General features: G+C 68.9%; 112 protein-coding genes, 3 tRNA genes and 1 pseudogene (2 of these 116 cut by a window edge). 44 read left to right on the top strand and 72 right to left on the bottom strand.

Translation table 11 applies throughout. From position 1 onward, the window contains the following. The 8 genes from IEW87_RS07155 to IEW87_RS07120 form a co-directional block, all read right to left on the bottom strand. A protein-coding gene (locus IEW87_RS07155) for an adenosine deaminase (RefSeq protein WP_188711581.1) crosses the window boundary here: on the bottom strand, positions 1–999 show its 5' portion. 135 nt of this gene lie to the left of the window's left edge; the window shows 999 of its 1,134 coding nt (coding positions 1–999); it begins with the start codon at positions 997–999; its stop codon lies beyond the left edge, outside the window. Positions 1,000–1,021: 22 nt separating this feature from the next. Next, on the bottom strand, positions 1,022–2,311 hold the full coding sequence (locus IEW87_RS07150) for a thymidine phosphorylase (protein WP_188711580.1): 1,290 nt from the start codon (positions 2,309–2,311) through the stop codon (positions 1,022–1,024). A 16-nt stretch (positions 2,312–2,327) separates the two neighbouring features. After that, positions 2,328–2,726, bottom strand: a complete 399-nt coding sequence (locus IEW87_RS07145; protein ID WP_188711579.1) for a cytidine deaminase — start codon at positions 2,724–2,726, stop codon at positions 2,328–2,330. 14 nt (positions 2,727–2,740) lie between these two features. Next, the gene (locus IEW87_RS07140; protein ID WP_188711578.1) at positions 2,741–4,021 is read right to left on the bottom strand and encodes an ABC transporter permease; all 1,281 of its coding nucleotides are present in this window, start codon (positions 4,019–4,021) and stop codon (positions 2,741–2,743) included. Beyond that, a complete protein-coding gene (locus IEW87_RS07135) occupies positions 4,018–5,256 on the bottom strand; it encodes an ABC transporter permease (RefSeq protein ID WP_188711577.1) in 1,239 nt (412 codons plus the stop codon). The genes IEW87_RS07140 and IEW87_RS07135 overlap by 4 nt, the downstream gene beginning before the upstream one ends. Next, entirely contained in the window at positions 5,253–6,773 is a 1,521-nt protein-coding gene (locus tag IEW87_RS07130; protein ID WP_188711576.1) for an ABC transporter ATP-binding protein, read from the bottom strand. The genes IEW87_RS07135 and IEW87_RS07130 overlap by 4 nt, the downstream gene beginning before the upstream one ends. A 77-nt stretch (positions 6,774–6,850) precedes the next feature. Continuing rightward, a complete protein-coding gene (locus tag IEW87_RS07125; RefSeq protein WP_188711575.1) occupies positions 6,851–7,951 on the bottom strand; it encodes a BMP family lipoprotein in 1,101 nt (366 codons plus the stop codon). Positions 7,952–8,119: 168 nt separating this feature from the next. Next, positions 8,120–9,232, bottom strand: coding sequence for a mannose-1-phosphate guanylyltransferase (locus IEW87_RS07120; protein ID WP_188711574.1), 1,113 nt, complete (start codon positions 9,230–9,232; stop codon positions 8,120–8,122). A gap of 173 nt (positions 9,233–9,405) precedes the next feature. Between IEW87_RS07120 and sdhC the strand changes: the two genes are divergently transcribed. The 9 genes from sdhC to pstB all read left to right on the top strand — a co-directional run bounded on the left by sdhC (position 9,406) and on the right by pstB (position 18,056). Beyond that, the gene (gene sdhC / locus IEW87_RS07115; protein ID WP_229731005.1) at positions 9,406–9,840 is read left to right on the top strand and encodes a succinate dehydrogenase, cytochrome b556 subunit; all 435 of its coding nucleotides are present in this window, start codon (positions 9,406–9,408) and stop codon (positions 9,838–9,840) included. Next, positions 9,840–10,280, top strand: coding sequence for a succinate dehydrogenase hydrophobic membrane anchor subunit (locus IEW87_RS07110; protein WP_188711572.1), 441 nt, complete (start codon positions 9,840–9,842; stop codon positions 10,278–10,280). The genes sdhC and IEW87_RS07110 overlap by 1 nt, the downstream gene beginning before the upstream one ends. A 22-nt stretch (positions 10,281–10,302) precedes the next feature. Further along, positions 10,303–12,129: a succinate dehydrogenase flavoprotein subunit gene (gene sdhA / locus IEW87_RS07105; protein WP_188711571.1), complete on the top strand. Its 1,827-nt coding sequence runs from the start codon at positions 10,303–10,305 to the stop codon at positions 12,127–12,129. Beyond that, positions 12,129–12,887 carry a succinate dehydrogenase iron-sulfur subunit gene (locus IEW87_RS07100; protein ID WP_188711570.1) on the top strand — a complete coding sequence of 253 codons (759 nt, stop codon included), beginning with the start codon at positions 12,129–12,131 and terminating at the stop codon, positions 12,885–12,887. The genes sdhA and IEW87_RS07100 overlap by 1 nt, the downstream gene beginning before the upstream one ends. Before the next feature lie 39 nt (positions 12,888–12,926). Then, a complete protein-coding gene (locus IEW87_RS07095) occupies positions 12,927–13,787 on the top strand; it encodes an exodeoxyribonuclease III (RefSeq protein ID WP_188711569.1) in 861 nt (286 codons plus the stop codon). Between the two features lie 115 nt (positions 13,788–13,902). Continuing rightward, complete coding sequence (locus IEW87_RS07090; protein WP_188711568.1) at positions 13,903–15,024, top strand: phosphate ABC transporter substrate-binding protein PstS; 1,122 nt, start codon at positions 13,903–13,905, stop codon at positions 15,022–15,024. Positions 15,025–15,119: 95 nt separating this feature from the next. After that, positions 15,120–16,109, top strand: a complete 990-nt coding sequence (gene pstC, locus IEW87_RS07085; protein ID WP_188711567.1) for a phosphate ABC transporter permease subunit PstC — start codon at positions 15,120–15,122, stop codon at positions 16,107–16,109. Position 16,110: 1 nt separating this feature from the next. Next, the gene (gene pstA / locus IEW87_RS07080) at positions 16,111–17,241 is read left to right on the top strand and encodes a phosphate ABC transporter permease PstA (protein ID WP_188711566.1); all 1,131 of its coding nucleotides are present in this window, start codon (positions 16,111–16,113) and stop codon (positions 17,239–17,241) included. Positions 17,242–17,276: 35 nt separating this feature from the next. Beyond that, positions 17,277–18,056, top strand: coding sequence for a phosphate ABC transporter ATP-binding protein PstB (gene pstB / locus IEW87_RS07075; protein WP_188711565.1), 780 nt, complete (start codon positions 17,277–17,279; stop codon positions 18,054–18,056). Positions 18,057–18,217: 161 nt separating this feature from the next. On the opposite strand, the gene IEW87_RS07070 is transcribed toward pstB, so the two are convergent. Next, a complete protein-coding gene (locus IEW87_RS07070) occupies positions 18,218–18,718 on the bottom strand; it encodes a MarR family winged helix-turn-helix transcriptional regulator (RefSeq protein ID WP_229731004.1) in 501 nt (166 codons plus the stop codon). 79 nt (positions 18,719–18,797) lie between these two features. On the opposite strand from IEW87_RS07070, the gene IEW87_RS07065 reads away from it, so the two are divergent. Both IEW87_RS07065 and IEW87_RS07060 read left to right on the top strand, forming a co-directional pair. Beyond that, positions 18,798–19,373: an NADPH-dependent F420 reductase gene (locus tag IEW87_RS07065; RefSeq protein ID WP_188711564.1), complete on the top strand. Its 576-nt coding sequence runs from the start codon at positions 18,798–18,800 to the stop codon at positions 19,371–19,373. Continuing rightward, positions 19,348–20,241: a VOC family protein gene (locus IEW87_RS07060; RefSeq protein WP_229731003.1), complete on the top strand. Its 894-nt coding sequence runs from the start codon at positions 19,348–19,350 to the stop codon at positions 20,239–20,241. Before IEW87_RS07065 ends, IEW87_RS07060 begins: the two co-directional genes overlap by 26 nt. Before the next feature lie 49 nt (positions 20,242–20,290). Here the strand turns inward: IEW87_RS07060 and IEW87_RS07055 are convergent, their stop codons facing one another. The 3 genes from IEW87_RS07055 to IEW87_RS07045 are packed head-to-tail and all read right to left on the bottom strand — an operon-like array spanning position 20,291 to position 22,223. Further along, positions 20,291–20,920: a DNA-directed RNA polymerase subunit beta gene (locus IEW87_RS07055; RefSeq protein ID WP_188711563.1), complete on the bottom strand. Its 630-nt coding sequence runs from the start codon at positions 20,918–20,920 to the stop codon at positions 20,291–20,293. A gap of 20 nt (positions 20,921–20,940) precedes the next feature. Further along, positions 20,941–21,885 (bottom strand): permease prefix domain 1-containing protein, encoded by a 945-nt coding sequence (locus tag IEW87_RS07050; RefSeq protein ID WP_229731181.1) that lies wholly within the window; start codon positions 21,883–21,885, stop codon positions 20,941–20,943. A gap of 5 nt (positions 21,886–21,890) precedes the next feature. Further along, positions 21,891–22,223, bottom strand: coding sequence for a PadR family transcriptional regulator (locus IEW87_RS07045; protein WP_188711561.1), 333 nt, complete (start codon positions 22,221–22,223; stop codon positions 21,891–21,893). Between the two features lie 99 nt (positions 22,224–22,322). On the opposite strand from IEW87_RS07045, the gene IEW87_RS07040 reads away from it, so the two are divergent. Both IEW87_RS07040 and IEW87_RS07035 read left to right on the top strand, forming a co-directional pair. Further along, positions 22,323–23,309: a pirin family protein gene (locus IEW87_RS07040; RefSeq protein WP_188711560.1), complete on the top strand. Its 987-nt coding sequence runs from the start codon at positions 22,323–22,325 to the stop codon at positions 23,307–23,309. Between the two features lie 9 nt (positions 23,310–23,318). Beyond that, on the top strand, positions 23,319–23,660 hold the full coding sequence (locus tag IEW87_RS07035) for a GNAT family N-acetyltransferase (protein WP_188711559.1): 342 nt from the start codon (positions 23,319–23,321) through the stop codon (positions 23,658–23,660). 14 nt (positions 23,661–23,674) lie between these two features. On the opposite strand, the gene IEW87_RS07030 is transcribed toward IEW87_RS07035, so the two are convergent. After that, positions 23,675–24,895: an MFS transporter gene (locus IEW87_RS07030; RefSeq protein ID WP_188711558.1), complete on the bottom strand. Its 1,221-nt coding sequence runs from the start codon at positions 24,893–24,895 to the stop codon at positions 23,675–23,677. Positions 24,896–24,969: 74 nt separating this feature from the next. Between IEW87_RS07030 and IEW87_RS07025 the strand changes: the two genes are divergently transcribed. Then, positions 24,970–25,677 (top strand): ThuA domain-containing protein, encoded by a 708-nt coding sequence (locus IEW87_RS07025; RefSeq protein ID WP_188711557.1) that lies wholly within the window; start codon positions 24,970–24,972, stop codon positions 25,675–25,677. A gap of 113 nt (positions 25,678–25,790) precedes the next feature. Here the strand turns inward: IEW87_RS07025 and ligD are convergent, their stop codons facing one another. Both ligD and IEW87_RS07015 read right to left on the bottom strand, forming a co-directional pair. Then, complete coding sequence (ligD, locus tag IEW87_RS07020) at positions 25,791–26,669, bottom strand: non-homologous end-joining DNA ligase (RefSeq protein WP_229731002.1); 879 nt, start codon at positions 26,667–26,669, stop codon at positions 25,791–25,793. A gap of 61 nt (positions 26,670–26,730) precedes the next feature. Continuing rightward, positions 26,731–27,141, bottom strand: coding sequence for a RidA family protein (locus tag IEW87_RS07015; RefSeq protein ID WP_188711556.1), 411 nt, complete (start codon positions 27,139–27,141; stop codon positions 26,731–26,733). Positions 27,142–27,225: 84 nt separating this feature from the next. On the opposite strand from IEW87_RS07015, the gene IEW87_RS07010 reads away from it, so the two are divergent. Then, positions 27,226–27,603, top strand: coding sequence for a winged helix-turn-helix transcriptional regulator (locus IEW87_RS07010; protein ID WP_188711555.1), 378 nt, complete (start codon positions 27,226–27,228; stop codon positions 27,601–27,603). A gap of 25 nt (positions 27,604–27,628) precedes the next feature. Here the strand turns inward: IEW87_RS07010 and IEW87_RS07005 are convergent. The 5 genes from IEW87_RS07005 to IEW87_RS06985 form a co-directional block, all read right to left on the bottom strand. Continuing rightward, a tRNA-Lys gene (locus IEW87_RS07005) sits at positions 27,629–27,704 on the bottom strand. Positions 27,705–27,744: 40 nt separating this feature from the next. Continuing rightward, positions 27,745–28,311 carry an isochorismatase family protein gene (locus IEW87_RS07000; protein ID WP_188711554.1) on the bottom strand — a complete coding sequence of 189 codons (567 nt, stop codon included), beginning with the start codon at positions 28,309–28,311 and terminating at the stop codon, positions 27,745–27,747. Between the two features lie 48 nt (positions 28,312–28,359). After that, positions 28,360–28,908 (bottom strand): DUF421 domain-containing protein, encoded by a 549-nt coding sequence (locus IEW87_RS06995; protein WP_188711553.1) that lies wholly within the window; start codon positions 28,906–28,908, stop codon positions 28,360–28,362. 52 nt (positions 28,909–28,960) lie between these two features. After that, the gene (locus tag IEW87_RS06990; protein ID WP_188711552.1) at positions 28,961–29,605 is read right to left on the bottom strand and encodes an SDR family oxidoreductase; all 645 of its coding nucleotides are present in this window, start codon (positions 29,603–29,605) and stop codon (positions 28,961–28,963) included. A 48-nt stretch (positions 29,606–29,653) separates the two neighbouring features. Continuing rightward, on the bottom strand, positions 29,654–31,108 hold the full coding sequence (locus IEW87_RS06985) for an XRE family transcriptional regulator (RefSeq protein WP_188711551.1): 1,455 nt from the start codon (positions 31,106–31,108) through the stop codon (positions 29,654–29,656). Between the two features lie 139 nt (positions 31,109–31,247). Here IEW87_RS06985 and aceA point away from each other — a divergent pair, with 139 nt between their 5' ends. From aceA to IEW87_RS06960, 5 genes are all read left to right on the top strand, one after another. Next, positions 31,248–32,543, top strand: a complete 1,296-nt coding sequence (gene aceA, locus IEW87_RS06980) for an isocitrate lyase (RefSeq protein ID WP_188711550.1) — start codon at positions 31,248–31,250, stop codon at positions 32,541–32,543. Positions 32,544–32,600: 57 nt separating this feature from the next. Next, positions 32,601–34,271: a malate synthase A gene (gene aceB, locus IEW87_RS06975; protein WP_188711549.1), complete on the top strand. Its 1,671-nt coding sequence runs from the start codon at positions 32,601–32,603 to the stop codon at positions 34,269–34,271. A 302-nt stretch (positions 34,272–34,573) separates the two neighbouring features. Continuing rightward, positions 34,574–35,062, top strand: coding sequence for an FBP domain-containing protein (locus IEW87_RS06970; RefSeq protein WP_188711548.1), 489 nt, complete (start codon positions 34,574–34,576; stop codon positions 35,060–35,062). Between the two features lie 24 nt (positions 35,063–35,086). Continuing rightward, on the top strand, positions 35,087–35,701 hold the full coding sequence (locus IEW87_RS06965) for a rhomboid family intramembrane serine protease (RefSeq protein ID WP_188711547.1): 615 nt from the start codon (positions 35,087–35,089) through the stop codon (positions 35,699–35,701). 65 nt (positions 35,702–35,766) lie between these two features. Next, positions 35,767–36,327 carry an acyl-CoA thioesterase gene (locus IEW87_RS06960; protein ID WP_188711546.1) on the top strand — a complete coding sequence of 187 codons (561 nt, stop codon included), beginning with the start codon at positions 35,767–35,769 and terminating at the stop codon, positions 36,325–36,327. A 40-nt stretch (positions 36,328–36,367) separates the two neighbouring features. Here IEW87_RS06960 and IEW87_RS15215 read toward each other — a convergent pair. The 5 genes and pseudogenes from IEW87_RS15215 to ispG all read right to left on the bottom strand — a co-directional run. Then, positions 36,368–36,688: pseudogene (locus IEW87_RS15215) on the bottom strand (lysoplasmalogenase family protein); the annotation flags it as partial. A gap of 10 nt (positions 36,689–36,698) precedes the next feature. Then, a tRNA-Thr gene (locus tag IEW87_RS06950) sits at positions 36,699–36,774 on the bottom strand. 103 nt (positions 36,775–36,877) lie between these two features. Then, entirely contained in the window at positions 36,878–38,449 is a 1,572-nt protein-coding gene (locus tag IEW87_RS06945) for an alpha/beta hydrolase (protein WP_188711545.1), read from the bottom strand. After that, positions 38,446–39,606 carry a DNA polymerase III subunit delta' gene (locus IEW87_RS06940; protein ID WP_188711544.1) on the bottom strand — a complete coding sequence of 387 codons (1,161 nt, stop codon included), beginning with the start codon at positions 39,604–39,606 and terminating at the stop codon, positions 38,446–38,448. The genes IEW87_RS06945 and IEW87_RS06940 overlap by 4 nt, the downstream gene beginning before the upstream one ends. 157 nt (positions 39,607–39,763) lie before the next feature. Continuing rightward, the gene (ispG, locus tag IEW87_RS06935) at positions 39,764–40,891 is read right to left on the bottom strand and encodes a flavodoxin-dependent (E)-4-hydroxy-3-methylbut-2-enyl-diphosphate synthase (protein ID WP_188712690.1); all 1,128 of its coding nucleotides are present in this window, start codon (positions 40,889–40,891) and stop codon (positions 39,764–39,766) included. 226 nt (positions 40,892–41,117) lie between these two features. Between ispG and IEW87_RS06930 the strand changes: the two genes are divergently transcribed. Next, positions 41,118–43,058 (top strand): chorismate-binding protein, encoded by a 1,941-nt coding sequence (locus IEW87_RS06930; RefSeq protein WP_188711543.1) that lies wholly within the window; start codon positions 41,118–41,120, stop codon positions 43,056–43,058. Between the two features lie 22 nt (positions 43,059–43,080). Beyond that, the gene (locus IEW87_RS06925; protein WP_188711542.1) at positions 43,081–44,493 is read left to right on the top strand and encodes a phytoene desaturase family protein; all 1,413 of its coding nucleotides are present in this window, start codon (positions 43,081–43,083) and stop codon (positions 44,491–44,493) included. Positions 44,494–44,570: 77 nt separating this feature from the next. On the opposite strand, the gene IEW87_RS06920 is transcribed toward IEW87_RS06925, so the two are convergent. Both IEW87_RS06920 and IEW87_RS06915 read right to left on the bottom strand, forming a co-directional pair. Next, positions 44,571–46,757 carry a leucine-rich repeat domain-containing protein gene (locus IEW87_RS06920; RefSeq protein ID WP_188711541.1) on the bottom strand — a complete coding sequence of 729 codons (2,187 nt, stop codon included), beginning with the start codon at positions 46,755–46,757 and terminating at the stop codon, positions 44,571–44,573. A 148-nt stretch (positions 46,758–46,905) separates the two neighbouring features. Continuing rightward, complete coding sequence (locus tag IEW87_RS06915; protein WP_188711540.1) at positions 46,906–47,406, bottom strand: hypothetical protein; 501 nt, start codon at positions 47,404–47,406, stop codon at positions 46,906–46,908. 232 nt (positions 47,407–47,638) lie between these two features. Here IEW87_RS06915 and IEW87_RS06910 point away from each other — a divergent pair, with 232 nt between their 5' ends. After that, on the top strand, positions 47,639–48,058 hold the full coding sequence (locus IEW87_RS06910) for a PRC-barrel domain-containing protein (RefSeq protein ID WP_188711539.1): 420 nt from the start codon (positions 47,639–47,641) through the stop codon (positions 48,056–48,058). A gap of 21 nt (positions 48,059–48,079) precedes the next feature. Here IEW87_RS06910 and IEW87_RS06905 read toward each other — a convergent pair whose 3' ends face one another. The 4 genes from IEW87_RS06905 to IEW87_RS06890 all read right to left on the bottom strand — a co-directional run bounded on the left by IEW87_RS06905 (position 48,080) and on the right by IEW87_RS06890 (position 53,075). Continuing rightward, positions 48,080–49,372, bottom strand: coding sequence for a M50 family metallopeptidase (locus IEW87_RS06905; protein WP_188711538.1), 1,293 nt, complete (start codon positions 49,370–49,372; stop codon positions 48,080–48,082). Beyond that, positions 49,372–50,943, bottom strand: a complete 1,572-nt coding sequence (locus tag IEW87_RS06900) for a Mur ligase family protein (protein ID WP_188712689.1) — start codon at positions 50,941–50,943, stop codon at positions 49,372–49,374. Before IEW87_RS06900 ends, IEW87_RS06905 begins: the two co-directional genes overlap by 1 nt. 97 nt (positions 50,944–51,040) lie before the next feature. Further along, entirely contained in the window at positions 51,041–52,120 is a 1,080-nt protein-coding gene (dxr, locus tag IEW87_RS06895) for a 1-deoxy-D-xylulose-5-phosphate reductoisomerase (RefSeq protein ID WP_188711537.1), read from the bottom strand. 4 nt (positions 52,121–52,124) lie between these two features. Continuing rightward, a complete protein-coding gene (locus tag IEW87_RS06890; RefSeq protein ID WP_188711536.1) occupies positions 52,125–53,075 on the bottom strand; it encodes an FKBP-type peptidyl-prolyl cis-trans isomerase in 951 nt (316 codons plus the stop codon). A gap of 162 nt (positions 53,076–53,237) precedes the next feature. On the opposite strand from IEW87_RS06890, the gene IEW87_RS06885 reads away from it, so the two are divergent. Beyond that, complete coding sequence (locus tag IEW87_RS06885) at positions 53,238–53,987, top strand: lysophospholipid acyltransferase family protein (protein WP_188711535.1); 750 nt, start codon at positions 53,238–53,240, stop codon at positions 53,985–53,987. Here IEW87_RS06885 and IEW87_RS06880 read toward each other — a convergent pair. Further along, on the bottom strand, positions 53,956–54,438 hold the full coding sequence (locus IEW87_RS06880) for an OsmC family protein (RefSeq protein WP_188711534.1): 483 nt from the start codon (positions 54,436–54,438) through the stop codon (positions 53,956–53,958). The genes IEW87_RS06885 and IEW87_RS06880 overlap by 32 nt on opposite strands. A gap of 22 nt (positions 54,439–54,460) precedes the next feature. Between IEW87_RS06880 and IEW87_RS06875 the strand changes: the two genes are divergently transcribed. Continuing rightward, positions 54,461–55,459: an asparaginase gene (locus tag IEW87_RS06875; RefSeq protein ID WP_188711533.1), complete on the top strand. Its 999-nt coding sequence runs from the start codon at positions 54,461–54,463 to the stop codon at positions 55,457–55,459. 38 nt (positions 55,460–55,497) lie between these two features. Here the strand turns inward: IEW87_RS06875 and IEW87_RS06870 are convergent, their stop codons facing one another. The 16 genes from IEW87_RS06870 to prmC form a co-directional block, all read right to left on the bottom strand. Next, positions 55,498–58,335, bottom strand: a complete 2,838-nt coding sequence (locus IEW87_RS06870; protein WP_188711532.1) for an FtsK/SpoIIIE domain-containing protein — start codon at positions 58,333–58,335, stop codon at positions 55,498–55,500. A 115-nt stretch (positions 58,336–58,450) separates the two neighbouring features. After that, positions 58,451–59,284 (bottom strand): PP2C family protein-serine/threonine phosphatase, encoded by an 834-nt coding sequence (locus tag IEW87_RS06865; protein WP_188711531.1) that lies wholly within the window; start codon positions 59,282–59,284, stop codon positions 58,451–58,453. Positions 59,285–59,353: 69 nt separating this feature from the next. Continuing rightward, positions 59,354–60,106, bottom strand: coding sequence for a YaaA family protein (locus IEW87_RS06860; protein ID WP_188711530.1), 753 nt, complete (start codon positions 60,104–60,106; stop codon positions 59,354–59,356). 76 nt (positions 60,107–60,182) lie between these two features. Next, positions 60,183–60,446 (bottom strand): F0F1 ATP synthase subunit epsilon, encoded by a 264-nt coding sequence (locus tag IEW87_RS06855; RefSeq protein WP_188711529.1) that lies wholly within the window; start codon positions 60,444–60,446, stop codon positions 60,183–60,185. Positions 60,447–60,448: 2 nt separating this feature from the next. Then, entirely contained in the window at positions 60,449–61,894 is a 1,446-nt protein-coding gene (gene atpD / locus IEW87_RS06850) for a F0F1 ATP synthase subunit beta (RefSeq protein ID WP_188711528.1), read from the bottom strand. Between the two features lie 25 nt (positions 61,895–61,919). Beyond that, positions 61,920–62,822 carry a F0F1 ATP synthase subunit gamma gene (locus IEW87_RS06845; RefSeq protein WP_188711527.1) on the bottom strand — a complete coding sequence of 301 codons (903 nt, stop codon included), beginning with the start codon at positions 62,820–62,822 and terminating at the stop codon, positions 61,920–61,922. Positions 62,823–62,843: 21 nt separating this feature from the next. Further along, positions 62,844–64,487, bottom strand: coding sequence for a F0F1 ATP synthase subunit alpha (atpA, locus tag IEW87_RS06840; RefSeq protein ID WP_188711526.1), 1,644 nt, complete (start codon positions 64,485–64,487; stop codon positions 62,844–62,846). A 55-nt stretch (positions 64,488–64,542) separates the two neighbouring features. Next, positions 64,543–65,325: a F0F1 ATP synthase subunit delta gene (locus IEW87_RS06835; RefSeq protein WP_188711525.1), complete on the bottom strand. Its 783-nt coding sequence runs from the start codon at positions 65,323–65,325 to the stop codon at positions 64,543–64,545. Beyond that, complete coding sequence (locus tag IEW87_RS06830; protein WP_188711524.1) at positions 65,325–65,876, bottom strand: F0F1 ATP synthase subunit B; 552 nt, start codon at positions 65,874–65,876, stop codon at positions 65,325–65,327. The genes IEW87_RS06835 and IEW87_RS06830 overlap by 1 nt, the downstream gene beginning before the upstream one ends. Before the next feature lie 29 nt (positions 65,877–65,905). Then, positions 65,906–66,139, bottom strand: a complete 234-nt coding sequence (gene atpE / locus IEW87_RS06825; protein WP_188711523.1) for an ATP synthase F0 subunit C — start codon at positions 66,137–66,139, stop codon at positions 65,906–65,908. A 50-nt stretch (positions 66,140–66,189) separates the two neighbouring features. Then, the gene (gene atpB, locus IEW87_RS06820; RefSeq protein ID WP_188711522.1) at positions 66,190–66,966 is read right to left on the bottom strand and encodes a F0F1 ATP synthase subunit A; all 777 of its coding nucleotides are present in this window, start codon (positions 66,964–66,966) and stop codon (positions 66,190–66,192) included. Between the two features lie 193 nt (positions 66,967–67,159). Beyond that, positions 67,160–67,624 (bottom strand): Cg1360 family ATP-synthase-associated protein, encoded by a 465-nt coding sequence (locus tag IEW87_RS06815; RefSeq protein ID WP_188711521.1) that lies wholly within the window; start codon positions 67,622–67,624, stop codon positions 67,160–67,162. 53 nt (positions 67,625–67,677) lie between these two features. Next, positions 67,678–68,109 (bottom strand): Cg1360 family ATP-synthase-associated protein, encoded by a 432-nt coding sequence (locus tag IEW87_RS06810; RefSeq protein WP_188711520.1) that lies wholly within the window; start codon positions 68,107–68,109, stop codon positions 67,678–67,680. Continuing rightward, entirely contained in the window at positions 68,099–69,280 is a 1,182-nt protein-coding gene (locus IEW87_RS06805; RefSeq protein WP_188711519.1) for an MraY family glycosyltransferase, read from the bottom strand. The genes IEW87_RS06810 and IEW87_RS06805 overlap by 11 nt, the downstream gene beginning before the upstream one ends. Further along, the gene (locus IEW87_RS06800) at positions 69,277–69,927 is read right to left on the bottom strand and encodes an L-threonylcarbamoyladenylate synthase (protein WP_188712688.1); all 651 of its coding nucleotides are present in this window, start codon (positions 69,925–69,927) and stop codon (positions 69,277–69,279) included. The genes IEW87_RS06805 and IEW87_RS06800 overlap by 4 nt, the downstream gene beginning before the upstream one ends. Before the next feature lie 70 nt (positions 69,928–69,997). Continuing rightward, positions 69,998–70,879: a peptide chain release factor N(5)-glutamine methyltransferase gene (prmC, locus tag IEW87_RS06795; protein WP_188711518.1), complete on the bottom strand. Its 882-nt coding sequence runs from the start codon at positions 70,877–70,879 to the stop codon at positions 69,998–70,000. A gap of 131 nt (positions 70,880–71,010) precedes the next feature. On the opposite strand from prmC, the gene cysK reads away from it, so the two are divergent. Together cysK and epsC are read left to right on the top strand one after the other, a co-directional pair. Continuing rightward, a complete protein-coding gene (cysK, locus tag IEW87_RS06790; RefSeq protein WP_188711517.1) occupies positions 71,011–71,946 on the top strand; it encodes a cysteine synthase A in 936 nt (311 codons plus the stop codon). Positions 71,947–72,098: 152 nt separating this feature from the next. Continuing rightward, entirely contained in the window at positions 72,099–72,662 is a 564-nt protein-coding gene (gene epsC, locus IEW87_RS06785; RefSeq protein ID WP_188711516.1) for a serine O-acetyltransferase EpsC, read from the top strand. Between the two features lie 263 nt (positions 72,663–72,925). On the opposite strand, the gene IEW87_RS06780 is transcribed toward epsC, so the two are convergent. From IEW87_RS06780 to argS, 8 genes are all read right to left on the bottom strand, one after another. After that, entirely contained in the window at positions 72,926–74,329 is a 1,404-nt protein-coding gene (locus IEW87_RS06780) for an amidase (RefSeq protein WP_229731000.1), read from the bottom strand. 102 nt (positions 74,330–74,431) lie between these two features. Continuing rightward, positions 74,432–75,835, bottom strand: a complete 1,404-nt coding sequence (gene thrC / locus IEW87_RS06775) for a threonine synthase (protein ID WP_188711514.1) — start codon at positions 75,833–75,835, stop codon at positions 74,432–74,434. Positions 75,836–75,906: 71 nt separating this feature from the next. Further along, positions 75,907–76,980, bottom strand: coding sequence for a peptide chain release factor 1 (gene prfA, locus IEW87_RS06770; RefSeq protein ID WP_188711513.1), 1,074 nt, complete (start codon positions 76,978–76,980; stop codon positions 75,907–75,909). Between the two features lie 8 nt (positions 76,981–76,988). Then, positions 76,989–79,205 carry a transcription termination factor Rho gene (rho, locus tag IEW87_RS06765; protein ID WP_373285096.1) on the bottom strand — a complete coding sequence of 739 codons (2,217 nt, stop codon included), beginning with the start codon at positions 79,203–79,205 and terminating at the stop codon, positions 76,989–76,991. Between the two features lie 160 nt (positions 79,206–79,365). Further along, a complete protein-coding gene (gene thrB / locus IEW87_RS06760) occupies positions 79,366–80,310 on the bottom strand; it encodes a homoserine kinase (RefSeq protein ID WP_188711512.1) in 945 nt (314 codons plus the stop codon). A 2-nt stretch (positions 80,311–80,312) separates the two neighbouring features. Further along, positions 80,313–81,629, bottom strand: coding sequence for a homoserine dehydrogenase (locus IEW87_RS06755; protein WP_188711511.1), 1,317 nt, complete (start codon positions 81,627–81,629; stop codon positions 80,313–80,315). Next, on the bottom strand, positions 81,626–83,059 hold the full coding sequence (gene lysA, locus IEW87_RS06750; RefSeq protein ID WP_188711510.1) for a diaminopimelate decarboxylase: 1,434 nt from the start codon (positions 83,057–83,059) through the stop codon (positions 81,626–81,628). Before lysA ends, IEW87_RS06755 begins: the two co-directional genes overlap by 4 nt. A gap of 116 nt (positions 83,060–83,175) precedes the next feature. After that, positions 83,176–84,831, bottom strand: a complete 1,656-nt coding sequence (argS, locus tag IEW87_RS06745; RefSeq protein WP_188711509.1) for an arginine--tRNA ligase — start codon at positions 84,829–84,831, stop codon at positions 83,176–83,178. Between the two features lie 34 nt (positions 84,832–84,865). Here argS and IEW87_RS06740 point away from each other — a divergent pair, with 34 nt between their 5' ends. After that, on the top strand, positions 84,866–85,603 hold the full coding sequence (locus tag IEW87_RS06740; protein WP_188711508.1) for an SGNH/GDSL hydrolase family protein: 738 nt from the start codon (positions 84,866–84,868) through the stop codon (positions 85,601–85,603). Then, the gene (locus IEW87_RS06735) at positions 85,593–86,432 is read left to right on the top strand and encodes a CPBP family intramembrane glutamic endopeptidase (RefSeq protein WP_188711507.1); all 840 of its coding nucleotides are present in this window, start codon (positions 85,593–85,595) and stop codon (positions 86,430–86,432) included. Before IEW87_RS06740 ends, IEW87_RS06735 begins: the two co-directional genes overlap by 11 nt. Before the next feature lie 7 nt (positions 86,433–86,439). Here IEW87_RS06735 and IEW87_RS06730 read toward each other — a convergent pair whose 3' ends face one another. Beyond that, positions 86,440–87,027, bottom strand: a complete 588-nt coding sequence (locus IEW87_RS06730; RefSeq protein WP_188711506.1) for a DUF2249 domain-containing protein — start codon at positions 87,025–87,027, stop codon at positions 86,440–86,442. A 149-nt stretch (positions 87,028–87,176) separates the two neighbouring features. Between IEW87_RS06730 and IEW87_RS06725 the strand changes: the two genes are divergently transcribed. Then, a complete protein-coding gene (locus IEW87_RS06725) occupies positions 87,177–88,841 on the top strand; it encodes an HNH endonuclease signature motif containing protein (protein ID WP_188711505.1) in 1,665 nt (554 codons plus the stop codon). Positions 88,842–89,023: 182 nt separating this feature from the next. After that, positions 89,024–89,470 carry a DUF4260 domain-containing protein gene (locus IEW87_RS06720; protein ID WP_188711504.1) on the top strand — a complete coding sequence of 149 codons (447 nt, stop codon included), beginning with the start codon at positions 89,024–89,026 and terminating at the stop codon, positions 89,468–89,470. On the opposite strand, the gene IEW87_RS06715 is transcribed toward IEW87_RS06720, so the two are convergent. Together IEW87_RS06715 and IEW87_RS06710 are read right to left on the bottom strand one after the other, a co-directional pair. Then, positions 89,453–89,962 carry a hypothetical protein gene (locus IEW87_RS06715; RefSeq protein WP_188711503.1) on the bottom strand — a complete coding sequence of 170 codons (510 nt, stop codon included), beginning with the start codon at positions 89,960–89,962 and terminating at the stop codon, positions 89,453–89,455. The genes IEW87_RS06720 and IEW87_RS06715 overlap by 18 nt on opposite strands. Before the next feature lie 23 nt (positions 89,963–89,985). Next, positions 89,986–90,360, bottom strand: coding sequence for a hypothetical protein (locus tag IEW87_RS06710; protein WP_188711502.1), 375 nt, complete (start codon positions 90,358–90,360; stop codon positions 89,986–89,988). Between the two features lie 54 nt (positions 90,361–90,414). On the opposite strand from IEW87_RS06710, the gene IEW87_RS06705 reads away from it, so the two are divergent. Next, the gene (locus tag IEW87_RS06705) at positions 90,415–91,020 is read left to right on the top strand and encodes a TetR/AcrR family transcriptional regulator (RefSeq protein ID WP_188711501.1); all 606 of its coding nucleotides are present in this window, start codon (positions 90,415–90,417) and stop codon (positions 91,018–91,020) included. Between the two features lie 90 nt (positions 91,021–91,110). Here IEW87_RS06705 and IEW87_RS06700 read toward each other — a convergent pair. Both IEW87_RS06700 and IEW87_RS06695 read right to left on the bottom strand, forming a co-directional pair. Continuing rightward, positions 91,111–91,186: transfer RNA gene (locus IEW87_RS06700), tRNA-Arg, on the bottom strand. Positions 91,187–91,221: 35 nt separating this feature from the next. Next, positions 91,222–91,797 (bottom strand): TetR/AcrR family transcriptional regulator, encoded by a 576-nt coding sequence (locus IEW87_RS06695; RefSeq protein ID WP_188711500.1) that lies wholly within the window; start codon positions 91,795–91,797, stop codon positions 91,222–91,224. Between the two features lie 80 nt (positions 91,798–91,877). Between IEW87_RS06695 and IEW87_RS06690 the strand changes: the two genes are divergently transcribed. After that, entirely contained in the window at positions 91,878–92,279 is a 402-nt protein-coding gene (locus tag IEW87_RS06690; protein WP_188711499.1) for a VOC family protein, read from the top strand. 56 nt (positions 92,280–92,335) lie between these two features. On the opposite strand, the gene IEW87_RS06685 is transcribed toward IEW87_RS06690, so the two are convergent. The 4 genes from IEW87_RS06685 to IEW87_RS06670 all read right to left on the bottom strand — a co-directional run bounded on the left by IEW87_RS06685 (position 92,336) and on the right by IEW87_RS06670 (position 95,302). Continuing rightward, a complete protein-coding gene (locus IEW87_RS06685) occupies positions 92,336–93,016 on the bottom strand; it encodes a YcnI family protein (protein ID WP_188711498.1) in 681 nt (226 codons plus the stop codon). Positions 93,017–93,078: 62 nt separating this feature from the next. Continuing rightward, positions 93,079–93,681, bottom strand: coding sequence for a hypothetical protein (locus IEW87_RS06680; RefSeq protein ID WP_188711497.1), 603 nt, complete (start codon positions 93,679–93,681; stop codon positions 93,079–93,081). Positions 93,682–93,684: 3 nt separating this feature from the next. Further along, entirely contained in the window at positions 93,685–94,407 is a 723-nt protein-coding gene (trmB, locus tag IEW87_RS06675) for a tRNA (guanosine(46)-N7)-methyltransferase TrmB (protein WP_188711496.1), read from the bottom strand. A 43-nt stretch (positions 94,408–94,450) separates the two neighbouring features. After that, positions 94,451–95,302: a DUF3097 domain-containing protein gene (locus IEW87_RS06670; RefSeq protein ID WP_188711495.1), complete on the bottom strand. Its 852-nt coding sequence runs from the start codon at positions 95,300–95,302 to the stop codon at positions 94,451–94,453. 101 nt (positions 95,303–95,403) lie between these two features. Here IEW87_RS06670 and IEW87_RS06665 point away from each other — a divergent pair, with 101 nt between their 5' ends. The 3 genes from IEW87_RS06665 (at position 95,404) to IEW87_RS06655 (ending at position 99,091) form a co-directional block, all read left to right on the top strand. Then, positions 95,404–97,374 (top strand): TPM domain-containing protein, encoded by a 1,971-nt coding sequence (locus IEW87_RS06665; RefSeq protein ID WP_188711494.1) that lies wholly within the window; start codon positions 95,404–95,406, stop codon positions 97,372–97,374. Between the two features lie 70 nt (positions 97,375–97,444). Continuing rightward, positions 97,445–98,182: a PspA/IM30 family protein gene (locus tag IEW87_RS06660; protein ID WP_188711493.1), complete on the top strand. Its 738-nt coding sequence runs from the start codon at positions 97,445–97,447 to the stop codon at positions 98,180–98,182. An 84-nt stretch (positions 98,183–98,266) separates the two neighbouring features. Beyond that, on the top strand, positions 98,267–99,091 hold the full coding sequence (locus IEW87_RS06655) for an arginase family protein (protein ID WP_188711492.1): 825 nt from the start codon (positions 98,267–98,269) through the stop codon (positions 99,089–99,091). 3 nt (positions 99,092–99,094) lie between these two features. Here the strand turns inward: IEW87_RS06655 and IEW87_RS06650 are convergent, their stop codons facing one another. Together IEW87_RS06650 and IEW87_RS06645 are read right to left on the bottom strand one after the other, a co-directional pair. Further along, a complete protein-coding gene (locus IEW87_RS06650) occupies positions 99,095–99,565 on the bottom strand; it encodes an SIP domain-containing protein (protein ID WP_188711491.1) in 471 nt (156 codons plus the stop codon). Between the two features lie 42 nt (positions 99,566–99,607). After that, on the bottom strand, positions 99,608–100,078 hold the full coding sequence (locus tag IEW87_RS06645) for a carboxymuconolactone decarboxylase family protein (RefSeq protein WP_188711490.1): 471 nt from the start codon (positions 100,076–100,078) through the stop codon (positions 99,608–99,610). Positions 100,079–100,267: 189 nt separating this feature from the next. Here IEW87_RS06645 and IEW87_RS06640 point away from each other — a divergent pair, with 189 nt between their 5' ends. The 7 genes from IEW87_RS06640 (at position 100,268) to IEW87_RS06610 (ending at position 106,475) form a co-directional block, all read left to right on the top strand. After that, positions 100,268–101,098: an alpha/beta fold hydrolase gene (locus IEW87_RS06640; protein ID WP_188711489.1), complete on the top strand. Its 831-nt coding sequence runs from the start codon at positions 100,268–100,270 to the stop codon at positions 101,096–101,098. Positions 101,099–101,117: 19 nt separating this feature from the next. Continuing rightward, on the top strand, positions 101,118–102,632 hold the full coding sequence (locus IEW87_RS06635) for an ABC transporter substrate-binding protein (protein WP_188711488.1): 1,515 nt from the start codon (positions 101,118–101,120) through the stop codon (positions 102,630–102,632). Positions 102,633–102,637: 5 nt separating this feature from the next. Continuing rightward, positions 102,638–103,588 carry an ABC transporter permease gene (locus tag IEW87_RS06630; RefSeq protein WP_188711487.1) on the top strand — a complete coding sequence of 317 codons (951 nt, stop codon included), beginning with the start codon at positions 102,638–102,640 and terminating at the stop codon, positions 103,586–103,588. Further along, on the top strand, positions 103,585–104,454 hold the full coding sequence (locus IEW87_RS06625) for an ABC transporter permease (RefSeq protein WP_188711486.1): 870 nt from the start codon (positions 103,585–103,587) through the stop codon (positions 104,452–104,454). Before IEW87_RS06630 ends, IEW87_RS06625 begins: the two co-directional genes overlap by 4 nt. Beyond that, entirely contained in the window at positions 104,451–105,245 is a 795-nt protein-coding gene (locus IEW87_RS06620; protein ID WP_188711485.1) for an ABC transporter ATP-binding protein, read from the top strand. The genes IEW87_RS06625 and IEW87_RS06620 overlap by 4 nt, the downstream gene beginning before the upstream one ends. Further along, entirely contained in the window at positions 105,238–106,026 is a 789-nt protein-coding gene (locus IEW87_RS06615; RefSeq protein WP_188711484.1) for an ABC transporter ATP-binding protein, read from the top strand. The genes IEW87_RS06620 and IEW87_RS06615 overlap by 8 nt, the downstream gene beginning before the upstream one ends. Before the next feature lie 62 nt (positions 106,027–106,088). After that, entirely contained in the window at positions 106,089–106,475 is a 387-nt protein-coding gene (locus IEW87_RS06610; protein WP_188711483.1) for a DUF4870 domain-containing protein, read from the top strand. A 27-nt stretch (positions 106,476–106,502) separates the two neighbouring features. On the opposite strand, the gene mgtE is transcribed toward IEW87_RS06610, so the two are convergent. The 3 genes from mgtE to IEW87_RS06595 form a co-directional block, all read right to left on the bottom strand. Beyond that, entirely contained in the window at positions 106,503–107,861 is a 1,359-nt protein-coding gene (gene mgtE / locus IEW87_RS06605; RefSeq protein WP_188711482.1) for a magnesium transporter, read from the bottom strand. Positions 107,862–108,132: 271 nt separating this feature from the next. Beyond that, the gene (locus IEW87_RS06600; RefSeq protein ID WP_188711481.1) at positions 108,133–108,597 is read right to left on the bottom strand and encodes an SRPBCC family protein; all 465 of its coding nucleotides are present in this window, start codon (positions 108,595–108,597) and stop codon (positions 108,133–108,135) included. Further along, on the bottom strand, positions 108,594–108,959 hold the full coding sequence (locus IEW87_RS06595) for an ArsR/SmtB family transcription factor (RefSeq protein ID WP_188711480.1): 366 nt from the start codon (positions 108,957–108,959) through the stop codon (positions 108,594–108,596). Before IEW87_RS06595 ends, IEW87_RS06600 begins: the two co-directional genes overlap by 4 nt. A 99-nt stretch (positions 108,960–109,058) precedes the next feature. Between IEW87_RS06595 and IEW87_RS06590 the strand changes: the two genes are divergently transcribed. Beyond that, a complete protein-coding gene (locus tag IEW87_RS06590; RefSeq protein WP_308420915.1) occupies positions 109,059–109,826 on the top strand; it encodes a formylglycine-generating enzyme family protein in 768 nt (255 codons plus the stop codon). 53 nt (positions 109,827–109,879) lie between these two features. Here the strand turns inward: IEW87_RS06590 and IEW87_RS06585 are convergent, their stop codons facing one another. Then, the gene (locus IEW87_RS06585; RefSeq protein WP_188711479.1) at positions 109,880–111,061 is read right to left on the bottom strand and encodes a M23 family metallopeptidase; all 1,182 of its coding nucleotides are present in this window, start codon (positions 111,059–111,061) and stop codon (positions 109,880–109,882) included. 80 nt (positions 111,062–111,141) lie between these two features. Continuing rightward, positions 111,142–111,652: the 3' portion of a phosphonate metabolism protein/1,5-bisphosphokinase (PRPP-forming) PhnN gene (phnN, locus tag IEW87_RS06580; protein ID WP_188711478.1), read on the bottom strand. 47 nt of this gene lie beyond the right edge of the window; only the last 511 of its 558 coding nucleotides appear in the window; the start codon falls outside the window, past its right edge — the gene reads right to left on this strand; it ends in the stop codon at positions 111,142–111,144.

Here is a 111,652-nt window from a genome sequence, read left to right as displayed (position 1 = left end):
CGCGAGCTCGCGCGTGAGCGTCGTGCGGCTCATGAGCCGGTTGTCGGTGTTCACCGTCACCGCGAAGCCGAGCTGATAGAGCAGGTCGAACGGGTGATCCTCGAGCGACGTTCCCCATCGCGCGATGGCTCCCGTGCCGAGATTCGACGTGGGCGCGAGCTCGAGCGCGATCTCGCGGTCGCGCACCCAACGCGCGAGATCCCCGAAGCTGACCCGCACCTCGTCGCCTTCCGAGGCGACTTCCTCCAGGTCCTCCGCGATGCGCACACCATGGCCGAGCCGCAGCGCGCGCCCGTCGATGAGGGCGGAACGGATCGAGTCGAGCCCCGCCGCCTCCCCCGCGTGCAGCGTCACGGGGAAGAACTCGGCCGCAAGCAGGTCGAGCGCCTCGGCGTGGTCCGCCGGCGGATGACCGTCTTCGGGACCCGCCAGGTCGAACGCGACGACGCCCTCGTCGCGGAAGTCGAGCGCGAGGCGCGCGATCTCGAGCGAGCGCGTCCCGCTGCGCATGGCGGAGAGGATCTGGTTGACCCGGATGGGACGCCCCGCCTCCTCCGCGGCCTCCTCGCCCTGTGCGATTCCGTCCTGTACGGCCTGCACCGCATCCTCGAGCTCGAGCCCTCCGGCCTGGTGCTGCTCGGGAGCCCACCGCACCTCGCCGTAGACCACGCCGTCGTTCGCGAGGTCCGCCACGAACTCGCGGGCAATGCGCGTGAGATCGTCGGCCGACTGCATGACCGCGACCGTCAGCTCGAACGTCTTCAGGTAGTCGACGAGCGAGTCCGACGCGGACTGCTCGGCGAACCACTCCCCGAGCGCACGCGAGGTGTCGACCGGCAGTTCGAGGCCCGCGGCGGTCGCGAGCTCGAACACCGTCGACGCGCGCACCCCGCCGTCGAGGTGATCGTGCAGCGACACCTTGGGAAGGCTGCGGATGGGCACGCCGTCCACCGTCGCCTCGCGACGCGGCTGACGGCCGTTCCTCTGCGCACGTGCCATGCGATGCTCCTTCGACAAGGGGTCAGGCTGCGGTGATGCGGTCGCGCACGATGGGCGCGACCTCGGGAGCAGTATCGCCGATCTCGTACGAACCCGCCAGGGCGTCGAGCGCGCGATCGAAGCGCCCCGCGTCGTCCGCGTTGAGCGTGAACAGCGGATCCCCCGCGCGTACGGCGTCGCCGGGCTTCGCGTGCAGATCGATGCCGGCGGCATGCACGACGGGATCTGTCGCGCGCGCGCGTCCCGTGCCGAGACGCCAGGCCGCGAGACCAACCTCGAACGCGTCGAGCGAGACGAGGATCCCGTCACGGTCGGCCGTGACGACGTGCGTCTCGCGCGGGGTCGGCAGCGCGGCGTCGGGGTCGCCGTCCTGGGCGCGGATCATGTTGCGCCACACGTCCATCGCGCGACCGTCGGCGAGCGCATCGGCCGGGTCCGCGTCGACGCCGGACATCTGCAGCATCTCGCGCGCGAGCGCGACGGTGAGCTCGACGACATCCGCCGGACCGCCTCCCGCCAGCACCTCGACCGACTCGCGGACCTCGTTCGCGTTGCCGACCGTGCGGCCGAGCGGCACGTTCATATCGGTGAGCAGCGCCGTGGTCTTCACGCCCGAGTCAGTGCCCAGCGCGACCATCGTCGTGGCGAGCTCGCGCGCCCGCTCGGCGTCCTTCATGAAGGCTCCGGAGCCGAACTTCACGTCGAGCACGAGCGACTCGGTGCCCTCGGCGATCTTCTTCGACATGATGCTCGAGGCGATCAGCGGGATCGCCTCGACGATGCCGGTGACGTCGCGAAGCGCGTACAGCCGCTTGTCGGCGGGCGCGAGGCCGGAGCCGGCCGCGCAGATGACGGCGCCGACGGATCCTCGCAGCTGCGCGAACATCTCGTCGTTCGTGAGCGCCGCGCGCCACCCGGGAATCGACTCGAGCTTGTCGAGCGTGCCGCCCGTGTGCCCGAGGCCACGGCCCGACAGCTGCGGCACCGCGACGCCGTGTGCGGCAACGAGGGGGGCCAGTGGCAGCGTGATCTTGTCGCCGACGCCACCCGTCGAGTGCTTGTCCGCCGTGGGCTTGCCGAGACCCGCGAAACTCATCCGCTCCCCGGAGTTGATCATCGCGTCGGTCATGACGCGGATCTCCTCGCGCGTCATGCCGTTGAGCAGCACCGCCATTCCGAAGGCCGACATCTGCGCATCGGAGACGTACTCGCGCGTGTAGGCGTCGATCATCCACCGCAGCGCGGGCTCGGCGACGGCCCCGCCGTCGCGCTTGGCACGGATCACATCAACGGCGTCGAAGGGCTCGGTCATACGCGCTCTTGTCTCCTTACTGGGCGAAGCGGTCGAGGTCGCGGGGCCCGAATGCGTCGGGCAGCACCTCGTCGATCGTGCGGACCCCCGAGACAGTCTCGAGGAGCATGGTCGGATGCGCGTGCTCATTGAGCAGCTGGCGACAGCGCCCGCACGGCATGATGGTCTCGCCGTCGCCGTTGACGCATACGAAGGCGACGAGCCGGCCCCCGCCGGTCATCGCGAGGTTCGACACGAGCCCGCACTCGGCGCACAGCCCGACGCCGTAGGAGGCGTTCTCGGTGTTGCAGCCGGCGACGACGCGGCCGTCGTCCACGAGAGCCGCCGCCCCGACCGGATAGTGCGAATACGGCACGTAAGCGTTGCGCATGGCGGCCACGGCGACCTCGCGCAGCTCGTCCCAATCGACGTCCATGACGTGTCCCCGTCCTAGCTCTTGATGTACGGCTGGCCGTTGGCCGCCGGGGGTCGCGAACGGCCCACGAGCCCGGCGACCGCGAACAGCGTCACGACGTACGGCAGCATGAGCATGAACTGGCTGGGCACGGGCGATCCGATCACGCTGAGCACGCCCTGCAGGTTGGTGGCGAACCCGAACAGCAGCGCGGCGAGCGCGGCACGGATCGGATCCCACTTTCCGAAGATCATGGCCGCGAGCGCGATGAAGCCCGCACCGGCGGTCATCTCTCGGCCGAACTGCGGGTTCGACACGAGCGTATAGAACGCTCCCCCCATGCCAGCGATGGCGCCGCCGAGCATCACCGCGCGGTAGCGGGTCGCGCGGACCTTGATGCCGACGGTGTCTGCCGCCTGCGGGTGCTCGCCCACCGCGCGAAGGCGCAGGCCCCAGCGCGTGCGGTACAGACCGTAGGAGACGGCGAACACCACGACATACATGAGGTACGTGATGATCGTCTGTCGGAACAGCACGGGGCCCAGGACCGGGATCTCGCTCAGCAGCGGAATCGGGATCGTCGGGAACACCTCGGGTGAGTTCAGCAGGTCGGGGTTGTCGCTCATGACGGTACTGAAGAAGAACGTCGTCAGGCCGATGACGAGGACGTTCAGCACCACACCGACGATGATCTGGCTGACGAAGTAGGTGATCGCGAACACCGCGAGCACGAGCCCGACGAGCATTCCCGCAAGGATCGCTCCGACGAGCCCCGCCCATGGCGACTTCGTCACGGATCCGACGATCGCGCCCGTGAAGGCGCCCGAGAGCAGCTGCGCCTCGATCGCGATGTTGATGACGCCGGCGCGCTCGCCGATCACGCCGCTCAGGGCGCCGAAGACGAGCGGGGTCGCGAGAGCGAGGGCGCCGCCGAGCAGGCCGATCATCGGCAGCGTACCGCCGGCGGACGCCCACGAGAGGAAGCCGATGAGCAGGAACGCGACGTAGGCCGCGATGAGCCACAGCGGCATCGCGCGATGCGACTTCGTGAGCACGACGGCAAGCACCGTCGAGGCGGCCATCAGCACGACGCAGACCCACGCCGTGGCGTTCGAGGGCAGCACGAGGTCCGGCAGTTGGATCGCGGCCGCGGCGCTCCGGACGAGGCGGAACGTGCTGTCGCCCTCACGCGGTCCGATCAGCGGAAGGAGGGCGAACAGCACCGTGAAGACACCGAAGATCACCGGTGCCTTCCACGAGATGACGGCGACGTGGCGCTGTTCATCGCTCACGACGGCGTGCGCGGTGGCACTCATAGCGATGCTCCCTTCGCCGTGCGCTGGCGTCTCCGCGCGCGGGCACCCGGCTGGGGCAGGCGGAAGATCGCCCGGACGAGCGGGGGCGCCGCGATGAAGAGCACGATGAGCGACTGCACGACGAGGACGACCTCGTTCGGCACCTGCTGATCGGCCTGCATCCAGAACCCGCCGGCCTTGAACGCGCCGAACAGCAGCCCGGCGAAGAGGATGCCGATGGGCGAAGACCGGCCGAGGAGCGCGACGGTGATCGCGTCGAAGCCCATGCCGGCGTCGATGTCCCCGCCGAAGCCGTTCGTGACGGTGCCGAGCACCTGGGTCACTCCGGCGAGGCCCACGAGGCCTCCCGCGATCAGCATCACGACGACGTAGGAACCGCCCACGCTGATGCCGGCCGTGCGTGCGGCGTGCGGATTCTCGCCGACCGCGCGCAGCCGGAACCCGAGACTCGAGCGCTCGAGCAGCCACCAGGTGAAGGCGACGGCGATGAGGGCGAGGATGAAGCCTGCGTGCAGGTTGAACCGGTCGCCGAGCAGCTGCGGCAGAACGGCAGTGTCCTGCATCGCCGCGGTCTTCGGGTTGCTCGAACCGGGTGCCTGCAGGATCCCGCGCGTCGCGAGCATCCACGCGAGCAGATAGAAGGCGATGTGGTTGAGCATGATCGTCAGGATCACTTCGTGCGCCCCGGTGCGTGCCTTCAGCAGTCCGGCGATGCCGGCCCAGATGCCACCGGCGATCACGCCCGCGACGAGGGCGACGACGAGGTGCAGACCGATCGGCAGATTCATGTACGCGCCGACGTATCCGGCAGCGGCGGCCGCCATGAGCATCTGCCCCTGGCCACCGATGTTGAACAGCCCGGCCCGGAACGCGAGGCCGACGCCGAGACCCGCAGCGATGAGCGGCGTGGCGAACTTCAGCGACTCCGTGAGGGGGCGGATCGCGACGGCGAAGCTGTCGGCACCCGCGTTGTAGATCGCCCCTTCGAACAGCGCGATGTACGCGCCCGCAGCCGCGGCCCACAGGGCGGCGAGGGTGTCCCCCGGCCGCGCGAAGAAGTAGCCCGCCGCCTCCTGCACCTGCTCGTCGGTGATGGCGATGAGAACGGTTCCGGCCAGCAGCGCGAGCACGATCGAGAGCACGGCGATGGCGCCGTTGCCGGTCGTGATCTGCTGGAACGCGCGGTGCCAGCGCGACGGCTCGGTCTCGCGCCGCTCGGTGTCGACGACGCTCATGAGGCTGCTCCCTCGGCGCCGGCCTCCATGCCGGCCATCATCAGGCCGATCTCCTCTCGGGACGTGTCGCCGGGCACGATGCCGACCACCTTTCCGCGGTACATGACCATGATCCGGTCGGCGAGGGCCGCCGCTTCGTCGAGCTCCGTCGAGATGACGACGACCGGGATCCCGGCGTCGCGTGTGCCGACGATGCGCGTATGGATGAACTCGATGGATCCGACGTCGACGCCGCGGGTCGGCTGCGCGGCGATGAACAGCGACAGCTCGCGGCTCAGCTCGCGTGCGAGGACGACCTTCTGCTGGTTTCCGCCCGACAGGAAGCCCGCCGGCTGCGCAGGTCCCTGTGTCCGGATGTCGAACTCGTCGATCTTCTCGATCGCGAAACGTTCGAGGTCGCGCAGCTGCACGCTGCCAGCCGAGACGAACGGCGCACCGTGGGAGCGGTCGAGCATGAGGTTCTCGGCGATCGAGAACTCCTTGACGAGGCCATCGACGCTGCGGTCTTCCGGCACGAAGCCGACGCCGGCGTCGAGGATCTCGCGCACGGAGCGGCCGAGGAGCTCGTTCCCGTTGAGGCGAATGCTGCCGCCGACGCGATCTTGCAGGCCGACGATGGCCTCCGTGAGCTCTGTCTGGCCGTTGCCCTGCACACCCACGACGGCGAGGATCTCGCCCCCGCGCACGGAGAACGAGACGTCGTCCACGACGACCGTGCCGACGCTGTCGGTGACGGTCAGGCCGTCGACGACGAGTGCGTCATCGCCGAGCTTCGGGGCGTCCTTCGCGACCGTGAGCTCCACGGCGCGACCGACCATGAGGGACGCGAGCTCGGCGTTCGACGCGGTGGGCTCCGCCTCACCGACGACCTTGCCGAGACGGATGACCGTGATGCGGTCCGAGACCTCGCGCACCTCGCGCAGCTTGTGCGTGATGAACACGATCGACGTGCCGCCGTCTCGCAGCCGGCGCATCGTCTCCATCAGCTCGTCGGTCTCCTGCGGCGTGAGCACAGCGGTCGGCTCATCGAAGACGAGCACATGCGCGTCGCGCGACAGCGCTTTGATGATCTCCACGCGCTGCTGCACGCCGACGGGCAGATCCTCCACGATCGCGTCCGGATCGACGTCGAAGCCGAACCGATCGGAGATCTCGCGGACCTTCTCGCGGGCGGCGCCGATGTCGAGCGTGCCCGCGAACCCGGTCTCCTCGTGGCCGAGCATGACGTTCTCGGCGACGGTGAAGACGGGTACGAGCATGAAGTGCTGGTGCACCATGCCGATCCCGGCCGCCATGGCATCGCCGGGACCGTCGAAGTTCTGGACGACGTCGTCCAGCAGGATGTCTCCCTCATCGGCCTGATAGAGGCCGTAGAGGACGTTCATGAGTGTCGACTTGCCCGCGCCGTTCTCGCCGAGAAGCGAGTGAATCTCGCCGGGCTCGACCGTGAGGTCGATGCTGTCGTTGGCGGTGAGCGCGCCGAACCTCTTCGTGATGCCGCGCAGTTCGAGCTTCATAGATGCCGATCCTATTCCTGGCGCCTTCCAGGCGGGAGGGAGGCCGGCGACCGCCGACCTCCCTCCATCAATGCTGATCAGTCGAGGTAGGACTCGACCGTGATGTCACCCGCGATGATGGCCTCCTGGAGCGCCTCCACCTCGGCGGCGAGCTCGCTGTCGACCTTGTCCGCGAAGTTGTGGAAGTCGGCGATGCCGACGCCGTCGTTCTCGAGCGTGCCGACGTACGCCTCGGTGTCGAACTCATCGTTCGCGCTGGCCATGACCGCCTCATACGCCGAGAGATGCATGTTCTTCAGCACCGACGTGAGCACGAAGTCCTCGGTGTCGGGGTCGCTGACGAACAGGTCGGCGTCAGTGCCGATGAGGGCGATGTCGCGGTCCGATTCCTTGATCGCCTGGAGCGCCGACTGGTAGATCGGTCCGCCGACGGGCATGATCACGTCGACGCCCTGGTCGATGATGTTCTGCGCGACCGTCTTCGCCTCGGGACCGGCACTGAAGCCGCCCGTGAAGGAGCCGGTGCTGCCATCCCAGCCGACGACCTCGACGTCGGCGCCCTTCTCCTCGTTGTAGTGCTCGACGCCCTGCAGGAAGCCGTCCATGAAGATCGTCACGGTCGGGAACTCCTGCCCGCCAAACGTGCCGACCGTGCCCGACTCCGAGTAACCGGCCGAGAGGTAGCCGGCCAGGAACGCCGCCTGCGCCGTGTCGTAGAGCACGGGCTTGATCGTCTCGGCGTCAGTCGTCCCGTCGAAGTCGGTGTCGCCGAGGTCGTCGATCAGGATGAAGTCGACCTCGGGGTTGGCGTTGGCGGCGTCGACCGTGGCCGGAGCGAGCGCGAAGCCCACCGAGGTGATCGCGTCGCAGCCCTGGGCCACGAGACTGTTGAGGTTCGGCTCGTAGTCGGTCTCGGCGTTCGACTCGACCGGCTTGAACTCGACGCCGAGCTCGTTCGCGGCCTCCTCGACGCCCTCGCTCGACAGCTGGTTGAACGACTTGTCATCGAATCCGCCGAAGTCGGAAACGATGCACGGCAGGAAGTCGGGTGCCGCGTCTTCGTTCGCACCGTCGCCGGTCCCGGCGGACTCCTCGGGTGCGGCGCCGCATCCCGCGAGCAGGATCCCGGCGCTGACAACTGCGAGGCCCCCCAGGGCCGTGCGCTTGATCGTCTTCATGACGTTTTCGTCCTCCAGTGAGAATGGCCCCTTGCACAGATACCAGGCGGATCGCTTCCGCCGGGGCATTATGCACACGCTACCCCGCCGAGTCTGCGCGTTTCGACAAGTTCGATGTGCTGAGACGCGATAGTTATCTTCACGCTCGGACGGCTAGCGCGAAGCGGATCAGAGGACGCTGTTGCGCCCCTGCGTCTGCAGCGCGCTGACAGTCTGCTTCACACGCTGCGCGTGTTCGCTCGTCGTGACCAGCAGGGCATCCGGGGTGTCGACGACGATGACGTTCTGCACGCCGATCATGGCGATCACACGGTCGGTCTGCGAGACGACGAGCGCCGATGCGTCGTCTTCGAGCACGTTGTCGTTCGGGCCGAGGACGGTCACGCCGTCGCGCCTCCCGTCGCCGACGAGCTTCCACAGGCTCGCGAAATCGCCCACGTCGTCCCAGTCGAACTGTCCGGGGATCACGGCCAGCCGCCCCTTCTCGGCCGCGGGCTCGGCGACGGCATAGTCGATCGCGATCTTCTTCAGCGTCGGCCATACGCGCGTCGCGACCGCGTCGCGCTCCGGCGTGTCCCACGCCGCGGCGATCTCGACCAGTCCGGCATGCAGCTCGGGCTCGTTCTGCGCGAGCTCGTCCAGCAGCACGTCCGCGCGCGAGATGAACATGCCCGCGTTCCAGAGATAGGAGCGGTCGGCGAAATAGGCGCGCGCCGTCGCGAGGTCGGGCTTCTCGACGAAGCGTTCCACGCGTGCCGCCATCGGAGCGTCGTCGATGACGAGCTCGTCGCCCGTCTTGATGTAGCCGAAGCCGATGGCCGGCTCGCTCGGCTGGATCCCGATCGTGGCGATGTACCCCTCGCGCGCGGCCGCGACGGCCTGACGCACGGTGAACTCGAACACGCGCTGACGCTTGATCACGTGGTCGGCGGCGAACGAGCCGATGACGACCTCGGGGTTGCGGCGGTGCAGGATCGCGGCCGCGAGACCGATCGCGGCGGCCGAGTCGCGCGGGTCCTGCTCGATGAACACGTTGTCGAGGTCGATGTCCGGGAGCGAGTCCTCGACCTTGTCTCCGTGCGCGCGCCCCGTGACGATGCTGATGTTCGCCGCGCCCGCGAGCGGCAGAAGCCGGTCCCAGGTGGTGCGCAGCAGCGTCAGACCGGACCCGGTCAGATCGTGAAGGAACTTCGGCGACTCCGCCCGCGAGAGAGGCCAGAGGCGGGATCCGATCCCGCCGGCAGGGATCACGGCAACGAAGTCGTCGAGCGGCTCAGACATGGCGTCCACGGTAGTCGATCAAGCGCGCAGAACACGGATATCTCGACGTCGAGATACTTAGGGTGGGCTTAGTCGAGGAAACCCCTACCCGGGAGTATCCTGGACGAAGGTTCGACGAGCACGCGAGTCAGCGTGCGCGTGAACGACACCAGCATCGATCAGAGAGGATGATCGTGTCCGCATCTGCGCGACAGACACTCGATGTGTCTCAGACGACGTCGAAAGTGCCGCGAGGAACTCTGTATCGCGGCGGTGAGGGCATGTGGTCGTGGGTCCTGCACCGCATCACCGGCGTTGCCATTTTCTTCTTCCTCCTCGTGCACGTCCTCGACACGGCACTGATCCGCGTCTCCCCCGAGGCATACAACGCGGTCATCGGCCAGTACCAGACGCCCATCATGGGCTTCGGCGAGGTCGCCCTCGTGGCGGGCATCGTCTACCACGCGTTCAACGGCGTGCGCATCATCCTCATCGACTTCTGGTCGAAGGGCGCTAAGTACCATCGCGTGATGTTCTGGACCGTGATCGCGGTCTGGGCCGTCACGATGATCGGCTTCAGCGCGCGACACATCCCGAACGTGCTCGCGCACATGGGAGGGGGTCACTGATGAACGCTTCCACTCTCGACGCACCCCGCACCCCGCAGCGCCGCAAGGGATCCAACTTCGAAAAGTGGGGCTGGCTCTACATGCGCGTGTCGGGCGTCCTGCTCATCGTGCTGATCTTCGGCCACCTGTTCGTGAACCTCATGGTCGGCGAGGGCATCAACGCGATCGACTTCGGCTTCGTCGCCGGAAAGCTCGCCGACCCGTTCTGGCAGTGGTGGGACGTCCTCATGCTGTGGCTGGGCTTCATCCACGGCGCGAACGGCATGCGCACGATCGTCAACGACTATGTACTGAACACCAAGGTGCGCGCCGCACTCGTGTGGATCATCGGCATCGTCGCGGCGCTCATGATCGTGCTCGGCACGCTCGTCGTGTTCACCTTCGACCCCTGCATCGGCGTTACCGAGTCCAGCGCGCTCTGGGCTCAGTGCCAGGCCTGACCCTCCACAGATTGACTCACGCATGACATCCACGGCATACCCTGACGCGGTCTTCAAGGACGGCGTCTACTACCACGAGCACGACGTCGTCATCGTCGGCGCCGGCGGCGCTGGCATGCGCGCCGCGATCGAAGCGGGCCCGAACGCACGGACCGCCGTCGTCACGAAGCTCTACCCGACCAGGTCGCACACCGGCGCCGCACAGGGCGGCATGGCCGCGGCGCTTGCGAACGTCGAAGAGGACTCGTGGGAGTGGCACACCTTCGACACCATCAAGGGCGGCGACTACCTCGTCGACCAGGATGCGGCCGAGATCCTCGCCAAGGAGGCGATCGAGGCCGTCATCGACCTCGAGAACATGGGTCTGCCGTTCAACCGCACGCCTGACGGCAAGATCGACCAGCGTCGCTTCGGCGGACACACCCGTGAACACGGCAAGTCGCCGGTGCGCCGCGCGTGCTACGCGGCCGACCGCACGGGCCACATGATCCTGCAGACGCTGTACCAGAACTGCGTCAAGCTCGGCATCAACTTCTTCAACGAGTTCTACGCGCTCGACCTCGTGACCGTGAAGGACGGCGGCGAGATCCGCATCGCCGGCATCGTCGCACTCGATCTCGCCACCGGAGACCTGCACGTCTTCCACGCGAAGTCGGTTGTGTTCGCGACCGGCGGGTTCGGCAAGATGTTCAAGACGACGTCGAACGCCCACACGCTCACGGGCGACGGCGTCGGCATCATCTGGCGCAAGGGCCTCCCCCTCGAGGACATCGAGTTCTTCCAGTTCCACCCGACGGGGCTCGCTGGCCTCGGCATCCTCCTGACGGAGGGCGCCCGCGGTGAGGGCGCGATCCTGCGCAACGCCTCCGGCGAGCGCTTCATGGAGCGCTACGCCCCCACCATCAAGGACCTGGCCCCGCGTGACATCGTGGCGCGCTCGATGGTCAAGGAGGTCCTCGAGGGCCGCGGCGCGGGACCGAACAAGGACTACGTCTACCTCGACTGCACCCACCTCGGTGCCGAGGTGCTCGAGACCAAGCTCCCCGACATCACGGAGTTCGCGCGCACCTACCTGGGCGTCGACCCCGTCGTCGAGCCGGTCCCCGTGATGCCGACCGCGCACTACGCGATGGGCGGGATCCCGACCAACAACGATGCCGAGGTCCTCGCGGACAACGAACGCGTCGTCCCCGGCCTGTACGCCGCGGGCGAGTGCGCCTGCGTGTCGGTGCACGGTTCGAACCGCCTCGGCACGAACTCGCTGCTGGACATCAACGTGTTCGGCAAGCGCAGCGGTCGAAACGCCGTCGCATACGCGAAGAGCGCCGAGTTCGTCCCCCTCCCCGAGGATCCCGCGAAGGAGGTCCGAGAGATGGTCGAGCGGATCCGCACCTCGGCCGGCACGGAGCGCACCGCGGACATCCGCCGCACGCTCCAGGAGGAGATGGACAAGAACGCGCAGGTGTTCCGCACCGAGGAGACCCTGACGAACGTCATGGGCACGATCCACAGCCTGCGCGAGCGCTACATGAACATCACGATCGACGACAGGGGCAAGCGGTTCAACACCGACCTTCTCGAGGCGATCGAACTCGGGTTCCTCCTCGACCTCGCCGAGATCGTCGCGTACGCCGCGCGCAACCGCAAGGAGAGCCGCGGCGGCCACATGCGGGAGGACTTCCCCGACCGCGACGACGAGAACTACATGAAGCACACGATGGCCTACCTCACCGGCGACCCGCACTCGCCGAACCCCGAGGACCACATCGCCCTCGAATGGAAGCCGGTCGCGTTCATCAAGGATGATTCGGGCGAGCTCCGTTACCCGCCGTTGGAGAGGAAGTACTGATGTCGATAGCCGTGGCAGACGCTCCCGAGCAGGAGAGCGCCATCCAGTCGTACCTCGTGACCTTCATGGTGCGCCGATTCAACCCGGAAGTCGACACGGAACCGAAGTGGGTCGACTACGACGTCGAGATGTACCCCACCGACCGCGTGCTCGACGCGCTCCACTCGATCAAGTGGGACATGGACGGATCCCTCGCGTTCCGCCGCTCGTGCGCGCACGGCATCTGCGGATCCGACGCGATGCGCATCAACGGCCGCAACCGACTCGCGTGCAAGACCCTCATCAAGGATCTCGACATCTCGAAGCCGGTCTACGTCGAGGCGATCAAGGGTCTTCCCCTCGAGAAGGACCTCATCGTCGACATGGAGCCGTTCTTCGCGGCCTACCGCGAGGTGCAGCCGTTCCTGCAGGCCAAGTCCGCCCCGGCGGAAGGCCAGGAGCGTCACCAGACGATCGACGACCGCGAGCGCTTCGACGACACGACCAAGTGCATCCTCTGCGCCGCGTGCACGTCGTCCTGCCCCGTGTTCTGGACCGACGGGCAGTACTTCGGCCCGGCGGCGATCGTCAACGCGCACCGATTCATCTTCGACTCGCGTGACGACGAATCGCAGGTGCGCCTCGACATCCTCAACGACCAGGAGGGCGTGTGGCGCTGCCGCACGACCTTCAACTGCACCGAGGCGTGCCCCCGCGGCATCGAGGTGACCAAGGCGATCGCCGAGGTCAAGGAGGCCGTCCTCAAGGGCGGTCGCTGACCCGAGCGTCGCCGACGGTGACCCGCCAGCGATAGGCTGATGGGCATGATTCGCATCGCCTCCGTCAACGTCAACGGCATCCGCGCGGCCACGCGGAAGGGCATGGGAGCCTGGCTAGAACAGGCCGGCGTCGACATTCTGACGATCCAGGAGGTCCGCGGTCAGCGCGAGCACCTCGAGGCCGTGTTGCCCGACTGGCACCTCGTCGAAGACGAGTCCTCCCAGAAGGGCCGCGCCGGCGTCGCGATCGCGTCGCGGATCCCGTTCGCCGACACCCGCGTCGGGCTCGGCGACGAGGACGTCGACTCGAGCGGCCGCTGGATCGAAGCCGACGTCGAGGTCGACGGCGCAGCGCTCACCGTCGCCAGCGCGTACGTCCACTCGGGCGAGGTCGGAACGCCTCGTCAGGACGCGAAGTGGCTCTTCCTCGATGCGATGGTCGACCGCTTCGAGGCACTGAACCAGCCGGGAGCGCTCGCCGTGGTCACGGGCGACCTCAATGTGGGCCACCGTGAGCTCGACATCAAGAACTGGCGCGGCAACCGCAAGAAGTCCGGCTTCCTTCCCGAGGAGCGGGCGTACTTCGACCGGTTCTTCGGCCCCGCGGGCGAGCCGATCGAGTGCGTCGACGGCGTCACGCGTACCGGGCTCGGCTTCGTCGATGTGGGCCGCACGTTCGCGGGCGAGGTCGACGGACCATACACGTGGTGGTCGAACCGTGGTCAAGCGTTCGACAACGACACCGGCTGGCGCATCGACTATCACGCGGCGACGCCCGAGCTCGCGAGCCGCGTCACCTCGTATCGCGTCGATCGGTATCCGTCGTACGACACCCGCTGGAGCGATCACGCTCCCGTCGTGGCCGACTACGACCTCTCAGCGACCGCACACGGTCGTTAATCTCCCGTTCACCTTCAGTCTCCGATCAGGACAGAAAGCGCGCATAGCGTCACGTCATGTCGGGTGTCCCTCCCGACGACATACCCTGTCCTCCTCAGAACGGATCGGATTCTTCGTGAAGCTCAATCGACTTTCCGGCATCGCTGCTCTCGGTGCCGTCGCTGCTCTGACTCTCGCCGGCTGCGCCGCGAACGAGCAGCCCGCCGACCAGAACGACGACACCACGACGAGCGATGCCCCGGCCGAGTCGGGTGGCTCCTCGGGCACGATCGGCGCCACCGGCGCCTCGTCGCAGGCGTCGGCACAGCAGGCGCTCGTCGCCGAGTTCCAGACGGCCAACCCCGAGGCGACGGTCAACTACGAGTCGACCGGATCCGGCACCGGCCGCGAGAACTTCACCTCGGGCGCGTCCGACTTCATCGGGTCCGACCGCGCATACGAGCTCGACGAGTTCGGCGCCGGGTTCGCCGGCTGCGTCTCGGACAGCATCGTCGAGGTGCCGACGTACATCTCGCCGGTCGCCATCGCGTTCAACCTCCCCGAGATCGACACGCTCAACCTCGACGCCGACACGATCGCGGCGATCTTCGCCGGTGACATCACGACGTGGAACGACGAGGCGATCGCCTCGCAGAACGACGGCGTCGAGCTGCCCGACACGGCCATCACGCCCGTCAACCGCTCCGACAGCTCCGGGACGACCGAGACGTTCACCACCTACCTCGACGCCACGGCCTCCGACGCGTGGACGTACGGCCCGGTCGAAGACTGGCCCATCGACGGCACGGAGAGCGCCAACGGCACGCAGGGCGTCTCGCAGGTCATCGGCCAGGGCGAGGGCACCATCGGCTACCTCGACGCCTCGCAGGTTCCCGAGGGTGCCGGCCAGGTCGCCGTGGGCGTCGACGGCGAGTACGTCGCGTACTCGTCCGAAGCCGCGTCGAAGCTCATCGAGAACTCGGAGCTCGAGGCCGACCGCGAGCCGCAGGACCTCGTGTTCGCCGTGGATCCCGCGACCGCGACCGATGGCGCCTACCCGATCGCGCTCGTGTCGTACCTCATCGCGTGCGTCGAGTACGAAGACACCGACAAGGCGCAGCTCGTGAAGGACTACCTCACGTACGTCGCCTCTGAGGAGGGCCAGGAGGCCTCGGCCACCGCCTCGGGCAGCGCCCCGATCTCGGAGGGCCTGCGCGAGCAGGTGCTGACCGCGGTCGACGCGATCGTCACCGAGTAGTCTGCTGTAGAGCGCCCCCGGGGCGGTCTCGTATCCACACGAGCCTGCTTCGGGGGCACCAGCATGAACCCCGACCGCCCGACAGCTGGGACCACATGAGCAAGCTCGATACGGCACCCGCCCCCGACGCTCCGCCTGACCGGCGGAAAGCGCCCCGCGCGAAGCGGCGCCCCGGGGACCTCGCTTTCTCCGGCACCTCCCTCGGCGCCGGCATCATCATCCTCCTCGTGCTCGCCGCAACGGCGGTCTTCCTCATCGGCCAGTCGATCCCCGCGTTCACGACCGATCCCGAAGACAACCATCTCCTCGGCGGCGCGAGCTTCTGGTCGTACGCGTTCCCGCTGCTGTTCGGCACGCTGTGGTCGTCACTTCTCGCACTCGTCATCGCGACGCCGGTGGCCATCGGCATCGCACTGTTCATCTCGCACTACGCGCCGCGGCGCCTCGCCGCCGTCCTCGGCTACGTCATCGACCTGCTGGCCGCCGTCCCGTCCGTCGTGTTCGGCCTGTGGGGCATGCAGTTCTTCTCGGGCTTCCTCACGCCCTTCTACGCGTGGCTCAACTCGACCGTCGGTCAGGTGCCCGTGCTCGAGTGGTTCTTCGGCGGTCAGCCCTCGCCGACGGGACGGACGATCCTGACGGCAGCGCTCGTTCTGGCCGTCATGATCCTCCCGATCATGACGGCGATCTGCCGCGAGGTGTTCCTGCAGACGCCGAAGCTGCACGAAGAAGCCGCGCTCGCCCTCGGCGCCACGCGCTGGGAGATGGTGCGGATGGCCGTGCTCCCGTTCGCCCGCGGCGGCATGGTGTCGGGCGCGATGCTCGGCCTCGGCCGTGCGCTCGGCGAGACGATGGCCGTGACGATGGTGCTGTCAGGATCCCCCATCGTCGCCGTGCAGCTGCTGCAGTCGGGCAACCCGCTGTCGATCGCCGCGAACATCGCTCAGGACTTCCCCGAGGCTCACGGCACGGGCGTCAACACGCTCATCGCCACCGGCCTCATCCTCTTCATCGTGACGTTCATCGTCAACGCGATCGCACGCTGGCTCGTCAACCGCCGCGCTGAGTTCTCGGGAGCGAACTGACATGACCACTCCCACAACGACGCGACCTGACGAGCAGGCCGCGACAACGCCAGAGCTCGAGTCCCGGCGCATCACCTCCGGACAGCTGCCTGCCTGGGCGCCCTGGGCCATCCTTGGCGGCGCCATGGCGATCGCCTTCGCGGTGTTCGCGGTCATGAACCTCGAAGCAGACCTCTCGGACTTCAACATCGTCGGCGCCCTGTTCGTCGGCATGGTGATATACATCGTGTTCATCGGCGTGCTCTCCGCGATCGCCGAGAGCCGGCGCCACGCGATCGACCGGTTGATGACGGCGCTCATCTCGACGGCGTTCGTGCTCGCCTGCCTCCCACTCGTGTCCGTCCTCTGGACGGTCGTGATCAACGGCCTCGACCGCTTCGACATGACCTTCTTCACGTGGTCGATGCGCAACGTTGTCGCGGAGGGCGGCGGCGCCGTCCACGCGATCTGGGGCACGCTCATCATCACGGGCCTCGCGACGATCATCTCGGTGCCCATCGGCCTCATGACCTCGATCTATCTCGTCGAGTACGGCGCCGGCGGCAAGCTCGCCAAGGGCATCACGTTCTTCGTCGACGTCATGACCGGCATCCCGTCGATCGTCGCCGGTCTGTTCATCTACTCGGTCTTCGCGCTCCTCATGGGCCCCGGCGTGCGCATGGGCATCATGGGTGCCCTGTCGCTCTGCGTTCTGATGATTCCCGTCGTGGTGCGCGGATCCGAGGAGATGTTGCGGATCGTCCCGAACGAACTGCGCGAGGCGTCCTACGCGCTCGGCGTCCCGAAGTGGCTGACCATCGTGAAGGTCGTGCTCCCGACCTCGATCGCGGGCATCACGACCTCGGTCGTGCTGGCGATCGCGCGCGTCATCGGCGAGACCGCGCCGCTGCTGCTCACGGCGGGTTTCACCGCCAACATGCAGCTGAACGCGTTCGAGTCCGAGAACGGCCAGATGATGACCTTGCCCGTCTTCGTCTACAACCAGGTGATGTACCCGAGCGCGGCAGCGCCGGACGAGTCCATCGCCCGTGCCTGGGCTGCTGCGCTCACCCTGCTCGTCATCGTCATGGCGCTCAACCTCGTGGCGCGCCTCGTGTCGAAGTTCTTCGCCCCGAAGACGCGCGGCCGCTGAACGAGAATCTTTTCGAAAGCAACAGAAGGATCCAGATGTCCAAGAGCATCGAAGTCAACGACCTCAACGTCTACTACGGCGACTTCCTCGCCGTCGAAGGCGTGTCGCTCGACGTGCAGCCCGGCACCGTGACGGCGTTCATCGGCCCGTCCGGCTGCGGCAAGTCGACCTTCCTGCGCACGCTCAACCGCATGCACGAGGTGATCCCCGGCGCCCGCGTCGAGGGCCAGGTCATGATCGACGGCAAGAACCTATACGGTGCCGGCGTCGACCCGGTGCTCGTGCGCCGCCAGGTCGGCATGGTGTTCCAGCGCCCCAATCCGTTCCCGACGATGTCGATCCGCGACAACGTCCTCGCCGGCGTCAAGCTGAACAACCGACGCATGGCGAAGAGCGACCAGGACGGGCTCCTCGAGCAGTCGCTGCGCGGTGCGAACCTGTGGAACGAGGTCAAGGATCGCCTCGACAAGCCCGGATCAGGCCTATCGGGCGGACAGCAGCAGCGCCTCTGCATCGCACGTGCCATCGCGGTCTCCCCCGACGTGATCCTCATGGACGAGCCGTGTTCGGCGCTGGACCCGATCTCGACGTTCGCGATCGAAGAGCTCATCGCCGAGATCAAGAACGACTACACGGTCGTGATCGTCACGCACAACATGCAGCAGGCCAGCCGCGTCAGCGACAAGACCGCGTTCTTCAACATCGCCGGAACCGGCAAGCCGGGCAAGCTCATCGAGTACGACGACACGACGAAGATCTTCACGGCGCCCGCCCAGAAGGCCACCGAGGACTACGTCTCCGGACGCTTCGGCTGACCCCTTCGCGGGGAATACATCTGGCGCCAGCGCCGTTACACTGGGTGTGCCGGGTCGCAGTCAAAACCCCGGGCTCCAACTCTCGCCGCTTCGAGCGGCCTTCCGCCGAGAGGCGTTTTCTGCGGCCCGGCCTCTTCATGCTCGCGGACGCGCCGTGAACCTCAGCGCCCGTCGAAGTCGCCGCGGCGCAGCCCCGCAACCTGACCCTCGGGATCCAGGCGTTCGAGCAGAAGATAGGCGATCTCACGCAGCTGCTCCCTCTGCTCGGGCGCGAGCGCGTCCAGCACAACGTCTCGGACATTCGCCACATGGCCCGGCGTCGCCGCGATCGCCTTCCGCCGCCCTTCGTGGGTGAGGCGCACCTCGGTCCCCCGCCCGTCGTCGGCGGCCTTCGTCCGCGCCACGTAGCCGCGCTTCTCCAGGCGCGCGATGACGTGAGACAGCCGCGGCCTCGTCGCATTGGTGAGCACCGCGAGCTCGCTCATGCGCAGCGCGTGATCGTCGGCGCGCGTCAGGACCGCCATCGCGAAGTAGTCGAAGTGCGTGAGGTCGTCGTCGCGCAGGAGTTGCGCGTCGATGCGGCGCGGCAGCAGCTCCATGACGGCCGCCATCGGCGCCCAGGTCGCCTGCTCGTCGGCGGTGAATGATCGGGATCGGGACACACGACGATCTTACGGGAATAGTTGTGCCGACAACGATGTTGTCATATATAGTTGTACCAACAACCACATGGAGGACATCATGACCAACATCACCATCTTCGGCAACGGCAACATGGGCGCGGCGATCGACGCGATCTTCGCCAAGGGCGGCGCGGCCGTGCAGCACATCGGCAGCTCCGAGCATGACGCCGAGATCCAGGGCGACATCGTCGTCCTCGCCGTCCCCTACACCGCGCTCGAGCAGATCACCGCCGACTACGGCGACAAGCTCGCCGGCAAGACCGTCGTCGACATCACCAACCCCCTCGACTTCGCCACGTTCGACGCTCTCGTCGTCCCGACCGGCAGCTCGGCCGCCGCGGAACTGCAGAAGGCACTGCCGTCCGCGAAGGTCGTGAAGGCGTTCAACACGAACTTCGCCGGAACCCTCGCGTCCGGCCAGGTCGGGGACGTCGCGACGACCGTCCTCATCGCGGGAGACGACGCCAGCGCGAAGCAGGCGCTCGCCGATGCCGTCACGGCCGGTGGCGTCCGCGCGATCGACGCCGGTGCGCTGAAGCGCGCCCACGAGCTCGAGGCGGTCGGATTCCTGCAGCTCACGCTCGCGGCACAGGAGAAGGTGGCTTGGGATGCCGGATTCGCTGTCGTCAGCTGACGTGCGGCCCGCGCGCGACCTGCTCGCGGCCGACACCGCGATGGGCCCCGTCACGCTCCGCGTGGCGGACCTCGACGGGATGATCCGGTACTACACCGAGGGTGTCCCGCTCCGCGTTCTCACCGCCGTCGGCCCCACCGCGGTACTCGGCCGCGGGACGACCCCCGTGGTCGTCCTCGAGCATGCGCCGGAGCTGCGGCACGCGTCACCGCGCGACGCCGGCCTGTTCCACACGGCCATCCTGTTCGAATCCGAGCCGGCACTGGCCGCCGCCGTCGCGTCGGTCGCGCGCCACGCGCCGGGGACGTTCACCGGCAGCGCCGACCACCTCGTCAGCAAGGCGTTCTATTTCACCGACCCCGAGGGCAACGGCGTCGAACTCTACTGGGACCGCGACCGCACGGCGTGGAGTTGGACGCACGGGCAGGTCGAGATGGACGTGATCCGGCTCGACCCACAGGGATACCTGAGCGAGCACCTGACCGAAGCGGGCGCGGCGGATCCGATCGTCGGCGGCGCAAGCGTCGGCCACGTGCACCTCAGCGTCGGCGACGTCGAGACCGCGCGCCGGTTCTATGTGAATCAGCTCGGCTTCGAGACGACGCTCGACTGGAACGGCGCCCTGTTCGTCAGCGCCGGCGGTTACCACCACCACATGGCGATGAACGTCTGGAACAGCGCGGGTGCCGGCCGACGCGGCCGGACCCTCGGTCTGGGCACGGTCGACATCGCCCTCCCGACGCCCGATGACATCGGCGCCACGACCGAGCGCCTACGTCACCACGGCGTCGCGATCCGCGATGACGGCGCGACCGTCTCGTTCGAGGATCCGTGGGCGAACCTCGTTCGCCTATCCACGGCGGCGTGACCGCTCCAGCCCCGCCGATCCCCTCAGGGGCGGCGGGGCTCTGCGATGTCTAGATCAATTCGTCGCGCCGCCACATGCGGGCGGCGACGGCGAGATCGTCGGCGAACGACGACAGGCGCAGGGCCCGCGTCGTAAAGGCTGTCGCGCGATCCGGTTCCGTGGTCTCGTAGTCATCGGCGAGGTGGGTCGCGCCGGAGGCCTGTACCCGGCAGAACGCGGCCGCCCGGTCGAGGGCGAGCGCGAAGTCGCCCGTGAACGCGCCGCGCAGGATCGTGTCGATGAGCGCGACCAGCTCGTCCGGTGCCACCGGCGTTCGTGCCCCCGCGACCAGCGGATCCGTCGTGCGCAGCTCGCGGTGGCCGCGCTCGTACAGGAGCGAGGCCGTCCTCGGGTCGTCGTGGATGCTCAGCTGCACGAGATACAGCCGCCATAGGGATCCGGGCAGCGACTTCGCGGGCGAGCGCGCCCAGAGCTGCGCGATGTCGTCGATGCCGTGCGAATCCGTGAACGAGATCAGCCGCTCGACGACCGCGGGATCCTCCTCGTCGCGCACGCGCGCGAGGAGCGTCGTCGCGGTCGAGTGCGCCGCGCGCGACACCTCCGCCGGATCCTCAGAACTGAAGAGCCGATCGAAGGTGCCGGACGGCCGGAACACCGGCTTGGAGAACTCGTGGGACATCGCGTACCAGGGTACGCCCGTCAGCGGTCGCGTCGGGTGCCAGCCGCGGCGACGACCACCGACCAGACGGCTCCGGCGAAAATCGCCGCGGCGAGGAGGATCGCGAGGATCCCCAGAACGTCGGATCCGACGCCGCGCTCGGCGAGCAGCTGGACGACATCCGTGTTCAGCACGATCCCCCGGCCGAGGACCGTCGCCGACCAACTCACGACGAGCGTGGCGAGCACGATTCGCCACATGACCAGGGCCGTCGTCCAGCGGCGACGCTTCGCACGGATGACGACGAACACGGCCTCGGCGGCCATGATGACGAACAGGGCCGCCATCCACCATGGCCAGAGCTCAGCACTGAGCGCCGGGATCCACGCCTCGCCCGTCCAGACGAATCCGCGGAGCGCATCCCATACGAACGCGCCGGCGGCGAGCGCGAGGAAGACGAGCGACGCGATCGCGTCGGTCCACCCGCCCTCCTTCTCCGGCACCTCGGGAAGCTGATCGACGGTCCACATCGACGGGAGTTCCGCTCCGGTGCGTTCGATCACCGCGAAGATGAGCGTCGTCCAGAATGCGGTGTGCACGGCGACGCTGATCGCGAGGACGATCGCCTCGGCGAAGACGGTGCCGAACCCGGCGCCGGTGACCGCGTGCCCGATCGCGCCACCCACCGCGGCCAGGGGCGGAAGCGTCCACAGCAGGATCTTCATCAGCCGCATCCACGAGAGGTAGAAACGCGGACCGATCAGGTGCAGCGGCCGGTCGGCGAAACCGCTCGCCAGCACGGCGGGATCGCCCAGCTCGGTGAGCGCGGCGTGTTCCGCCTCGGCGGGCGACTCACCCTGCTCGATGCGAGCCTCGACGGCGTCCGCGATGGAGGCCTCGAGCTCGCGACGTACGTCGTCCTGCGCGGTCGCGGGCAGACGACGCACCGTCGCCTCGATATAGCGTTCGGTCAGCGTGGCGGTCATCGTGCTCACGTCCCTTCCTGGTCGAGTGACCCGATCGCGCGACTGAGCGCGCGCCATTCCCTGGTCATGTCTTCGGCGAGCCGCATCCCCTCATCGGAGGTGCGGTAGAACTTGCGCGGCCGCGATTCGGCGGTATCCCATTCGCTCCGCAGGAACCCCTGCTTCTCGAGGCGCCGCAGCAGCGGGTACAGCGTGTTGGCGTCGGTCGCGAACCCGCGATCGGCGAGCTGCTCGAGCAGCCCGTAGCCGTACCCCGGGCGCCGCAGCAGGGTGACGCACGCGAGCACCACGGTGCCGCGGCGCAGCTCCTGCAGGTGCAGATCGGATCCATCGCTCATGTCCACCACAATACTGTGCGTCACACACTATTGTCAATCACGCGATGACGTGCGTGCCGTTTGGGTGGCGTCGACCCCGGAAATCCGTACGCTGAGGGCATGAGCAACCTTGAGCGGTCCCCCGACCTCGCCCTGCTCGAGGCGGGCGAGCCATGCATCGACGTCGAGGTGCTGCTGCCGCGATCGGTGCCGCTCGGCGGGCCCCGCGCGATGCCGGTCTCGCGCACGCTCCCGCAACGCAAGCGCTCGCTCGTCGGATCCTGGTGCTTCCTCGACCACTACGGGCCCGACGACGTCTCGCTCACGGGCGGCATGCGCGTGCCGCGACACCCGCACACCGGGCTCGCGACAGTGTCGTGGGTCTTCAGCGGCGAGATCGATCACCTCGACTCGGGCGGCAACGCAGCGCGCGTGCGGCCCGGCGAGTTGAATCTCATGATCGCTGGACGCGGCATTACGCACCAGGAGATCTCGACGCCCGAGACGACCACGCTGCACGGCGTACAGCTCTGGTACGCCATGCCCGAGTCGACGCGCTTCTCAGAGAACCACTTCGCGCACTACGTCCCCGCCCCGGTCGCGCCCGCCCCCGGCGTCAGCGTGCGCGTGTTCCTCGGCGCGCTCGCCGGATCCGCCTCCCCGGTGGATACGAGAACACCCGACCTGCTGGGCGCGGAGCTCACGCTCGCGGCCGGCACGGAAGTGACGCTCGACGTCCGGCGCGATTTCGAACTCGCGGCACTCGCCGAGACCGGCGACGTCGTGGTCAACGGCACGACGATTCCGCACCGCGCCCTCGGGTATGCGCCGCTCGGCAGCGACACGCTGACGATCTCTGCACCGCGCGACGCGCGCGTCATCCTGCTGGGCGGGGTGCCCCTCGGAGAGCAGATCGTGATGTGGTGGAACTTCGTGGGCCGCTCGCACGACGAGGTCGCTGCGTTCCGCCAGCGCTACCAGGCCGAGCTCGGCTTCGAACCCGCGGGCGCTGAGCCGGATCCGCTCTTCGGTCAGTTTCCGGACGGCGAGCCCGACCCGCTTCCCGCTCCCGCCCTGCCGAACGTGCGGCTGCGCCCGCGCGAGTAAGGAGACGACATGTCCGATGAACGCTACGCAATCGAACACCGCGCAGATCAGAGCCGGTACGTGCTCCTCGACCGCCAATCGGGCGACGCGGAGATCGGCGAGGAGGAGTACGTCGACGTCGACGGCGATCGCGTGCTGTTCCACACCCGCGTCGACGAGGAATACGGCGGCCAGGGCCTCGCCTCCCGCCTGGTGCGCGAGACGGTCGCCGCTGCGGCGGCCGAGGGCCGAGCGATCGTGCCCGTCTGCCCCTACGTCAAGGCGTGGGCCGAGAAGCACCCCGACGCACCGCATGCGGTCGTGACCCCGACCCCCACCCACCTCCGGGCCGTCGCTGAACGTACGCGCTGACGCCCGAGGCGCTGTCAGAATGCGGGGGGCTCGTCCAGCGCGTGCCGGCGGAGGCGCGCCAAGTGGATCAGGTGCAGCAGGCCGATGACGACGCAGAGCCCCGCGGTCACAGCGAGCCCCGCGGTGAAGCTCGCGCCCGCGGCGATGAAGCCGACGACGAGCGAGCCGAGGCCCGTGCCGGTGTCGAATCCGATGTTCCAGGTCGTGCTCGCGACGTTGCGCAACCGGCTGGGCACTGCGGCGAACGACACGACGAGGGTGAGGTTCTGCAGCGCCCCGTATGCGAGGCCAACGAGCATCATCCCCGCGACGAGGGCGACGGGACTGCGCTCCGGAACGGTCACTGCCCATGCCGCGAGGCCCAGCCCCACCGCGCCGACCGCGAGGAGGGGCGAGATGAACCGGTGTGGCCCGAACTGATCGGCCAGACCGCCGGCGAGCCAACGCGAGAACGCCGTCACGCCCGTGAAGGCGAACAGTCCGATCACGACCGTCAGCGCACCGTAGCCGAACTGCGGCGCGAACGAGATGATCGCACCGCCCGGCGTCGTGATCGCCAACAGCACGAGAGCGGGCACACCCAATGCGAGCAGCACCCGCCCGCGGCTGACCGCCCGAGCGGGCCGGTGCTCATCCTCCGGCGTCTCTCCGGCCTTGTCGATGCGAGCCCCGAGCGCAGCAGCGAAGGGCGCGGCGGCCACGGGCAGACACCCGAGCACGAACACGATGCGGAAGTCGATCGACTCGGCGATCCACGCGGAGGTCGGAGTGAGCAGGAACTGCGGCACCGCGATCGACAGACCGTACACGCCGATGCCCCGTCCGCGGTGCGACGCCTCGACGAGGTGCGCGACCGCACTGGATCCGCAGACCGTGAGCACCGCGAACCCCGCACCGCGAACGGCCGAGAGCGCCAGGATCCCCCAGAGCTCATCGGTGAGCGCGAACAGCAGCGACGGCGCGCCCAGCAGCACCATCCCCACCACCAGCGTCACGCGCCACCCCAGCGTACGGAGCGCCCAGGGGACGGTCGTCTGCACCAGCACCGTCGCGAGCATCAGCACCGCGTTGACGAGGCCGGCACCGCCCTCATCCGCGCCGCCGCTGCGCGCCCAGAGCGGCGCGGTCGGAAGCAGCAGCGCATATCCGGCGAAACCGAGCGCCGAGGTCGCGAGCAGAGCCGGCATGCCCGGAACTCGCCAGACGGATCCGCGTGACCCGACATCCTCGACCATGTGTCGATTCTCCCTCATCCCGCACCCGGTAGCCTTGTTGCGATCGACACCAAATATGCGCGAAGGGAGCGGGCATGCAGACACGTGAGGCGCTCGTCGTCCGAGGCGGATGGGACGGGCATTTCCCCGTCGAGGCCACAGACCTGTTCATTCCATTCCTCGAAGCGAACGGCTTCGCGGTCCGAGTCGAGTCGTCGAACGAGATCTACGCCGATTCCGACGTGATGGCCCGCACGGACCTGATCCTGCAGTGCGTGACGATGTCCGAGATCTCGCGCGAGGCGTCGCAGGGCCTGCGAGCGGCCGTCGCGAACGGCACCGGCCTCGCGGGCTGGCACGGGGGAATCGCCGACTCCTACCGTGCGGACGCCGAGTATCTCCAGCTCATCGGCGGCCAGTTCGCGACGCACCCGTCGAAGCACCCCGACGAACTGAAGGACGACCCGTCCGATAACTACATTCCGCACCAGATCGAGATCACCGAGCTCGGGCGCGCGCACGAGATCACGTCGGGGATCGACGACTTCGGTCTCGTGACGGAGCAGTACTGGGTGCTCACCGACACCCTCAACGACGTGCTCGCCACGACGACGCATCCCGTCCAGCCGTACCACCCCTGGTCTCGGCCGGTCACGACGCCGGCTGTCTGGACCCGCGCGTGGGGCGAGGGCCGCGTGTTCGTCGCGACGCCCGGCCACGACCTCGATGTGCTGCGAAACGAGAGCGTCCGGACGATCATCGAACGCGGGCTGCTCTGGGCGCGCCGCGAGCCCGTCGCGTAGCCTCGCGTCGGTGATTCGCTGAGCATCTCGGAATTCGCCAACCGTCGCACTATTTCGGGCGATCTCGCGGCCTGCCCGCAAATTTCGAGATGCTCAGCGGCGGCGGCGCACGACTATGCCGCCGCGAGCGGGTCGCCGCGGTTGGCCACGCGTCTCAGCACCTCGGGGTACTCGAGCTGGCGAAGGTGCGGAGAGGCCAACTCGTGCCACGTGCGTGGCGCCGCCACCGTGGGGCGCCTCCTGCCGCGCAGCGAGTACGGGGCGACCGTGGTCTTCGAGGCATTGTTCTGGCTCCAGTCGATGAAGACCCGGCCGCCGCGTTCGGAGCGCTTCATGGCGCTCGTAACCTCGTCAGGACGGTCGGTCTCGAGCCGGCGCGCGAGCTCTTTCGCCAGCGCGGACGCCTCGTCGGACGTGCGTGAGCCGTCGAGCGGCGCGTAGACGTGGATCCCCTTCCCGCCACTCGTCGCGGGCACCGGGTCCAGCCCCTCGGCACGCAGTGCACGGCGGATCCGGAACGCGATCTGTGCGCACTGCTCGAGCGTCACCCCCTCCCCCGGGTCGAGATCGAACACGAGCCGATCAGGGGCGAGTTGCGTGCCGTCATCCCCGAAGCGCCACTGCGGCACGTGGAGCTCGAGCGCGGAGATCTGCCCCAGCCACACGAGCGTCGCCTCCTCGTTCGCGAGAGGGTAGGCGTTGACGTGGTCGCGGTGCTGGATCCGCTCCGTGCGCACCCAGTCCGGCGCGGCCCCGCCGAGATCCTTCTGAAAGAAGGTTGCGCCATCGCCGTCCTCGCCCACGCCGTCGGGCCAGCGCTTGCGCGTCAGCGCCCGGTCGCGGACGTGCGGCAACATTGTGTCGGCGATCGCGCGATAGTACGCGACCACGTCTGCCTTCGTCGTTCCCGTGGCCGGATAGACCGCCCTGTCCGCGCTCGTCACTCGGACCGCGTGTCCACCGACCTCGATCGTCATCTCTGAAGTGGCCACGTCTCCATGATGACCATCCGGCACAGAACCACGAGGGGGTTGACGGACCGTCCGCCGTGGGTCAGGAGACGATGGCGTCGGCCTCGACCTCGACGAGAACATCGGGCTCGAACAGATAGTCGACGCCGATACAGGACAGCGGTGGGAGCGGCTGGGGGATGCCGAGCTCCTCGACGACGGACTCGATGCCCGCCATGAACTCGCCATACTTCTCCAGCTGCCACGCGGTCACGTAGAACCGCAGTCGGACGACGTCGCGGAAGCTCGCTCCCGCACCTGCCAGGCCGCGCGCGGTGTTCCGCAGCGCGTGCGCCAACTGCCCGGCCAGATCCCCCGGCGCGAGTCGGTTCCCGTGTTCGTCGCGCGCGATCTGACCGGCCACGCTGATGTGCCGACCACCAGTCGCCACCGACACGTGATGGTACGGAACCGGCTGGAACATCCCGGGCGGGGTGGAGAGCGAAACCGTCATGAGAGATCCTTCTTCGTTGCGATGTGTAGGTATCTCCTGTATACGTGGTCTCCGAAGAGCACTTCAACGAGACCAGGTGTCGCCATGGAAACCACCCCCGCCGCCGCCGTTCATTCCCAGATCGCCGGAGAGCACCGCGCGCTGCTCGACGAGATCCTCGACAAGTGGTCGTTGCTCGTCCTCGACACGCTGTGCGAGCGCCCACATCGCTTCAACGAACTGCGGCGCGCCATTCCCACGGTGACGCAGAAATCGCTCACCGCCTCGCTACGCCGGCTCGAGCGCAACGGAATGGTGGAGCGCGAAGTCATCGACACCCGGCCGGTCGCCGTCGAATACCGCATCTCGGATCTCGGCCGCACACTGCAGGACCTCATCGATGCCCTGCTGATGTGGAGCACGGCGCACATGGCCGAGGTGACGCGGGCGCGCGACGCCTTCGATACGGAGTACGACGCGTGAGCGCCGGCAACGTGTCGGGATGTACTGGTGGGCCCAGCGGGGCTCGAACCCGCGACCCGCGGATTAAAAGTCCGATGCTCTGCCAACTGAGCTATAGGCCCGCACCGATTCTACGGCACGAGAGCGGGGCGAACGACACGCTCAGACGAGCTCCGCGCCGCCCGCCTCGAGTTCATCGAGGGCACGTGCACTCGAATCGGGGGCGACCCCCGCGATGAGGTGCGTGAAGACTCGCACCGAGACGCCGTGCACGAGCGCGTCGAGCGTGGTGGCACGGACGCAGTGGTCGGTCGCGAGCCCGACGACGTCGACGGCGTCAACGCCGTGTGCCTCAAGGAGGTCCGCGACGGTGCGCCCGTCCTCGTCCGATCCCTCGAACATCGAATAGGCCGGGATCCCCTGCCCCTTCTTGACGTGATGCGTCACGGCGGCGGGGTCGAACCACGGGTCGTATTCGGCACCGGGCGTGCCCGCCACGCAGTGCACGGGCCACGTGTCGACGAAGTCCGGGGTCTCGGAGAAGTGCCCGCCGTTGTCGTCGTCAGCGTTGTGCCAGTCGCGCGACGCGAGGATCGCAGCGTAGTCGGCTGCGTGTTCGCGAAGGTGCCGCGTGACACCGATCGCGACGGCGTCGCCGCCGGCGACAGCGAGCGCGCCGTCCTCCGTGAAGTCGTTCTGCACGTCGACGATGAGAAGTGCCCTGGCCATGCCTCGACTCTACGTCTCCCACGCGCCCGTGTCTCGATCGCGCGAGAGTTATGCGCGACCCGGCGAGGACTCGGTGAGCCTCTCGGCGCCGACGACATCGCGAAAGAACAGGGGATCCATCGGCTGGCCACGACGGATGACGCTCAGTGTTCCGGAGGGCTCGAAGATGACCGCTCCGACCTGGTCGGCGTGGGACACCCCCGACTGGCGCAGCCGCGAGTGCAGCTCGGGATACGAGACGTGGCAGCGGTCCATGTGGCGCTGCAGCACCTCCGAGCCCGCCATGATCAGCACGGGGCGGTTCACGACCAGCCATGACCCGAACCGCGTCTGCCGTATCACCCCGGACAGTGCCTGCAACGCCACGAGGGTGACGAGCGCGATCACGCCGCCCGCGAGTCGCGGAGATTCACCGAGAGCGGCGCGGGCGATGAGCCCGCCGAACGCGATCACGGCGGCGAGGTCGTAGCTCGACATCCCGGAGAGCATCCGCTGCCCCAGGATGCGGATGAGCACCACCAGCGCGACGTACATCCCGACCGTCGCGAGCGCGACCGCGCCCGCCTCGAGCCACGTGACTCCGAGCAGTTCCGCCACGGTGTTCCTCCCTCGTCTCTGCGATCAAGGGTATTGCCACCGGGCAGCGGCGTCAGGCGCGAACGGCCTCCGCGATCGGGACGGATCCGTTGCCGAACGCGATCGTCCGACGCACGGTCGACGGATCTGTGAGGACCGCCGCCGCGACCGCCGCGACATCGGCCCGCGCGACGCGGCCGTCCCCCGGCTCCGTCACCTCGATCAGGCCCGTCGGCTCATCGAGGGTGAGCGGGCCCGGGCCGAGGATCGTCCAGTCGAGGTCGGTGCCGCGCAGATGCTCGTCCGCCAGCGACTTGGCCTCGGCGTACGCGTAGAACGAATTGTCCGGTGCGACGCCGTGTTCGCGGCTCGCCCGCAGGTACGACACCATGACGTACCGAGACACGCCGGCGACCGACGCCGCCTCCATCGACCGGATCGCGGCATCGCGATCGACGGCGTACGTGCGCTCGGGATCCCCGCCGCCCGCGCCGGCCGCGAAGACCACCGCGTCGTGCCCGCGGACGAGGTCGGCCAGCCCCGCGACATCGAGACGCTCGATGTCGGCGACGACCGGTGTGGCTCCCGTTGCCGCGACCTCTTCTTCGTGATCGACATTGCGGAAGACGGACGTGACGTCGTCCCCGCGCTCCACGAGCAGCGGGGCGAGGCGCAGCGCCACCTTCCCGTGTCCTCCGATGATCAGAACGCGCGACATGGGGTGTCCTTCCGTGGTCGTTCGTGGGTTCTTCCCACGGTATCCCCGTCAGGGAGCGGTCGGGGCGTACTGCTCGAGGAACTCATAGACGTCCGTGGTGTCCACGCCCGGGAACGTGCCCGTCGGGAGCGTCGCGAGGAGCGTCCGGGGGGTCGCGACGTTCGGCCACGCTCCGTCGCGCCACTTTCCCGCGAGCTGCTCCGGCGGGCGGCGGCAGCACACGTCGTCGGCGTGACGCGAGACCCCGCGATTGAGGGTGTCGCGCCCAACGAACCACTTGGTGTCGTCGAACCGCACGCCGACGCTCACCGAGTGAGCACCCTGGCTCGAGTGCTCGACGCGCGCCGTGCACCAGAACGTACCTTCACCGGTGTCGGTGTACTGGAAGTAAGGGTTGAACCGGTCGTCCACGTCGAAGACGACGCGACTCGTCCAGCGTCGGCAGCAGAGCTGGCCTTCGATGGATCCGAGTCGGTCGGTGGGGAAGTTCACGTCGTCGTTCTCGTATGCCTTCGTGATCGTTCCCGATTCGTGCACCTTCAGGAAGTGCACGCGGAGATCGAGGTGGCGCGTGGCGAGGTTCGTGAATCGGTGCGCCGCGGTCTCGTACGACACCGAATACGCGTCGCGCAGGTCCTCGATCGAGATCGCGCGTCGCTTCTTCGCGTCGGAGAGCGCGTGCACCGCACGCTTCTCCGGGATGAGCAGCGCTCCGGCGAGGTAGTTCTGCTCGACGCGCTGGCGCAGGAACTCCGCGTACGAGGTCGGCTCCGAGTGGCCGAGCATGCGGCTCGCGAGCGCCTGCAGCATCGGCCCGCGCGGATCCGTCGACACGCTGTTCGGCAGGTACAGTCGGCCGTGCTTGAGATCCAGCACGCTGCGGGTCGACGCGGGCAGGTCAGGCACGTAGTGCAGGGTGACGCCGAGGTGCGCGGCGATCTCGCCGGCCGCCCGCTGGGTCAGCGGACCGCCCGTGTGGTCGACGGCGGCCAGGATCTCCTCGGCCGTGCGCTCCAGCTCGGGAAAGTAGTTGTCCTGGGCACGCATGAGGTGACGGAGCTCGAGGTTCGCTCGCCGTGCCTCCTCCGGCGTCGCCTGTCGCTCGTCACGCAGGCGATCGATCTCCCCCGTGAGTCGCAGCATCGCGGCGATCGCCTCGTCGGGCATCCCCTTGGGGATCCGAAACGGCTCGATTCCGAGCGCACGCAGCCGCGGCGAGCGCATCTCGCGTTCGAGGGCGATCTCGAGCTCGCTGCGCGGATCCAGCTCCTCCTGCGCGAGCAACGCGTCCGGCGCGACGCCAAGTTCGCGCGCGATCGCGCGCAGCATCGACAGGCGCGGCTCACGGCGGCCGTTCTCGATCATCGACAGCTGGCTCGGCGCACGCCCCACCGCCTCGGCGAGCTGAGCGAGCGTCATCTTCTTCGCCGTCCGCAGCGCGCGGATCCGTCGCCCCACCGCGATCGCGTCGGCCTCATCCGTCTCGTCCTCGAGCGTCGTCATGCCGCAGATTCTGCCACATGCATCCGCAGTACAGAAACTTCGCAATAGTTCTCTCCATGGATCCGCGTTCGGGCGCTGACCGTTCACGCATGGTGGTCCTATGACACGCGGTTCGCCGCACGAACGGAGGAGATCGAAGATGACCACCACCCCGCACCGTCCCGGTACGCAGACGCAGACGGCCGCCGACCTGCAGCTCGAGTGGGACGCGGACGCCCGATGGAACGACGTTCGTCGCGACTACACGGCCGAGGACGTCGTCCGCCTGCGCGGCAGCGTTCGAGAAGAGCCGACGCTTGCGCGCCGTGGTGCGGAGACGCTCTGGGAGCGCCTCACCACGGGTGAGTACGTGCGGGCACTCGGCGCCCTCACCGGCAACCAGGCGGTGCAGCAGGTGCGGGCCGGACTGCCGGCGATCTACCTGTCCGGGTGGCAGGTCGCGGCCGACGCGAATCTGTCCGGCCAGACCTACCCCGACCAGTCGCTGTATCCCGCGAACTCCGTGCCCGCGGTCGTCCGCCGCATCAACAACGCGCTCCTGCGGCAGGACCAGCTCGAGTCGGCGGAAGGTGCGCTCACGCGCGACTGGCTCGCGCCCATCGTCGCCGACGCGGAGGCGGGCTTCGGCGGATCCCTCAACGCCTACGAGCTCGCACACGGGATGATCCAGGCGGGCGCGGCGGGCATCCACTGGGAGGATCAGCTCGCGAGCGAGAAGAAGTGCGGGCACCTCGGCGGCAAGGTGCTCGTGCCGACGAGCCAGCACATCCGGACGCTGAACGCGGCGCGGCTCGCGGCCGACGTCGCCGGCGTTCCGACGATCCAGATCGCCCGCACCGACGCACTTGCGGCCGACCTGCTCACGAGCGACGTGGACGAGCGTGACCGCCCCTTCCTCACCGGCGAACGTTCGAGCGAGGGCTTCTACCGTGTGCGGAACGGCATCGACGCGGTCATCAGCCGCGGCCTCGCGTATGCGCCGTACGCGGATCTGCTGTGGGTCGAGACGGGCACGCCCGACATCGAACTGGCCCGCGAGTTCGCGAGCGCGGTCCACGCGGAGCACCCCGGCAAGATGCTCGCGTACAACTGCTCGCCGAGCTTCAACTGGGCGGCCGCGCTCTCGGACGGCGAGATCGCCACGTTCCAGGCCGAACTCGCCGAGCTGGGATACCGCTTCCAGTTCATCACGCTCGCGGGCTTCCATGCGCTGAATCACTCGATGTTCCAGCTCGCACGCGGCTACGCGGAGAACGCGATGACGGCGTACGTCGACCTGCAGAACGCCGAATTCGCCGCGGAGGCCGACGGCTACACCGCGACCCGTCACCAGCGCGAGGTCGGCACCGGCTACTTCGACCACGTGTCGAGCGCGCTCAACCCCGACGCCTCGACCCTCGCGCTCGCCGGCTCCACCGAGGCCGAGCAGTTCTGATCCGGCCGCCGACCGCGGCCCCCACGACACGCGTACACATCTTCTTGGAGCACGATCATGACCCTCATCGACACCACCGAACGCACCGCGAGAGAACGCAGCGACGAGCGGATCCGCGAGCGCACCTACCCCGCGATCTCGGTCACCGGACCGATGCGCGAGCGCTTCGAGCAGGTCCTCACTCCCGACGCACTCGCCTTCCTCGCCCAGCTGCACGATCTCTTCGCGGGCGCACGGTACGACCGCCTCGCCGCTCGTCTGCGTCACGGCTATGAGATCGGCAACGGCCACAACCCCACCTTCCGCGATGACACCAGTCGGATCCGCGAGCGCGACGACTGGCGGGTCGCGGGAGCCGGCCCGGGCCTCGAGGAACGGCGCGTCGAGATCACCGGCCCGACGGATCCGCGGATGACGATCAACGCGCTCAACTCGGGCGCGAACGTGTGGCTCGCCGACCAGGAGGACGCGACGAGCCCCACGTGGCAGAACGTCATCGGCGGCCAGCTGTCGCTCTATGACGCGATCCGAGGGCAGCTCGAGCACACCGCGCCGAACGGCAAGCACTATACGGTCACCGCCGAGCGGACGCCGACGATCGTGATGCGGCCTCGCGGATGGCATCTCGAGGAGCACCACCTGGTGTTCACCGACACGCACGGCCGCGAGATGCCGGCGTCGGGCTCGCTCGTCGACTTCGGGCTCTACATGTTCCATAACGCGCACGAGCTGATCCGGCGCGGGCGCGGGCCGTACTTCTACCTGCCGAAGATCGAGCAGGCGGAGGAGGCGAAGCTGTGGGACCAGGTGTTCGCGTTCTCGGAGCAGTACCTCGGGCTCCCCCACGGGGTGATCCGCGCGACCGTGCTCATCGAGACGCTCCCGGCGGCGTTCCAGATGGAGGAGATCCTGTACGAGCTGCGCGATCACTGCGCCGGGCTCAACGCGGGTCGCTGGGACTACATCTTCTCGATCATCAAGACCTATCGCGGACGCGGGTCACGCTTCGTGCTGCCCGATCGCAACGAGGTCACGATGACGGTCGGGTTCATGCGCGCCTACACCGAACTCCTCGTGAAGACGTGTCACCGCCGCGGCGCGTATGCCATCGGCGGCATGAGCGCGTTCATCCCGAACCGGCGCGACGAGGAGGCGAATCGCAACGCTCTCGAGAAGGTCGCGAGCGACAAGAAGCGCGAGGCGACGGACGGGTTCGACGGTACGTGGGTCGCCCACCCCGACCTGATCCCCGCAGCACGCGCGGAGTTCGATCGTGTGCTGGGAGACCGACCGCACCAGCTCGACCGGCAGCGCGACGACGTCGACGTGCGCGAGCGGCACCTGCTCGACCTCACCATCGGACGCGGCATCACGGACGCCGGTGTGAGGGGCAACGTCGACGTCGCGATCCGCTACATCGAGGCCTGGCTGCGCGGCCAGGGCGCGGTCGCCATCAACAACCTCATGGAGGACGCGGCCACCGCCGAGATCTCGCGCTCGCAGATCTGGCAGTGGATCCGGCAGGATCGCGTCACCGAAGAGGGCTCGATCATCACGCATGAGTTCGTCTCGGGTCTCGTCGATGACGTGCTCGCCTCGGCGGAGCGCGCGGACGGCGACCGGTTCGACGACGCCGCCGCCGTGTTCCGCGACGTCGCACTGTCGAGTACCTTCGCTCCGTTCCTGACGACGAAGGCCTATGCGACGCACCTGGTCGAACGCCGTTGACCCTCCCTCGGAGAAGAGCCCGTTCCTCGGAGCATCCGCCCGTGCGGATCCGCGGAACGGGCTCTTCCCCGTCCGGGCGGCACCGCGCCGTCGGCGAAGAAGACGGCGGCTGAACGTCACGATGCATCGTCGGGTGTAACATCGCCGACGTGTTCCAGCGAATGACCCTTCGGGGAGTGAGGAGGTCGTCGACGCGCACAGCGTCGGCGGGCCGCAGAGCCTGACCAGGCTCCTCCTCTCGCGTGCTCCGATTCGTGAGCCGCGCACTCCTTCGTCATTCCTGAACAGAAAGCTCTTTCGTCATGCAGTTCATCGACGCTGCCCGTATCCGGGCGGCCTTTGCCAATGTTTCCCTGCGCGAGCGCAAGGCCATTCCCCTCCCCGATCTCGACGCCATCGCCTGGGAGGATCTCGACTTCCTCGGGTGGCGAGATCCCAAGCTCCCGCTCGTCGGCTACGTCATCACGATGATCGATGACGAGCCCGTCGGTCTGCTCATGCGTCAGGCCGAGCAGACCCCGCACGCCCGGACGCAGTGCGTGTGGTGCGCCGACGTGAAACTGCCGAACGACGTCGTCATGTTCAGCACCAAGCGCGCCGGCGCGGCAGGACGCCGCGGCAACACCGTCGGCACGTACGTCTGCGCCGAGTTCGAGTGCAATCGCAACGTGCGACGGAAGCCGGTCGCCGCGTATCACGGCTTCGATGTCGAGGCCGCGCGTCAGTCGCGCATCGCGACGCTTCGCGCGAATGTCGCCCGCTTCGTGCGAGACATCACGTCGACCGTCTGATCCCGCATGCGCGAGACTGGATCCATGACAGCGGATCTCGAGGCGCGCCCTGGTGGGTCCGTCGGCCTGCGGCTCGCGCAGCCGGCGGCCCTCGTCGCGATCATGTGGGCCGTCTTCCTGCTCGACGCCGTCCTGCCCGGCAGCTTCAATCGCGTCGCGGGCATCGAATCGTGGGCGTTCCGCGGGCTCGACGGGGTGCTGCTGTCGCCACTGCTGCACGGCGACCTCGCGCACCTCATCGCGAACACGGTGCCGTTCGCGATCCTCGCCGGGCTGGCCGCGCTCGACGGCGTCGGGCGCTTCTGGGCGGTCACCGCGATCATTGCGGGAGTCGCCGGGGTCGGCACCTGGGTCGTGAACGCGCCAGGCACGCTGACGGTTGGCGCGTCGGGCCTCGTGTTCGGTTACTTCGGGTACCTGCTGCTGCGCGCGTTCGTCGCCCCCTCGCTCGGGCGCGGGATGCTGTACGCGATCATCGCCATCGCGGTCGGCGTCGCGTACGGCGGCACGATGTTCTCGGGGATTCTGCAGGCCGGCGACGGCGTCTCCTGGCAGGCGCATCTGTTCGGCGCTCTCGGCGGCGCGGGCGCAGCCTTCGCGCTGCGTCCACGGCGGCCTGCGCGACCGCGCCGTCGCTGACCGGGTTGTCGGCGATCGACAATGCGCTGTCGGGCGGGGCGCGTCGCCGGATAGCATCGCGGATCGTGAACGTTCTCTGGCGCACCCTGATCGTGATGGTCCGCTCGACGCTGCGCAAGCGGCGCGACGGCCGGACGCCGATGACCGATGTCGGGCGGATCCGTCTCACGACGCTCCCCACGGATCTCGACATCCTGCGGCACATGAATAACGGGAGATACCTCTCGCTGTTCGACCTCGGCCGGTGGGATCTCATGATCCGCACGGGCCTCTTCGACGTCCTGCGCGCACACGGCTGGTACGGCGTCGTCTCGAACGAGACCATCACGTTCCGCAAGCCCCTGCTGCCCTTCCAGCGCTTCGAGCTGCAGACGAAGTGGGTCGGCCAGGACGACCGCGCGCTGTACCTGGAGCATCGCGCCGTTGTCGACGGCGAGGTCTATGCCCAGGCCGTCATACGCGCCCGCATGGTCCGGCGCACGGGCGGCGTCGTGCCGCACGACGAACTCTTCGCGGCCCTCGAGATGCCGCACGATCTGCCGCAGGTCGACGCATGGATCCACGACTGGTCCGAAGCCGCGCGCCTGCCGAGCACCAGGCGTCCCGCGCCGAGCGACTGGAGCTGATGCTCAGCTCGCCGCAGCGCGACGATGCCCCTACCGCGATCAGGGCCTGCCCGAGGGTGTGTGTCGCCCTCACCGCGGGGCTCGTCCACGCGGGCATCGCCCCAGGGAGGAAGAGACGGAACGCGAGGATCTTATCCGAGACGAGGAACGCTATGCCACCAACCGCGACGAGCGTGTGACAGCGCAGCGCGAACGCCGCCGTGAGCCCGAGGACGATGCCGTACGCGGCGACCGCGATTGTGAGCGCGCCCAGATGCGACAGGAGGACCACGAGGATCCCGCCCCACCAGACGACGTAGACCAGCGCCAGCCGCGGCAGCCGGCGGACCGACGCGGAGCGCCAGAACAGCGCGACGTGCAGAAGAAGTTCGTGGAGCCACCTGTCGGAATCGAACCGACGACCTATTCATTACGAGTGAATCGCTCTGCCGACTGAGCTAAGGTGGCGTCTCGCGCCGCGCGAGCGGCACGAGCATCTATATTACCCGCCGCCCACCGCCCGCGCGAATCGAGGTTTGCGCCCGGGCGCGCCGGACTACAGGCCGCGCGCTCACCCCGGCTGGCATGTCAGCCCGTCGTCGGGAACCGTGCCGTCGATCAGGTAGTCCTCGACCGCGTCGTCGACGCAGTCGCTACCGGCCCCGTAGGCCGTGTGGCCCTCCCCCTCGAACGTGATGAGCGTGCCGCTCGAAAGCTGGTCCGCGAGCGCTTCCGCCCACGCGAACGGCGTCGCCGGGTCGCCCGTCGTCCCGATCACGACGATCGGATCCGCGCCGTCGGCCGAGATCGCCTCACGTTCTCCGCTCGGCGGGTGCGGCCAGAACTCGCACACGTCGGCACCCAGCATGTACTGCCAGGTCACGGGCGCCTCGCGCTCGAGGATCTGCTCATCCTCCTCGGTCATCTCCTCGGACTCCGAGGGGTAGTCCATGCAGTTGTAGGCGTTGAACGCCTCCGTCGAGTTCGAACCGTATCCGTTCGGTGTGCGGTCGTTGTAGAAGTCGGCGAGGAACATCGCGGCCGTCGGGTCGCCGCTGCGCGCACCGGAGAACGCCTCGGACAGGTACGGCCAGTTCGCTTCGTTGTACATCGCCGCGACGATCGCCGTCATCATCGTGTCGCCGCCGAGCTCGCGCCCGTCGGAGGAGACGAGCGGCCGGGCGTCGAGCGAAGCGAGCAGGGACGAGACATCGTCGAGGGCCTGGTCGACGGAGCCGCGGAACGGGCACGAGGATCCGCCGAGGCAGGTCTCGAGATAGGTGTGCAAGGACTGCTCGAAGGCGATCACCTGCGTCATCCCCACGTCGCTTCCCGACACTGAGGGGTCCAGGGCGCCGTCGAGGACGAAACGGTCGACGCGCTCCGGGAAGATGTTGGCGTACGTCGCTCCGAGGAATGTGCCGTAGGAGTAACCGAGGTAGGTGAGGCGGTCGTCGCCGAGCACCCCGCGCAGCAGGTCCATGTCGCGTGCCGACTGCTCGGTCGTGATGAACTCGAGCAGCTCCCCTGAGTTCTCCGCGCACGCGTCCGCGAACGTCTTCGCGCGCTCGTCGAGCTCGGCCTCCCACTCATCGGTGCCGCGCTCGGCGTCGGACGTGTCGTAGAGATAGGCGTCCATCCCCTCCGCGTCGAGGCATTCGACGGGGGTCGAACGGGCCACGCCGCGCGGGTCGAAGCCCACGACAGAGTACGCCTCGAGCAGACGTTCACCAATCGCGTCGTTCTCGATGACCGAGTGGAGGTAGTCGATGCCGGATCCGCCGGGCCCGCCCGGGTTGATGAGCAGCGAGCCCTGAGCGCCGGCCGGCACGTCGGCCGGTCGCGAGATGCGCAGTTGGATCTCGCCCGCACCCGGCTGGTGCCAATCGAGTGGTGCGGTGACAGAGGCGCATTCGACGGCCTCGCTCGTCATCGGCTCGTCGCAGTCCTCCCATGCGAGCTGCTGGTCGTAGAACGGGAGGAGCTCGTCGGGTACGCCGTCTGTGACGGGACCGCTCTCGGGCCCGGATCCGCTGCCAGGCACCTTCAGTGTGAACGGGTTCGCGCACGCGGCCGTGAGGCCGAGGACGGCCGCCACGGCGACGACGGACAGCGCGCGGCGTGCGCGGACGAAGCGCCTCATGGTCGCCTCCCTGTGACGACGGTGATCAGCAGACTTTCGAGAGCGAGCGCAGGCTGCACGTTCTGTCCGAGCGCGGCGCGCGTCTCGGCCAGGTGATCGAGCACGGTAATCGTGTGCGTGGCCGGTCGCGCCTGGGCGACCTGCCGCATCTCGTCGATGTACTCGACGTTGACGAGGTCGACGTCGCGCCCCAGCTGCAGCAGGACGATGTCGCGGAACAGCGACTGCATATCGGTCAGCACTCGGTCGAGTCCGTCGCGCACACTTCGCTTTGCGCGGCGCTCCTGGTTGTCCTTGAGCTCCTTGAGCTGAGAACGCACGGCGGGCGGAACCTTCGCTCCATCGGAAAGCCCCACGGTGCGCAGCAGGTCGGCGCGCTCGGTCTCGTCGCGCTCGGCCGTGAGCGCCTGCGCATCGTCGCTCGCCGCCTGCACGATGCCGCTGGCGACGTCGACGACGCGCCCGATGCCGCGCAGCCCGAGCACGTCGCGCATCGTCTGCTCTCGGCGCGTACGCGATTCCTCGTCCGTCGCGAGTCGCTGGGCCATGCCGATGTGTCGCTGCGCGTGACGAGCGGCCTGCTCGGCGACGACCGGATCGGCGCCCGTGCGCGCGACGAGCAGGCGGGCCACGTCGTCGACCTCGAGTTCGCGCAGCCGCAGCGTGCGGACGCGCGATCGGATCGTGGGAAGGAGGTCGGCCTCACTCGGCGCGCACAGCACCCAGATCGTCTGCGCGGGCGGCTCCTCGAGCGCCTTCAGCAACACGTTCGAGGTGCGCTCGGCCATGCGGTCGGCGTCCTCAACGACGATGACGCGATAGCGACCGAGACTCGGCGCGTAGTAGGACCGCTCGACGATCTCGCGCGCCTGCTTGATCGTGATGATGACGCCCTCGGTCGTCAGCATCGTGAGGTCGGGGTGCGACCGCGCGAGCACCTGCTTCATGGTCGCGACGTCATGCTCACCTTCGGCGATGAGCGCCGCCGCGAACGCGAGCGCAAGGGTCGACCGCCCGGATCCGGGAGGACCGGTGAGCAGCCAGCTGTGCGCGAGAAGACCGGGATCCGCGGCGGCGCGCCGCAGGATGTCGACCGCGTCGTCCTGCCCGAGCGCGTCGCCCCACGGAACAGCCGGAGCGATCGTGGCGAGCGTCATGGATCCACTCTACGGCGCACCGCCGACACGCTTGCTCAGCGGCAACCGACGAGAACGCCGCTCGAGCGTCCCCCGGGCGCGTCCAGCGCAAGGCTGAGGAGGGCAGGCGCACCGGCGTGCGGCAACCGACAAGAACGCCGCGATGGGCGTGCCCGGGTCAGGCGGTGATGATTTGCGCGGTGCCGGGGGCGGCGTCGGGCCCCATCTCCTCGGCGATGCGGTTCGCCTCCTGGATGAGGGTCTGGACGATCTCGTCCTCGGGCACGGTCTTGATGACCTCGCCCTTGACGAAGATCTGGCCTTTGCCGTTGCCGCTGGCGACGCCGAGGTCGGCGTCACGAGCTTCGCCCGGTCCGTTCACGACGCAGCCCATGACGGCCACACGCAACGGCACCGTCATGTCCTTCAGGCCCTCCGTGACGCTGTCGGCGAGGCTGTACACATCGACCTGGGCGCGCCCGCACGACGGGCACGAGACGATCTCGAGCGTGCGCTCGCGCAGGTTGAGCGACTGCAGGATCTGATGGCCGACCTTGACTTCCTCGGACGGCGGAGCCGACAGCGAGACGCGGATGGTGTCGCCGATGCCCTCCGACAGGAGGATGCCGAACGCGGTCGCCGACTTGATCGTTCCCTGGAACGCGGGGCCGGCCTCAGTGACGCCGAGGTGCAGCGGCCAGTCGCCGCGCTCGGCGAGCAGACGGTAGGCCTGCACCATGACGACGGGGTCGTTGTGCTTGACGGAGATCTTGAAGTCGTGGAAGCCGTGCTCTTCGAACAGGGACGCCTCCCAGATGGCCGATTCCGCGAGCGCTTCCGGAGTCGCCTTGCCGTACCGGGCGAGGAGGCGCTTGTCGAGGGATCCGGCGTTGACGCCGATGCGGAGGCTCACGCCCGCGTCCGACGCGGCCTTCGCGATCTCGCCGACCTTGTCGTCGAACTTGCGGATGTTCCCGGGGTTTACGCGCACCGCACCGCAGCCGGCCTCGATCGCCTGGAAGACGTACTTCGGCTGGAAGTGGATGTCGGCGATCACCGGGATCTGGCTCTTCATCGCGATGATCTTCAGCGCTTCGGCGTCTTTATCCGTGGGGCAGGCGACGCGCACGATCTCGCAGCCGGAGGCCGTCAGCTCGGCGATCTGCTGAAGCGTGGCGTTGATGTCATATGTCTTGGTCGTGGTCATCGACTGCACGCTGATGGGTGCGTCACCACCGACTTTGAGCTTGCCGACGTTGATCTGACGCGTCTTTCGACGCGGCGCGAGGGTCTGGGCCGAAGGCATACCGAGGTTCACTGCAGGCACGGATCCAGCCTACGCCCGAACCCTGCGAGGGACCCGCAGTTGCAGGGATCCTCAGGGACTGTGTAGCGTCATGAGCATGTTCGCGAACCAGACCTGGTGGCCCGCCTCATAGGCGGCCCGTTTCGCGACCCATCGTCCGACGACCGTCCCACGTGGCGGTCGTTTCGCGTTTGCGGGGCCGCCCGCCAGCAGAAGAGAGCTCCCCATGGCTGACTCCCCCGCCGACATCATCGCCGCGCTCGCGGCGGATCCGTCGCAGTCGTTCGCGCTGATCGCGCGCGACGGCGCCGCGACGGTTGAGGTGCTGACCGGACCCACGGTCGATGTCGACCGGCTCGCCGACATCCCCCTCGCGAGCGCGGACGGCACCCCTCAGGAGGTGCTGGCGCTCGTGCCGTTCCGCCAGGTCGTCGAGCGCGGTTTCGAGGCGCACGACGATGGTGCTCCCCTGCGCTGCCTCGTCGTCGATGAGCGCCGATCGGTGCCGGCTGCGGATGCGCTCACGGCGCTCCCGGCGGAGGACGTGCCGCTGGCGAACGCGGGCTTCGACATCGACGACGACAGCTATGCGGAGATCGTGCGCACGGTGATCCGCGACGAGATCGGCCGCGGCGAGGGCGCGAACTTCGTCATCCGACGCGACTACACGGCGACGGTCGAGGCGGATCCGCGAACTGCCGCGCTCACCTGGTTCCGCGCGCTGCTGGAGCACGAGCGCGGGGCGTACTGGACCTTCGCGATCGTCACGCCGGATCACGTCGCCGTCGGCGCCAGCCCCGAGGCGCACGTCACGGCGATGAGCGAACCGGGCGTGGCTGGCCGCGTCGTGAAGATGAACCCGATCTCCGGCACGTTCCGGCACACCTCCGGCGGCCCGACCGCCGAGGGCCTCGCCGCGTTCCTGCGCGACACCAAGGAGACCGAGGAGCTCTTCATGGTCGTCGACGAGGAGCTCAAGATGATGAGCGCCGTCTGCAGCGACGGGGGGCGCATCACGGGGCCGCACCTGAAGGAGATGTCGCGGCTCACGCACACGGAGTACATGCTGAGCGGCCGGTCCTCGATGGATCCGCGCGACATTCTGCGCGAGACGATGTTCGCGCCGACGGTGACGGGCTCGCCCATGCAGAATGCGTGCGCGGTCATCCGCCGCCACGAGACGAAGCCGCGCGGATACTATTCGGGTGTCGCCGCGCTGTTCAGCCCGCGCGAGAGCGGGCACGACCTCGACGCACCGATCCTGATCCGCACCGCGTACATCGAGGACGGACAGCTGCGGGTTCCGGCGGGCGCGACGCTCGTGCGGCACAGCGACCCGTTCGGCGAGGTCGCGGAGACCCACGGCAAGGCCGCCGGTGTGCTCGGCGCGATCGGGGCGATCCCGCGCGCCGTGACGTCGGTCGCCGGTGTCGACGAGGATGCTCCGGGAGCCGCCCCCGCGCGTCTCGCCGAGGATCCCGACATCGCCGCGCTGCTCGCGTCGCGCAACGAGCGTCTCGCGCCGTTCTGGATGGACGACCAGTCCGGCTCGCACGAGGCGCCCTTCACCGGGCGGCACGCGCTGGTCATCGACGCCGAAGACCGATTCACCACGATGCTCGCGCACCAGCTGCGGCACCTGGGGCTCGAGACACGCATCGTGACCTGGTCGGACGTCACGGACGCGGAAGTCGACGCGGCGGAACTCGTGGTGGCGGGCCCCGGCCCCGGCGATCCCCGCAGCGACGCGCGCCGCATCGTCCGGGTGCGCGAGATCGTCTCCCGTCGACTCGCGGATCACCGTCCTCTCGTCGCCGTATGCCTGAGCCACCAGGTGCTCGCCCACCGCCTCGGCCTCGCGCTGGAGCCGCTCGAGAAGCCGCGCCAGGGCCTGCAGATGACGGTCGACATGTTCGGCGAGAGCGCGGCGATCGGGTATTACAACACGTTCACCGCCCGCGTACTGCCTGGTGTGCGCCGCCTCACGCCGAGCCTCGAACGCGCCGGCGAGGTCGGCGTCGTGGAGGTCTCGGCGACGGAGGAGGGCGACGTGCACGCGCTGCGCGGATCCGGCTTCGCGAGCGTGCAGGGCCATCTCGAGTCGATCCTGTCTCGCGACGGCATTCGCACCCTCGAGCGCGTCGTCGCGCACGCGCTCGGTGTCTGACGGTCACGAGTAGGCTGAGCGCGTGAGCGCATACGAGGTCGACGCGGTCGTGGTCGGTTCCGGGCCGAACGGGCTCGTCGCCGCGGTGACGCTCGCCGAGGCCGGATGGCGCGTCGTCGTCGTCGAGGCGCAGGACACCGCTGGCGGTGGGCTGCGCTCCGAGGAGACGACTCTCCCGGGCTACGTCCACGACATGTGCGCGTCGAACCACCCGATGGCGATGGCGAGCCCCGCGTTCCGCGCACTCGGCCTCGAGCGCGAGGGCCTCGCCTTCGCACAGAACGACATCCCGTTGGGCCACCCGATCCGTCCCGGCGAATCCGGCATCCTGCGTCGCAGCGCCGCGGACACGGCGGCCGGCTTCGGTGCCGACGAGAAGATCTGGCGCCGCGTGATGGGCACGTTCGGCTCGCGGTGGAAGCAGCTCGGACGCGCGATCGGCAATCCCCTGCGCCCCACTCCCGACCTCATCGCGCTCGGCGCGACGAGCGTCTGGCCGACGACCTGGCTGCTGAAGGCCCTCCGCGACGAACGTTCGCGGGCGGTCCTCTCCGGCCTCGCCGCGCACGCGATCGTCGACCTTCGAAAGCCCGCGGCGGCGCTGGTCGGCGTCGCGCTCGGCGCCTTCGCGCACGGCGTCGGATGGCCCGTCGCGGTCGGCGGCACGAGTTCCATCGCCGATGCGCTCATCGCGCGCTTCACCGCGCTCGGCGGCGAGATCATCACCGGAACGCGGGTGACAAGCGTCGATCGGCTTCCGAGCGCGCGGGCCGTGCTGCTCGACACCTCCCCACGCGACGCGCTTCGCATCGCCGGGCATCGATTCGCCCCCTCCTACGCCAATGCGCTGCATCGGATGCGCTACGGCGCAAGCGCCTACAAGGTCGACTGGGCGATCGAAGGCGATGTCCCGTGGGCGGATCCCGCGCTCGCGGACGCGGGCTACATCCACCTCGGCGGAACCGCGGAGCAGGTGGTCGCTGCGGAGAGAGACGTCGCGAAGGGGCGCATGCCGGACGAGCCGTTCCTGCTGCTGTCGCAGGCGTCGATGCTCGATCCGACGCGCGCTCCGTCCGGCGGAAGCGCCTTCGGCGGGTACGCACATGTCCCCTTCGGGTTCGACGGCGACATCACCGAGCTCATCGAGCGTCGCATCGAGCGATTCGCCCCGGGGTTCCGCGATCGGATCCTGGCACGGCACGTGGCGACACCGGCCGCGATGGAGGCGCACAACGCGAATCTCGTCGGCGGCGCCATCGACGGCGGCGTGCCGGATCTGCGTCAGCTGCTCGCCCGCCCGCGGCTCAGCCTCAACCCGGCGGAGACCTCGGATCCCCGCATCTTCCTCTGCTCGGCTTCCACGGTGCCGGGCCCCGGTGTGCACGGCATGCCCGGCCGCCTCGCGGCGCAGCTCGCGCTGAAGCGACTCGGCTGACTCGGGCGCCGAGGCCGCTCGCGCAGAGCTCCACCCCGGGGCACGCTCTCGCGACGGCCCCGGGGCGGAGCGGTATGTCAGACCGCCTCGCCGCCGCGACGGATCCGGGTCAGCAGAAGCACACCGACTCCGGCGAGCGCGAGGAACGCTCCTCCGGCGACGAGCGCCGAGACCGTGTCTCCGTCGGTAGGCGCCAACTTCTCGTCATCGTCGTCGGACTCGGGACCCGGCTGCGCCGACGGCTCCGGCTCGGGATTCGGTCCCGATTCCGGTTCCGGAGCGGGATCCGGGCTGGGCGCAGGGTCAGGCCCCGGCTCGGGGTCCGGGCTGGGCTCGGGATCCGGGCTGGGCTGAGGATCCGGGCTCGGCTCGGGATCAGGGCTCGGCTCGGGATCTGGACTCGGCTCAGGATCAGGGTCCGGCGACGGCTCAGGATCCGGCTCGGGATCCGGGCTCGGCTCGGGGTCCGGGTCCGCAGCGGCCGCGACGACCGTGAACGCGAGCGTTCCACTGAACGCTTCGCCGTCGTCCCAACCGACGCTTCCCGCGCCGAGCGTGTCGGGCGTGAAGGTGTTCGACCCGGCGTCATACAGCGCATCGAGTGCGACCGATGCGCCGGCACGATCGAACACCGGGTTGTCGGCCTGCTCGTCGATGACGATGTCGCCCAGGTCGGCCTGCTGGCCTGTCGCCAGGAAGAACTCCAATCCCGCCCCGTCCCTGACGGGGCTCACATCGGCGATCCTGTTCTGATCGAGGTAGAGACTGTTGAGGCCCGTGAGCCCCGACAGCGTCGACACGTCGGCGATCTCGTTCGCCGAGAGCTGCAGGTGCCGCAGTTCGGGCGTGAGCACGGGGACCTCTGTGATCTCGTTGTGGCCCAACGCAAGCAGCTGGAGGTTTGCCAGGTTGCCCAGGGCCGAGACGTCGGTGAGCTCGTTGTCTTCGAGATACAGCGCCGTCAGCGCGGTGACGTTCGCGAGTCCCGACACATCAGCGATGTCGTTCTCGCTGAGGGTGAGTCGCTCGATGCTCGCTGGCAGTTCCGGCACAGCCACGATGTCGTTCTCGTTGAGCGACAGCGTGTCGAGGCTCCCGAGGGTGGCGAGCGGTGCAAGATCCACGATGCTGTTCTCGTTGAGCGACAGCACCTCGAGACCGCCCAGGGTGGCGAGCGGTGCAAGATCGACGATCTCGTTGCCATCGAGATTCGCCTGCCACATCCCGGTCAGGTGCTGGATTCCCTCGAGATCCACGACCCCCGCATCGACGCAGTACAGGTCGGAGACACCCGCTGCCTGCGCCCCAGTGATGTCCGCGGCCGCAGCTTGTGAAAGCTCGGAGTTGACGCAGGCGCGCAGCGCGTCATCGGGCATGTGGATTGGCATGGCCGACTGCTCCACCGCCGTGAACGTCAGCTCTCCGTTGAAGTCGCTGCCATCGTCCCACCCCACGCTGTCCAGGCCGAGGGTCGTGGGCGTGAACGTGTTCGCACCCGCGTCATAGCGGGCGTCGAGCGCGACGGGAGCGCCGGCGCGATCCCGCACTGGGTTGGGCTCGGCCGCGCCCACGAGAAGGTCTCCGACGTCGACGGTCTGACCGACCGCACCGAAGGTCGTGAGGGGAAGCCCGGCGAGCGGGCTCAGATCGACGACATGGTTATGCGGGAGGTGCAGCTCCTCGAGGCTACTCAGCGATGACAGCGCCGTGACGTCCGAGATCTCGTTCGTGTCGAGCCGCAGGAGCTCCAATGCGGTGAGATTTCCCAGCGGACTGACATCGGAGATGTCGTTGTCGTTGATGTAGAGGAAGCGCAGTCCCGTGAGTGTCCCGAGCGAACTCACGTCCGTCAAGCCGTTCGACGAGACGACGAGATACTCGAGGGCGGGCAGTGTCTCGAGTGATTCGAGATCCGACTCGTCCACGCCGGTGCCGCTGATGGCGACCGACCACAGGCGGTCCAGCCCTTCAAGCGGTGCCAGGTCGGTGACCCCCGGGTTGTTGCCGAGGTGCGCCTGCTGGAGCGACGTCATGTGTTCTATACCGGTCAGATCCGTCACGGCGCCGTTCTGGCAGTTCACGATCGTCAGTCCCGCCGCCTGGCCCTCGGTGATCGGGTCCGCCGGATTCTGCGAGAGCGCTGTGTTCACGCACTCCCGGAGCACGTCGTCGGGCATGGAGATCTCGTCCCCGGGATCGGCATGCGCCGCCGGCGCGAGACCGAGCACGGCCAGAGCCGTCACGGCGGTGACCGCGAGCGGCATTCTGATCGAGCGTGCGGGCTCATCTGCTGGCGGGTGGGTCTTCGTCCTCAACTGGACACGTCCTCTCTTCACAGCTGCGGTGTCGCGGCGCCTCACCGTCGCAGGCGCCGCTCACACACCGCTCACATCTCACGAACGACGGCGTGCATCACTCGCCGAGGAAGACCATGTACGACACGGTCGTGTCCTCGCCCTCCGACGCTTCGGCGACGCCGACCTGGACGGTGAGCGACTCGTCGAGGGTGAAGGTGCCGTTGACGAGCTCCCCCATCTCGGTCCACATGACCTCGTCCCAGCCGGAGAAGTCACCACGGACCTGCTGCACGAGTTCATCGAAGCCACGCGGATCGGAGACGACGACCATCATCCCGGAGCCGTCGTCGGAGTTGATCGAGGTGCTCTGGAGCACGTCATCAGAGACCACGGGGACCTCCGCGGGGAAGTTGTCGGGCATGCTCCCGAACTCGATGTCCACTCCTCCGCCCGTGATTCCCTCAATGAGCTCGTCTGCTCCGCTCGGGATCGCGCCATCATCGGATCCACCGGTGATCATCTCGAGCGGATTCGCGAAGCACCCCGTGAGGGTGACGGTGAGGAGACCGGCCGCCGCGGCGGTTGCGATTCCCCGGGCCACGATCGTGCGTTTCATGGTAAGCGTCCTTCGGGTCGACACAGATCTGCGAGACGACGGCCGGAGGAGCCAGGAGGAGACTCCCGTGCCGTCGTGACGCAGTCGACCACGGCGCGCTCACAACGCGCTCACACGTGCGCGCGCACGCGCCACAGGCGAGGACCGCCGCAGACGATGTCAAGCCCCTCCCCCGGGAACTGCCGGCGTGAGTACCGTGGTCGCGAAGATGCCACAAGGGAGGAGAATTCCGATGAGTACCGAACCCGACCGTCGATTGATCAAGCTCGGTGAGACGGACGAGACCGTCGCCGATGTCGCAGAGGACATCCGTGGACGCGACGTCAGAGACAGCAGTGGCAACGATATCGGCAAGATCGGCGAGCTCCTCATCGACGCCGACGAGCGCAAGGTGAGATTCCTGGAAGTCGAGTCCGGCGGTTTCCTCGGGATGGGGAAGGACACCACGTTGATTCCCGTGGACGCCATCACCTCCATCACCGAGGACGACGTGCGGATCGGTCCGAGCCGCGATCAGGTCGCCGGCGCGCCATCGTACGATCCTGCGCTGGTCGCGGAGCCGGACCACTACGCCGCCACCGTCAGCTACTACGGCTTCATGCCCTTCTGGTCCGTCGGGTACCGCTATCCCGACTACCCGCACTACGCGTGACGAGCGACGGCGAATTCCCCGCTACCGCCCGAAAAGATCCACGGGGTTGAAGATGTCGGCGGCGAACAGCAGCGCTGCCATCGCGATCATGAGGACGACGACCACGAGTGTGATGGGCACGAGGCGCGTCGCGTCCGCGGGCTTGGGCGCCGGGCGTCCCGTCAGCCGCGCGAACAGGCGCTTCAGCCCATCCCACAGCGCGATCACGATGTGACCGCCGTCGAGCGGCAGCAACGGGATCAGGTTGAACACCATCAGCGCGATATTGAGGGCTCCGAAGATGTTCACGAGCACGGCGACGCGATCCACGATCGGCGCTTCGGTGGCCGCGACCTCGCCCGCGATGCGCCCGACGCCCACGACGCTGATCGGTCCGTCCGGATCCCGCTCCCCGCCCGTGACCAGGTCGACCGCGATGTCGTACAGCTTCACGGGCAACTGAACGACGATCTCCGCGACGGCACCCGTATTGCGCACTGCTTCCTGCGCCCCAGCCCACGCCGGTTGACGCACGCGCTCGAACACCGGGCTGAAGCCGACGAAGCCGACGTCGTCGGTGACGACCTCGCCGTCTGAATCGACGTACTCGTTCTCCGCGAGGATCGGCGTGACCCTCAGCGTGCGGGCTTCTCGGTCCCGGATGATGTCGACGTCGATCGTCTCATCGGGTCGCTCACGGATGAGGGCCGACGCCTCCGCGAAGCTCGATACGGTGGATCCGTCGACCGCGGTGATCGTGTCGCCAGGGCGCAGCCCCGCCTCGGCGGCGGGCGTCGCGGGGTCGTCGTCGGCGCACTCCGTCTGCGCGGATCCGGCCGGCAGCACGCACTCGGACACCTCCGCGACCGTCGCCGTCGCCTGCTGGACGCCGATGCCGCTGAGAAGCACCGAGAACGCGACGATCGCGAGCACGAAGTTCATGAATGGGCCGCCGAGCATCACCACGACGCGCTTCCATGTCGCCTGGCGATAGAGCGTGCGATCTCCCGCCTCGGCGATCGTCTCGTCGTTCTGCTCGCGCGCATCCTGCACGAGCGTCGACCACACGCGCCTGCGCCGTCCATCGGCCGCGGGGCTCGGTGGATACATTCCCGCGATCGAGATGAACCCGCCGAGCGGCAGCGCCTTGAAACCGTACTCGGTCTCGCCGACCTGCTTCGACCACAGGGTGGGACCGAAGCCGATCATGTACTGTCCGACGCGCACGCCAAAGGCCTTCGCAGGCAGGATGTGCCCGAGCTCATGTAACGCGATCGACACGGCGAGACCGATCAGCATCGCGAGGATGCCGACGACGAACAGCACGACCGTCATCAGTCGTCGAGATAGGGGTTGGGCCACACCCTGTCGGGGGCGGGCCAGCCGGCGGCGATGAGCGCTCGGCGCGACAGTTCGCGGGCCGAGTAGCCCCACTGCACACCCGCGATGTCGCGATAGTTCTGATGACCCGGTCCCGCCCACAGGATCGCGTCACCGTCGCCGACGAGCGAGACGGCCGTCACGATCGCGGCCTCGGGCGGCGAGACCTCGTGCAGCTCGTGATCCGGATCCGCGGCACGCGCGGCGTTCATCAGGGTCGCGCGGATCGACGCGGCGTCTTCGTGGCGCGGATGGTGGTCGGTGATCACCGTGATGTCGCTGCCGGCGACGGCCGCGCGCGCCATGTCGGCGCGTTTGGTGGTGTCGCGGTCGCCGTCGGCGCCGAACAGCATCAGCACCTTCCCGGGCGTGACGCGGCGCACCGCCGCGAGGGTCTTCTCGAACGCGTCCGGCGTGTGCCCGAAGTCGACGTAGACGGCGGGTCCGTCGGATCCGGAGACGAGCTGCGTCCGCCCCGGCACCCACGCGTGGATGCCGTCCGCAAGCGCCGCCGCGATGCGATCCCAGGCGTACCCCGCTTCGAGCATCATGACGATGCCGAGACCAGCGTTGGCGGCCATGTGCGCACCGATGACCGGCACGATCGTCTCGAGCACGCGGCCGCCGGGTCCGGTCAGCCGGAAGCCGGTTCCGCTCTGCTGCTCCGACGTGACCTCGACGTGCCAGTGCGCGTGATCGTACGCGGTGGGTGTGGCGATACCGAAGGTGGCGATCGTCGTGACCGGGATGTCCGCCTCGGAGGCGATGCGGTCTCCGGCCGCCGAGTCGAGCGAGATGACCGCACGTCGACTGCGAGCTGATGTGAACAGCGGCGCCTTCGCGCGGTAATACGTCTCCATGTCGCCGTAGTCGTCGAGGTGCTCATGCGTGAGGTTCGTGAATCCGATGACGTCCCAGATCACCTTCTCGACGCGACGGCGGGTGACCGCCTGCGCGCTCACCTCGACGGCGAACGCCTCAACGTCGCGTTCCCGCATGCGCCCCATCAGGGCGTGGAGTTCGCTCGCCTCTGGACTCGTCAGTCCAGCGACGACGCGCTCGTCGGCCACGACGCGCTCGGCCGAGGTCGAGGCACCGGAAACGACGCCGATCTGAGTGAGCATGCCTTCGAGCAGGTGCGTGACGCTCGTCTTGCCGTTCGTGCCGGTCGTCGCCAGCAGCAGGGGCAGCTCGTCTTCCGGACCCGTCCGGTAGACGGCCATCGCGACGTCGCCCAGCACGCCGCGCGGATCCGCGACGACGAGCGCCGGCAGCCCGGAGCCGCTCGCGATCTCGGCGCCGTCGGAGTCGGTGAGGATCGCAGAGGCGCCGTTGCGGGCGGCGTCGGCCGCGAATTCGGCACCGTGACGGTTCGCGCCGCGGATCGCCACGAACAGATCGCCGGGAACGAGATCCGTCGAGGACACCGTCACGCCGGTCACGTCGACGTCCGAGGTGGCGGTGCCGCCCACGTGGTCGGCAAGGTCAGTGAGGCGGCTGGCGGTGGGCCGCTCGGGGCGCAGCATCACGGGTGGTGTGCGGCGGATGTGAGGCGTCTCGATCACGCCGCCATCGTCTCACGCAGGGGGCAGGGAACGGCTGAATGAGCGCCGCGACGTTCGCTCAGCGCGCGAGCAGTTCGTCGGCGGTGCGGCGAGCCCAGAGCTCGGCCTCGGCCAGCGTCTCAAGCGTGAGCTCCGCGGGCGCCTCGTGCGCGTCGACGACCCGCGCGATCGCGTCCACGATGCCGGTGAACGGGATCCGCCCCTCGTGGAAGGCGTCGACCGCCTGCTCGTTCGCCGCGTTGTACACCGCCGGGAACGTGCGCGCGGCCTCGCCGACCTGTCGCGCGAGCGACACCGCGGGGAACGCGTCGTCATCGAGCGGGGCGAATTCCCAGCTCTGAGCCGCCGTCCAGTCGATCGGCGCGTCGACGTCCTCGAGCCGATCGGGCCACGATAGCCCGAGCGCGATCGGCACGAGCATGCGCGGCGGCCCCGCCTGCGCGATCGTGGATCCGTCGTGGAACTCGACCATCGAATGGATCAGCTGCTGCGGGTGCACGACGACCTCGATGCGGCCGAACGGCACGTCGAACAGCAGGTGGGCCTCGATCACCTCGAGCCCCTTGTTGACGAGGGTCGCGGAGTTGGTCGTGATGACCCGGCCCATCGAGAAGTTGGGGTGCTTCAACGCCTGCGCGGGGGTGACGCGCTCGAGCTCGTCTCGACTGAGCCCTCGGAAGGGGCCGCCCGAGGCGGTGACCACGAGTCGTCGCACCTCGCTCGTCCGGCCGGAGCGGAGCGCCTGCGCGATCGCCGAGTGCTCGGAGTCGACCGGCACGATCTGACCCTCGCGCGCGAGCGACGTGACGAGGGTGCCGCCGACGATGAGCGACTCCTTGTTCGCGAGCGCGAGCGTGCGTCCCGCCTCGAGCGCGGCGATCGTTGGTCCGAGGCCGACGGATCCGGTGATGCCGTTGAGCACGACGTCCGCGTCGACGTCGCGCACCAGTTGCGCGGCTTCGTCGGCGCCGAGCGCGGTGTGCTCGACGCCGAACTCGGCTGCCTGTTCGGCGAGCACTGCGGCGTTCGATCCGGTCGCGAGACCGACGAGCGTGAAGCGGTCGGAGTTTCGGCGGATGACGTCGAGCGCCTGCGTGCCGATCGACCCGCTGGATCCGAGGACGACGACCTTGCGCATGAGACTATTCGCCGGTGGGGTGCGTGGCCGAGAGGATGTCGACGACGAAGATGAGCGTCTCGTCCTGCAGCTCGTGTCCCTCGCTGGCGCCGTAGCCCTCCTCGGGCGGAATCACGGCGATCACCTGTGACCCGACACTCTGGCCGACGAGCGCCTTCTGGAAGCCGGTCACGAGACCGCTGAGCTGGGTGGGCTGCATCGGGGCGCCGCGCGTCCAGCTGGAGTCGAACTCGGTGCCGTCGGACGCGCGCACTCCCTGATACTGCACGACGACGATGTCATCCTCCTCGACGGTGGTGCCGTCGCCCTCGATGAGGGTCGCGACCTCCGTCTCGTCGGGAGCCTCGAGGCCGTCGGGAACGGTGACGCTCGGCGTGCCGTCCTCGGCGACGTCGACCTCAGGGAAACCCGCCGGCGCGTCCCGCGGCTCACCGGACGCGGCCATCGGCACGGTGTCGATGAGGTCGAGCACGAGCAGCTGCGACGGCACCGCTGTGCCGTCCTGTCCCTGCTGGCCTGGGAAGGCGAACACGACACGGGTGCCAGGCGTCGCGCACCCGAAGGCGGCGCCGAAGGCATTGTTCGTCTCGACGTTGATGGGCACGGTCTGCTCGTCGCCGTACCCCTCGCTGCCGAGCTCCTCCCCGCTCTCGGCGTCGTAGATCGTCGCGGCGTAGCGCACGTACGCGCCGGCCTCGATCTCGTCGCCCTCGCCCTCGACGACGACCGACCGTTCGAAGTCCTCGATCTCGAGCGGGGCATCGAAGGTCGCCTCGGCGGATTCTCCGAACTCGCCCGTCACCTCGACGCTCTCGATCGCGTCACCTGTTGGAGAGGCCGCGTCGCAGAGATCTTCGGGGATCGTCGCGTCGGCTGACGGCACCGGTGTCTCGGTGTCGCCGTCGGGCGACTCACCGCCGCCGCACCCCGCAAGAGCGAGAGAAGCGACGGCCAAGGACGCGATGGTCAGCGAGCGAAGACGCACTGTCATACCTCAATCAGATTCGACGGACCCGCCCATCCTGCCCCATGTCGATATGTGCGGGCTGATGCCTCGCCGGAAGGCTCCGCGTGAGCGGATTCCCGTCTGGGCATACGCTCAACGTATCCTGAAATGATGAGCGATTCGGCAGTGGACAGCCCGCAGACCCCGAGCTGGGTGTACACCTTCGGTCGGAACCTCATCTCCCCTCTCGCGCGTGCCGTCTACCGTCCGCGCGTCGAGGGCAAGCACCACGTGCCGAAGCATGGCGCCGTGATCTTCGCGAGCAACCACCTCTCGTTCATCGACTCGATCGCGATCCCCGTCGCCGCGGCGCCGCGCCCGGTGCACTTCCTCGCCAAGGCCGAGTACTTCACGGGCCCCGGCCTCAAGGGATGGCTCTCGCGCACGTTCTTCACGGCCGTCGGTGCGACGCCGGTCCAGCGCGGCGTCGGCCAGGCCGCAATGGAAGCGCTCGAACAGCAGAAGCAGATCCTCGAATCCGGCGCCGCGATCGCCCTGCATCCCGAGGGCACGCGCTCACGCGACGGCCGCCTCTACAAGGGCCGCACGGGCGTGGCCTTCCTTGCGCTCGAAACGGGCACCCCCGTCGTGCCGATCGGCCTCATCGGCACCGATCGCGTCATGCCCGTCGGTGCGCGCATGCCGTCGCTCAAGGAACGGGTCGTCGTCCGCTTCGGCGAGCCGCTCGACCTCAGCCATCACGGCCCGAACTCGGGACGCGCGCGCCGGGCGGCGACCGACGAGATCATGTCGGCGATCCACGCCCTCTCGGGACAGGAACTCGCCGGCACCTACAACGAGCCGCCCGCCGAGGGTGCGGTGGAGAAGATCAAGCGCGCCCTTCCGCACGAGCGGAAGTGACCTCGGGGTCGATCTCGACCTCGAAGTTCACGCTGTTCGCGATGAAGCACCACGCGTGGGCGTCCTCGTGCGCCGCGATCGCCTCCGCGATCATCGCCGGGTCCGCGACCGTCACGCGCGGTCGCAGCACGACGCGCTCGAAGCGGCCCGCGTTGCCGTCGACGCGCAGCTCGCCCTCGGCCTCGTCGGCATAGGCCGTCACGACGACGCCGCGCGTGACACAGGCGTGCAGATACGACAGCAGGTGGCATTCGCTGAGGGCGGCGAGCAGCAGGTCCTCGGGGTTCCATCGGCTCGGATCGCCTCGGAACGGCCGGTCCGCGGATGCGAGGAGCTCGGGCTTGCCCGCGATGCGGACCACGACGTCACGTCCGTAGTCGCGATAGCCGCTTGTGCCGGTCCCGGTGTTCCCGGTCCAGGTGGCGCTCACCACGTAGCGGTGCGTGCTCATACGAGGAGATTACCCTGGACGGGTGGCCACCGCAGAGACCTTTCCCGCAGCCAGCGCCGCCGAGCTCGCCGTCGTCGAGCGGGGCGGCTTCGTCGAGTCGCGACACGTCGGATCCGCGATCGCGATCACCCCGGATGGTGAGGTCGCGGTCTCGCATGGCGACCCCTCGGCTCTGTTCCTCCCGCGTTCCTCGCTCAAGCCGCTCCAGGCGATCGCGTGCGTGACCGCGGGTGCCGCACTCGAGGGAGAGCGGCTGGCGATTGCGACCGCGAGCCACGATGGCACCGAGCTGCACACCCGCATCGTGCGCGACATGCTGGCGGAGATCGGCCTGAACGAGGACGCGCTGCTGTGTCCGCCCTCATGGCCGACCGGAACCGACGCGCGGCGTGAACTGATCCGTGATCTCGGCGAGAAGGCCGCCATTCATCACAACTGCTCCGGCAAGCACGCCGCGATGCTGACGGCATGCCGCGTCAACGGGTGGGACACCGCTGGCTACCTCGACCGAGCACACCCGCTGCAACAGCACATCGTCGAGGTCGTCGAGCGCCTGACCGGCACCAAGATCGCCGGAACCGTGACGGACGGCTGCGGCGCCCCCGTCCATGCGATGAGCCTCGAGTCGCTCGCGCGCGGACTTCACCGCGCCGGCACGTCGAGCGAATCGTCGCCGTTCGCGCTGCATCGCGTCGCGGCGACCCTGGTGCGCACGGCGACGGAGCATCCCGAGGTGGTCGAAGGTACCGGCGGCGACGACACCATGACGATGGCACGCTTCGGCGTGTTCTCGAAGAAGGGCGCGGAGGGCGTGCAGGTGCTCGTGGCGCCGGACGGCACGACAGTGGCCGTGAAGATGCTCGACGGCTCGAATCGCGCGGCGTCGCTCGTCGCGCTCGCGTTGTTGGCTCGGACCGGCGCGATCACCGTGCAGGACGTCGCACGGGCCGCCGCGGAGCGGCCCGGCCTGCGCGTCATGGGCGGCGGGGAGAGCGTCGGCGTCATCCGCGCCACGGTGTGATCGGGTCGCGGGTGCCTGGCCAGAGCGCGTCATGACGGTCACGGCAGCACGACCCGCTTCGCCGCTCGCCCGGGCGCCACGAGCCAGGCGCGCGCCGCGCGCGGGCGAGCGTAGGGCGGCAGGTCGCGCTCGCCCACGAGGGTGCGCAGCTCGGCGGCGCAGTCGGATCCGACGACCATCTCCCCCGCCGAGCGCACCTGTTGGAGCAGCGCGTACTGCCGTTGCCAGGCATCGCCGTCGCCGACGAGCGCGAGCGGCTTCCCGTCCGCCAGCCGGTCGAGGTCGGCACCCGGCGGCACCTCCTCGAGCGTGACAACCGCGGCGGTCTCCTGCCAAGCTTCACGGAGAGACCGTGCGCGGTGCGCGGGAGCGCGAAGCACGAGACCGGTCACCTCGGCGGTCGGGTGCCAGCGCGCGGTCGGCGGCGGGTCGGCGCTGCGTTCGGTCGCCTCCGGCGGGAGCGCGAGCTGCGTCTCGAGGCCGTCGAGCGCCGCCCGACCAGGCGGTCGCGCGGCGTCGAACGCCTCGCGGCTGGCACCCGCCGCGGTGTGCTCGTGGACGGTCGCGAGCGCAAGCACGACGCGCCGCGGCAGCACGTCGGCGATGCGCCCGATCGCGCCCGCGAGCCGCGCGACCGTCAGCACGATCGTCGTGCCGGTCTCACCGGCGTCGCGCACGATCGCGTCGAGGCGTTCGGCCGCGGCCTGCGCGTAGTCGGGTGGGAATCGCGACAGCAGCGCGTCGGCGTCGTCGACGACGAACAGCTCGGGCGGATCCGCTTCCGCACGCTCCAGCGCGTCCCAGGCACCCTCGGTGTCGCGCGGCACCGTATCGACCCGCGATCCGCTCGCCTGCGCGGCCTGCGCGATCCAGCGCGCGAGGGACGTCTTGCCGCTCGCGGCGCCGCCGATGACGAGGAGGCCGCGGTCACGGCCCGGAACGAGCATCGCCTCGCGTTGCTGCTGCTCGGCGGGATCGTCGCAGAGCCCGAGCACGATCGCGCCATCGGACCGCGTGGCGTGGTCCGGTCGCCAGCGCCGCGGCAGGGGCGGCAACAGCGGCCCATGAGCGCGCGGCGAGCCGTCGTGACGGTGCGCGGCTCCGCGGATGTCGTCGGCACGCGTCAGAGCGAACCGCGCGAGCTGTGCCGCGTCGTCGCCGGCGCGACGCACGTACCCGACCCCGCGGTGGCGTGCGCCACCGGGGATCCGCGCGGCCCGGTCGGTGCCGACGAGCTGGGCGCTCTCCCTGTCCTCCGCGACGCGGAGAGCGATACGCAGCGGACTGTTCGCGAGCAGCGCGTCACGGAGGATGCCCGACGCGCGCTGCGTGCCGAGCACGAGATGCATTCCCAGGGCCCGCCCGCGGGCCGCGACGTCGGTGAATACGGCGTGCAGGTCGGGCGCCTCCTGCAGGAGGGCGGCGAACTCGTCGATGACGATGACGAGCCGCGCGAGGCCGACCTGCTCGTCCCCGGCGTCGCGTGCGCCCGCCGCGGCGATGACGCGCTCACGGCGGCGGATCTCGGCACGGAGCCCCTCCACCGCGCGCCGCGCGCCCGCACCGTCGAGGTCGGTGAGGACGCCCGTCACGTGGGGCAGATCGCGAAGGTGGTCGAACGCCGTGCCGCCCTTGAAGTCGCCGAGGAGGAAGACGACCGCCGACGGCGAGTGCGCCGCCGCGAGTGCGGCGATCCAGGTCGTCAGCAGCTCGCTCTTGCCCGCGCCGGTCGTCCCGACCACCACGGCATGCGGTCCATCCGCCACGAGGTCGATCGCCACGAGCGGCGGCACGCGGTCGCCCACCTGCTCACCGAGCCCGACGACCGCCCGGAGCCCCGCTCCCGCGCGCGGCGCATCCGAGCCGTCGGCGTCGCGGTCGATCACGTGGGCGACGGGGATCGGGCCGTCCGGCAGGACGACCGCGTCACGCGACTCCGCGCCGCGCAGCCGCACCGCCAGATCTCGCGCCTGCGCGAGCGACACCGCCTCGAGCTCGAGCTCGACATCGCCGGCGTCCGCGACGAGTCGCCCGTCGAGGCCGGCATCCACGTCGATGAGCGCGGCGCATTCGTGCGGGATGGGCTCCCCCGGCAGCGCGAGGGCGATGACGACCGTTGCCGCGGCGGGAACGGCCTCCCCCGCGCGGATCACGGCCACCCGCTCTCCATCGGGCGCGACCTCCGGCGCCGCGTGCGCCACTCGGTCGGCCCAATCCTCTCCGAGCGGAGCCCCGATCAGTCGCACCGCCGAGGGCGGGTGCCGCAGCAGCAGTTGGAGAGTGAGCGCGCGCACGACGGCCCGACCGACGACGTCGTCGCCTCGCACGCACAGCCCGTGCTCCCACGCGACCGTCACGGGGGCGCCCGAGAGCACCGCGGCGGCGTGGCGGACCCGTTCCGCGTCGGGCCCCTCGCCGCCCGCGACAGCAACGACGCTGTCGGTCGTGCCGGATCCGACGACGAGCGGGCCGCGACGCCGCCACAGCCAGCCCTCGTGCCGTGCGCACCGGGCGACGTCCGGTGCGGCCGCGGATCGCAGGCGGCGTTCCTCGTCGTGCCGGCGCTCGACATCGACGCGGATTCGTTCGCACGCCGCCCGCAGCTCACGCTCGGCCCGGCGGCGCGCACGGCGGGCGGCGCGAGCGCCGTCGAGGAGCGACGCGACCGCCATGAACGGTCCGAGTGCCGCGAACCAAAGCATGAAGATCGAGCCGGTCACGCGCCACATCACCAGTGCCCCGACGACGGGAACGATCGAGGCGGCGATCGGGAAAGGTCGCCGCGAGGGCGGGTCCGGCAGGTCCGGCAGCTCGAGCGGCTCGGCCAGACGACGCGAGGCCGGTGCGACAGAGGTCTCCGCGGGTGCGAACGTCATGCCGACCATCGAAGCGCCCTTGCGCGCGAACGCGCGGCGTTCAGCGCGCGAATGTGAACAACTCGCGCCTTCACTCAGGGTGTGGACGCGCCGACTCAGCCGCCCGACACGCCGCTCACTCGGCCGAGGCGGCTTCCGCGTCGGCCGGTCCGGCCGCGTCGAGGAGGTCGAGGACGATGATCGAGATGTTGTCGCGACCGCCGTTCTCGAGCGCGGCCTCCAGCATCGCGGTCGCGGCGTCCGACGGATCCTCACGCTCGTGCAGGAAGTGCAGGATCCCGTAGTCGGTGAGCTCCTTCGTGAGACCGTCGGAGCAGATGACGTACCGGTCTCCCGCCTGCACGTCGATGCGGACGTAGTCGGGCGAGACTTCCTCGGTCGGACCGACGGCGCGCGTGATGACGTTGCTGTAGGGGTGCGTCTCCGCCTCTTCCTCACTGAGCCGGCCCGCGGCGACGAGTTCTTGGACGAGCGAGTGGTCGGTCGTGACCTGCATCAGCTGGTCGCCGCGCTGGAGATAGACGCGCGAGTCGCCGATGTTGAGCGCGACGATCGAGAACGCGCCATCGACCTCGTCGATGTAGATGCCGGTGAGCGTGGTGCCCGTGCCCTCGTCCGTGGCCTCCGGATGCGAGGTGATGTCGCGCACGGCCTCGGCGAGGGACTCATCGATGCCCTGGGGCGTGATGGTGCCGGTCTCGGCGAGCGTGTCGAGGCGGGCGACGACGCTCTGGCTCGCAATCTCGCCGCCCACGTGCCCGCCCATTCCGTCGGCCACGACGAACAGCGGATACCGTACGAGATAGGAGTCCTGATTGTTGTCGCGCTTGCGTCCGGCGTCGGTCAGCCCGGCCCACCGCAGCGCCAGCGTCGCGCCGCTTGCGAGCGAGACGTCGCGACTGTGCGTCTCGGGCCGCTGCGGCGCGGCGGGAACAGATTCGTCGGGCACGGGGCCGGGTCTCCTTCGATGTGCCTGCAATTGCAGTCCAGTCTATGGGGAAGCGCGGAGAAGAGCGCGTCAATCGGGCGCGACGAGCAGCATCTCGTGCGCATCCGATGAGCGCATGCGGAAGCCCGCCGACCGAGCCCATTCCGCGACGTCGCCCGTCGAGGAGAGCGCAGGGGCCGCGAGCGCGAGAGCCCGCACGAAGAGGCCCTTCGCGCGCTTGTTGAAGTGGTTGAGCGCGCGCACTGCACCGTCGTCGCTCTCGGTCACGACGCGGACATACACATGATCGGATTCGTCGGGTGCCGGCCCGAGCGCGCGGTACGCCTCGGAACGCAGATCGAGCACGGATCCGCCGTGGTCCGCGAACGCGCGTGTCGTGGCGTCGGCCCAGAGGCGCTTCACGGGCGGCAGGGCCGGGATCCGGTGGCCCGCTGCGAGGCGGAACGCGGGAATCGCATCGAGCGCACCGACGGGTCCGAGCAGCGCGGTCTGGATCGCGACGTTCTCCCCGAGCCAGGCGCGCGCCCGATCCGGGAGCAACGGCGCGTCGAGGGCGTCGTAGAGGACGCCCGTGAAGCGGTCGACGGCGGGCATCGTGCCGGATTCAGCGATGCGACGATTCACGTCGATCTCGCCGAGCTGCCGTTCCGACAGCTTCAGCGCGCGTCGGGATGCCGCCGGATCCGCCGCGAGATCGGCGAGAGCGGCAACCGTCGCGCGTCGCTGCGGGGCGAGCGACGAGAATGCGAGCGCGTCGACGTCGAGCGGCCGGCCGGATCCGCCGGGGTGCTTCGTCTCGGAGGGAGGAAGGAGGATGAGCATGGGAGAAACGCTCTGTCCACACGCGACGAGCGGGGCGGGATCCGTAGACCCTCGCCCCGCCCGTACGACGTGCGAATCAGGAGACGAGCTGCGCCTGTCCCGCCACGACGTTGATCGTGTCACCGACCTCCATCGAGACGAATCCATCGCTCGCGTCGGCGATCACCTTGGTGCCGTCAGCCTGCGTGATACGGACCTGGCCGTCGGCGAGGACCGCGAGCGTGGGCTCGTGGCCGGCCATGAAGCCGATCTCGCCCTCGACGGTCTTCGCCACGACGAGGCTCGCTTCGCCGGACCAGATCTCGGCCTCGGCCGAGACGAGGTTGACCTGCAGCGCCATGATCAGCCGTTCTCCCGCTGGATCCGTGCCCAGTTCTCCTCGACATCGCCGATGCCGCCGACGTTGAAGAACGCCTGCTCCGCGACGTGGTCGAACTCGCCCTTGACGATCGCGTCGAACGACTCGATCGTGTCCTTGAGCGCAACCGTGGAGCCCTCGACGTTGGTGAACTTCTTCGCCATGTAGGTGTTCTGCGAGAGGAACTGCTCGATGCGGCGCGCACGCGCCACGACGATCTTGTCCTCTTCGGAGAGCTCGTCGACACCGAGAATCGCGATGATCTCCTGCAGCTCCTTGTTCTTCTGCAGGATCTGCTTCACGCTCGTCGCCACGCGGTAGTGGTCCTCGCCGAGGTAGCGGGGGTCCATGATGCGGCTCGTCGAGGTGAGCGGATCGATCGCGGGATACAGACCGCGCGACGCGATCTCACGCGACAGTTCCGTCGTGGCGTCGAGGTGAGCGAACGTCGTGGCCGGAGCGGGGTCGGTGTAGTCGTCGGCGGGGACGTAGATCGCCTGCATCGAGGTGATCGAGTGGCCGCGCGTCGACGTGATGCGCTCCTGGAGCACGCCCATCTCGTCCGCGAGGTTCGGCTGGTAGCCCACGGCCGAGGGCATCCGGCCCAGCAGGGTCGACACCTCGGAACCGGCCTGCGTGAAGCGGAAGATGTTGTCGATGAACAGCAGCACGTCCTGCTTCTTGACGTCGCGGAAGTACTCCGCCATCGTCAGCGCCGACAGCGCGACGCGCAGACGCGTCCCGGGCGGCTCGTCCATCTGGCCGAAGACGAGGGCCGTCTTGTCGAAGACACCCGCCTCGTCCATCTCGTCGATGAGGTCGTTGCCCTCACGGGTGCGCTCGCCGACACCGGCGAACACCGACACACCGCCGTGGTCCTGCGCGACGCGCTGGATCATCTCCTGGATGAGGACGGTCTTGCCGACGCCCGCGCCGCCGAACAGGCCGATCTTGCCACCCTGCACGTACGGCGTGAGGAGGTCGATCGACTTGATGCCGGTCTCGAACATCGCCGTCTTCGACTCGAGCTGGTCGAAGTTCGGCGCCTTGCGGTGGATGGGCCAGCGCTCCGTGACCTCGAGCGTCTCGCCCTCGCCGAGGTTCAGGACGTCGCCCGTCACATTGAAGACCTTGCCCTTGGTGATGTCGCCCACCGGGACCGAGATAGCCTCGCCGGTGTCACGCACCTCCTGGCCGCGGACCATGCCGTCCGTGGGCTTGAGGGAGATGGCGCGCACCATGTCGTCGCCGAGGTGCTGAGCGACCTCGAGCGTGATCTCGGTGCTGTTCTCGCCCATCGTGATCGTGGTCTTCAGCGCGTTGTAGATCGTCGGCAGCGAGTCGTGGGGGAACTCGACGTCGACAACCGGGCCCGTGACGCGGGCAACTCGCCCGACGACCGCGACGCTTGGGTCAACCGTAGTGGTCATGAATTTCGTCTCTTTCCTGTGGGTCCTAGGACGCCAGCGCGTCCGCGCCGCCGACGATCTCGGCGATCTGCTGCGTGATCTCGGCCTGACGCGCGTTGTTGCGCAGGCGGGTGTAGTCGGTGATGAGCTTGTCGGCGTTGTCCGACGCCGACTTCATCGCCTTCTGCGTCGCCGCCTGCTTCGCCGCCGCCGACTGCAGCAGTGCGTTGAAGATGCGGCTCTGGATGTAGACGGGCAGAAGCGCGTCGAGCACCTCCGACGCCTCGGGCTCGAACTCATAGAGCGGGTACGTCTCAGCCGATGCCGGCACGTCTCCCGCCTCGTCCGACTCGACGACCTCGAGCGGCAGCAGGCGAACCGACTCCGGCTCCTGGGTCATCATGCTGACGAAGCGGTTGTAGACGACGTGGATCTCGTCGACCCCGTCCTCCGCTGCGTCGAGCTCGTACGCCGCGATGAGTGCGTCGGACATCTGCTTCGCCGTCTCGAAGGTCGGAGTGTCGGCTTCGCCGATCCACTCGTCGGCCGCCGCCATCTGCCGGAACTGGAAGTATCCGACCGCCTTGCGCCCGAAGAGGTAGAAGACGACCTCCTTGCCCTCCTCGCGCAGGTGCTCGGCGAGCTCGAGTGCTTCCTTGATGACCTGCGAGTTGAACGCGCCGGCAAGGCCGCGGTCGCTCGTGAGCAGCAGGACGGCCGACCGGGTCGGGTTCTCCGCCTCGCGCGTCAGCACGTGGTCGATCGTCGTGTGCGTCGCGACCGCGGAGACGGCCCTCGTGACCGCGCGGGAGAAGGGCGAGGACGCGCGCACGCGCGCCATCGCCTTCTGGATCCGCGAAGCCGCGATGAGCTCCATCGCCTTCGTGATCTTCTTCGTGGTCTGAGCAGAAGAGATCTTCTGCTTGTACTCCCTGAGTTGTGCGCCCATGATGCGTCTCCCTTACGGGCGTTACGCCTTGCGGCCCTTGACGATCCGCTCCTGGCCGATCTCGTCATCCTGCGCGGCATCGTGCTGCTCGTTGCCGGGAGCACCGATGCCCTTGCCATCGCCCTGCTGGAACTCGAGGACGAACGTGTCGACGGCCTTCTCCATCGCCTCGAGGACGTCGTCCTCGAGCTTGCCGGAGTCGCGGAGTCGATCGAGCACGTCGGTGTTGCGGCGCACGTAGTCGAGCATCTCGCTCTCGAAGCGCAGCACATCCTCGACCTCGATCTGGTCGAGCTTGCCGTTCGTGCCGGCCCAGATCGAGACGACCTGCTCCTCGGCCGAGTACGGCGCGTACTGCGGCTGCTTGAGCAGCTCGGTCAGGCGCGCACCGCGCTCGAGCTGGCGGCGCGAGGCCGCGTCGAGGTCGGAGGCGAACATCGCGAATGCCTGCAGCGAGCGGTACTGCGCGAGCTCGAGCTTGAGCGTTCCGGAGACCTTCTTGACGTGCTTGAGCTGCGCGTCACCGCCGACTCGCGAGACCGAGATACCCACGTCGACCGCGGGGCGCTGGTTCGAGTTGAACAGGTCGGACTGGAGGAAGATCTGACCGTCGGTGATCGAGATCACGTTGGTCGGAACGTAGGCCGAGACATCGTTCGCCTTGGTCTCGATGATCGGCAGACCCGTCATCGAACCCGCGCCGAGCGCGTCGGAGAGCTTCGCGCAACGCTCGAGCAGACGCGAGTGCAGGTAGAAGACGTCGCCCGGGTAGGCCTCGCGCCCCGGCGGACGACGCAGCAGCAGCGACACCGCACGGTAGGCCTCGGCCTGCTTGGTGAGGTCATCGAAGACGATCAGGACGTGCTTGCCCTGGTACATCCAGTGCTGACCGATGGCCGAGCCGGTGTACGGGGCGAGGTACTTGAAGCCGGCCGGGTCGGAGGCCGGAGCCGCGACGATCGTCGTGTACTCCATGGCGCCCGCTTCTTCGAGCGCGCCCTTGACCGACGCGATCGTCGAGCCCTTCTGTCCGACCGCAACGTAGATGCAGCGCACCTGCTTGTTGGTGTCGCCCGACTCCCAGTTGTCCTTCTGGTTGATGATCGTGTCAATCGCGAGAGCCGTCTTACCGGTCTGGCGGTCGCCGATGATGAGCTGGCGCTGGCCACGACCGACAGGGATCATCGAGTCGATGGCCTTGATGCCGGTCTGCATCGGCTCGTGCACGCTCTTGCGGTCCATCACGCCGGCGGCCTGGAGCTCGAGCTCGCGCTCGCCCTCGATGCCGGTGATGTCGCCGAGTCCGTCGACGGGGACGCCGAGCGGGTCGACCACGCGGCCGAGGTAGCCCTCGCCCACCGGAACGGACAGGACCTTGCCCGTACGGGTGACCTGCTGTCCCTGCTCGATGCCGGCGAACTCGCCCAGCACGACGACACCGATCGAGTGCTCGTCGAGGTTCTGTGCGAGGCCGAGCGTGCCGTCCTCGAATCGGATGAGCTCATTCGCCATGACGCCGGGGAGTCCGTCGACGTGAGCGATGCCGTCGGCCGCGTCCATGACGGTGCCGACCTCGCTCGCGCCAGAACCGGTGGGCTCGTAGGCGGAGACGAAGTCCTTCAGCGCGTCACGGATGACGTCGGGGCTGATGGTGATGTCTGCCATTGTCTTCCTTCGTTGTGCGGGCCTGTCGAGCCCGAGTGCTCCTCTAGGGGAGCGTTCAGCCTGCGAGCCTCGACCGGAGATCGGCGAGGCGGGACGAGATGCTGCCGTCGATCACGTCGTCGGCGATCTGCACACGGATGCCGCCCACGACGTCCCGGTCAACGACCTGATTGATCGAAACGCGGGTGCCGTAGGAGCGAGAGAGCGCGTCGGCGAGGCGGTCAGCCTGCGCGTCGCTGAGCGGCGTCGCGACGTGCACGGTCGCGACGGTGAGACCGCGCTCCGCTGCGACGACCGAGATCGCGTGGTGCAGCGCCGTGCGGATCCGACGATCACCGGGCTGCTGCACGATGCTGGTCGCGACGAGGAGGGTGCCCTCACTGACCTGCGCGTCGAGGATCCGCTCGATGAGCTCGCCCTTCTTCGACGCGTCACCGAGACGCGACCCGAGCGCCAGCTCGAGCTCCGGGTTGCCCGCGATGATGCGGGTGAGCTGGAACAGCTCGCCCTCGACGTCCGAGCTGTCGCTCTGGGCGACGGCGCGGATGGCGATCTCCTCGATGCCGGAGACGAGGTCCGCCGACGACGACCACCGCTGTTCGGCGACCGTCTGGAGGATCCCCTGCGTGGCGGTCGAGAACGATCCGAAGACCGTACCCACGAGCGCCGACCGTGCATCGGCGGCAGCAGTGTGATCGGCGAGCGCGCCGCTCAGTGCGGACGACTCTCCGGCCGCACGCGCGGCTGCGAACAGCTCACGCGCAGTGCCGAGATCGACCTGAGCCGACGCGAGCGCCGCGGCACTCGCCGTCAGAGCCTGAGTCGTCGCGCTGCCCATTACTTGGCCGCCTTCTCAGAAGCCTCGAGGTCGGCGAGGAAACGGTCCACGACGGCCCGGGCCTTCGCGTCCTCGTTCATCGTCTCGCCGATGACGTTGCCCGCCAGGTCCAGAGCGATCGAACCGACGTCCTGACGCAGCGAGACCATCGCCGACTGGCGCTCCGCCTCGATCTGCGTCTGGGCCGACGCGGCGATGCGATCGGCTTCCGCCACCGCGGTGCTGCGTGCCTCGTCGACGATCTTCTTGCCATCGGCACGCGCGCCCTCGCGGATCTCGCCCGCCTCGCGACGTGCGTCCGCCAGCTGCTGCGTGTACTCGACCAGCGCGGCTTCCGCCTGGCGCTGTGCCTCGTCGGCCTTCTCGATGTTGCCCTCGATCGCGGCGGACCGCGCGTCGAGCACCTTGTTGAGGCGCGGCAGCGCGATCAAGATGATCACTAACGCGATGATGACGAAGCAGACCGCGGACCAGATGATGTCGTACGCGGCGGGGAGCAGCAGGTTCTGGTCCCCCTCTTCCGCCGCGACTGTGACAAGAGCGTTAAGCATCCTGTCTCCTTATCTGTGAGGCGGGTAGGTCAACCGAAGATGAAGGGCGTCGCGATGCCGATGAAGGCAAGGATCTCGATGAATGCGACACCGATGAACATCAGCGTCTGGAGGCGGCCGGCGAGCTCAGGCTGGCGAGCCGTCGACTCGATGGTCTTGCCGACCACGATGCCCAGACCGATGGCGGGGCCGATGGCGGCGAGGCCGTAACCGATGGTCGCGATGTTTCCGGAGATTTCCGCGAGAACCGTCGTAGCGTCCACTAGGTGTTTCCTTTCATATGGCAGATAGCCGGTCGACTATCTGTCGGCAATCAGTGTTCGTCTGCAACCGCAAGCTGGATGTAGACGGCGGTCAGGATGGTGAAGACGTACGCCTGCAGGAAGGCGACGAAGATTTCGAAGAGCGTGAAGGCGAAGCCGAACGCCAGCGCACCGGGCGCGAGGAAGGTCAGCCAGTTGAAGCTGAGCAGGAAGAAGTGCGTCGCGGCGAAGAACAGCACGAGCATGAGGTGGCCGACCATCATGTTCAACAGCAGTCGCAGCGTCAGCGATACCGGACGGAAGATGAAGGTCGAGATGAACTCGATGACCGCGATGACCGGGATGAGATACACGGGCACGCCGCTCGGCACGAGCGAGTTCTTCATGAACTTGCCGACGCCCTGCTTGCGGATACCCGCCGAGATGAACGCGATGTAGGCGACGACGGCCAGCAGAAGGGGCACGCCGATGACGCTCGTGCCCTGGATGTTCGTGCCGGGGATCACGCCCATGATGTTGAAGAAGAAGATCCCGAAGAACAGCACCGACAGCAGCGGGACGAATCCCTTGCCCTCGCGCTTGCCGATCACCTGGTAGGCGATCTGCTCCCGCACGAATCCGAAGCCGAACTCGACGATCTGCTGGAAGCGCCCCGGGACGACCGTCATCCGGCGCGTGCCGAGCACCATGAACAGCACGAGCAACACCGTCGCGATGACCTGAACGAGGTTGATACGCGTGAATTCGAAGGGCGTGCCCTCGAAGAGGATTGCTCCCGGGAAGAAGTCGCCGATGGACGGCGGGTGGAACTCGACCTCATCGGCCATCGGTGCGATCGTTCTCGCCTGAGTCAACGCGTGGCTCCTGCTTCTCGCGCAGAACGGTGCCTGCGGGTGTGCGGTGGGAGTGGGGCGATCTTCTGCGGGCCGACGCTTCGCCGTGCCGGCATCCGACGGAAGACCTCGTTCAGACTATCAAAGACTGAACCGTGCTTTGACACGCTGTAGAAATCCGCCGTGCTCACGGAGTCGGATCCTCGTTATCACCCGGCAGCTCGATGTCGCTCACGGCCGGGATCCGCATCTTCGCGATCACCGCCACGTCGACGATGACCGATCCGAGAGCCGTGGCGATCAGCGCCCCGTAGAGCACCCCGGGCACCACCCAGTCAAGGCCGAAGACGACGTTCAGCGCGATGATGAGCGCGAGCACCTTCACGAGGAAGACGCCCATGAAGACGCCGAAGAAGATCACGAGGTAGTTCGGCGTGCCGAACCACCGGTTGGCGAAGAGGATCGTCGCCGCGGTGAGCGCCGGGAACACGAACCCGATCACCGAGCCGAGCACGCCGCTTCCGGCCCCCGCGGATCCGCCGACGAAGGCGCCGATGATCGCGGCGACCACGAGCACCGCAGCACTCATGACGGCGCTCCACAGGAGCACGTTGCGCATGATCGGATTACTCGAAACGGGCGAGGGTGCCACGGCGTTCTCCTGAGGTCGCGGAAGGGTCACACGCGATGCGCGCTCTGACGAGATTACCTGCGGCCGCTTTGAACTCCCCGGTCGCCGGGGACCCGGATGCCGTTGACGACGATGAGATCGACCACGAGAGATGCCACTGCCGTCGCCGTCAGCGCGCCGTACAGCGTGCCGGGGTGGATCTCGGCGAGCTGCACCAGCAGCGTCAGTGCGACGAGGAACACGGCGACCTTGATCACGAAGCCGCCGAGGAACGCGAAGAAAGCGATCGCGGCGTATCGGGTCGAGTCGCGACGCCGGGTGACGACGAAGACCGTGACGACCGTGAGGATCGGGAAGAGGATCCCCGCCCCTGCCCCGGTCGCGGCGCTGCCGAGGCCGGGGACACCCACCAGCGGCCATGCCACGGCGCACGCGACGAGTCCCACGGCAGCCCACACGATGGCGCTGACGGCGCTGATGCGGTCGACAGGAAGATCACCCAACATGAGCGTCCTCCTCCCCCGCAGCGTCCGAACGGCGCGCCGTGCGGGACGGCACGAGGGCGAGCACGAGGCACGCCGCGATGCCGATCACGCCGTACGCGACGGCGAGCCAGTATTCGCCGAACCAGTGGCCGCCGAACCAGTCCTCGCCCGTGAAGATGTACATCAGCAGCACCGTGAGCGACGCGATCGCGGTCCAGGCGTAGAAGATGAGCGTCGCGGCGCGGTCAGAGTGCCCCATGTCGAGCATGCGGTGGTGCAGGTGCTCGCGATCCGGTGAGAAGGGAGACTTGCCCCTGCTCATGCGGCGGATCACGGCCAGCCCGAAATCGAGCAACGGCAGCAGCACGACGATGAGCGGCAGGATCACCGGGATCAGCGTGCCGAGAATCTGCGATCGGCCCGTGACGTCCGGGTCGAGTGCGGCCGGCTGAATCTGCCCCGTGATTGCGATGCCGCTCGTGGCCATGAGCAGGCCGATCACAAGGGCGCCGGTGTCGCCCATGAACATCTTCGCGGGGTTCCAGTTGATCGGCAAGAAGCCCGCGCACGCGCCGATCACGACCGCCGCGATGAAGGTGCCGAGGTTCGCATACGTCGTGGCGCCCGCGTCCCGCACGAGGATGTAGGAGTAGATGAAGAAGACGCCGTTGGCGATGAGGCAGACGCCCGCAACAAGACCGTCGAGCCCGTCGATGAAGTTGACGGCGTTCATGACGATGACGATCGCGAACATCGTCAGGATGATGCTGACGGAGCTTGACCACACCGCGATCCCGCCGATCGGGAGGGCGTATATCTGCACGCCTCCCCCGATCGCGACGATGCCGGCTGCGAGGAACTGCGCGCCGAGCTTGATGAACCAGTCGAGATCCCAGAGGTCATCAGCCAGTCCGATGAGCGCGATGACGACCGTGGCTCCGAGCACGGACCAGACGACGCGCGGCTCGATCCAGATGATGTCGAAGAATTCGAAGGCCCGCGAGATGAGGAACGCCGCCACGATCCCGAGGAACATCGCCACGCCACCGAGGCGCGGCGTGGGCCGTCGGTGCACGTCTCGTTCACGCACGGCCGGGTACAGCTTGTACCGCAGCGCGATGCGCCACACCGCCCACGACAGCGCGAAGGTGAGCGCCGCTGTGATGAGTGCCGTCAGGAGATAGAGCTTCACCGACGCGGTTCCTCGTCGTCGATGTCGAGCAGATCGCCGAGCTCCTCGCGCAGCTCCTCCCGGGAGACGGCCCCGTCGCGGAGGATCCGCACTGCGGGCTCGCCGCGCCCACCCGCGAGCGACGTCGCGTCGATGATCGTCGAGGCCACGCCGGTCGACACCGGACCGTCGTCGAGATAGACGGCGATGGTCGAGCCGAGCATCCGCCGCGCCGTTTCGACGTCGACGGCGGCGGCCTTCCCCGTGAGGTTCGCACTCGAGACCGCGAGCGGCCCCGTCTCGGCGAGGAGCTCCAGCGCGATGGGGTTATCCGGCTGGCGCACCGCGACGGTCCCGGCCGTCTCGCCGAGATCCCAGGTCAGCGACGGCTGCGCGGGGAGCACGATCGTGAGGCCACCGGGCCAGAACCGCTCGACAAGCCGCTCGACCTCCGGCGGCATGCTCTCGACGAGGGCGTGCAGGGCGTCGACCGAACCGACGAGCACGGGCGGCGGCTGTTGGCGACTGCGCCCCTTCGCCTCGAGCAGCTTCTGCACGGCCGCCGCGTCGAACGCGTCGGCGGCCACGCCGTAGACCGTGTCGGTCGGCATCACGATCACGTCGCCGCGCGCGATCGCCTGGCGGGCGTGACGCATGCCGCTGAGCATCTGCTCGCGGTCGCGGCAGTCGAAGACGGGGGGATTCACGGCCTCGAGTCTACGGATCAGGCCTGAGGCCTCACGGACGCAGGGCCGTGGTCGCGCGATCCCGCGTGGTCAGGTCGGGGTGGGTCGAGGCACCGAGCCAGCCGTCCGCGGTGAGGAGCTCGCGGATCGCTGGCCCCTGCTCCTCCCCGTGCTCGAGGACGATGACGCCGCCCGAGCGCGCGAGGCGCAGGCCGACGGTGCTGATCACGCGCACGACGTCCAGGCCGTCGCCGCCTCCGTAGAGCGCAAGCTCCGGATCGTGCAGGCGCACTTCGTCATCGCGGGGCACGGCGCCGGTCGGGATGTACGGCGGGTTCGACGCCACAACCGACACCCGACCGTCGAGGTCGTCGAAGGCGTCTGCGAGGTCGCCGTGACGCAGATCGACCTCGGGGGCGATCGCATCGACGTTCCGCCGCGTCCACGCCAGCGCATCGGCCGACTTCTCGACGGCGTGCACCCGCGCATGCGGGACCTCGGTCGCCATCGCGAGCGCGATCGCGCCCGATCCGGCGCCGAGATCGACCGCGATAGGGGCCGGATCCGCGACCGCGCGCAGCGCGTCGATCGCCAACTGCGCGACCGTCTCCGTCTCCGGTCGCGGCACGAAGACTCCCGGCCCGACCCGGAGCGTGAGGTGCCGGAACGGCGCCAAACCGGTGATGTGCTGCAACGGCTCGCGTCCTGCCCGGCGCACGAGCGCGGCGCGGAGGCCCTGATGTTGTGCGCTCGACAACCGGTCACCGCGGAACAGGGCGGCACGCACCTCGCCGCGCGAGACGTCCGGACCGAGCACGTACGCGATCAGCAGTTCGGCGTCCACGACGGGGTCCGGCACCCCGGCTGACTGCAGGACATCCGCCGCGCCGCGCAGCGCGTCGGCCAGCGGAACGGCTTCCTCGTTCGTCGTCACGGCACTCGAGCCTACGTGTGAAATCCTCCGTCACACACGCCGCCGCCACGGCGCATCCCTTTAGGCTGGGGCACAGGCATGCGAGGCCTGCGCCCCGCGGCCCCACCCGATCAGACGCGAAAGGCATCATCATGGCTGCGATCCACAACGACATCTCGAGTGCGTTCGGAAAGACGCCGCTCGTCAAGCTCAACCGCGTGACGGACGGCGCCGGTGCCAACGTCTACGCCAAGCTCGAGTTCTTCAACCCCGGGTCAAGCGTCAAGGATCGTCTCGGCGTGGCGATCATCGACGCCGCCGAGAAGTCCGGCAAGCTCCCCGCCGGCGGCACGATCGTCGAGGGAACCTCGGGCAACACGGGCATCGCGCTCGCACTCGTTGGTGCAGCCCGCGGCTACAAGGTGATCCTCACGATGCCCTCGTCGATGTCGAACGAGCGCAAGGTGCTGTTGCGTGCCTTCGGCGCCGAGCTCGTGCAGACCGACCCTGCGAAGGGAATGAACGGCGCCGTCGAAGAGGCCCGACGCATCGTCTCCGAGACCCCCGGCGCCGTGCTCGCGAGCCAGTTCGAGAACGAGGCGAACGTCACGATCCACCGCGAGACCACCGCCGAGGAGATCCTCGCCGACACCGACGGCGCCGTCGACATCTTCGTCGCCGGCATCGGCACGGGCGGCACCATCACCGGTGTCGGACAGGTGCTGCGCGAGCGTAAGCCCGAAGCAAAGATCGTCGCGGTCGAGCCCGTCGACTCCCCGCTCCTCAGCGAGGGCACGGCCGCCCCGCACAAGATCCAGGGCCTCGGCGCGAACTTCGTGCCCGAGATCCTCGACCGGTCGGTCATCGACGAGATCCTGCCCGCGCCGCTCGACAAGTCCGTCGAAACCGCTCGCGCGCTCGCCTCGAGCGAGGGCATCCTGGCCGGCATCTCCTCCGGCGCCGCCGTGTGGGCAGCCGTCGAGGTCGCCAAGCGCCCCGAGAACGCCGGCAAGAACATCGTCGTGATCGTCCCCGACACCGGTGAGCGGTACGTGTCCACCTTCCTCTGGGAGCACCTCCGCGACTGAGCGCCCGAGCGGCGTGCGGGCGCCGCGTTGACGGCGTTGTCGTTAGTCGTCGCACGTTGGTGCGCCTTCCTCCTCCGCCTTGCCACCACAGCACCCGCACGCCGCTCAGCGTGACACACTGAAGCCCAGGCATCGTTCGATTGGTTTCATCTATGGGAATCGGCATCCGCGAGGACATCGAAGCCGCGAGGCGGCGGGATCCCGCCGCCCGCGGCTCCGTCGAGATCGCGGTCCTCTATTCGGGACTGCACGCGATCTGGGCCCACCGCCTGAGCCACTCGCTGTGGAACCGCGGCTGGCGATTCATCGCCCGCGCCCTTTCCCAGGTCACCCGCTGGCTCACCGGTATCGAGATCCACCCCGGTGCCACGATCGGTCGCCGATTCTTCATCGACCACGGCATGGGCGTCGTCATCGGCGAGACCGCTGAGATCGGCGACGACGTCATGCTGTACCACGGCGTCACCCTCGGCGGTTCGACGCTCGACAAGGGCAAGCGGCACCCGACTCTCGACGACGGAGTCGTCGTCGGATCCGGCGCGAAGGTCCTCGGCCCCGTGCACATCGGCGCGCGCAGCGCCGTCGGCGCCAACGCCGTCGTGACTCGCGACGCGCCCGCCGACAGCATCGTCGTCGGGATCCCCGCGAAGGCCCGTGCGCGACAGTCCAACGATCGCGTCCGCGACATTCTCACGGCGCCCGAGTACCAGATCTGACGACGCCGGCCTGGGTTGTGCCGGCCTAGGTTGCCAGCCTCGGGTTGCAGACGACGCTGCGCGGTCACCCTCTCGGCGGCGCAGTCCCCCGACATCGCGGGTGCGATGTCTCCCGCCAGGCCCGATGCCAGCGTCGCCGAGAGGGTGACCGCTTCGCTTCGCTCGCGGACACGGGGATAGATTCGGGAGTGCCGCAGGCGCTCCAGCAGGGGAGCGCTGATTTGCTCGCCGGGGGGGGCAGAGTGGGTGGTGCTCCGCGTGTGTCAGGGCGTGGTGGGGGCGTTCGCCGGCCACGGGAGTGGGCCGCGCGCCCGCTCGAGCTGTGCCGCGAGCTGCAGGATCCGTGTCTCACCGCCGGGCCGCCCGACCAGCTGCACGCTCCAGGGCCGCTGCCCCGGAGCGGCCGGCGCGGGGACGGTGATGGCCGGCAGACCGGCGACGTTCACGAAGCTCGTGTGCGGCGCGTACTGGCACTGGCGGGCGAAGTTCTCCAGGGGTGAGGTGTCGCTCGAGAACCATCCGAGCGGCCGTGGAGACATCGCGAGCGCTGGCGTAAGCACGGCGTCGAAGGGAGAGAACGCCTCGATCGTCTGGCGTTCGAATGCCGACGCGGCTTCGAACCCGCCGATGGCTTCGGATGCGGGCATGGCGCGTGCCTCGCGGGCCATCCACGCGGTGAAGGGTTCGACGAGGGCATCGAGATCGTCGTCGGCGACGGGGAGCCCGGCGGCGGAGGCGCGCCAGATCGTGGTGAACATCTCCGGATAGCCGCGGGGCTGCCAGGCGGCATCGTCGACGTCGTGGGCGGCCGCGAGGGTACGTGCGGCCCAGTCGTACGCGTCGCGCGCGCCCGGATCGAGCGTGGTGTCGGTCCAGCCATCCCACGGCGTGACGAGCGTCGTCCCGATCCGCAGCCTGCCCGGATCCGTGCGCAGCGCCGCGACGAACGAACCCGTCGGAACGGGGTCCGGCGCGCGGGTCGCGTTCCGGTGGGGCGCGGATCCGATGAGCGCGTCGAGCAGGTATGCCGCGTCCTCGACGGTGCGCGCAATCGGCCCGGCCGTCGAGAGGCCGCCCGTGCCGCTGAGCCCGTTGGCGAACGGCAGCCGGCCGCGCGACGGCTTGAGCCCGACCACACCGACCGTGGCGGCGGGGATCCGGATCGAGCCGCCCGCGTCGGAAGCCGGGGCCGCCGGGAGCATGCCAGTGGCCACCGCGATCGCCGCTCCCCCGGAGGAACCGCCCGCGCCCGTCGTGGGATCCCATGGGTTGCGCGCGGGTGCGCCTGCGGCCGGCTCGGTGTAGCCGGTCATGCCGAATTCGGGCGTCGACGTCTTGCCGAGGCTCACGGACCCGAGCCGGTCGAGTGCGGCCGCGATCGGATCCGAAACGGTTGGCACGTTGTCGCGGAACGCGCGGGATCCGTAGCGCGTCGGCACCCCGGCGCGGGCGACGAGATCCTTGTCCGCGAGCGGCACGCCCCAGAGCGCGGGCGGATCCTCAGGCGGCTCTCCGAGCGCCGCAGCCTGAGCGAGCGCGCGTTCGGCGGTCACCTCGACGAAGGCGCCGAGCCGCTCCCCCTCGATGCGGTCGAGGCACGTGCGGGCGGCCTCGAGAGGCGTCACCTCGCCGCGCTGCAGCTGACGAACGAGTTCCACGAGAGTCACGTCCCCATCCTCTCCCGCCTCCGCCCACATGACGCAAATGCACCCAAAGACGCGCGTTTGGGTGCATTTGTGTCAGGTGGAGCGCCGAGGACTCCGCCGGCGTCAGCGGAGGGCGTGCCGCTCGATGAACGTCCGCAGCTCGGCGGCGTCGTCAGCGAGCTCGGTGACGTGCTGCGGCGCGTCCATCATGGCCCGCTGATCCTCCGGGAGATCGAGGTCGACGCCAAGCGCCTCCTGGATCGTCTCGGCGAACTTCTGCGGCTTGGCCGTCTCGAGCACGAGCATCGGCACCCCGTCGTCGAGGTGCTGACGGGCGATGGCCACGCCGTCGGCGGTGTGCGGATCGATGATCTCGCCGGTGGCCTCGTGCACGGCGCGGATCGTCGCGAGCCGGTCGGCATGCGTCGAGGTCGCGCTGACGAAGCCGAATTCCTCGCCGAATCGCGCCTGCTCGCCGGAGAAGTCCGCCTCACCGCCGTCGGCGAGTGCGTCCCACGCCGCGACGACGCGCGAGGCGTCGCGTCCGACGAGCTCGAAGATGAACCGCTCGAGGTTCGAGGCCTTGGAGATGTCCATCGACGGGCTCGACGTCGCATGCGTGTCGGCCGCGCCGCGCGGCCGGTACATGCCCGTGCGGAAGAACTCGTCGAGGACATTGTTCTCATTGGTCGCGAGCACCAGACGGTGCACGGGGAGCCCCATCAGTCGAGCGTACAGCCCGGACAGGATGTTGCCGAAGTTGCCCGTCGGCACCGCGAAGGAGACGGGCTGCGCCCCGGTCTCATCGGTCGCGCGCAGCCAGCCCCAGAAGTAGTAGACGACCTGCGCCGTGATCCGCGCGAGGTTGATGGAGTTCACGGCGCCGAGGTGGTGCGCGTGTTTGAAGTCGAGGTCGCCCGCCAGCTCCTTGACGAGGTTCTGGCAGTCGTCGAACACGCCCTCGACAGCGATGTTGTGCACGTTCGCGTCGTCGATCGAGTACATCTGCGCGCGCTGGAACGCACTCATCCGTCCCTGCGGCGAGAGCATGAACACGGCGACCCGCTCCTTGCCCCGCAACGCGTGCTCGGCGGCGGATCCCGTGTCACCGGAGGTCGCGCCCAGCACGTTCATGACGGAGCCCGCACGCTCGAGCGTGTACTCGAGCACCTGGCCGAGGAACTGCATGGCCATGTCCTTGAACGCGAGCGTCGGCCCCTCCGACAGCCCCACGAGGGAGATGTCGGCGTCGAGCCGCCGCACGGGGACGACGGGCCGCGGGAACACCGCGTAGGCGCGCACGGTCATCCCGGCAAGGTCGTCGCGGGGGATGTCCGTGGCGAACAGACCCAGCACCTCGGTCGCGAGTTCGGCGTAGCTCAGCGCACGCCAGCGCTCGAGAGTCGCGGCGTCGACCTGCGGCATCTCCGCGGGAACAGCGAGCCCGCCGTCTGGCGCGAGCCCCTCGAGGAGGGCCTCGCTGTACGACATCGGATCCGAACCGCCTCGAGTCGAGATGTACTGCACGCAGGGCTCCTCAGGTCAGGGACGGCAGAGACGCCCCATTCTCTCACGTCGGGGCACACGGCCGCGGCCGGTCACTCCCCGAGGTGCTCGAGCCGCTCGGCCTCGTCGGCCGCGATGCAGCTGGCGATAACCGGCTCGAGTGCGCCGTCCATCACCTGGTCGAGGTTGTAGGCCTTGAAGCCGGTGCGGTGATCGGCGATGCGGTTCTCGGGGAAGTTGTAGGTGCGGATCCGCTCGGAGCGGTCCATGCCGCGGATCTGGCTCTTGCGCGCGTCCGAGGCGGCCGCCGCCAGCTCTTCCTGCTGCTTCGCCAAGAGGCGCGCACGCAGCACGCGCATCGCGGCCTCGCGGTTCTGCAGCTGCGACTTCTCGTTCTGCATCGACACGACGATGCCGGTCGGCAGGTGGGTGATCCGCACGGCCGAATCGGTCGTGTTCACCGACTGGCCGCCGGGGCCAGACGAGCGGTAGACGTCGATCTTGAGATCGTTCTGGTCGAGCGCGACCTCTTCGGGCTCGTCGACCTCGGGGAAGACGAGCACGCCCGTCGTCGAGGTGTGGATGCGCCCCTGAGATTCGGTCGCCGGCACGCGCTGCACGCGGTGCACGCCGCCTTCGAACTTGAGGTGGGCCCACACCCCCTGGGCGGGGTCGTTCGAGGATCCCTTGAACGCGAGCTGCACGTTCTTGTAGCCACCGAGGTCGGACGGATCCGATTCGATGATCTCGGTCTTCCAGCCCTGGTGCGCCGCGAACTGCGAGTACATCCGCAGCAGATCCGCCGCGAAGAGCGCGCTCTCGGCGCCGCCCTCCCCGGCCTTGATCTCCATGATCACGTCGCGCGCATCGTCGGGGTCACGCGGGATGAGCAGGCGGCGCAGGTGCTCCTGCGACTCCGTGGCCTGTTCCTCGAGCGCGGGGATCTCGTCGGCGAAGGCATCGTCCTCGGCGGCGAGCTCACGGGCGGCCGCGAGGTCGCCTGTCGCCTGTTCCCACTCCTCGTGAGCGCGCACGATCCGCGACAGCTCGGCGAAGCGGCGGTTGACGCGCTTCGCACGCGCGGCATCGGCGTGCACCGCCGGGTCGGAGAGCTCCTCCTGAACCCGGCGGTGTTCGTCGATCAGCGTCTGGACGGATTCGAACACGACGTTCCTTAGCGGCTGTTCTCCGAGGGGATGCTCTTCTGCATCTGCACGAGGAACTCGACGTTCGAGTTCGTCTCCTTGAGCTTCTCGAGAATCACGCCGAGGGCGTGCTGCTGGTCCATGCCCGCGAGCGCACGACGCAGCTTCCAGGTGATCTTGACCTCGTCGGGGCTGAGCAGCATCTCCTCGCGGCGCGTGGACGACGCGTTGACGTCGACCGCCGGGAAGATCCGCTTGTCGGCGAGCTGGCGGCTGAGGCGCAGCTCGGAGTTGCCGGTGCCCTTGAACTCCTCGAAGATGACCTCGTCCATCTTGGATCCGGTCTCGACGAGAGCCGTGGCGAGAATCGTCAGCGAGCCGCCGTTCTCGATGTTGCGCGCCGCACCGAAGAACTTCTTCGGCGGGTAGAGCGCGGCCGCGTCGACGCCACCGGACAGCACGCGTCCCGAGGCGGGGGCCGAGACGTTGTACGCACGGCCGAGGCGGGTGATCGAGTCGAGCAGCACGACGACGTCACGGCCCAGCTCGACGAGGCGCTTGGCGCGCTCGATCGCGAGCTCGGCGACGGTGGTGTGGTCCTCTGCGGGGCGGTCGAACGTGGAGGCGATGACCTCGCCGTTCACCGAGCGCTGCATGTCGGTGACCTCTTCCGGACGCTCGTCGACGAGGACGACCATCAGGTGAGCTTCGGGGTTGTTCTGCGCGATCGCGTTCGCGATCTGCTGCAGGACGATCGTCTTCCCGGCCTTCGGCGGCGCGACGATGAGGCCGCGCTGGCCCTTGCCGATCGGAGCGATGAGATCGATGATCCGCTGCGTCGTCTTCTCCGGTGCCGTCTCGAGGCGCAGACGCTCCTGCGGGTACAGCGGCGTCAGGCTGGAGAACTCGACACGGCCGGCCGCGTCATCTGCCGACAGGCCGTTGACCGAGTCGACCTTCACGAGCGCGTTGTACTTCTGACGGCCGGACTGCTCGCCTTCGCGCGGCTGCTTGATCGCACCGACGACCGCGTCGCCCTTGCGCAGGTTGTACTTCTTGACCTGGCCGAGCGAGACGTAGACGTCCTGCTTGCCGGGCAGGTAGCCCGTCGTGCGCACGAACGCGTAGTTGTCGAGCACGTCGAGTACGCCGGCGACGGGAATCAGCACGTCGTCGTCGTTGATCTCCGGCTCGAACTCGTCCTGCCCACGGCCACGGCCGCGTCCGCGACGGTTGCCGTTCTGATCCTGCTGTTGCTGCTTCTGCTGCTGTCCGCCGCCGCGCTGGCCGTTCTGGCCGTTGCGGCGGTCGTCCGAGGAGTCGTCCGAGGAGTCGCCGCTGCTCTTCTTGCGGCGGTTGCGACCACGGCCACGACGGTTGCGGCCGGAGCCCTCCTGCTCGTCGGAATCGCTGTCGTCGTCCTTACCCTCAGACGAACCCTTGTCGTCGGAGGAGCCCGTGTCATCGGACGAGCTCGCGCCATTGCTGTCGCGCGAGGAGGCGTCCGATGCGTCGGAGGCCTTCGCGTCGGAGGCCTTTGCGTCGTCGGCGGCCTTCTCAACGTCGGCGGCCTTCTCGTCCTGTGTGGCGCCAGCGGGCTTCTTGCGCGAGCGCGATCCGCGTGCGGGGGCGTCGGCGGATCCGTCGGTCGCGCCGTCGTCAGATGCCGCAGCCTCAGCCGACTTCTCGTCGGTCTCGGTCGCTGCGGGCTTGGTGGAACGGCTGCGTCGCGAGGACGAGCGCGCCGGCTTCTGCGCGTCTTCCGCGGGCTCGGCAGTCGCTGCGTCGGCAGTCGCCACCTCGGCGGTCTCGGCCGGCTCGGCTGCGGGCGCCGCGGCCTTCTTGGCACGCGAACGCGTTGCGCGCGCGGGCTTCTGCTCGACGGCCGCGTCGGCGGCGGGCTCTGCCGGGGCGGCGTCGGCGGCCGGAGCCGCGTCGGCCGCGGCCTGCTCGGCGGCAGCCTTGTCTGCTTCGATCTGAGCCTTCGTGCGGCGCGGGGCGCGCTTCTTGGGCGCGGTCTTCGGCGCTTCCTCGGCCTCGGGCGTCGCGGCCTGCTCCACCTCGGCCGGCGCGGTCACCGCGGCGTCGGCCGCTGCACCGCTCGACGTGGCGCGACGCGGAGCGCGCTTGCGCGTGGTCGCCTTCTTCGGTGCGGCGGCTTCTTCGGCGGCCGCGATCGCCTGGTCGATCTGCTGCTGGGTATCGGCAGCGCTGTCGCCGCCGGGGGTCTCGGTGGTGGGTTCCACGAGTGCTCCTTCAATGAGAACGGGATGTATCAGAGCCGATCCGCACGCGAGAGATGTCGCGAAGACGCGCGCCGTTCAGCACGCTGATCTCCCGGTTGCAACGCGATGTCGCGCTGCCGTCGGGGATCCGTACGGGGCTTCGCAGAGTTGCGACGGAGGTTCAGAGTTCGTGCAACGAGGCACCCTCCGCTGGTTCTCTCACTGTACCACCGAGGAAGTCGACAGCGAGCATCAGCGCCTGCCAGGTGCCGCCGGTGTGACGCTCCGCCAGCGCAGCGGCCTCCAGCCGGCGCCCCGGGCCATCGGCCAACACGAGCACGCTCGGGCCGGCGCCCGACACGACCGCGGCGAAGCCCTCGGCGCGAAGCGCGCGGACGAGCGCGTCGGTCTCCGGCATCGCCTGAGCGCGGCGCTCCTGGTGGAGCCGGTCCTCGGTCGCGGCCATCAGCAGCTCAGGACTCTGCGTGAGCGCGGCGATCAGCAGGGCCGACCGCGACAGGTTGAACACGGCGTCCTCGCGGGACACGGCGGGGTCGAGCACGCTGCGCGCCGTCGACGTCGACATCGTGCGGTCAGGAACGAACACCACGGGCGCGACGCCCCGGTGCACGAGGAGCTTCGTATGACGCGGCGTCTCGTCGTCGGTCCACGCGATCGTGAGGCCGCCGAACAGAGCCGGTGCGACGTTGTCGGGGTGCCCTTCGAGCTCGGTCGCGAGACGCAGCAGGTCGGCATCGCTGAACTCCGCGCGCCCCTCCAGCAGCCCCTTGGCCGCGAGCAGGCCCGCGACCACGGCGGATCCGCTGGACCCGAGGCCGCGGCCGTGCGGGATGCCGTTACGGGCGTCGATGCGGAGCCCCGGCGCCGCGACGCCCACCGACTCGTACGCGTATCGCACGGTGCGGGCGATGAGGTTGCTCTCGTCGACGGGGATCTCGTCGGCACCGGATCCGGTCACCGAGATGTCGAGCTCGCCCGCCGGCAGGCCTGTGATGGTCAGCTCGTCATACGCACTCAGCGCGAGACCGAGCGTGTCGAAGCCTGGGCCGAGATTCGCGCTCGTCGCGGGCACGCGCACCGCGACGGAGCGGAGCGGCGAGGTCACACTCACTCCCCCTCCACGCGCAGCACCGTGACGACGCGCACGACGACATCGCTCGCGGCGAGATTCTCGACGGTGTCGCTCAGTGCCTGCTCGCGCGCGCGGTGCGTACCGATGACGAGGCGCGCGCGGTTGGCGCCCGTCTCGTCTTCGGCGATCGTCTGCTCGAGCCGGGCGATCGAGACGCCGCCGTCGCTGAGGATGTTGGCGACCGTAGCGAGGACGCCCTGCTTGTCGGCGACGTCGAGCGTGATCTGGTAGCGCGTCGTGATGCGACCGATCGGAGCAACGGGGCGATCGCCGCGCGCGGACTCGCCGATCCCGACCCCGCCCGCGATGTGGCGGCGCGCCGCCGAGACGACATCGCCGAGGATCGCGGAGGCCGTCTCGCGCCCGCCGGCGCCGGCACCGTAGAACATGAGCGGGCCAGCCGCTGCGGCCTCGACGTAGACAGCGTTGTTTCCGCCGCGCACGCTCGCCAGCGGATGCTCGCGGTCGACGAGGGCCGGGTAGACGCGCACCGAGATCGCCTCGCCGTCCGCCCCCTCGCCGGGGAGCTGCTCGCACGTCGCCAGGAGCTTGATGACGTAGCCGGCGTTCTTCGCGTTCTCGATCGCGGCGGCGTCGATCGAAGCGATACCCTCACAGTGCACGGCCTCGAGCGGCACGTTGGTGTGGAAGGCGAGGCTGGCAAGGATGGCCGCCTTCTGCGCGGCGTCATGCCCCTCGACATCGGCCGTCGGATCCGCCTCGGCGTACCCGAGCGCCTGGGCGTCGGCGAGCACCTCGTCGAAGTCGGCACCCTCACGGTCCATGCGGTCGAGGATGTAGTTCGTCGTGCCGTTGACGATGCCGAAGATGCGTCGGACGTGGTCGCCGGCGAGAGAGTCCTTGAGCGGGCGCAGGATCGGGATCGCGGCCGCGACCGACGCCTCGTAGGAGACGGAGGCGCCGACCTGGTCTGCCGCGTCGAAGATCTCCGCGCCGTGGCTCGCGAGCAGGGCCTTGTTGCCCGTCACGACGTCGGCACCGGACTGCAGCGCCTCGATGATGTGCGTGCGCGCCGGCTCGATCCCGCCCATGAGCTCGATGACGATGTCAGCGCCGACGATCAGCTCGTGTGCGTCTGTCGTGAGCAGCTCCTGCGGCAGCTCGACGTCGCGCGGTGCGTTGACGTCACGGACAGCGATTCCCGCGAGCTCGAGTCGGGCACCCGCGCGCTCCGAAAGCTCGTCCGTGTTGTCGAGAAGCAGGCGCGCGACCTGCGACCCGACGGATCCGGCTCCGAGCAGCGCGACGCGCAGAGTTCGGTGTTCGATCATTCTTCTCCCTGATTGCGGACGGGTGGCAGGAGGCCCGTATCGCGCGCGAGAAGATCGTCGATCGTCTCGCCGCGCAGCAGGACGCGGGTCTCGCCGTCGCGCACCGCCACAACGGGCGGGCGCGGGACGTGGTTGTAGTTGCTCGCCATCGCGGCCGAGTACGCGCCGGTCGCCGCCACGGCGACCAGGTCGCCGGGTGCGACGTCGCTCGGCAGGTACTCGCTGTCGACGACGATGTCGCCCGATTCGCAGTGCATGCCCACCACGCGCACGAGCGTCGGATCCGCCGCGGAGACCCGCGAGGCGATCCGCGCCGAGTAGTGCGCGCCGTACAGCGCGGGGCGAATGTTGTCGCTCATCCCGCCATCGACCGCGACGTAGAGGCGATCGGCCGCGCCCTGCGCGGTATCAACGGCGACCTGCTTGGTCGTGCCGACCTCGTAAAGCGTGATGCCGCCGGGGCCGACGATGGATCGGCCGGGCTCGAACGCGAGCGCGGGCAACGCGATCCCCCGCGCCTGGCATTCCGTCTGGACCGCGTCGACGATGCCGTCCGCGAGCTCCTCGATCGGGGCGGGGTCTTCGACGCGCGTGTAGGCGATGCCGAATCCGCCGCCGAGGTTCAGCAGCGGCACTGGTCCGCCGTCGAGCAGACGCTGGTGCAGGTCGAGCACGCGCGACGCCGACTCGCGGAAGCCGTCGACGCCGAAGATCTGGGATCCGATGTGGCAATGCAGGCCGAGGAATTCGACGTGCGGGAGCTCGCGGATCCGGCGCACCGCCGCCTCGCCCTCGTCAAGGGAGAAACCGAACTTCTGGTCTTCGTGCGCCGTTGCAAGGAACTCGTGAGTGTCGGCGTGAACGCCGCTGCGCACCCGAACGAGAACGCGCTGGTCGCGCCCGAGGCGCTCCGTGATCGCGCCGATCCGCTCGATCTCGATGTCGGAGTCGACGATGATCGTGCCGATACCGACCGAGACCGCCCGCTCGAGCTCGCCGAAGGACTTGTTGTTCCCGTGGAATCCGATGCGGTCGGCGGGCACGCCCGCGGCGAGCGCGGTCTCAAGCTCGCCGCGCGAGCACACATCGATGCTGAGACCGGCGTCGAGCACCCAGCGCGCGATGTCCGCCGTCAGGAGCGCCTTGCCCGCGTAGTACACGCGGCAGGTGCCGCCGTGACGTGACGTCGCGTGGGAGAAGGCACGATAGGTCCGCTCCGCGCGACCGCGGACGTCGTCTTCGTCGAGGACCATGAGCGGGGTGCCGTGACGCGACACGAGCTCGGTCGCCGTCAGACCGCCGACAACGAGTTCTCCGCCTGCCCGGTGCGCGGATGCGGGCCAGACGCGCTCGGGCAGGTCGTTCGCGTCCGCGGGGACGCTGAGCCATGAGGGGGCGAGCGGGTGAGCGGTGCCGGACGCGGAGACCATCGAGCGGGTACGACCTTACGGATTGACGAGGCAGGGACCCGCCGCGATCGCCGTCACGCCGGGTGTCTGACGAGTCTACTGTGACCGCCGGGCGGACGGTGTCGCGTGAGACGCGGTCACATCCGTTCGGGTGCGCTCACGCCGAGGAGCGAGAGGCCGTTACGCAGCACCTGACCGGTCGCGTCGTTGAGCCACAGGCGCGTGTGGTGCACCGGCTCGACGGCGCCGTCACCCTTCGGCGTGACACGGCAGCGGTCGTACCAGCGGTGGTAGAGGCCGGCGAGCTCCTCGAGATAGCGGGCGACGCGGTGCGGTTCGCGCACCTCTGCCGCGTAGCCGACGATGCGAGGGAACTCCTGCAGCGCGCCGAGGAGGGCTGCCTCCGTCTCGTGCGTGAGCAGCTCGGGGTGGAACTCCTCCCGCGCCACGTCGGAGTCGGCGGCGTTGCGCGCAACGTTGTGGGTGCGCGCGTGGGCGTACTGCACGTAGAAGACCGGGTTGTCGTTCGTGCGCTTCTGCAGCAGCTCGGGATCCAGGTCGAGGGGCGAGTCGGCCGGCGAGCGCTCGAGCGAGTATCGCAGCGCGTCGGTCCCGACCCACGCGACGATGTCGTCCATCTCGATGATGTTTCCCGCACGCTTCGAGAGGCGCGCGCCGTTGATCGACACCATCTGGCCGATGAGGACCTCGATGTTCTTCTCGGGATCCTCTCCGGCGGCGCCTGCGAGCGCCTTGAGGCGGTGCACGTACCCGTGGTGGTCGGCTCCGAGCAGGTAGATCTTGCTGATCCAGCCGCGGTCGCTCTTGTCGAGGTAGTACGCGGCATCCGCGGCGAAGTAGGTGTAGACGCCGTTGCCGCGGCGGATGACGCGATCCTTGTCGTCGCCGAAGTCGGTCGTCCGCACCCACACGGCGTCGTCGGCATCGTAGACGTGCCCCTGCTCGCGCAGGCGGTCGACGGCGCCGTCGATGAGGCTCGGATCCCCCGCATGCAGGTCGCGCTCCGAGAACCAGACGTCGAACTCGACGTTGAACGCGGCGAGGGAGGCCTTGATCTCGGCCAGCTGGTGCGGGTAAGCCAGATCGCGGGCGAGGGTGAGCTGCTCGTCGCGGGGCAGCGAGAGCAGGTCGGGGCGCTCCTGGAGCACGGCGCGGCCGAGCTCGTCGATGTACGAACCGGAGTAGCCGCCCTCCGGCTTCTCCTCGTCGTTCAGCGCCGCCACGATCGAGGCGCCGAAGCGATCCATCTGCGCGCCGGCGTCGTTGATGTAGTACTCCCGGGCGACGGTGGCCCCGGATGCCTCGAGCAGTCGGGCGATCGCATCGCCGAGCGCCGCCCAGCGCGTGTGCGCCACGTGCAGGGGCCCGACCGGGTTCGCGCTGACGAACTCGAGGTTGACGCGGTTGCCCGCCTGGGCGTCGTTGCGCCCGTATTCCGCGCCGGCCTCGACGATCGTCTTCGCGAGCTGTCCCGCGGCCGCGGCGTCGAGGCGGATGTTGATGAAGCCCGGTCCCGCAACCTCGACCGAGGCGACGCCGTCGACGGATGCGAGGCCGTCCGCGAGCTCCTGCGCGAGTTCGCGCGGGTTCTGGCCGACACGCCCTGCGAACTTCATCGCGGTGTTGGTCGCCCAGTCCCCGTGGTCGCGGTTGCGCGGGCGTTCGAACGTGATGTCATCGGCCGACACTCCGAGTGGCTCGCCGGGGCGGCGCTTTTCCGCGACGGCGTCGAGGACGGCGAGCAGGGCGGAGGCGAGAGCGTCGGGGTTCATAGGGAATCAATCTTAGAAGCCATACGCTTGGAGGATGCACCGTGGTCACGCCCGCCTCGCCGCAGCCGCCGTCCTGATCGGATGCTTCGCGCTCGCCGGATGCGCCAGCGAGTCGTACGGCGTCGACGTCTCGGGCGGCATGCCCTACGCCGCGCCGGAGGACACGCCCGCGGAGAGCGACGAACCGTCACTTCTCGTATTCGGCGACTCCTGGACCTACGGGATGGCCGCGACCACGCCGACGGGCGGATACGCGTACCTCGCGGGCGAGTCGCTCGGCTGGGACACCACGGTCGATGGCGAGAACGGCAGCGGCTATCTGCGCCCCGGCGAGCTCGGCGGCGTCTACGGCACCCGCGTGCTGCAGCTGGATCCGAATCTCGAGCCCGACGTCATCGTCGTGCAGGGATCCATCAACGACCGCGGCAGCGATCTCGACGGGCTGTCGGCGGCTGCCCACTCCGTCTGGCGCGCGCTCCAGACGCGCTACCCGAGCGCGGAGCTCGTCGTGCTCGGACCGGCTCCAAGCGTGCTCCCGGTGAATGACAGCGTGCGCAAGATCGACACGGTGCTGAGCCGCCTCGCGAACGTCGAGGAGGTCGCCTACATCTCTCCCCTCACAGAGCAGTGGATCACCGAGGACAATTTCGCGAACGTCATCGACACGTCGAAGAAGAGTCGGAATCATCCCTCCGACAGTGGCCACGAATACCTCGCCGAACGGCTCGCGGTCGAGCTCGAGGCGATCGACATGACGCCTGATGAGAGCTGACGACACAGCTCCCGCGCGCGCCGGCAGCGCGCGGGCCGCCTTCCTCCCGGCTCTCGCAGTCTGCCTTGCGGCTCCCGCGTTTTTCGTCCTCGAGATCACCTGGGTCGGCTGGATCCTCTCCGCCGTCGGCCTCGCGGGCGCCTGGCTGGCAGATCGGCACACGCGGTCCGGACTCCTCCGCGACCTCGCGCTCATCGTCGTCGGGATGCTCATCGTCAGCGCGATCCCGCTCGCCGCCGAACTCGACAACGCGGCGATGGTCCGGTTCACCATCGCGCTTGGCGGTGCCGTCGCCGTCCCCTATCTGCTGTCGCGCTTCGTGTTCCGCGACCACGCGATCCGCTTCCCGTGGCGTACGGGTGAGCGGTGGCGGCCCGCGCAGTGGGTCTGGCTGGCCGCCGTACTCGTCCTCGGCTGGCTGATCCTGCCGTTCTACTTCATCACGAGCGACGTCTACCTCAACTGGCCGGTCGTGGACACGCCCGACCTCATGGCACGCCTGTTCGTGGGAGTCGGCGCCGTCGGCATCTGGGACGAGCTGTTCTTCATCTGCACGGTGTTCGCGCTGCTGCGGCGTCACCTGCCGAACTGGACGGCGAACCTGCTGCAGGCGATCGTGTTCGTGTCGTTCCTCTGGGAGCTCGGCTACCGCGCGTGGGGTCCCGTGCTCACGATCCCGTTCGCGCTGCTCCAGGGTGTCATCTTCCTGCGGACACGGTCACTCGCCTACGTGGTGACCGTGCACCTGCTGTTCGACGCCGTCGTGTTCGCAGTGCTCGTCCACGCGCACAATCCAGGGATGCTCGACGCGTTCTTCCTGGTCAACTGAGCGCCCGTCACCGCGCGGCGCCGGCCGGGCGCGGGCTGAGGCCGAGCATCTTCTTGCGCTGGTGCACGGTCAGATAGCGCAGCCCGTCGGACCCGGCGGCGAACGCGCGCCGCGAACGTTTCGGCAGCCAGACCAGTGCACCCGGGACGAGCGCGACGTCGCCGCGCTCGGTCACGAGGGTCCCGGATCCGCTGACCACGTGCACGAGCACGTCGAGATCGGGGCCGACGTGCTCGGCGATGCCGTCGCCGGCGGGAAGCGAGATCACGTTGGCGTCGAGCGTGCGGTCACGGGCGGCGAGATTCCACACGGCGCCTGAGCTCCCCTCCGCGGCGCTGTCGCCGACGATGCGCGGTAGCGCCGTCGAAGTGAGCTTCGAGATGCGCACCCGCCAGTCGCCGTCGTCACGATTCTCGTAGTCCCAACTGAAGCTGCCCGGGTGTTCGCGGTCGAATTCATCGCGGAGATGTTTCGGATCGTGGTCGTTCACGAGAACGAAGGACTCTGCGGCGGCGAGCGCGTCGTATGCGGCAAAGATGCGCGGATGACGCTCGGTTTTCGACACGCTTCGGACGTCGAGTATCTGTGATTCCATCGGGGCTCCTCCCGGGTCCGTCCTCCGGAGTCTACGAGTCGGCGCAGGCGTCGGGGCTCGATGGATTCACTGCACCCATAGCACCTTTGTTCTATTTTTCCTTACTCTCTACTCTTGTTTCCCGTATTTTTGTTCGATAGAATGTGCTCATGACGGAAGACGAGTTCGACGACCGACTGGCGGGCCTCACGCCCGAACAGCGCGTCGAGGCGCGAGCAGCGCTCGACGAACTCGCCGACGCCGTCGAGGCCGCGTCGATGATCGAGGGTCACATCCTGTCGCTCCAGGCGCGCCTGGCGAAGCTCGCCGACGCGACAGCGGCCGGATCGCCAAACCACGCCGCCCGCGAGTACGCGCGGCGCTCGATGTCCGCGCAGGTCGCGCTCGCGATGCGCGTCCACCCGTCTTCGGCGTCCGCGCAGCTCGCGATCGCCGAACAGATCCACGACGACTCGCCGGCGATCCTCGAGTCGATGTGTGAGGGAAAGTGCACACGGAAGCATGCCGAGCAGGTCGCGCGAGCCGGCGCGAACCTCGACGCCGGCGGCCGGGCGTCACTCGATCAGAACGCCGTGCCGTTCGCCGAAACGCGCACCCCGGGCGAACTCCGGCGCATCCTCGCCAAGCAGGCCGCAGACCTCGCTCCCCGCACGCTGCGAGAGCGGCACGCCGAGGCGCGCACCGAGCGCAGGATCACGATCACCGACCTCGACGACGGCATGAGCGAGCTGCTGCTCCTCGCGCCCACGTTCGAGACGCACGCGCTGCACGATCGCCTCACACAGATGGGCCGGGCCATCAAGGCCGACCGGTCCCGCGCGCGGAGCGCCTTCCGCGACGACCACGGATATCTCCCGGAGGACGGCTGGACGGCTCCCGTGTCGGGCGAGATCGATGGCGGCGACGCGGTCGCGATCGCGGCAACCGATCGGCGGACGATGGACCAGATCCGTGTCGATCTGCTGCTGGATCTCCTCCTCACCGCTGCGCCGAGCGGACACGACCTCGTCGCCTCGGGAACCGGATCCTCACTGAGCGGCGTACGGGCAAGCGTGCACGTCACCGTTCCTACTTCACAGCTGATCGACCCCGACGACGGCGTCGCGTGGATCGATGGCGGGGCGCTCATCTCCCCCGACACCGCGCGCATCGTGGCGGGCAACACCGTCGGCTGGGAGCGCATCTTCCACCGACCGGTCGACGGCGCGATCACCGCCGTCGACCACTACCGCCCCACTGTGGCGCAGCGCCGAGCACTCGTCGCGCGAGACATGGCGTGTCGCTTCCCGGGGTGTCGTGTGCCCGCACACCGATGTGATGTCGATCACGCGCACGATTATGCGCGCGGCGGCACGACGGAACTGTCCAACCTCGAGTCGCTGTGCGCCGCGCACCACCAGATGAAACATCAGGACGCCTGGGGCGTACGGCAGGTCGGAGGTGGCGTGTTCGAATGGACCACGCCGACAGGAAAAGTCGTGACGGACGAGCCGGTCAGCCGCGTCTTCTTCCAGGAGACGCCGGGCGCAGCCGAACTCGAACAGGAGCGGCTCGCGGCGAAGCGGGCGCGCAGGGCCGAGCAGAGCCGTGCGGAAGAGCGGCGCGAGATCGCACGGGAGCAGCGCGCGGCGCACGAGCGGGCCTCGCGCTCACGTCCCGACGGAGACCGCAGCAGCACCTTCGGCCCCTGCGATGACGCGACGTCCCACTGGTTGGCGACGGGCGACGATCGGGTGTTCGGGTGGACGGCAGAGGAGTTTCTCGAGGGTCTCGCTGCCGGAACCATCGTCGACCCGGAACGCGTCGAGCAATAGCTCCAGCCCGTCCGCGGTCCACACGCCGACTTCCCAGCCACCGGTACCCTGAGCGCGACTGCATATCCGTCGCGGGACGGCGTCGACCACGGAATGATCCGGCGCACCCCGCTGTTCCCTCTCGCGGGTGCCGGAGCGGCGTTCAATCGGTGGTCACCGTGCTGCAGAAGAGGAGCCAGATGATGTCGGACCAGAAGCCACAGCGCCGCGCAGTCGGCTGGCAGAGACTGGAGAACGCGCTTGTCGCGAGCGCAATCGTCGTCGCCATGATCGCGTGGGGCCAGCCCTGGTGGATCCTGCTGGCCGCCTTCCTCGCCTTCGACATCTCGGCGCTGGGATACGTGATCAACGAGCGGGTGGGCGCGTTCTGCTACAACCTGGTCCACAACTACGCCGCGCCGGCCGCGCTGATCACAGTGTGGGCGGGGCTGCAGCTCGGCGGCGTCAGTCTCGACTGGATCGCGGTCGTCGCCGCGAGTTGGGGCTTCCACGTCGCCGTCGACCGCGCCTTGGGCTTCGGGCTGAAGCTCGGCCCGTTCGGTCACACCCACCTGGGGATCCTCGGCACGACTGCGGGGTCGCGGAAACCCTCGTCAGAGGCTCGGAAGACATCAGCCGGCGGCGGCTGACCGAGCATCGTGCAGCATCGAGCGGGCGCGCACGATCTCGCCGATCAGCAGCGGCACGCAGAAGAAGGCAGCGAGGACACTGCCGAAGGCAACCCACGCCAGCAGGGCAACTCCAGGCTCTTCAACGGTGCCCGCGCGACTGGCCACCCAGACCAGGCCGGCCGCGAGGCTTGCCACGGCGAAGCTGATCGCGGCGAACCTGCGCCCGCCGTGCGCCGCGAGCCCGAAGATCACCACCATGGGCGGCAAGAACATCCCCAGCTCGTGGTCACGAAGGGCGAAGACGAGATAGGACGCCGTGCTGATGATCGCCACCGTACGGGGAAACCGGTCGAAGAATGCCAGGGACCCACAGCCGACGACCACGATGACGAACGTCAATGTGTCGGCGTGGCGAGTCTCTCCCCAACCGTCTACCGGCGAGAACGACTCACCGGTGGTGCTGCCGATCGTCGCGCCGAGTTCGATGATCAACACCACCAACGCGATCACGATCCAGGCGAGAGTACGACGAGTCATCTCCACATCACCGCCACGACAACGTCGACGACCGCGAGACCGCCGGCCGAGTGAAACAGTGGCCGGACCGCGGCCGCCTCTCCACCCCGACGCCGTCGCGCCAGGATCGCGGCGACGAGAAGGCCGAGCGCCACCACGGCGATGCCGAGCTTGACGATCATCTTCAGCTCGATGACATGCAGGCCTTGAAGGCGATTGGCGGCGATGAGTGCGTTGCCCGTAACAACCTGCACGATCGAACCAATGAGCATCAGGCGCAGGCGAAGAGGCTCGTTGCGGCGAAGCTGTAGCAGATAAGGCCCGATCAAGGCAGCGAACCCAACGAAGTGGGCCACGATCAGTGCTAGGTGCGCGTTCTCCAGGAATGGCATGGTTCTCCGAGCTCTCAGGGTGAGTAAACATTCACTTACCCTTAGACTGACAGGATGGCTACGCCTTCGTCAACCCAGGAACCGCCGGGCGGCGCACCATCCACCCGCGAGCGCATCCTGGGCGCCGCGGCCACCATCATGCGCCGCGATGGTCTCGTGCGGGCCACGACCAAGAAGATCGCCCGAGAGGCCGGTTGTTCGGAGGCTCTGCTCTACAAGCACTTCCCCGATAAGCACGACATCTTCCTACGCGTACTGACGGAGCGCTCACCGCGGCTCGACGCGGCGATCGATTGGCCAGGCACCAAGACAGTGACGGCCAATCTCGAACATCTGGTCGTGAACCTGCTCGAGTTCTACGAACAAGGCTTCCCGATCGCCGCGTCCATCTTCAGCAACACGGAACTGCTCACAGCCCACCGGGAAGCGATGGCGGCGCGCGGCGCGGGACCACGTGGCCCGTCAACGATCGTCATGCGCTATCTCGACGACGAGGTGCAACTCGGTCGACTGCCGACCCTCGATACTGACGCCATCGCGCATCTTCTCACCGGAGCCGCGCTGCACACGGCATTCCTGGCTGCGTACTCGGGGACCCCGATATCTGACTCCACGGCGCTGGCACATCGCCTCGTTGCCGCCCTCAACCTCCCAGCCTGATCGCAACACGGAGGCCGCTGGACCTGCGCAAGACGGAGCACAACCGCATCACCAGGGACGGCGTCAGGAGGGTTGCGGACGACAGCTCTTTGGCGCCCCCAACAGGAATCGAACCTGCGACCTTCGGTACCGGAAACCGACGCTCTATCCCCTGAGCTATGGAGGCTCAACGAGCTTATCAGCCGGTGCGGGTCGCTCCGTTCATGCCGCCGTCGACAGCAGCGCGTCGAGTGCGCGGTGTGCGCGCGCCGATGCCGCGACGCGATCGTCGGCGAGAGCGACCCACATCGCGCCCTCGTTCATCGCGCCCGACAACAGCGCCGTCATGGCGTCGATGAGCTCCTCATCGCCGCCGATCGCCGCGATGGCCTCGCGAAGGTGTCGCTCGGAATTCTCCTGGTCGAGCCGCCGCCACTCGTGAGGACCGATGACAGAGGCGGCGTCGACCAGAAGCACCCGGAGCGCGACATCGTCGGTGACCGCGTCGAGGAACGCGTGACAGCCCGCGCGCAACTGCGCGCGCGGATCAGCCTCCGCCGCCTCTGCCGCGGCGACGACGGTCTCCGCGACGCGCTCCTGCAGCCGCTGCACGACAGCACGGAAGAGGCCCTCTTTGTCGCGAAAGTGGTGATAGACCGCGCCGCGCGTGACTCCTGCGTGTTGGGCGATGTCACCGAGGGAGACCTCGGCGTACCCACGCGCCCCGAACAGCTCGAGGGCCCGGGTCAGAACGGTCTCCGCGGTACGCGCCGCGTCGGCGGCGGATGCACGTGGCATGATCTCCCCCTTGCGCTTACATACACACTGCACGTATCTTCGGTGCAGTTACATTCTTACTGTACGTAAAGGAGTCTCTCATGCCCACGACAAGCGTGTACCCAGTGCTCATGTGCTCTGATGTCACGGCCGCCGCCGACTTCTTCCGGGACGGCTTCGGGTTCGATACGACGTTCGCGACCGACTGGTACGTGAGCCTGCGATCGGGCGACGACGAGCTCGCGCTGCTCGCGCACGACCATGCGACCGTGCCTGAGGCGCACCGCGCGCTCGCCCAGGGCGTGATCATCAACGTCGAGGTCGACGACGTCGACGCGGTACACGACCGCCTCGTCGGGGAGGGACACGAGCTCATCGCTCCCCTGCGCGACGAGGACTTCGGTCAGCGTCACTTCATCATCGCGGGCCCGGGCTGTCTCGTCGACGTAATCCAGCCGATCGCCCCGAGCGCCGAGTTCCTCGCCGCATACGCCCAGGAGTGACCCGGCGGATCTCCCGGTCCAGCCACAACGGCGCAACCGGGAGATCCGCTGCGTCATCAGGCCCTGCGGCGCGTGCGTACGATCGACGTACCGAGTGCAGCGAGCGAGACGACGACGGCGACACCCGACAGCGCGAGAGGCACGGCGCCTCCCCCGCCGGACGCCGAGTCGTCCTCGGCCGGGGCGTGCTCAGCCGCGTCCTCGTGCTCCATCTCCGCGTTCCCCGCTTCGCCGTCCTGCGGTCCCGTCAGCTCGAGCACGGGCGCAGGAGCGTCGAGATCGTGAGGATCCTCGCCGTCCGCCGCGACCTCGCTCCATGCGATCGCCCCGTCCTCGCAGACCTGCTCGACCGGGAACGCGAGGGCGTCTGCTGCGTCGTCGGCGAAGCCGACCAGCAGCTCCGCCTCCCCGCGCGCGGCGTCCGGAATGGGCGTTTCGGCCGTGAATGTCACGGTCGATACCCGTCCCGCCTCTCCCCCGCGCTCGATGTCGACCGCCCAGCCCGCGCCCGCGATGGGATGCACACCGGACAGCCCGTCGGGCATCTCAATTGAGAGCCCGGTCGTCGCCGATCCGTCGCACCCGTGGTTGAAGCCGAACGTGAGGGTCGCTTGGCCGCCTGCGACCGCATCGCCGTCCGCGTCGACGCCGACGTGCGCCGACGCGGCGACGGGGGCGAGGACGAGTGCCGCGCCGACTGCGGCGCCGACGACGATCTTCTTCGTCGTGTTCTTCATAGTTCTTCCTTCGAAAGCATGCGAAACGCACCGGTCCTTCGACCGGTGACGATGATGTGATCTCAGGAGAGAGCGGGTGGGCCACGCACGCCCGTCGCGGGTGCGGCGACCGGGGCGAGTCGGATCCGCGGCACGCGGTTCGCCAGCACCCGCGGGACATCCGGGAACGTACGCGTCGACACGAGCGCGCGCAGCGACGCGCGCACCCAGTCCCAGCCGCGCAAGAGTACGCCTTCGCCGTACGCGAGGATCGCGACCGTCGCGATCGCGGCCCCGATGTGCGCCGCGAGCATCGGCGAGTGCACGGTCGCCGACCCCGCGCTCGCGGCCACCGTGTGAGCGAGTCCGCCGTGCTGATGGCTCGACGCGACCGCAGTTCCGGCCTCCGGGGATCCGAGGATCGAGAAGATGCCGTGGAACGCGAGCTGCGCGACAGCGGTCGTCGCCGCGATGCGTCCGAGGCGCCGCGCGGCGCCCGCCCGATGCGGCGGACGGGTGCCGCCCATCAGCACGCCGGCGGGCAACACGAGGAGCGCCGCCATGCCGATGACGATCGTGGGTGCGGGCGGAGCTCCCCCGCCGTGCGTGTGCGAGATGGCGGCAAGCAGCGTCGCGACCGCGGATGCGAGGGATCCGCGGACGACGAGACGCTGCCGACCGGTCATGCGTTACCTCTCGACGCGTCGGTAGGTCAGGTCGCGGATCTCGCGGCCCTTGTCGATCCCCTTGCGCTCGAACGCGGTCATCGGCCGCCCAGTGAAGCGGTCGGCCCAATCGCCTTCGAAGGCGCGTGCGAACTCCGGTTCGTCGTCGAGCACCTCCCGCATCTGCAGGGCGTAGTCCTCCCAGTCGGTGGCCAGACGCAGCAGCCCGCCGTCGCGGAGCGCACGCCCGGCGAGCCGTCCGAAGCCGGGACTGATCATGCGGCGCTTGTGGTGACGCTTCTTGTGCCACGGGTCGGGGAAGAAGATGCGTACCTCGTCGGCGGACCCTTCCGGCAACAGCGTCGCGAGCACCTCAGGGGCGTTCGCCTCGATCAGGCGCAGGTTCGTCAGCCCCGCCTTCTCCGCCTCGAGCATCGTCCGCGCGATCCCACCGCGGTACACCTCGACACCCAGCAGATCGATCTCCGGGTGCGCCTCGGCCGCGTGCATGATCGCATGGCCCTGCCCCGTGCCGATCTCCACGACGAGCGGCGCGGTGCGGCCATATTCCTCCGAGGGAATGAGCCGGGCATCGGGATGGACGGACGTCTGTGCGACGTCGCGCGGGACCTCGACGACGTACGTCGGCGCAAGCTCGCTCCACGCGCGTTCCTGCGCCGAGGAGATGCGGCCGTTTCGGCGCACAAAAGAGACGGATCCTGAGCGGCGCGTACCGGGTTCGGTCATGCCTGACAGCGTACGCGGCACCGCTGAGTCCTCGCGGCGCACGTCAGTGAGGATCCGCGCCATCGACCGTCACGAAGTCGATGAGCTCCTCGACGCGGCCGAGCAACTCCGGTTCCAGATCTCGGAACGTCGTCACGCGCGACAGGATCCGCTGCCACGCGATACCGATGTCCTCGGGTGACGAGGCGGGCCATCCGAGTCCGCGGCAGATGCCGGTCTTCCAGTCCTGCCCGCGCGGCACGACCGGCCACGCCGGGATCCCCAACGCGGACGGCTTCACGCACTGCCACACGTCGACGAATGGGTGCCCGACGATCTTCAGGTGCCGGCCGTGCGGGCCGGCAAGGATCCGGGACGAGATGCGCTGCTCCTTCGACCCGTCGACGAGGTGGTCGACGAGCACGCCGTAGCGCCGGGTCGCGTCCGGCGGCTCTGTGGCCAGCACCTCTTCGAGGAGGTCGAGACCCTGGAGGAACTCGACGACCACGCCTTCGGCGCGCAGGTCGGCACCCCACACCTTCTCGACGAGCTCGGCGTCGTGCTTGCCCTCGACGAGGATGCGGCTCGGTCGCGCAACCCGCGCCCTGCCGTCGTCCGCCGCGAAGGAGCCGGACGCCGTGCGCGTGCGGCCGCGCGCCGCGGCCGACGCCTTCTCGAGGCGCACGGGTTCGCCATCGATGAGGAAACCGGCGCCGAGCGGAAACGAACGCCGACGCCCCTTCCAGTCCTCGAGCTCGACCATCCCCGCCTCGACGCGAGTGACGGCCCCGCACCACCCGTCCCCCGCGACCTCGACCACCAGGTCGCGCTCCGCCGGAACGGGACGCGAAACCTTCTTGCCCTTCTGCTGCCAGCCGGGCGCGAGCACATCGGATCCGTACCTGTCTTCGAACATCACCGTCAGCGTACGCGTCCCGCGGGTGATTTCCGGGTGAACGACCTCCCCATGTCTCACGCCCTCTCTAGGATCGAAGGAGACGCTCCGAAGGGGGAACAATGCGCAACACGCTCATTCGCTGGGTCGCCGCGCTCGGCGCCGGCCTCGCACTCGTTCTCGCGCCCGCGACCGCGTGGGCGACAGATCCGCCCTCGCTCGGCAGCGGCTACGTGCACGACGCATCCGACGTGCTCAGCGACGGCGAGGAGCGCGCTGCGAACGAGCGCCTCGAAGGGCTCGCCGCGGGAAGCGATGTGCAGCTGTGGGTGGTGTTCGTCGACGACTTCACGAACCCGACCGACAGCGCCTCCTGGGCCGATCAGACAGCCGAATCGAACGGCCTCGGGGCCGGCCAGTATCTGCTCGCGATCGCCACAGAGGGTCGACAGCTGTACCTGTCAGCACCCGCGGAAGGCGCGCTCAGCGAGCAGACGCTCGTGAGCATCGAACAGGCGGCCGGCGCCGCCCTCAGCTCGAACGACTGGGTCGGCGCGGTCGACGCGGCGGCCGACGAGCTGCAAGAGCGATCCCAGCCGAACTACACCGTGTGGTGGGTCGTCGGCGGTCTCGTGGTGGTCGCGGTCATCGTCATCGTGGGGCTCGGCGTCGCGCGCAGGGCGAAGAAGCGCCGCGAAGCGGCCGCCGCTCGCGAGCAGCTCACCGCCGATGTGGATCGCCTCCGGTCCGAGGCCTCGGCGCTTCTCGTCGACATGGATGATTCGCTGCGCACGGCCGAGCAGGAGGTCGGGTTCGCCGTCGCGGAGTTCGGTGCGGACGCCGTCGTCGAGTTCCGCGAGGCGCTGCGCGAGGCGCGCGGCGCCCTCGACACGGCGTTCGCGATCCAGCAGCGTCTCGACGACGAGACGCCCGAGACCCTGGCACAGCAGCACGAGCTGTACGAGGAGATCATCACGCTGCTCGAGCGATCCGACCAGGCTCTCGACGCGAAGGCCGAGAGCTTCGATGAGCTGCGCGCGCTGTCACGCAATGCGCCGCAGGCGCTTGAGCGCCTCACGTCCGAGCGCGCTGCCGCCGCCGACGCCCCGGAACGGGCCGCCTCCGACCTCGCCCGACTGCGCGAGACCTACGCCTCCCCCGCCCTCGACGACGTCGAGGACAACGACGAGCAGGCGGCGGCTCGCCTGGAGTTCGTCGATGTGCGGCTCGCGGAAGCGCGCGAGCATCTCGACGCAGACAACGCGGGTGAGGCCGCCCTCGACCTCCACGAGGCCGAGCAGGCTCTTGCCCAGGCGCTTGACTTGGCGGAAGCCGCCGCGCGCCTCGAAGAGGCGTTCCGCGACGCCGAAGCCGGGGCGCGTGAGACGCTCGCCGACCTCGAGAGCGACATTGCACAGGCGCAGTCGATGGAAGACCCGACGGGCGCGCTGGCCCGCGCCGTCGACGCCGCCCGCGCTCACATCGCCGCGGCTCGAGAGAACCTTTCCGGCACCGCACGCACCCCGCTCCTCCTTGCACAGGAGCTCGACCAGGCGAACGAACAGATGGATGCCGCGATCGGTTCCGCGCGCGAAGCGGCGGAGGCCCGGCGACGGAGCGAGCAACAACTCGATCAGGCCATCCGCCAGGCGACCGGGCAGCTCTCCTCCGCAGACACACTCGTGCGCACACTGCGCGGCGGGGTCGGTTCCTCGGCCCGCGCCCGGCTGGCGCAGGCGCGCACCCTGCTCGACCGTGCACACGACCTGCGCCCGACAGACCCCGATTCGGCGCTGCGCGACGCTCGCCGCGCACGCGACATCGCGCATCAGGCCGCGTCGGCCGCGCGCGCCGACGTACGCCGGTACAGCGCAGGCGGCTACGGCATGAACGCCGGCGGCGGCATGGGCGGCAACATCGTCGGCGGCATCGTGGGCGGTCTCATCGGCAGTGCCCTGTCAGGAGGCTCCCGCCGCGGGTCCGGCTGGGGTCACTCGTCACGCGGTTTCAGCTCCGGGATCGGCGGACGCGGTCGGAGCGGTGGCGGTTTCAGCGCCAGCCGCGGCCGCAGCGGAGGAGGTCGGCGCTTCTGACCCCGCACATAACCCAATTCGACACACTGACCCCACCGTTTCCATCCCTTCACCGCGAAAGGCACTCGATATGAGCAAGCAGTCCATCTTCGGGCGGATCTCCACGCTGATCCGCGCCAACGTCAACTCCCTCATCGACCAGGCCGAGGATCCTGAGAAGATGCTCGACCAGCTCGTGCGGGACTACACCAACAACATCGCGGACGCGGAATCTGCGATCGCTGAGACGATCGGCCAGTTGCGGCTGCTCGAGCGCGACACGGAAGAAGACAAGAAGGCCGCGACGGAGTGGGGCAACAAGGCCCTCGCCGCGAGCCGCAAGGGCGATGAGCTCCGGGCGGCGGGCGACAGCGCCGGCGCCGACAAGTTCGACAACCTCGCAAAGGTCGCCCTGCAGCGCCAGGTGCAGACGGAGAACGAGGTCAGAGCCGTCGAGCCGCAGATCCAGCAGCAGCAGGTCGTCGTCGACAAGCTCAAGGACGGCCTCAACGGCATGAAGCAGAAGCTCGAGCAGCTCAAGGGCAAGCGCAACGAGCTCGTGTCGCGCGCGAAGGTCGCCGACGCGCAGAACAAGGTCCACGACGCCGTCAAGTCGGTCGACGTCATGGACCCGACGAGCGAACTGGGCCGCTTCGAGGAGAAGGTCCGCCGCCAGGAGTCGCTCGCCGCGGGCAAGGCTGAGCTCAGCGCCTCCTCGCTCGACGCGCAGTTCGAGTCGCTCGAGGACGTCGGTGAGCTCACCGAGGTCGAGGCGCGGCTGGCCGCACTCAAGTCGGGCGGCAACAGCGGATCCATCACCGCAGGCTGACGACGCAGACGGCCGGGGACGCGACCTGAACGGGTCTCGGCCCCGGCCGTTTCGTTCACAGCACGAAAAGAGGAAGATATCGCCATGGCACGCTTCATCGTCGTCCCCCAGTGGCAGGGCTCCCGCTCGACCCGCGCGATGGCGCTCATCGACGGCGCGGAAGCGATCGCCGGTGATCTCCCGAGCGCGGCGACGCATCGCGTCGAGGTGCCCTTCGAAGCTGGCGAGAGTCTCGAGACAGGCGTGCTCCGCGCGAGCACCCTGCGTCGGGTGGCGAGACATCTCGCGGAGGAACTCGACGGGTTCGGGGGCGCGGAGGAGCGCCTCGTCGTCATCGGCGGCGACGGCGGCGTCGCCGTTCCCGCGATCGGACACGCTGCGCGCGCCGAGCTCGCCGTCGCGTGGTTCGACGCGCACGCCGGGTTGCACGTTCCGGATCCGGCCACCCCGATCGCTTACGAACAGGGTGCACTGCGGTCGGTTCTCGGGGAGGGACCGGAGGGGCTCGCGCTCGACCGCGACGCCGTGCACGCGGGGAACGTCGTCCTCATCGGGACGCGCGCCTACGAGGACGACGAAGCCGAGGTCATCGCGGACCGTGGGATGCACCTCGTCTCGGCCGACGCCTCGGCTGAGACGATCACCGATGCCGTTGCGGGGACCGGAGCGTCCGACGTGTTCGTCCATATCGACCTCGGCGTCCTCGACCCCAGTCGAATCACGGGTGTCCCCGACGCGCAGCCATTCGGCATGGAGCCGACCACGCTCATCGCGGCCATCGGCGCTCTCCGTGAGCGCTTCGCGCTCGTCGGAGCCTCGATCGTCGGCTTCGCGCCGCACTCGCCGGCCGAGGCAGTAGACGACCTCGGCACGATCCTTCGCGTGATCGGCGCCCTCGCGAAGGCGTGAGGCTCAGACGTACGCGGCGAGCGCGTCGCGCACCGTGATGGCGGAGCGATCGATGCCGATCTCGCCGGTGAGGTGCTCGACGATATCGGCCGTCGCGAGGTAGCCACCCAGCAGAGTGACGTGCGTCGCGGATGCGCTCTCGTCGCACAGCATTTCGTCCGCGTATGCGATGGCCGCGCGCGTAATCGCGACGCCGCGCTTGCACAGTGCGCTGGTGCCGGGGGCACCGCGGCGTGCCGAGCGATCGAGCCACGTGACCGTCATCCGCGGGGGCGCGGAGATGCGACCGATCCACGACGCGTCGGGAACCTCGAGGAACACGCGACCCGACGCGCACAGCGGCAATGTCGCGAGCAGAAGCTCGACATCCACGAGGGTCGTCTCGTCAGCGACGACGAGGTGCTGAGCGCGGGCGTGGCGCCGTGCGCGACAACGGGTGTCGTCGTGCGCGATGCTGATCTGCTGGCTCGTCATGATGTCTTCATCATACGCCAGGAAGGATAGCGTTGCCTAACCTCACTCGGAGTCGGAGAGCGGCGGCACCGGATACCGCCCCGCGATCGCGAGCCGGTTGAAGGCGTTGATCGAAATCGCGAGCCAGCTCACACCGATGTATTCCTTCTCCGACAGCACGCTGCCGACACGGCCATAGACGTCGTCGCGAACCCCGCCGTCGTGGATGAAGGTGAATTCCTCCGCCAGCTCAAGAGCGGCGCGCTCGCGCTCCGAGAAGACACCCGACTCGCGCCAGGTCGCGATCTGTCCGAGCTCGTCCATCGTGATGCCCGCCTTCTTCGCGGCGTTGACGTGCACCCGCACGCAGAAGGCACATCCGTTCAATTGCGAGCAGTGCAGTTGGACGAGTTCCTTCAGACGATCGTCGATGCCGTAGTCACTGCTGACGCGCCCGACCTCCTTCGCAAAGGCGTCGAGTGACGCGTACGCGCTCGGGGCGGACTTGGCCAGATGCACTCGCTTTTCGGTCATGGTCGCACCCTACCGACGCCTCCACCTACACGGGCGAAAATCCGCTATGCGCAGTCTCCTGAACCCGGGTCGAGCATTATGCGCACATCGTACGACTGAACTTGGGCAGATTTCCTTTCGATTTCCCAGTGGCGCCGCCGGGCCGACAGAATGGTGCCAACTTCTCTCCCTGATTCAAGGATGACCGCGATGGCAACGACCGACGACCGGTCCGTCTCGTTCGACCTCGACGACGGTCGCGTCCTCAGTGCTCGACGATCGGGCGCCGCGACCCCGCGCATCGCCTTCGTGCACGGCGCGGGGCTCAACGCTCACACGTGGGATCGCACGATCGCCGCCCTCGACGCTCCGGCCCTCGCGCTCGATCTGCCGGGTCACGGTGACTCCTCGTGGCGCGACGACGCGGACTACTCCGCGGACGCGCTCGCACCCGACATCGCTCGTGCCCTCGAGACGTGGACCTCCACGCCGGTCGTGCTCGTCGGTCATTCGCTCGGCGGGCTCGCGTCGATCGTGCTCGCCCGCGACCGGCCCGACCTCGTGGCGCACCTCGTGCTGGTCGACGTGCTGCCGGAGATCGAATCGGGCGGGCTCGACATGCTGCGCGCCTTCTACGCGCGCCTCGAGTTCGCTTCGCTCGACGACGCGCTCGACCACGTGGAGTCGTTCGGACTCGGCGGGTCCCGCCAGAACGCTCGCCGTGGCATCGAACTGAACACCCGCCTGCGCGCGGACGGCGCACTCGAGTGGAAGCACCACATGGCGCGAATCCTCTCACCATCAGCCGCGGACACCTCGCCCCGCGCACGCGCCGTCACGCGCGAGGAGCTCGCCGCCGTCGCCGCTCCCGTTTCGCTCGTGGCCGGCACGCGTGGCTTCCTCGGCGAGAGCGCCCTCGCCGCCTTCCGCGATGCACGCGGCGACGACGCGCTCACCGTTCTCGACGCACCCCACAACGTGCAGGAGACGCACTCCGCCGACCTCGCGTCGCTCGTGCGCAGCCTCGCTCCGACCACGTGATCTTCGGAAGGATCCGCCGATGTCCCTCTCCCCCGCACCGCGCCTGACGGCCGCGGCCATCGTGGCCGCGGGCGCCATCGCGCTCGCGAGCTGCTCGGGCGGATCCGCCGAGCAGCCGACCGGCGCCGTCGACCCGGATGCCACGCTCACCGTCGGCCTGCAGCTCGAGCCGACGAACCTCGACATTCGCCGCACCTCGGGGGCTGCCCTCGAGCAGGCTCTCACCGACAACATCTACGAGGGCCTCGTCTCACGCGCCGAGGACGGCGAGGTCGTGCCGTCCCTGGCAAGCGACTGGACGATCTCCGACGACGGCCGCACCTATACCTTCACCCTCGAGACGGGCGTCACCTTCCACGACGGCGCCGAGTTCACGGCAGAGGACGTCGTCGCCACGCTCGACGAGACCCGCTCCGACGAGTCGATGATCGGCTTCCCGAGCCTGCAGGCGATCGAAAAGGTCTCCGCGCTCGACGAGGGCACGGTGGAGATCACGCTGTCGGAGCCGAACCAGAACTTCCTCTTCCTCCTGACCGGGCCGGCCGGGCTCATCTTCGACGCGGACGACACCACCGACATGCAGACGGCGGCGAACGGCACGGGCCCCTTCGTGCTCGAGGCGTGGAGTCAGGGCGACAGCCTCACGTTCACGCGCTACGACGACTACTGGGGGGATCCGGCGGGCGTCGCCGACGTCGTCTTCGCCTACATCCCCGAGGCGACGGCGCTCGTCGCAGCCGGACTCGACGGATCCCTCGACGTCCTCACCGCCGTCGAGGCCGATCTCGCCTCGCAGCTCGACGGGGCGTTCGAACTCGCGGAGGGCGAGACGACCGACAAGTTCATCCTCGCCTTCAACGAACAGGCCGAGCCTCTCGACGACATCCGTGTACGGGAGGCGCTCCGACTCGCGATCGACCACGACGCGATCCTCGAGCGCGTCGGCGCCGGCGAGGCGCAGTATGGCCCCGTTCCTGTCCTCGACCCCGGCTACGAGGACCTGTCCGACACGATCTCCTTCGACCCCGACGCCGCCCGCGACCTCCTCGAGGAGGCGGGCGTCGACGACCTCACGCTCGAGCTGACGGTCTCCAACACCTATCCGACCTACCTCTCGACGCTGCTCGCGTCGATGTTCGCGGACGTCGGCGTCACGCTCGACGTCGAGACGGTCGAGTTCTCGACGTGGCTCAACGACGTCTACAGCAACGCCGACTACGAGTTGAGCCTCGTGAACCACGTCGAGCCGCGCGACTTCGACACGTGGACGAACCCCGACTACTACTACGCCCTCGCCGACGAGGAGGCCTTCGACGAGGTGCGCGCGCTCTACGCGGAGGCGATGCGGCAAACGGACCCCGACGCCTCGGCTGAACTGATCGCGCAGGCCGCTCGCGTCGTCGCCGAGCAGCACCCTGCCGACTGGCTGTTCACGCGCAGCGACATCGTGGCGATCGCACCGGGCATCGAGAACTTCCCCGTATCGGCGACGAGCACGCGGCTCGACGTGTCGGACGTGACCGTCTCGAACTGACCGCCATGCTGCGCTACGCCCTCACGCGGATCCTGCTGCTCGCCCTGGGCCTGCTCGTCGCGAGCGCGGTCATCTTCGGCGCGCTGCGGATCCTGCCGGGCGACGTCGCGCAGATGATCGCGGGCACCGAGGGAACGCCCGCACAGGTCGCCGCGATCCGCGCCGAGCTCGGACTCGACCGACCGCTCGCGCAGCAATACGTCGAGTGGATCGGCGGGGTCCTGTCGGGCGATCTCGGCAACTCGTTGCTGACCGGTGCGAGCGTGGGCAGCGAGCTGGTGGCCAAGGCGCAGGTGACGATCCCGCTCGGAGTGCTGTCGCTCGTCATCGCCCTCGCCCTCGCCGTGCCGCTCGGCATCGTCTCCGCGATCCGTCGCGGGCGCCCCTCCGGCACGGCGCTCACCGTCGTCGCGCAGCTGCTCGCCGCCGTCCCGGTCGTGTGGGCCGGGCTGATGCTCGTCGTCGTCTTTGCCATCGTGCTCGGCTGGCTTCCCGCGCAGGGGTTCCCGCGGGCGGGCTGGGACGATCCGGCCGCGGCGATTCGTGCTCTCCTCCTCCCCGCGCTCACGATCGGCATCGTGGAGGGGGCGATGCTCATGCGCTTCGTGCGCAGCGCCACCCTGCAGGCGACCGGCGAGGACTTCGTCCGCACGGCCGCATCGAAGGGCCTCACCCGCTCGCAGGCCCTCGTCAGGCACGGGCTACCGGCCGTCGGGCTGTCGATCGTGACGGTGCTCGGCATCCAGATCGCCGGCATCGTCGTGGGCGCAGTCGTGATCGAGCAGGTCTTCACGCTCCCCGGCATCGGCCGCATGCTCGTCTCGGACGTCGGCGAACGCGACCTCGTGATGGTGCAGGGCGAGCTGCTCGTACTCACCGGGTTCGTGCTGATCGTCGGGTTCCTCATCGACCTCGCCCATCACGCCGTCGACCCCCGCCAGCGGGAGCGCACATGAGGTGGGCGGTGCGACTGTGGCAGGCCCCGGCGGGCCGTGCGGCGGCGGTCATTCTCGCATGCGTCGCCCTCACCGCGGCGGTCTCGATCGTGTGGACGCCGTTTCCCCCGGGCGCCGCCGACGCCTACTCCGCGTGGGGAGCCCCCGGCTGGCCCCACCTGCTCGGAACAGACGGAACGGGCCGCGACATCCTCTCGCTGCTCATGTCCGGTGCGCGCGTGACCGTCGCCGTCGCGGTCGGCGCGGGCGTCGTCGCCACGATCATCGGCGTCGTGCTCGCCGCTCTCGGGGCGCTCACGGTGCGACCGGTCCGCGAGGCGGTCGCCGTCCTCGTCGACATCCTCATCGCGTTCCCCGTCCTGCTCATCGCGATGATGCTCGCGGCCGTCTGGGGCGGATCCCTGTGGGTCGTCGTGTGGTCGGTGGGCGTCGGTTTCGGCGTAAACATCGCCCGCGTGGCGCGCGGGGAGCTGCGCCGTGTCGGCCAGTCCGACTTCGTGCTCGCGGCACGGGCGTCGGGGCTCGGGAGCAGTCAGATCCTCGTGCGCCATCTGCTGCCGAACGTCGCCCCCGTCTTCATCGTGCAGCTGTCGTGGTCGATGGCCGCCGCCGTGCTCGCCGAGGCCGGGCTGTCGTATCTCGGCTTCGGCGCCCCGGTCACGCAACCGAGCTGGGGGCTGCTGCTGAGCGAGCTCCAGGACTACATCTCGTTGCATCCGCTGAGCGTGGTGTGGCCGGGGCTTGCGATCGCGGTGACGGTGTTCGCGCTCAATCTCCTCGGCGACGCGCTGCGCGAAGCGACGGATCCGACCCTCGCCCACCGCGGATCGCGCGCGGCGCGCCACACGCCGGGGGTGGTCGCATGACCCTGGTCGTCTCGAACCTCACGATCGACATCGGCGACGCGCGCCCCGTGGACGGCGTGTCGTTCGATGTTCCGGCCGGGGCGAGAATGGGGCTGATCGGCGAATCCGGATCCGGCAAGTCACTCACCGCGCTCGCCGTCCTCGGGCTGCTGCCGAGCGGGGCGCAGGCAAGCGGGTCGATCCGATGGAATGGGCGCGAGCTGATCGGAGCGACGGACCGCGAGATCGCGCGGATCCGCGGCAACGAGATCGGCATGGTCTTCCAGGAGCCGCGCACGGCACTGAATCCGATCCGCCGGATCGGGCGGCAGATCTCCGAGCCGGCGCGAATCCACCGCCGCATCGGCCGCGGCGAGGCCGCGCGCCTCGCCATCGACCTGGCCCGCCAGGTCGCGCTCCCGGATCCGGGCGGCATCGTCGCGCGCTACCCGCACCAGCTGTCGGGCGGCCAACGGCAGCGAGCCGCGCTCGCGATGGCCCTCGCGAACGGCCCGGAGCTGCTCATCGCGGACGAGCCGACGACCGCCCTCGACGTCACGATCCAGGCCGAGGTGCTCGCGCTGATGACCCGCCTGGCCGACGAACGCGGCATGTCGCTGCTCTTCATCACCCACGACCTCGCCGTGCTCGCCCAGATCGCCACGCACGCAGCCGTGCTCGAGAGCGGCCGCGTCGTCGAGAGGGGTGAGGTGGGATCTCTGTTGACGAGCCCGGAGCACGAGGTCACGCGCGGCCTGCTGCGGGATGCGACCGCGACGACCTGGCGACCGAACGGGGGACGCGATGACTGACGCCATCATCCGTGCGAGCGGCCTTGCTCGATCGTTCACCCTCCCCCGCCGCACGCTCTTCGAACGGCGCCGCGAGACGGTCGCGCTGCACCCGACCGACCTCGAGGTGCGCACCGGAACCTCCCTCGGCATCGTCGGGGAATCGGGGTCGGGCAAGTCGACACTCGTTCGGCTGCTGCTGGGGCTCGACCGGCCGACGGCGGGATCCGTCGAGGTCGCCGGGCGGCCCGTCGACCCGTCGGCACGGGCGCGCGAGCTCCACTGGCTGCGGCGGATGTCGGGGATCGTGTTGCAGGACCCGTACGGCTCGTTGGATCCGCGGATGAACGTGGGGCGCATCGTCGGCGAGCCGCTGTGGGCGCTCGGCATCGCTGGCGACCGGACCACGCGCGTCCGCGAGGTGCTCGAGCAGGTCGGGCTCGACGGATCCGCGGCGGCGCGTCACCCGCACGAGTTCTCGGGCGGCCAGCGCCAGCGGATCGCCCTCGCCCGGGCGATCGTTCACGGTCCGGAGATTCTCGTGGGTGACGAACCGCTGTCGGCCCTCGACGTGACCGTACGCGCGCAGATCCTGGCCCTGCTGGATGAGTTGCGCCGCGAGACGGGGATCACCCTCGTCATCGTGAGCCACGACCTCGGCGTCGTGCAGAGCCTGTGCGACGACACGGTCGTCATGAAGGACGGCCACGTCGTCGAGGCGGGCGCGACCGCGCAGGTGCTCCGCCGCCCGCGCGCCGAGTACACCAAGCGGCTTCTCGCGGCCATCCCCACACTCATGTGAGCGATATGTGAGCGCCTCGCGGTACGAATCGGAGTACACAGCGAACGGCGAAGAGGAAAACCATGACCGAGAACATGCAATCTGAGACTCACAGCGCAGCCGCCGGCGACGGCCTCGACCCGAAGGTGGGCGGTCTCGTCGCCTATCTCACGTGGGTCGGCGGCCTCATCATGCTCCTCACGCAGAAGCATCGCGAAGTGCGCTTCCACGCGGCCCAGTCGATCCTCCTCAGCATCGCACTCGTCGCCGTATACATCGTGCTCGGGATCGTCCAGCTGATCGCGGGACTGATTCTGTGGTGGCTCGGCGCGCTGTTCAGCATCGTCTACGGCATCGTGGGCCTCGCGAGCCTTGCGCTGTGGATCTTCCTCATCATCAAGGGCTACAACCTCGTCCACGTCAAGCTCCCGCTCATCGGCGACATGGCGGAGAAGTGGGCCGCGAAGTAACCGGGCGACGCGGCGAACGTCTCGCCCTTAGATCTGCAGGACTGCTCGCGCGATGAGGAAGTACACGACCAGGCCAGACGCGTCGACGAACGTGGTGATGAACGGGTTCGAGAAGACGGCGGGGTCGACGCGGAGCACTCGCGCGACGATCGGCATGATGCCGCCGATCGTCGCCGCCATCGCACACACCGCGAGCAGCGTCACCCCGATGACGACACCGATTGCCGGCTCGTAGATCACCGCGGTGATCACGCCGCCGAGCGCTCCCAGCAAAGAGCCGAGCGCGATCCCCACGCAGAGTTCGCGGACGAGTACACGACCCACGTCGTGGGGGCCGATGTCATTGAGGGCGAGTGCCCGCGTGACCGTCGTGGCAGCCTGATTGCCCGTGTTGCCACCCGTGCCGATCAGCAGCGGCACGAACCAGGCCAGCACGGTGACCTGCTCGAGCGTCTCTTCGAAGATCGACAGCACCTGAACGGTGAGCGTCGCACCCACCGCGAGGACGAGGAGCCATACGACGCGCGAGGAGAAGAGCGCACGCAGCGGCGTCGCGAGGTACGGGCGACGAAGGGGTTCCACTCCGCCCTGCCGCGCCGAGTCCTCGGTCTCCTCGCCCTCCAGGACCCGCACCGCATCGTCGATCGTGAGCATGCCGACGAGACGCGATTCGTTGTCGACGATGGGCAGCGCGAGCACGCCGAGACCGGTGCACTCGCGTGCCGCGGCCTCCGCATCGTCGTACGCGGTCGCCGTCTCCGTGCGTCCCATGATCTCCGACACATGCGCGCCTGGGTCAGCGCTCAGCAGATCACGCAGGCCCACGACGCCGACTACGCGGCGCTTCTCATCGAGCACCGGCAGGGTGTAGACCGTCTCGGCTTGCTCGAGGCCTGCACGCACACGTCGCATGGATTCTTCGACCGTGTGGTCTGCCCTGACGGACACGTACTCCGGCGTCATGCGCCGACCGACGGACCCGCTCGGATAGCCAAGCAGTTCGGCCGTCAGCTCCCGGTCCTTGGTCCGCAGCCCGCGAAGCAGCCGAGTGGCGAGAGCAGCGGGCAACTCGTCAACGAGCCGCACGCGATCGTCGGGATCGAGATCGGAGAAGATGGAGACGACCTCGGCGTCTTGGAGGCCGAGAACCAGATCGCCCTGGGACCTCGGCGCCAGCCGCTCGAACACGTCGATGGCCTTCTCCTTCGGCAGCAGCCGGTACACCACGGCGCGCTGCTTGACGGGAAGGCGGTCCAGCAGCGCGGTCATCTGGTCCGTGCTCACCGCGCCGACAGCATCGCCGATCGCGGTGAGGTCTCGGTCGCGAAGCCGGGGCTGGATCACGTCGATGAGTTCAGTGATGTCGGCAGCGGGAGGGGTCGTCATGGCGAGGGTCCTTTGCGTAGCAGGGCACACCCTGCGGGCAGACGCCGTTCGGCAGGGCACGGCATCACCGCGCCCGCTGGTGCCTGAGGCTCAGACCGCGAGACGAGAGCCGATCGGCAGGGAGGGCGCGGTGCACATTCGATGACCGGAACTATCACTGTTCACAGGCCCTCACCCCCCTCATCGCTCGTACGTGCTCACCAGCTGCCCACTCTACTCGCGATACTCGGGTCTGATTCACACGCCGCTGAAGGCCGCGGCCCTCGTCTCCTCAGGCAAGCGGCTCCCCCGCCAGATGCCGCCCGAAGTTCCTCAGCGCCTCGTCCCAGCCGTCGTAGACGAAGCCGTCGCCGGGCCTCCCCTCGAAGCCGCGCAGATGGAACACGAGCTCAGTGCGTGCGGGCTCATTCGCCACGAAGGTGAGCGTGATCACCGGCGCGGTCTCCACCGGAGCGTCCGGTTCGCCCCACGTGAAGACGAGCCGGTCCATCGGTTCGACCTCGAGGAAGACCCCGCCGGTCGGGAATGTCTCGCCGGTCTCGTCATTCGTCATCGTGTACGAGTAGCGCCCGCCGACGCGGACGTCGAATGCGACCGAGTCGGTGCTGACGCCGAATGGCCGCAGCCACTGAGCCAGCTGATCCTCCTCGGTCCAGGCTCGCCAGACAAGCTCGCGCGGCACGTCGAAGGTGCGCGTGATCGAGAATTCCGGGGTCGCGGTGTGCGTGCTATTCATTGGTCTTCCTCCTTGCGGTGGGCGTCTTCGACGACGTGTCCCGCCATCATTTCGAGATGCGATTCGAGCGCATCGAGGCGCAGATTCCACTCGCGACGCCGCCGCTCGACCCAGGCCGCGGCCTCGTCGAGCGGTTCCGTCTGGAGCGAGAGCGTGCGCCATTGCGCGTGCGCCGTACGGGTCACGAGACCCGCACGTTCGAGCACCTTGAGGTGCTGAGAGATCGCCGGCGCGCTGATCGCGAAGGGCTCCGCGATCTCGCCGACGGTCGCGGCCCCCTGCGCGAGGCGCGTGAGGATCTCACGACGTGTGGCGTCAGCGAGCGCGGCGAAGATGAGACTCAGCCGATCCGCCGCTACCATTTCGCTATCTCCTTAATTAAGCTTTCCCTTAAGCATGACACGAGGGAGCCAGTTCCGTCAAGAATCTTTGGTCGAGCGTGCGGACCTGTAGTGTGAAACGTGTCCCTCGTCGCTCCCGAAATGGTCTCCGTGTCCGCCGGATCGATCGTGCTGCGAGACGCGCGAACGAAGACGTCGCGCACTGCCAGCCTGCGGGCCTTCCGCATCGGCGCGTACCCGGTGACGTGGCGGCTGTACTCGCAGGTGCGCGAGCAGCACGTGCCGGAGGCTGTGGATCCGGATGCCCCCGTGCACTCACTGTCCTGGCTCGACGCGGTGGACTGGTGCAACTCCCTCTCCGCCCGAGCCGGGCTCGACCCCGTCTACGATGTGCGTGGCGGCGACGTGTCCTGGGACGTCGGCGCCGACGGGTTTCGCCTGCCGACGGAAGCCGAGTGGGAATGGGCCTGCCGGGCCGGGACCACCGGTCCGCGATACGGCCCCCTCTCGCAGATCGCGTGGAGCGACGACGATGCGGTGACGAGCGCGCAGCGCGTCGGCCAGAAGCGTCCCAATGAGTTCGGCGCGTACGACATGCTCGGCAACGTGTGGGAATGGTGCTGGGACTACGCCGACCCGGCGCGCTACGGCGACTATCGCGCGCTGCGCGGCGGAGGGTGGGCCGACGAGCACTGGAGCGTTCGCGCCTCTGTGCGACGCGGGAGCATGCCCGGCGCTCGGCGCGACGACATCGGCTTCCGCCTGGCGCAAGGTCCCGCGGGCGCCAGCGGCGACCACGCTGGTCAAGGGTGGTCGCGGCAAGCCGACGGCGACCGAGCGAACATCCGGGGCGTGCTCCCGATCGGCTGGACGCCCCTTCGCGCGTGAGCCGTGTCCCTCACGCGCGAGCGTGCCCGACGATCACGCGCGGTGGAGGCGAGTTACTGCGGCGCGGGGCTCTCGTCCGGCGACGGTGAGGGTTCCGCGGGTGCGTCGCTCGGAGTCGGCTCCTGGGTGGGCTCCGGCTCCTGCGTGGGTTCGGGATCCTGCGTGGGGTCCGGTTCGGGCGACGGTGCCGGCGTCTCGCTGGGCTCCGGGTCCGGTGACGGCGATGGGTCCGGGGTCTCCGACGGGTCGGGCGACGGCTCGGGATCCGGACTCGGAGACGGCGTCGGCTTCTCACTCGGGCCGGGCGACGGCTCGGGATCCGGGGTCTGGGTCGGGCCCGGGCTCGGCGACGGATCCGGCGTCTCACTCGGGTCCGGAGCAGGGGTCTGGTCCGGAGCGGGCTGCGGTGTCTCTTCCGGGGCGGGCGGCTCGTCCGGGACAGGAACGCCGGGGAGGAGATCCTCCGGCGCGGCCGATCCGCCGGTGAGAAGCGGGGAGGGATCGATCGGCACGCCGTTCTTACGCACCTCGAAGTGCAGATGGTTGCCGAAGCTTCGACCGGTGTTCCCGACGCCACCGAGGTGGTCGCCGGTCTCGACCCAGTCGCCGACCTCCACGGTGCGCGACCCGTACTGCATGTGGCCGTACACGGTCTGCAGGCCACCGACATGCTGCACGATCACGGCGACGCCGTAGCCGAAGTGCGCATCGCTCGAGAGAATGACGACGCCGGGTGCGGCCGCGCCGATCGGCTCGCCGGCTCCCGCGGCCAGGTCGATGCCCATGTGGTTTCCGCCGCGCGAGCCGAACACGTCGGTGAGCGAGTAGTTCGCGATTGGCCAGGCAAGTTCGGTCAGGGAGCTGAGCGCAGAGATCGCGGCCGGGCAGCCCGACGTCGCGGTGACCGTCTCACCCATCTCGTCCGCGACAACCTCCGCGAGGGCGTCGCAACGCATCTTCTCGAGCTCCTTCTTGCTCGAGGCCGTGTAGGTCGTGCTCTGCAGCTGCGCGATGCTCGCGGCGGCATCGCTCGCGTTGCCGCCGATCTCCGCGTCGTCGGCGGGCGCGTCGTCCGAGACCGCCGACGCAGCGGCTCCCTCTTCCGACGCGGTGATGAGCGTGTCGAGCGAGGGCGTCGAGCTCGCGGTCAGCGCCATCCCGCCGAAGGTCGCCAAAAGGAGGCCGCCCGCGACCACGCCGCGGAGCGCGGCGTGCTTCCACCGCTCGAGACCCATGCACTCCCCCTTACGGATTCATCATGCCGAAGCGTCACGATTCTGTAAAGGGATCGCACAGGATCCGCGCGCCTCGCGGACTAGGACGGAATCGGTGCCAGGCGGTCGGCCAGGAAGCGGGCGAGCGCGTCACCCGCCTCCGCGATGGTGCCGTCGTTGACGATCTCGAGGTCGTGGTCGACCGCGTCTCCTCGGCGCGCGATGCGCGCCCGTGCGGCGGCGAGGTCCTCACGGCCGCGCGCGCGGATCCGCTCGAGCCGCACCTCGGCGGAGGCCGTGATGACGATGACGGCGACCCGCGCGAACCGCTGACGCGCGTCAGCGACGACGGCACGCGAGAGATTCGCGACCACGACGGATCCGGCCGCGAGCTGCGCGTCGACGTCGCGCGGGATCCCGTAACGCAGCCCGTGCGCGCGCCAGGTCAGCGCGAAGGCTCCGCGCTGCGCGGCGTCCGAGAAATCCTGCGCGGAGGTGGGCTCGTGGTCCTCCCCTGGCCCCGCCGGTCGCGTGATCACCCGTCGCACGAAGTGGATCCGCTCGTCCGTGATGAGCGCGTCACGCGCGGCTCCGAGCACGGTGTCCTTGCCC

The organism is Microbacterium faecale, from assembly GCF_014640975.1.
GTDB classification, from domain to species: Bacteria; Actinomycetota; Actinomycetes; order Actinomycetales; family Microbacteriaceae; genus Microbacterium; species Microbacterium faecale.
Note: the sequence above shows the minus strand (reverse complement) of the source record. Positions and strands in the feature narration are given on the sequence as shown.

Coding starts and splice junctions, on each gene's coding strand:
- IEW87_RS06855 (WP_188711529.1), bottom strand. CDS start 60,446: ATGGCGCTGCAGGTCAACCTCGTCTCGGCCGAGGCCGAGATCTGGTCC.
- IEW87_RS07030 (WP_188711558.1), bottom strand. CDS start 24,895: ATGGTCGAGGATGTCGGGTCACGCGGATCCGTCTGGCGAGTTCCGGGC.
- IEW87_RS07035 (WP_188711559.1), top strand. CDS start 23,319: ATGTCCGATGAACGCTACGCAATCGAACACCGCGCAGATCAGAGCCGG.
- IEW87_RS06900 (WP_188712689.1), bottom strand. CDS start 50,943: ATGCTGCGCCCCGAGCGGCCCACCGCCAGCCGCCTCACTGACCTTGCC.
- atpD (WP_188711528.1), bottom strand. CDS start 61,894: ATGACCACTACGGTTGACCCAAGCGTCGCGGTCGTCGGGCGAGTTGCC.
- IEW87_RS06705 (WP_188711501.1), top strand. CDS start 90,415: ATGGCTACGCCTTCGTCAACCCAGGAACCGCCGGGCGGCGCACCATCC.
- IEW87_RS06870 (WP_188711532.1), bottom strand. CDS start 58,335: ATGACGTTCGCACCCGCGGAGACCTCTGTCGCACCGGCCTCGCGTCGT.
- IEW87_RS06990 (WP_188711552.1), bottom strand. CDS start 29,605: ATGTCGCGCGTTCTGATCATCGGAGGACACGGGAAGGTGGCGCTGCGC.
- aceB (WP_188711549.1), top strand. CDS start 32,601: ATGACCCTCATCGACACCACCGAACGCACCGCGAGAGAACGCAGCGAC.
- IEW87_RS07045 (WP_188711561.1), bottom strand. CDS start 22,223: ATGAGCGATGGATCCGATCTGCACCTGCAGGAGCTGCGCCGCGGCACC.
- IEW87_RS06930 (WP_188711543.1), top strand. CDS start 41,118: ATGGCTGACTCCCCCGCCGACATCATCGCCGCGCTCGCGGCGGATCCG.
- IEW87_RS07140 (WP_188711578.1), bottom strand. CDS start 4,021: ATGAGTGCCACCGCGCACGCCGTCGTGAGCGATGAACAGCGCCACGTC.
- IEW87_RS06635 (WP_188711488.1), top strand. CDS start 101,118: ATGTCCCTCTCCCCCGCACCGCGCCTGACGGCCGCGGCCATCGTGGCC.
- IEW87_RS06740 (WP_188711508.1), top strand. CDS start 84,866: ATGCACCGTGGTCACGCCCGCCTCGCCGCAGCCGCCGTCCTGATCGGA.
- aceA (WP_188711550.1), top strand. CDS start 31,248: ATGACCACCACCCCGCACCGTCCCGGTACGCAGACGCAGACGGCCGCC.
- IEW87_RS06970 (WP_188711548.1), top strand. CDS start 34,574: ATGCAGTTCATCGACGCTGCCCGTATCCGGGCGGCCTTTGCCAATGTT.
- IEW87_RS06620 (WP_188711485.1), top strand. CDS start 104,451: ATGACCCTGGTCGTCTCGAACCTCACGATCGACATCGGCGACGCGCGC.
- atpA (WP_188711526.1), bottom strand. CDS start 64,487: ATGGCAGACATCACCATCAGCCCCGACGTCATCCGTGACGCGCTGAAG.
- IEW87_RS06965 (WP_188711547.1), top strand. CDS start 35,087: ATGACAGCGGATCTCGAGGCGCGCCCTGGTGGGTCCGTCGGCCTGCGG.
- IEW87_RS07055 (WP_188711563.1), bottom strand. CDS start 20,920: ATGTCCCACGAGTTCTCCAAGCCGGTGTTCCGGCCGTCCGGCACCTTC.
- IEW87_RS06730 (WP_188711506.1), bottom strand. CDS start 87,027: ATGGAATCACAGATACTCGACGTCCGAAGCGTGTCGAAAACCGAGCGT.
- IEW87_RS06945 (WP_188711545.1), bottom strand. CDS start 38,449: ATGAGGCGCTTCGTCCGCGCACGCCGCGCGCTGTCCGTCGTCGCCGTG.
- IEW87_RS07150 (WP_188711580.1), bottom strand. CDS start 2,311: ATGACCGAGCCCTTCGACGCCGTTGATGTGATCCGTGCCAAGCGCGAC.
- IEW87_RS07010 (WP_188711555.1), top strand. CDS start 27,226: ATGGAAACCACCCCCGCCGCCGCCGTTCATTCCCAGATCGCCGGAGAG.
- IEW87_RS06810 (WP_188711520.1), bottom strand. CDS start 68,109: ATGTTGGGTGATCTTCCTGTCGACCGCATCAGCGCCGTCAGCGCCATC.
- IEW87_RS06710 (WP_188711502.1), bottom strand. CDS start 90,360: ATGCCATTCCTGGAGAACGCGCACCTAGCACTGATCGTGGCCCACTTC.
- IEW87_RS06985 (WP_188711551.1), bottom strand. CDS start 31,108: ATGACGACGCTCGAGGACGAGACGGATGAGGCCGACGCGATCGCGGTG.
- IEW87_RS06630 (WP_188711487.1), top strand. CDS start 102,638: ATGCTGCGCTACGCCCTCACGCGGATCCTGCTGCTCGCCCTGGGCCTG.
- IEW87_RS07120 (WP_188711574.1), bottom strand. CDS start 9,232: ATGTCTGAGCCGCTCGACGACTTCGTTGCCGTGATCCCTGCCGGCGGG.
- IEW87_RS06860 (WP_188711530.1), bottom strand. CDS start 60,106: ATGCTCATCCTCCTTCCTCCCTCCGAGACGAAGCACCCCGGCGGATCC.
- IEW87_RS07040 (WP_188711560.1), top strand. CDS start 22,323: ATGAGCAACCTTGAGCGGTCCCCCGACCTCGCCCTGCTCGAGGCGGGC.
- pstC (WP_188711567.1), top strand. CDS start 15,120: ATGAGCAAGCTCGATACGGCACCCGCCCCCGACGCTCCGCCTGACCGG.
- IEW87_RS06585 (WP_188711479.1), bottom strand. CDS start 111,061: ATGGGTCTCGAGCGGTGGAAGCACGCCGCGCTCCGCGGCGTGGTCGCG.
- pstB (WP_188711565.1), top strand. CDS start 17,277: ATGTCCAAGAGCATCGAAGTCAACGACCTCAACGTCTACTACGGCGAC.
- IEW87_RS06680 (WP_188711497.1), bottom strand. CDS start 93,681: ATGACCGGTCGGCAGCGTCTCGTCGTCCGCGGATCCCTCGCATCCGCG.
- IEW87_RS07025 (WP_188711557.1), top strand. CDS start 24,970: ATGCAGACACGTGAGGCGCTCGTCGTCCGAGGCGGATGGGACGGGCAT.
- IEW87_RS07145 (WP_188711579.1), bottom strand. CDS start 2,726: ATGGACGTCGATTGGGACGAGCTGCGCGAGGTCGCCGTGGCCGCCATG.
- atpB (WP_188711522.1), bottom strand. CDS start 66,966: ATGGCCGATGAGGTCGAGTTCCACCCGCCGTCCATCGGCGACTTCTTC.
- IEW87_RS06915 (WP_188711540.1), bottom strand. CDS start 47,406: ATGAAACGCACGATCGTGGCCCGGGGAATCGCAACCGCCGCGGCGGCC.
- IEW87_RS06735 (WP_188711507.1), top strand. CDS start 85,593: ATGAGAGCTGACGACACAGCTCCCGCGCGCGCCGGCAGCGCGCGGGCC.
- dxr (WP_188711537.1), bottom strand. CDS start 52,120: ATGCGCAAGGTCGTCGTCCTCGGATCCAGCGGGTCGATCGGCACGCAG.
- IEW87_RS07065 (WP_188711564.1), top strand. CDS start 18,798: ATGACCAACATCACCATCTTCGGCAACGGCAACATGGGCGCGGCGATC.
- IEW87_RS07050 (WP_229731181.1), bottom strand. CDS start 21,885: ATGACCGCCACGCTGACCGAACGCTATATCGAGGCGACGGTGCGTCGT.
- IEW87_RS06885 (WP_188711535.1), top strand. CDS start 53,238: ATGAGCGATTCGGCAGTGGACAGCCCGCAGACCCCGAGCTGGGTGTAC.
- IEW87_RS06650 (WP_188711491.1), bottom strand. CDS start 99,565: ATGACGAGCCAGCAGATCAGCATCGCGCACGACGACACCCGTTGTCGC.
- IEW87_RS06660 (WP_188711493.1), top strand. CDS start 97,445: ATGAGCAAGCAGTCCATCTTCGGGCGGATCTCCACGCTGATCCGCGCC.
- IEW87_RS06800 (WP_188712688.1), bottom strand. CDS start 69,927: ATGCTCAGCGGCATGCGTCACGCCCGCCAGGCGATCGCGCGCGGCGAC.
- IEW87_RS06845 (WP_188711527.1), bottom strand. CDS start 62,822: ATGGGCGCACAACTCAGGGAGTACAAGCAGAAGATCTCTTCTGCTCAG.
- IEW87_RS06830 (WP_188711524.1), bottom strand. CDS start 65,876: ATGCTTAACGCTCTTGTCACAGTCGCGGCGGAAGAGGGGGACCAGAAC.
- IEW87_RS06645 (WP_188711490.1), bottom strand. CDS start 100,078: ATGACCGAAAAGCGAGTGCATCTGGCCAAGTCCGCCCCGAGCGCGTAC.
- IEW87_RS07095 (WP_188711569.1), top strand. CDS start 12,927: ATGGGCATGATTCGCATCGCCTCCGTCAACGTCAACGGCATCCGCGCG.
- IEW87_RS06910 (WP_188711539.1), top strand. CDS start 47,639: ATGAGTACCGAACCCGACCGTCGATTGATCAAGCTCGGTGAGACGGAC.
- IEW87_RS06725 (WP_188711505.1), top strand. CDS start 87,177: ATGACGGAAGACGAGTTCGACGACCGACTGGCGGGCCTCACGCCCGAA.
- IEW87_RS06690 (WP_188711499.1), top strand. CDS start 91,878: ATGCCCACGACAAGCGTGTACCCAGTGCTCATGTGCTCTGATGTCACG.
- IEW87_RS07060 (WP_229731003.1), top strand. CDS start 19,348: ATGCCGGATTCGCTGTCGTCAGCTGACGTGCGGCCCGCGCGCGACCTG.
- IEW87_RS06615 (WP_188711484.1), top strand. CDS start 105,238: ATGACTGACGCCATCATCCGTGCGAGCGGCCTTGCTCGATCGTTCACC.
- IEW87_RS07015 (WP_188711556.1), bottom strand. CDS start 27,141: ATGACGGTTTCGCTCTCCACCCCGCCCGGGATGTTCCAGCCGGTTCCG.
- IEW87_RS07100 (WP_188711570.1), top strand. CDS start 12,129: ATGTCGATAGCCGTGGCAGACGCTCCCGAGCAGGAGAGCGCCATCCAG.
- IEW87_RS06625 (WP_188711486.1), top strand. CDS start 103,585: ATGAGGTGGGCGGTGCGACTGTGGCAGGCCCCGGCGGGCCGTGCGGCG.
- IEW87_RS06920 (WP_188711541.1), bottom strand. CDS start 46,757: ATGCCGCTCGCGGTCACCGCCGTGACGGCTCTGGCCGTGCTCGGTCTC.
- IEW87_RS06610 (WP_188711483.1), top strand. CDS start 106,089: ATGACCGAGAACATGCAATCTGAGACTCACAGCGCAGCCGCCGGCGAC.
- IEW87_RS07135 (WP_188711577.1), bottom strand. CDS start 5,256: ATGAGCGTCGTCGACACCGAGCGGCGCGAGACCGAGCCGTCGCGCTGG.
- pstA (WP_188711566.1), top strand. CDS start 16,111: ATGACCACTCCCACAACGACGCGACCTGACGAGCAGGCCGCGACAACG.
- lysA (WP_188711510.1), bottom strand. CDS start 83,059: ATGGTCTCCGCGTCCGGCACCGCTCACCCGCTCGCCCCCTCATGGCTC.
- IEW87_RS06640 (WP_188711489.1), top strand. CDS start 100,268: ATGGCAACGACCGACGACCGGTCCGTCTCGTTCGACCTCGACGACGGT.
- ispG (WP_188712690.1), bottom strand. CDS start 40,891: ATGCCTTCGGCCCAGACCCTCGCGCCGCGTCGAAAGACGCGTCAGATC.
- sdhA (WP_188711571.1), top strand. CDS start 10,303: ATGACATCCACGGCATACCCTGACGCGGTCTTCAAGGACGGCGTCTAC.
- IEW87_RS06685 (WP_188711498.1), bottom strand. CDS start 93,016: ATGAAGAACACGACGAAGAAGATCGTCGTCGGCGCCGCAGTCGGCGCG.
- IEW87_RS06755 (WP_188711511.1), bottom strand. CDS start 81,629: ATGATCGAACACCGAACTCTGCGCGTCGCGCTGCTCGGAGCCGGATCC.
- IEW87_RS07110 (WP_188711572.1), top strand. CDS start 9,840: ATGAACGCTTCCACTCTCGACGCACCCCGCACCCCGCAGCGCCGCAAG.
- cysK (WP_188711517.1), top strand. CDS start 71,011: ATGGCTGCGATCCACAACGACATCTCGAGTGCGTTCGGAAAGACGCCG.
- IEW87_RS06695 (WP_188711500.1), bottom strand. CDS start 91,797: ATGCCACGTGCATCCGCCGCCGACGCGGCGCGTACCGCGGAGACCGTT.
- IEW87_RS06670 (WP_188711495.1), bottom strand. CDS start 95,302: ATGTTCGAAGACAGGTACGGATCCGATGTGCTCGCGCCCGGCTGGCAG.
- IEW87_RS06835 (WP_188711525.1), bottom strand. CDS start 65,325: ATGGGCAGCGCGACGACTCAGGCTCTGACGGCGAGTGCCGCGGCGCTC.
- IEW87_RS06600 (WP_188711481.1), bottom strand. CDS start 108,597: ATGAATAGCACGCACACCGCGACCCCGGAATTCTCGATCACGCGCACC.
- IEW87_RS06940 (WP_188711544.1), bottom strand. CDS start 39,606: ATGACGCTCGCCACGATCGCTCCGGCTGTTCCGTGGGGCGACGCGCTC.
- IEW87_RS06720 (WP_188711504.1), top strand. CDS start 89,024: ATGTCGGACCAGAAGCCACAGCGCCGCGCAGTCGGCTGGCAGAGACTG.
- epsC (WP_188711516.1), top strand. CDS start 72,099: ATGGGAATCGGCATCCGCGAGGACATCGAAGCCGCGAGGCGGCGGGAT.
- IEW87_RS06655 (WP_188711492.1), top strand. CDS start 98,267: ATGGCACGCTTCATCGTCGTCCCCCAGTGGCAGGGCTCCCGCTCGACC.
- IEW87_RS06595 (WP_188711480.1), bottom strand. CDS start 108,959: ATGGTAGCGGCGGATCGGCTGAGTCTCATCTTCGCCGCGCTCGCTGAC.
- IEW87_RS07130 (WP_188711576.1), bottom strand. CDS start 6,773: ATGAAGCTCGAACTGCGCGGCATCACGAAGAGGTTCGGCGCGCTCACC.
- mgtE (WP_188711482.1), bottom strand. CDS start 107,861: ATGACGACCCCTCCCGCTGCCGACATCACTGAACTCATCGACGTGATC.
- argS (WP_188711509.1), bottom strand. CDS start 84,831: ATGAACCCCGACGCTCTCGCCTCCGCCCTGCTCGCCGTCCTCGACGCC.
- trmB (WP_188711496.1), bottom strand. CDS start 94,407: ATGACCGAACCCGGTACGCGCCGCTCAGGATCCGTCTCTTTTGTGCGC.
- IEW87_RS06665 (WP_188711494.1), top strand. CDS start 95,404: ATGCGCAACACGCTCATTCGCTGGGTCGCCGCGCTCGGCGCCGGCCTC.
- IEW87_RS07125 (WP_188711575.1), bottom strand. CDS start 7,951: ATGAAGACGATCAAGCGCACGGCCCTGGGGGGCCTCGCAGTTGTCAGC.
- IEW87_RS07000 (WP_188711554.1), bottom strand. CDS start 28,311: ATGGCCAGGGCACTTCTCATCGTCGACGTGCAGAACGACTTCACGGAG.
- IEW87_RS06905 (WP_188711538.1), bottom strand. CDS start 49,372: ATGACGGTCGTGCTGTTCGTCGTCGGCATCCTCGCGATGCTGATCGGT.
- IEW87_RS06880 (WP_188711534.1), bottom strand. CDS start 54,438: ATGAGCACGCACCGCTACGTGGTGAGCGCCACCTGGACCGGGAACACC.